This window comes from Cerasicoccus sp. TK19100 (assembly GCF_027257155.1).
Lineage (GTDB): Bacteria > Verrucomicrobiota > Verrucomicrobiia > Opitutales > Cerasicoccaceae > Cerasicoccus > Cerasicoccus fimbriatus.
The window spans coordinates 57,672-173,014 of record NZ_JAPWDU010000004.1; the positions used below are offsets into that span (position 1 = coordinate 57,672).

Annotated in this window: 98 protein-coding genes, 1 tRNA gene and 1 pseudogene (2 of these 100 cut by a window edge); 40 read left to right on the forward strand and 60 right to left on the reverse strand. The window is 57.3% G+C overall.

Annotated features, from left to right (window positions below; translation table 11 throughout):
* Positions 1-5,537: the start of an SdrD B-like domain-containing protein gene (locus O3S85_RS10400; protein ID WP_269540232.1), read on the reverse strand. 6,652 nt of this gene lie to the left of the window's left edge; 5,537 of the gene's 12,189 nt are visible here — the first part of the coding sequence; the start codon lies at positions 5,535-5,537; its stop codon lies beyond the left edge, outside the window.
* Between the two features lie 314 nt (positions 5,538-5,851).
* Between O3S85_RS10400 and O3S85_RS10405 the strand changes: the two genes are divergently transcribed.
* The gene (locus tag O3S85_RS10405) at positions 5,852-6,667 is read left to right on the forward strand and encodes a hypothetical protein (protein ID WP_269540233.1); all 816 of its coding nucleotides are present in this window, start codon (positions 5,852-5,854) and stop codon (positions 6,665-6,667) included.
* 11 nt (positions 6,668-6,678) lie between these two features.
* Here the strand turns inward: O3S85_RS10405 and O3S85_RS10410 are convergent, their stop codons facing one another.
* The 6 genes from O3S85_RS10410 to infA form a co-directional block, all read right to left on the reverse strand.
* Entirely contained in the window at positions 6,679-8,790 is a 2,112-nt protein-coding gene (locus O3S85_RS10410) for a tetratricopeptide repeat protein (RefSeq protein ID WP_269540234.1), read from the reverse strand.
* A gap of 506 nt (positions 8,791-9,296) precedes the next feature.
* On the reverse strand, positions 9,297-11,588 hold the full coding sequence (locus O3S85_RS10415) for a transglutaminase TgpA family protein (RefSeq protein ID WP_269540235.1): 2,292 nt from the start codon (positions 11,586-11,588) through the stop codon (positions 9,297-9,299).
* Entirely contained in the window at positions 11,551-12,726 is a 1,176-nt protein-coding gene (locus O3S85_RS10420) for a DUF58 domain-containing protein (RefSeq protein ID WP_269540236.1), read from the reverse strand. Before O3S85_RS10420 ends, O3S85_RS10415 begins: the two co-directional genes overlap by 38 nt.
* Before the next feature lie 16 nt (positions 12,727-12,742).
* On the reverse strand, positions 12,743-13,720 hold the full coding sequence (locus O3S85_RS10425) for an AAA family ATPase (protein ID WP_269540237.1): 978 nt from the start codon (positions 13,718-13,720) through the stop codon (positions 12,743-12,745).
* 745 nt (positions 13,721-14,465) lie between these two features.
* A complete protein-coding gene (cysK, locus tag O3S85_RS10430; RefSeq protein WP_269540238.1) occupies positions 14,466-15,416 on the reverse strand; it encodes a cysteine synthase A in 951 nt (316 codons plus the stop codon).
* Positions 15,417-15,481: 65 nt separating this feature from the next.
* Positions 15,482-15,757, reverse strand: coding sequence for a translation initiation factor IF-1 (gene infA, locus O3S85_RS10435; RefSeq protein WP_332107543.1), 276 nt, complete (start codon positions 15,755-15,757; stop codon positions 15,482-15,484).
* A 273-nt stretch (positions 15,758-16,030) separates the two neighbouring features.
* On the opposite strand from infA, the gene O3S85_RS10440 reads away from it, so the two are divergent.
* The gene (locus tag O3S85_RS10440; protein WP_269540239.1) at positions 16,031-16,558 is read left to right on the forward strand and encodes a nucleoside deaminase; all 528 of its coding nucleotides are present in this window, start codon (positions 16,031-16,033) and stop codon (positions 16,556-16,558) included.
* A 333-nt stretch (positions 16,559-16,891) separates the two neighbouring features.
* Here O3S85_RS10440 and O3S85_RS10445 read toward each other — a convergent pair whose 3' ends face one another.
* Both O3S85_RS10445 and O3S85_RS10450 read right to left on the reverse strand, forming a co-directional pair.
* Entirely contained in the window at positions 16,892-18,682 is a 1,791-nt protein-coding gene (locus O3S85_RS10445; protein ID WP_269540240.1) for a leucine-rich repeat domain-containing protein, read from the reverse strand.
* A gap of 151 nt (positions 18,683-18,833) precedes the next feature.
* Positions 18,834-19,127 carry an Rdx family protein gene (locus O3S85_RS10450; protein WP_269540241.1) on the reverse strand — a complete coding sequence of 98 codons (294 nt, stop codon included), beginning with the start codon at positions 19,125-19,127 and terminating at the stop codon, positions 18,834-18,836.
* A gap of 128 nt (positions 19,128-19,255) precedes the next feature.
* On the opposite strand from O3S85_RS10450, the gene O3S85_RS10455 reads away from it, so the two are divergent.
* From O3S85_RS10455 to O3S85_RS10475, 5 genes are all read left to right on the forward strand, one after another.
* Positions 19,256-19,963, forward strand: a complete 708-nt coding sequence (locus O3S85_RS10455; protein WP_269540242.1) for a hypothetical protein — start codon at positions 19,256-19,258, stop codon at positions 19,961-19,963.
* A 162-nt stretch (positions 19,964-20,125) separates the two neighbouring features.
* A complete protein-coding gene (trpE, locus tag O3S85_RS10460; protein WP_269540243.1) occupies positions 20,126-21,625 on the forward strand; it encodes an anthranilate synthase component I in 1,500 nt (499 codons plus the stop codon).
* Positions 21,626-21,630: 5 nt separating this feature from the next.
* The gene (locus O3S85_RS10465) at positions 21,631-22,092 is read left to right on the forward strand and encodes an SLBB domain-containing protein (RefSeq protein ID WP_269540244.1); all 462 of its coding nucleotides are present in this window, start codon (positions 21,631-21,633) and stop codon (positions 22,090-22,092) included.
* A 358-nt stretch (positions 22,093-22,450) separates the two neighbouring features.
* Complete coding sequence (locus O3S85_RS10470) at positions 22,451-23,482, forward strand: sigma-70 family RNA polymerase sigma factor (RefSeq protein WP_269540245.1); 1,032 nt, start codon at positions 22,451-22,453, stop codon at positions 23,480-23,482.
* Positions 23,483-23,641: 159 nt separating this feature from the next.
* A complete protein-coding gene (locus O3S85_RS10475; RefSeq protein WP_269540246.1) occupies positions 23,642-24,202 on the forward strand; it encodes a hypothetical protein in 561 nt (186 codons plus the stop codon).
* Between the two features lie 65 nt (positions 24,203-24,267).
* Here the strand turns inward: O3S85_RS10475 and O3S85_RS10480 are convergent, their stop codons facing one another.
* The 4 genes from O3S85_RS10480 to O3S85_RS10495 form a co-directional block, all read right to left on the reverse strand.
* Positions 24,268-24,423, reverse strand: a complete 156-nt coding sequence (locus O3S85_RS10480; RefSeq protein ID WP_269540247.1) for a hypothetical protein — start codon at positions 24,421-24,423, stop codon at positions 24,268-24,270.
* A gap of 64 nt (positions 24,424-24,487) precedes the next feature.
* Positions 24,488-24,904 (reverse strand): nucleoside-diphosphate kinase, encoded by a 417-nt coding sequence (ndk, locus tag O3S85_RS10485; RefSeq protein ID WP_269540248.1) that lies wholly within the window; start codon positions 24,902-24,904, stop codon positions 24,488-24,490.
* 270 nt (positions 24,905-25,174) lie between these two features.
* The gene (locus O3S85_RS10490) at positions 25,175-25,969 is read right to left on the reverse strand and encodes a ThuA domain-containing protein (RefSeq protein WP_269540249.1); all 795 of its coding nucleotides are present in this window, start codon (positions 25,967-25,969) and stop codon (positions 25,175-25,177) included.
* A gap of 98 nt (positions 25,970-26,067) precedes the next feature.
* The gene (locus O3S85_RS10495) at positions 26,068-27,723 is read right to left on the reverse strand and encodes a DNA repair protein RecN (protein ID WP_269540250.1); all 1,656 of its coding nucleotides are present in this window, start codon (positions 27,721-27,723) and stop codon (positions 26,068-26,070) included.
* Positions 27,724-27,913: 190 nt separating this feature from the next.
* Between O3S85_RS10495 and O3S85_RS10500 the strand changes: the two genes are divergently transcribed.
* A tRNA-Val gene (locus tag O3S85_RS10500) sits at positions 27,914-27,990 on the forward strand.
* A 24-nt stretch (positions 27,991-28,014) separates the two neighbouring features.
* A complete protein-coding gene (gene rpmH / locus O3S85_RS10505; RefSeq protein WP_269540251.1) occupies positions 28,015-28,176 on the forward strand; it encodes a 50S ribosomal protein L34 in 162 nt (53 codons plus the stop codon).
* A gap of 361 nt (positions 28,177-28,537) precedes the next feature.
* Here the strand turns inward: rpmH and O3S85_RS10510 are convergent, their stop codons facing one another.
* The 13 genes and pseudogenes from O3S85_RS10510 to melA all read right to left on the reverse strand — a co-directional run.
* Positions 28,538-29,545 carry a DUF975 family protein gene (locus O3S85_RS10510; protein WP_269540252.1) on the reverse strand — a complete coding sequence of 336 codons (1,008 nt, stop codon included), beginning with the start codon at positions 29,543-29,545 and terminating at the stop codon, positions 28,538-28,540.
* A 111-nt stretch (positions 29,546-29,656) separates the two neighbouring features.
* Entirely contained in the window at positions 29,657-30,463 is an 807-nt protein-coding gene (locus tag O3S85_RS10515; RefSeq protein WP_269540253.1) for an RDD family protein, read from the reverse strand.
* Entirely contained in the window at positions 30,460-31,479 is a 1,020-nt protein-coding gene (locus O3S85_RS10520; RefSeq protein WP_269540254.1) for a stage II sporulation protein M, read from the reverse strand. Before O3S85_RS10520 ends, O3S85_RS10515 begins: the two co-directional genes overlap by 4 nt.
* An 8-nt stretch (positions 31,480-31,487) precedes the next feature.
* Positions 31,488-32,834: a DUF58 domain-containing protein gene (locus O3S85_RS10525; protein WP_269540255.1), complete on the reverse strand. Its 1,347-nt coding sequence runs from the start codon at positions 32,832-32,834 to the stop codon at positions 31,488-31,490.
* A gap of 7 nt (positions 32,835-32,841) precedes the next feature.
* On the reverse strand, positions 32,842-33,804 hold the full coding sequence (locus O3S85_RS10530; protein ID WP_269540256.1) for an AAA family ATPase: 963 nt from the start codon (positions 33,802-33,804) through the stop codon (positions 32,842-32,844).
* Complete coding sequence (locus O3S85_RS10535) at positions 33,801-35,033, reverse strand: DUF4350 domain-containing protein (protein ID WP_269540257.1); 1,233 nt, start codon at positions 35,031-35,033, stop codon at positions 33,801-33,803. Before O3S85_RS10535 ends, O3S85_RS10530 begins: the two co-directional genes overlap by 4 nt.
* A complete protein-coding gene (locus O3S85_RS10540; protein WP_269540258.1) occupies positions 35,030-36,709 on the reverse strand; it encodes a hypothetical protein in 1,680 nt (559 codons plus the stop codon). The genes O3S85_RS10535 and O3S85_RS10540 overlap by 4 nt, the downstream gene beginning before the upstream one ends.
* Before the next feature lie 2 nt (positions 36,710-36,711).
* Positions 36,712-37,023: a B-box zinc finger protein gene (locus O3S85_RS10545; protein WP_269540259.1), complete on the reverse strand. Its 312-nt coding sequence runs from the start codon at positions 37,021-37,023 to the stop codon at positions 36,712-36,714.
* Between the two features lie 6 nt (positions 37,024-37,029).
* Positions 37,030-37,770, reverse strand: a complete 741-nt coding sequence (locus O3S85_RS10550; RefSeq protein ID WP_269540260.1) for an RDD family protein — start codon at positions 37,768-37,770, stop codon at positions 37,030-37,032.
* A 24-nt stretch (positions 37,771-37,794) separates the two neighbouring features.
* Positions 37,795-38,295, reverse strand: a complete 501-nt coding sequence (locus tag O3S85_RS10555; protein WP_269540261.1) for a hypothetical protein — start codon at positions 38,293-38,295, stop codon at positions 37,795-37,797.
* Positions 38,295-39,128, reverse strand: a complete 834-nt coding sequence (locus O3S85_RS10560; protein ID WP_269540262.1) for a DUF4339 domain-containing protein — start codon at positions 39,126-39,128, stop codon at positions 38,295-38,297. Before O3S85_RS10560 ends, O3S85_RS10555 begins: the two co-directional genes overlap by 1 nt.
* 68 nt (positions 39,129-39,196) lie before the next feature.
* Entirely contained in the window at positions 39,197-39,793 is a 597-nt protein-coding gene (locus tag O3S85_RS10565; RefSeq protein WP_269540263.1) for a crossover junction endodeoxyribonuclease RuvC, read from the reverse strand.
* Between the two features lie 1,449 nt (positions 39,794-41,242).
* Positions 41,243-42,553 (reverse strand): annotated as a pseudogene (gene melA / locus O3S85_RS21305) (alpha-galactosidase); the annotation flags it as partial.
* 85 nt (positions 42,554-42,638) lie between these two features.
* On the opposite strand from melA, the gene O3S85_RS10575 reads away from it, so the two are divergent.
* On the forward strand, positions 42,639-43,460 hold the full coding sequence (locus tag O3S85_RS10575) for a helix-turn-helix domain-containing protein (protein WP_269540265.1): 822 nt from the start codon (positions 42,639-42,641) through the stop codon (positions 43,458-43,460).
* Here O3S85_RS10575 and O3S85_RS10580 read toward each other — a convergent pair.
* The 3 genes from O3S85_RS10580 to O3S85_RS10590 form a co-directional block, all read right to left on the reverse strand.
* Positions 43,457-44,098, reverse strand: coding sequence for a polysaccharide deacetylase family protein (locus O3S85_RS10580; RefSeq protein ID WP_269540266.1), 642 nt, complete (start codon positions 44,096-44,098; stop codon positions 43,457-43,459). The genes O3S85_RS10575 and O3S85_RS10580 overlap by 4 nt on opposite strands.
* 113 nt (positions 44,099-44,211) lie before the next feature.
* Positions 44,212-45,006 (reverse strand): hypothetical protein, encoded by a 795-nt coding sequence (locus tag O3S85_RS10585; protein ID WP_269540267.1) that lies wholly within the window; start codon positions 45,004-45,006, stop codon positions 44,212-44,214.
* Positions 45,007-45,347: 341 nt separating this feature from the next.
* Entirely contained in the window at positions 45,348-45,890 is a 543-nt protein-coding gene (locus O3S85_RS10590; protein ID WP_269540268.1) for a L,D-transpeptidase, read from the reverse strand.
* On the opposite strand from O3S85_RS10590, the gene O3S85_RS10595 reads away from it, so the two are divergent.
* Both O3S85_RS10595 and O3S85_RS10600 read left to right on the forward strand, forming a co-directional pair.
* Positions 45,889-46,917, forward strand: a complete 1,029-nt coding sequence (locus tag O3S85_RS10595; RefSeq protein ID WP_269540269.1) for an aspartate-semialdehyde dehydrogenase — start codon at positions 45,889-45,891, stop codon at positions 46,915-46,917. The genes O3S85_RS10590 and O3S85_RS10595 overlap by 2 nt on opposite strands.
* Positions 46,918-47,167: 250 nt before the next feature.
* Positions 47,168-48,193 (forward strand): alkaline phosphatase D family protein, encoded by a 1,026-nt coding sequence (locus tag O3S85_RS10600; RefSeq protein WP_269540270.1) that lies wholly within the window; start codon positions 47,168-47,170, stop codon positions 48,191-48,193.
* Positions 48,194-48,275: 82 nt separating this feature from the next.
* On the opposite strand, the gene O3S85_RS10605 is transcribed toward O3S85_RS10600, so the two are convergent.
* Positions 48,276-49,313, reverse strand: coding sequence for a LacI family DNA-binding transcriptional regulator (locus tag O3S85_RS10605; RefSeq protein ID WP_269540271.1), 1,038 nt, complete (start codon positions 49,311-49,313; stop codon positions 48,276-48,278).
* Between the two features lie 156 nt (positions 49,314-49,469).
* Here O3S85_RS10605 and O3S85_RS10610 point away from each other — a divergent pair, with 156 nt between their 5' ends.
* The 3 genes from O3S85_RS10610 (at position 49,470) to O3S85_RS10620 (ending at position 53,242) form a co-directional block, all read left to right on the forward strand.
* On the forward strand, positions 49,470-50,213 hold the full coding sequence (locus O3S85_RS10610; RefSeq protein ID WP_269540272.1) for a PEP-CTERM sorting domain-containing protein: 744 nt from the start codon (positions 49,470-49,472) through the stop codon (positions 50,211-50,213).
* A gap of 170 nt (positions 50,214-50,383) precedes the next feature.
* Complete coding sequence (locus tag O3S85_RS10615; protein ID WP_269540273.1) at positions 50,384-51,514, forward strand: alginate lyase family protein; 1,131 nt, start codon at positions 50,384-50,386, stop codon at positions 51,512-51,514.
* 279 nt (positions 51,515-51,793) lie between these two features.
* On the forward strand, positions 51,794-53,242 hold the full coding sequence (locus O3S85_RS10620) for a secretin N-terminal domain-containing protein (protein WP_269540274.1): 1,449 nt from the start codon (positions 51,794-51,796) through the stop codon (positions 53,240-53,242).
* Positions 53,243-53,541: 299 nt separating this feature from the next.
* Here the strand turns inward: O3S85_RS10620 and O3S85_RS10625 are convergent, their stop codons facing one another.
* The 6 genes from O3S85_RS10625 to dnaB form a co-directional block, all read right to left on the reverse strand.
* Positions 53,542-54,300, reverse strand: a complete 759-nt coding sequence (locus O3S85_RS10625) for an HU family DNA-binding protein (protein WP_269540275.1) — start codon at positions 54,298-54,300, stop codon at positions 53,542-53,544.
* Between the two features lie 307 nt (positions 54,301-54,607).
* The gene (locus O3S85_RS10630) at positions 54,608-55,558 is read right to left on the reverse strand and encodes a ribose-phosphate diphosphokinase (RefSeq protein WP_343218947.1); all 951 of its coding nucleotides are present in this window, start codon (positions 55,556-55,558) and stop codon (positions 54,608-54,610) included.
* Between the two features lie 104 nt (positions 55,559-55,662).
* Positions 55,663-56,706, reverse strand: coding sequence for a UDP-3-O-(3-hydroxymyristoyl)glucosamine N-acyltransferase (gene lpxD / locus O3S85_RS10635; protein WP_269540277.1), 1,044 nt, complete (start codon positions 56,704-56,706; stop codon positions 55,663-55,665).
* A gap of 127 nt (positions 56,707-56,833) precedes the next feature.
* Positions 56,834-57,382 (reverse strand): OmpH/Skp family outer membrane protein, encoded by a 549-nt coding sequence (locus O3S85_RS10640; RefSeq protein ID WP_269540278.1) that lies wholly within the window; start codon positions 57,380-57,382, stop codon positions 56,834-56,836.
* A gap of 93 nt (positions 57,383-57,475) precedes the next feature.
* Positions 57,476-59,956 carry an outer membrane protein assembly factor BamA gene (gene bamA, locus O3S85_RS10645; protein WP_269540279.1) on the reverse strand — a complete coding sequence of 827 codons (2,481 nt, stop codon included), beginning with the start codon at positions 59,954-59,956 and terminating at the stop codon, positions 57,476-57,478.
* Positions 59,928-61,337, reverse strand: coding sequence for a replicative DNA helicase (gene dnaB, locus O3S85_RS10650; protein ID WP_269540280.1), 1,410 nt, complete (start codon positions 61,335-61,337; stop codon positions 59,928-59,930). Before dnaB ends, bamA begins: the two co-directional genes overlap by 29 nt.
* Before the next feature lie 162 nt (positions 61,338-61,499).
* Here dnaB and O3S85_RS10655 point away from each other — a divergent pair, with 162 nt between their 5' ends.
* Together O3S85_RS10655 and O3S85_RS10660 are read left to right on the forward strand one after the other, a co-directional pair.
* On the forward strand, positions 61,500-61,718 hold the full coding sequence (locus tag O3S85_RS10655) for a hypothetical protein (RefSeq protein ID WP_269540281.1): 219 nt from the start codon (positions 61,500-61,502) through the stop codon (positions 61,716-61,718).
* On the forward strand, positions 61,715-61,966 hold the full coding sequence (locus tag O3S85_RS10660; RefSeq protein WP_269540282.1) for a type II toxin-antitoxin system RelE family toxin: 252 nt from the start codon (positions 61,715-61,717) through the stop codon (positions 61,964-61,966). Before O3S85_RS10655 ends, O3S85_RS10660 begins: the two co-directional genes overlap by 4 nt.
* A gap of 7 nt (positions 61,967-61,973) precedes the next feature.
* On the opposite strand, the gene ispH is transcribed toward O3S85_RS10660, so the two are convergent.
* On the reverse strand, positions 61,974-62,834 hold the full coding sequence (gene ispH / locus O3S85_RS10665) for a 4-hydroxy-3-methylbut-2-enyl diphosphate reductase (protein ID WP_269540283.1): 861 nt from the start codon (positions 62,832-62,834) through the stop codon (positions 61,974-61,976).
* A 101-nt stretch (positions 62,835-62,935) separates the two neighbouring features.
* Here ispH and O3S85_RS10670 point away from each other — a divergent pair, with 101 nt between their 5' ends.
* Entirely contained in the window at positions 62,936-64,450 is a 1,515-nt protein-coding gene (locus O3S85_RS10670; RefSeq protein ID WP_269540284.1) for an endonuclease/exonuclease/phosphatase family protein, read from the forward strand.
* Positions 64,451-64,452: 2 nt separating this feature from the next.
* Here O3S85_RS10670 and O3S85_RS10675 read toward each other — a convergent pair whose 3' ends face one another.
* The 4 genes from O3S85_RS10675 to O3S85_RS10690 all read right to left on the reverse strand — a co-directional run bounded on the left by O3S85_RS10675 (position 64,453) and on the right by O3S85_RS10690 (position 68,156).
* Positions 64,453-65,301: an SDR family NAD(P)-dependent oxidoreductase gene (locus O3S85_RS10675; protein WP_269540285.1), complete on the reverse strand. Its 849-nt coding sequence runs from the start codon at positions 65,299-65,301 to the stop codon at positions 64,453-64,455.
* 98 nt (positions 65,302-65,399) lie between these two features.
* Positions 65,400-66,164 (reverse strand): sugar phosphate isomerase/epimerase family protein, encoded by a 765-nt coding sequence (locus O3S85_RS10680; protein ID WP_269540286.1) that lies wholly within the window; start codon positions 66,162-66,164, stop codon positions 65,400-65,402.
* 133 nt (positions 66,165-66,297) lie between these two features.
* Complete coding sequence (locus tag O3S85_RS10685; RefSeq protein ID WP_269540287.1) at positions 66,298-66,753, reverse strand: hypothetical protein; 456 nt, start codon at positions 66,751-66,753, stop codon at positions 66,298-66,300.
* Between the two features lie 80 nt (positions 66,754-66,833).
* Positions 66,834-68,156: a tetratricopeptide repeat protein gene (locus O3S85_RS10690; protein ID WP_269540288.1), complete on the reverse strand. Its 1,323-nt coding sequence runs from the start codon at positions 68,154-68,156 to the stop codon at positions 66,834-66,836.
* A gap of 118 nt (positions 68,157-68,274) precedes the next feature.
* Here O3S85_RS10690 and O3S85_RS10695 point away from each other — a divergent pair, with 118 nt between their 5' ends.
* Positions 68,275-70,755 (forward strand): hypothetical protein, encoded by a 2,481-nt coding sequence (locus tag O3S85_RS10695; protein WP_269540289.1) that lies wholly within the window; start codon positions 68,275-68,277, stop codon positions 70,753-70,755.
* 2 nt (positions 70,756-70,757) lie between these two features.
* Here the strand turns inward: O3S85_RS10695 and O3S85_RS10700 are convergent, their stop codons facing one another.
* The 3 genes from O3S85_RS10700 to O3S85_RS10710 all read right to left on the reverse strand — a co-directional run bounded on the left by O3S85_RS10700 (position 70,758) and on the right by O3S85_RS10710 (position 72,272).
* Positions 70,758-71,561 carry an Hsp33 family molecular chaperone HslO gene (locus tag O3S85_RS10700; RefSeq protein WP_269540290.1) on the reverse strand — a complete coding sequence of 268 codons (804 nt, stop codon included), beginning with the start codon at positions 71,559-71,561 and terminating at the stop codon, positions 70,758-70,760.
* A gap of 57 nt (positions 71,562-71,618) precedes the next feature.
* On the reverse strand, positions 71,619-71,954 hold the full coding sequence (locus O3S85_RS10705) for a hypothetical protein (protein WP_269540291.1): 336 nt from the start codon (positions 71,952-71,954) through the stop codon (positions 71,619-71,621).
* A gap of 63 nt (positions 71,955-72,017) precedes the next feature.
* Positions 72,018-72,272: a hypothetical protein gene (locus O3S85_RS10710; protein ID WP_269540292.1), complete on the reverse strand. Its 255-nt coding sequence runs from the start codon at positions 72,270-72,272 to the stop codon at positions 72,018-72,020.
* Positions 72,273-72,562: 290 nt separating this feature from the next.
* Between O3S85_RS10710 and O3S85_RS10715 the strand changes: the two genes are divergently transcribed.
* Both O3S85_RS10715 and leuC read left to right on the forward strand, forming a co-directional pair.
* Entirely contained in the window at positions 72,563-73,183 is a 621-nt protein-coding gene (locus tag O3S85_RS10715) for a PEP-CTERM sorting domain-containing protein (RefSeq protein ID WP_269540293.1), read from the forward strand.
* A 154-nt stretch (positions 73,184-73,337) separates the two neighbouring features.
* On the forward strand, positions 73,338-74,765 hold the full coding sequence (gene leuC, locus O3S85_RS10720) for a 3-isopropylmalate dehydratase large subunit (RefSeq protein ID WP_269540294.1): 1,428 nt from the start codon (positions 73,338-73,340) through the stop codon (positions 74,763-74,765).
* A 62-nt stretch (positions 74,766-74,827) separates the two neighbouring features.
* On the opposite strand, the gene O3S85_RS10725 is transcribed toward leuC, so the two are convergent.
* Positions 74,828-76,210, reverse strand: coding sequence for a PQQ-dependent sugar dehydrogenase (locus tag O3S85_RS10725; protein ID WP_269540295.1), 1,383 nt, complete (start codon positions 76,208-76,210; stop codon positions 74,828-74,830).
* Between the two features lie 90 nt (positions 76,211-76,300).
* Here O3S85_RS10725 and O3S85_RS10730 point away from each other — a divergent pair, with 90 nt between their 5' ends.
* From O3S85_RS10730 to O3S85_RS10745, 4 genes are all read left to right on the forward strand, one after another.
* Entirely contained in the window at positions 76,301-77,857 is a 1,557-nt protein-coding gene (locus tag O3S85_RS10730; RefSeq protein ID WP_269540296.1) for a hypothetical protein, read from the forward strand.
* A gap of 79 nt (positions 77,858-77,936) precedes the next feature.
* Positions 77,937-79,634, forward strand: a complete 1,698-nt coding sequence (locus O3S85_RS10735) for a beta-N-acetylhexosaminidase (protein ID WP_269540297.1) — start codon at positions 77,937-77,939, stop codon at positions 79,632-79,634.
* A 66-nt stretch (positions 79,635-79,700) separates the two neighbouring features.
* Positions 79,701-81,053: an AAA family ATPase gene (locus O3S85_RS10740; protein WP_269540298.1), complete on the forward strand. Its 1,353-nt coding sequence runs from the start codon at positions 79,701-79,703 to the stop codon at positions 81,051-81,053.
* Positions 81,054-82,307, forward strand: coding sequence for a tetratricopeptide repeat protein (locus O3S85_RS10745; RefSeq protein WP_269540299.1), 1,254 nt, complete (start codon positions 81,054-81,056; stop codon positions 82,305-82,307).
* Here the strand turns inward: O3S85_RS10745 and O3S85_RS10750 are convergent.
* From O3S85_RS10750 to prmC, 13 genes are all read right to left on the reverse strand, one after another.
* Complete coding sequence (locus O3S85_RS10750; protein WP_269540300.1) at positions 82,304-82,945, reverse strand: hypothetical protein; 642 nt, start codon at positions 82,943-82,945, stop codon at positions 82,304-82,306. The genes O3S85_RS10745 and O3S85_RS10750 overlap by 4 nt on opposite strands.
* A 46-nt stretch (positions 82,946-82,991) precedes the next feature.
* Positions 82,992-84,140, reverse strand: a complete 1,149-nt coding sequence (locus O3S85_RS10755; protein ID WP_269540301.1) for a class I SAM-dependent rRNA methyltransferase — start codon at positions 84,138-84,140, stop codon at positions 82,992-82,994.
* A gap of 31 nt (positions 84,141-84,171) precedes the next feature.
* On the reverse strand, positions 84,172-85,632 hold the full coding sequence (gene gatA, locus O3S85_RS10760; RefSeq protein ID WP_269540302.1) for an Asp-tRNA(Asn)/Glu-tRNA(Gln) amidotransferase subunit GatA: 1,461 nt from the start codon (positions 85,630-85,632) through the stop codon (positions 84,172-84,174).
* Positions 85,633-85,637: 5 nt separating this feature from the next.
* The gene (gene gatC, locus O3S85_RS10765) at positions 85,638-85,925 is read right to left on the reverse strand and encodes an Asp-tRNA(Asn)/Glu-tRNA(Gln) amidotransferase subunit GatC (RefSeq protein ID WP_269540303.1); all 288 of its coding nucleotides are present in this window, start codon (positions 85,923-85,925) and stop codon (positions 85,638-85,640) included.
* A 29-nt stretch (positions 85,926-85,954) separates the two neighbouring features.
* Positions 85,955-86,578 (reverse strand): hypothetical protein, encoded by a 624-nt coding sequence (locus O3S85_RS10770; protein WP_269540304.1) that lies wholly within the window; start codon positions 86,576-86,578, stop codon positions 85,955-85,957.
* Positions 86,579-86,707: 129 nt separating this feature from the next.
* Positions 86,708-87,172 (reverse strand): PA2169 family four-helix-bundle protein, encoded by a 465-nt coding sequence (locus O3S85_RS10775; protein WP_269540305.1) that lies wholly within the window; start codon positions 87,170-87,172, stop codon positions 86,708-86,710.
* A 27-nt stretch (positions 87,173-87,199) separates the two neighbouring features.
* Positions 87,200-87,700: a YciE/YciF ferroxidase family protein gene (locus O3S85_RS10780; protein WP_269540306.1), complete on the reverse strand. Its 501-nt coding sequence runs from the start codon at positions 87,698-87,700 to the stop codon at positions 87,200-87,202.
* Between the two features lie 221 nt (positions 87,701-87,921).
* Complete coding sequence (pheT, locus tag O3S85_RS10785; protein WP_269540307.1) at positions 87,922-90,351, reverse strand: phenylalanine--tRNA ligase subunit beta; 2,430 nt, start codon at positions 90,349-90,351, stop codon at positions 87,922-87,924.
* Between the two features lie 70 nt (positions 90,352-90,421).
* A complete protein-coding gene (locus O3S85_RS10790) occupies positions 90,422-90,823 on the reverse strand; it encodes a GxxExxY protein (protein ID WP_269540308.1) in 402 nt (133 codons plus the stop codon).
* 44 nt (positions 90,824-90,867) lie between these two features.
* Positions 90,868-91,908 (reverse strand): phenylalanine--tRNA ligase subunit alpha, encoded by a 1,041-nt coding sequence (gene pheS / locus O3S85_RS10795; protein WP_269540309.1) that lies wholly within the window; start codon positions 91,906-91,908, stop codon positions 90,868-90,870.
* A 106-nt stretch (positions 91,909-92,014) separates the two neighbouring features.
* Entirely contained in the window at positions 92,015-92,392 is a 378-nt protein-coding gene (rplT, locus tag O3S85_RS10800) for a 50S ribosomal protein L20 (RefSeq protein ID WP_269540310.1), read from the reverse strand.
* Positions 92,393-92,477: 85 nt separating this feature from the next.
* Complete coding sequence (gene rpmI / locus O3S85_RS10805) at positions 92,478-92,672, reverse strand: 50S ribosomal protein L35 (protein WP_269540311.1); 195 nt, start codon at positions 92,670-92,672, stop codon at positions 92,478-92,480.
* An 89-nt stretch (positions 92,673-92,761) separates the two neighbouring features.
* On the reverse strand, positions 92,762-93,601 hold the full coding sequence (prmC, locus tag O3S85_RS10810) for a peptide chain release factor N(5)-glutamine methyltransferase (RefSeq protein WP_269540312.1): 840 nt from the start codon (positions 93,599-93,601) through the stop codon (positions 92,762-92,764).
* 23 nt (positions 93,602-93,624) lie between these two features.
* Here prmC and O3S85_RS10815 point away from each other — a divergent pair, with 23 nt between their 5' ends.
* Entirely contained in the window at positions 93,625-93,990 is a 366-nt protein-coding gene (locus O3S85_RS10815) for a DciA family protein (protein ID WP_269540313.1), read from the forward strand.
* 625 nt (positions 93,991-94,615) lie between these two features.
* Positions 94,616-97,183, forward strand: a complete 2,568-nt coding sequence (locus tag O3S85_RS10820; protein ID WP_269540314.1) for a di-heme oxidoreductase family protein — start codon at positions 94,616-94,618, stop codon at positions 97,181-97,183.
* A 142-nt stretch (positions 97,184-97,325) separates the two neighbouring features.
* Here the strand turns inward: O3S85_RS10820 and O3S85_RS10825 are convergent, their stop codons facing one another.
* Together O3S85_RS10825 and O3S85_RS10830 are read right to left on the reverse strand one after the other, a co-directional pair.
* Positions 97,326-97,769: a hypothetical protein gene (locus O3S85_RS10825; RefSeq protein ID WP_269540315.1), complete on the reverse strand. Its 444-nt coding sequence runs from the start codon at positions 97,767-97,769 to the stop codon at positions 97,326-97,328.
* Positions 97,766-99,733 (reverse strand): O-antigen ligase family protein, encoded by a 1,968-nt coding sequence (locus O3S85_RS10830; RefSeq protein WP_269540316.1) that lies wholly within the window; start codon positions 99,731-99,733, stop codon positions 97,766-97,768. The genes O3S85_RS10825 and O3S85_RS10830 overlap by 4 nt, the downstream gene beginning before the upstream one ends.
* Positions 99,734-99,851: 118 nt before the next feature.
* On the opposite strand from O3S85_RS10830, the gene glnA reads away from it, so the two are divergent.
* From glnA to O3S85_RS10895, 13 genes are all read left to right on the forward strand, one after another.
* Positions 99,852-101,261 carry a type I glutamate--ammonia ligase gene (gene glnA, locus O3S85_RS10835; protein ID WP_269540317.1) on the forward strand — a complete coding sequence of 470 codons (1,410 nt, stop codon included), beginning with the start codon at positions 99,852-99,854 and terminating at the stop codon, positions 101,259-101,261.
* A 58-nt stretch (positions 101,262-101,319) separates the two neighbouring features.
* The gene (locus O3S85_RS10840) at positions 101,320-101,817 is read left to right on the forward strand and encodes a cyclic nucleotide-binding domain-containing protein (RefSeq protein ID WP_269540318.1); all 498 of its coding nucleotides are present in this window, start codon (positions 101,320-101,322) and stop codon (positions 101,815-101,817) included.
* Positions 101,818-102,188: 371 nt separating this feature from the next.
* Positions 102,189-102,563 (forward strand): transposase, encoded by a 375-nt coding sequence (locus O3S85_RS10845; protein ID WP_343218946.1) that lies wholly within the window; start codon positions 102,189-102,191, stop codon positions 102,561-102,563.
* A 245-nt stretch (positions 102,564-102,808) separates the two neighbouring features.
* Positions 102,809-104,815: a serine hydrolase gene (locus tag O3S85_RS10850; protein ID WP_269540320.1), complete on the forward strand. Its 2,007-nt coding sequence runs from the start codon at positions 102,809-102,811 to the stop codon at positions 104,813-104,815.
* A gap of 399 nt (positions 104,816-105,214) precedes the next feature.
* On the forward strand, positions 105,215-105,394 hold the full coding sequence (locus O3S85_RS10855; protein ID WP_269540321.1) for a hypothetical protein: 180 nt from the start codon (positions 105,215-105,217) through the stop codon (positions 105,392-105,394).
* 368 nt (positions 105,395-105,762) lie between these two features.
* Complete coding sequence (locus tag O3S85_RS10860; RefSeq protein WP_269540322.1) at positions 105,763-106,683, forward strand: nucleotide-binding protein; 921 nt, start codon at positions 105,763-105,765, stop codon at positions 106,681-106,683.
* A 523-nt stretch (positions 106,684-107,206) separates the two neighbouring features.
* Positions 107,207-108,199: an AAA family ATPase gene (locus O3S85_RS10865; RefSeq protein WP_269540323.1), complete on the forward strand. Its 993-nt coding sequence runs from the start codon at positions 107,207-107,209 to the stop codon at positions 108,197-108,199.
* Positions 108,200-108,341: 142 nt separating this feature from the next.
* Entirely contained in the window at positions 108,342-109,265 is a 924-nt protein-coding gene (locus O3S85_RS10870; RefSeq protein WP_269540324.1) for a DUF58 domain-containing protein, read from the forward strand.
* A complete protein-coding gene (locus tag O3S85_RS10875; protein WP_269540325.1) occupies positions 109,266-109,871 on the forward strand; it encodes a DUF4381 family protein in 606 nt (201 codons plus the stop codon).
* Complete coding sequence (locus O3S85_RS10880; protein WP_269540326.1) at positions 109,868-110,908, forward strand: VWA domain-containing protein; 1,041 nt, start codon at positions 109,868-109,870, stop codon at positions 110,906-110,908. Before O3S85_RS10875 ends, O3S85_RS10880 begins: the two co-directional genes overlap by 4 nt.
* A complete protein-coding gene (locus tag O3S85_RS10885; RefSeq protein ID WP_269540328.1) occupies positions 110,905-113,538 on the forward strand; it encodes a VWA domain-containing protein in 2,634 nt (877 codons plus the stop codon). The genes O3S85_RS10880 and O3S85_RS10885 overlap by 4 nt, the downstream gene beginning before the upstream one ends.
* Positions 113,538-115,310, forward strand: coding sequence for a BatD family protein (locus O3S85_RS10890; RefSeq protein ID WP_269540329.1), 1,773 nt, complete (start codon positions 113,538-113,540; stop codon positions 115,308-115,310). Before O3S85_RS10885 ends, O3S85_RS10890 begins: the two co-directional genes overlap by 1 nt.
* Positions 115,307-115,343, forward strand: partial view of a tetratricopeptide repeat protein gene (locus O3S85_RS10895; protein WP_269540330.1) — the 5' end (the start) only. The gene runs 698 nt beyond the window's last position; 37 of the gene's 735 nt are visible here — the first part of the coding sequence; it begins with the start codon at positions 115,307-115,309; the stop codon falls past the right edge of the window. Before O3S85_RS10890 ends, O3S85_RS10895 begins: the two co-directional genes overlap by 4 nt.

Here is a 115,343-nt window from a genome sequence, read left to right on the forward strand (position 1 = left end):
CCCGGGGCGACTTCTGCCGTATAGCTACCATCCGCCAAGGTGCGAATGGTCTGCACATTGCCCAGTGAATCAGTGATGACAACATCCACGCCGCCAATGCCGTTTTCGCCAATGCCGGGCGTCGTATTACCGTCGCCATCCACGTCATTAAAGATGATGCCGGTCACGGTGGTCAGCTCTAGTCCGAAGTCCGCATCGGCGTCTTCGCCGGGTGCCAGCGTAAGTGAGAAATAAGTTAGCGCTGGCGTGGTGATGGAGAGCGCATCATCGAGGAAGTTCTCATCGATGCGCACGGTGTAGCTACCCTCGGCCAAATTACCGATGCGGTATTCGCCGTTGGCATCGGTGATGTCGAACGGCTCGTTGGCATCACGCACGCCGTCGTCATCAAGATCGAGGAAAACACGAATGCCGGCAATGCCGCCTTCGGCACCGTTCTGGGCACCGTTGCCGTCATCGTCCTGCCAGACCGTGCCACTGACGCTGGCCGCGTCGGTAGTGAGATCTTCGTTGGTGTCCTCAGCCGGAGGAACGGGGTTGCCATCGGTGTCGATCGCATAGCGGACTTCGCCCACGTTCAAGGCCGGATCGCACTCGCCGACCACGAGGAAGGTCAAGGTAATCTGCGTCGAGGCAGACGGTGCCAAAGTCGCCGCGCCAGCGAGCAGGTCATTCCACTGCGCCACGCCGCCGCCCTTTGAATCAGGCGATGGTGTCGCAGCCAACAACTGCAAACAGGAGCTGTAATTGTCCGTGAACGGCAAGGTCTCAATGGTGGTGTCACCGGAGTTGGTGATATCGATCGTGAACTCAACCAGGTTCCCATAATAAGCGGTTTGCGGACCACCGACGAGCGTCTTGACGACGGTCAAAGACGGATTGGTGATCGTGAGCAGTTCGGTGTCGGTGTCGCTCGGGTCATTGAACGCGGAAGTGGCATTGGCCGTCGCGGTGCTGGAGGCCGGATTGCCGGAGTCAGCCGCCGTGTAAGTTACCGTGATGGTGACGCTTTCGCCAACTTCCAAAGCACCGAGATCATCCCAGGTCAGCGTGCGGGTGCCTGTGGAAACCGTGTTGCTATCCGGGCTGACGGATGCCGAGACGAAAGTGAACTCGCTGTCTTCAAATTCATCCATCAGCTCCACGGAATCGAGGTCCACGTTACCCACGTTGGTAACGGTAATGCTGTAAATAACCTGGTCGCCAACGATCGCGTTGCCGTCCGATGGGCTCAGCAACACTTTGTCCACCACCACGCCCGCGGTGTTCGGAGTGGTGAGTGGCACGGCGGCCTGATCCTGAGAGCTGTCCGTTGGGTCGTCGTCGTCGAAATACGTGACCGTGAGGCCGGTGCCCACGCCCGCGTTGATGTCGCCATCGTCGCCATTCGTGGTATCTGTGGCCGAGGGGAATGCTGCGGTGAAGATGCCGGTATTGACGCCGGTTTCCACGAGAGTGACGACGTCGGTGTCGCCCGAGCTGGTGGTGATCATCACCTGCACGGTGTCGATGGCACCGGGGTCTTCGTTTTCATCATAATCGACGAGACGCACGCCAATGGACTCACCGCTGGTGTAGGTGTCGGTGTCGGGTCCGTTGTCGCCGGTGGTAAAGTAGATGCGCGACGGCGTGCCGCCATCAATGCCCGCCAGCGTGACGGTGCTCTGCATCGTGTCAGAAACGGTGCCTTCTGTGCCCTCATCCGCCGAAACAGTAACGGTATAAACGCCGTCCGTTGCCGGGGTTTGCCACTCGTATTCGTAGGTAATCGAGTCTGAATCACTCGCGATCACCGTTGCCACGGAATTCAGATCGCTCGGGTCCGGGATCAGCAGGTTGGCGCTGTTGGGATCAGTAATTTGAATGCTCGGGTTGCTGATGTCCGAAGTGCCAAAGGGGTCGCTGATCGTGGTGCGGATATAGAACTTCTGGCCGACAAAACCGTCGGCGGCAATGCTGCCATTGGGGAATGGTGCGTCGTAGATATCCACATTTTCCACGTCAATAACGGTCGTTGCCGGGAGCGCCAATGCGCTCGGGTAAGTTCCGCTGTCGTAGAGAATATCGTAAGTAATTCCGGTGCCATTGAGCAGCCCAATATCGATCGCCTCACCGGGATTGATGGTGAAATCCGAGCCAAGCAGACCGCTCCAGTCCAAGCGATAAATGTTCGTCGCCCCGGTCGAGATGGTAGTCACCGTCGCGGTGTCGTCTTGGAAGAAGCTGTTTCCACCGACGGACAGATCGACGGAAATATCCGCCGTAGCACCCAGCGTCGCCGTGGTTTCAATGAAGACCGTAGCGCCCACTGCGCCATTGGTCGGCATGCTGAAAGTGGAACTCATCGTCGGCGATTGCGAGAAGCTGACGGCGTTATTCACCGAGCTGTTGATCGCAAAGGCGGCCACCGCCCAGGCATCACTGCCGCCAAAGGTCCAGCCGAAGTCCGCCGAACTTTCTCCGGGGCCAATAATCTTGGAAGAAATTTCACCCTCGGAACCATCACCCGTGGTGCCTTCAGCCTTCACCGGACCAAACACATTGTCCTGCCCGGGATTCGCGGTGATCGTGCGCGCGTCGTCCTGAGAAACATAAGCATAAACCAGGTCACCCGGATCACCCGGCACATTGGTGATGGTAGCCGAAGTGGAGTAACCGCTGTTGGTTTGTGGCGTGTCGAAGGGGCTGCCCTGATCCACGTTATTGAAGGTCGTGGCCACGACGATAATCGAGTCTTCCGAACCGCCGTTGACGCGGCCTTCGATCATGGACACATCCACATCGCCATTGCCCAAGGCTGGATTGAGCACATACCAAATTTCAACGAAGGCTTCTTCCGTCGTGCCCTGGTCACTCAGCTTCGTAGCCGTTTGTGGGGCCGCCGAATCGGAGTCCCAACGAACGCTGCTAATGTCGAAGCCGGTGTAATTTTGGTCTTCCTCACCGAAAATAGCGATCACCAGAATGCGGTCATTGCCAGCATTAACCGTGTGCGCCAAGCTGACCGTAGCTGAAGCGCTGGAGCTGAAATCGATGCCCGCCACGTAGGTGTCAAAATCCGAGGGACCATTTTGCTCCACGCCGGACTCCATGGTGAGGGTCGAGCCGGGGCGGCCAGCGGCACCTGGCTCAACACGGCTCAGGGCATTGCCTGGCGCATTATCGCGCAGGTAGAGCAGCTTTTCGTTGGTCGGAACGGGCACTGTCGCGGTCGCGGAATCGGAATTCGGCAAACTAACGGGGTCGCCGGGGTCAGTGGCCGTAACGCTGATCGTGTCACCCACGTCCATCGTCAAAATTCCATTCTGAGAGGAACCCGATGTACCGCCGGCAGTGGCAAGTGGACCACCCCGGAAGACGCCGGTATCAGCACCGGTTTCGGTCAACTCAACCAGCTCGAAGTCACCGTTGTCCGTGTTGGTCACCACGACAGTGAAGGTGTCGGCGGTGTTCTCGCTAATGCTCAGGTCGGAATCAACTAACTGCAGGTAAATATCGTCGCCGATGTCGTAAAGTGAAACCGTCGCATAGCCGTTGTCGGTGAAATTGATCGACGGGGCGACGCGGTCATTGACCACGTTAATCTGGCTGGAAGACGACAGCGTATCGGCGATCAGCACTTCCGGACCAATGTCCAAAATCGCGGTATTCACCAAGCTACCTGCGGCGGCGGGATCCAGCGTGACATCAAATACGACCAACAACTCCTCGCGGACGCCGATAGTCGGCAGAATGATGCCGTCACCATCGAGCGGGAACGGCGTGCCCGAAGGATCATCGGCCTGCGCAATGCCGCCGACCTCTAAGGTGCCGGGAACATATGTAACCGTGCTTGGCAGCTCGTCGGACAAGACCAGGTCGGCCAGCGGAACGGCCCCCAGATTTGTCACGCTGATCGTATATTCTACGGTGTCTCCCGGCTCATAGATGCCGTCACCATCGGAGACTTCCTGAGCGGTTTTCACGAGCTGCGGAAAGGGAAACGGCGGTACCGTTGTGCCCAAGTCCAAGTAAGGATTGCCCGAACCCGCCGTGCTTGGGTCCTGCCCCCAGGCTGCAGTGATCAGCGTGCCATCGACCGTGTAGAGCTTCATGCCCGTCTGGTCGTTATCATTATTGTCGTAAACCTTGGTCTGCTGCAGGCGATTCAGGTTGAAGGCCACGTCGTAACGGTTGCCATTCGGGTCGGCATTTGGGCCGGTGGAGGCGTCTCCATCGTAGTCCACATAAACCACGGTGCTATCGGTGACTGCGACCCATACCGGGCTACCCTGGGCGTCCGGTATGCCGTTGCCATCGCGATCATCCGCGCCTGGGCCCCAGCCGACGACAACTTGCGGCGTCAAAATTTCTTCCGGCACGAGGCTGAAGCCCCAGTCCCAGGTATCGTTATCCGTGCCAGAGGAACCGCCGTTGTTCGTGCCAGCCGCGACGCTGGCGACGCCAAAGAACGGCTCACCTCCCTGCGAGTTAAAGACCGCGCCGGAGCTGGTTGGCATGGTGTATTCCGCAATGGCACCCGGGCCGATGTTGATCGTGCCAGAGCTGACGAAGGTCTCGAAATCCACATCAATCGCAGTGCCACTCGGGTTATAAAGATAGACACGGGTTGGCTGGTTGTTGCCGGAGCTGCCAACCGGGTTATAGTACCGCGAGCTCCAGGTATCGATCGGCAGTTGGGTGAACCAACGTGCTTCCAGATTACCGCCGTTGTTGCTTTGGTTACCGGTGATCAGGTGGACCTGCACCTTCTCGGTAGAAGTGATCGTGCCACCGGTTTCAACGCCGTTGGCAAAGAAATTTTCGCCCTCATTGAGCGTGCGGGTCAGGTCCACGATGCCATCGCCGTCCAAGTCGATTTGCACCGTGTTGCCATCTTTCACCGACATGACATAGACGGACACATACTCGAACATCTCGTCGGAAATGCCTGCCATGTCCTCACCGATCGGGAACTCATACTCTCTACCCAGGAAGGCGACCGAGTAAACTTCCACCGCGCCGGCCAGAACGGTACCGGGATCGGTCGCCCATTCTGCACGTGTCATGGCAACGGCCTTCGTGGAGGCCAGCTTATCACGCGCGTCAAAGAGAATGTTGGAGACATTGCGCGGTGTCGGGACATCGTTGGTCAAGGCGATGACGGCGTCCGCATCGATGATATCCGTCGCGAATCCCGGAGGGATACCGTTGGACGGATCGTTGTCCCCCCAGATCTGCGTGCCACCGGGATTGCTCGCACTGTAGATATTTACCGGATTGGCGATATCGATGTCATAACCATTTTCCCAATGGTCATAATAAATGATCGTTGTGTCGCGGGTAGTCGTCAGCGAGGTAACGCTCCGCATCGTCTGCCCGATGCTGCGGGTGGGCTGAAGCTCCGCGAGCGTACGCTGCATGGAAGCCTCGGGCAGCGGTAGGTAGAAATACTGAACCGGCTCAGGGCCGGCCCATAAAACTGAAGTAAAGCCAAAGAGCAATGCGCCGATCAAAGTGCGCACCAGTAAAGCAAAAGTTGTAGTTTTTCGTTTCAAGGGAATTTATCGATGAGGAATTTACTCCAATGAATAGCAGGTCTAGTTAGTAGTTAAGAATCAAATACAAACCTACTAATCAGAGGTGAAAGAATTGACAAACCATACGGTTTAAAATAGCAAAACATTAATAAAAAATGAAGGATTTACAAAAAGAGTCGGAAAAGACACTATTATTCCAGAGAAAATTGCTCAATAGCAAAGTCTTCACCTTGCTAATATTGGGGTCATTATCCCTTATCTTCTGTAAAGGCCTTTCAGCCCGTTCTTTAGACTGGGGCGGCTCGGTATATGCAGTTAACCTACAGAGCGATTTGGCCACCCCATTGGACTCTAGTTACGTTTTCTATCTGGGATATTTTGCCGACTTTACTCCGACCCCCAGCAACGTCGCAGATTGGGCGGAAAATTGGGAAACCATCGATGCCGTGAATTACAACACCCAGTATAGCGTGTTCAACGCAAGGCACGAGGTAACCAACACCGACCCAATTGGAGAACAAGGCTATATCTGGGGCGTGCGCCGCACCCGCGACGATATGGAATGGATTCTCATTACTGACCCGGCCTGGATCTGGCCCAGCGACGGCGTGCTCGAACAAAAGGTAAACTGGATGGTCGGCTCCGCCACTGAAGCAATTATTGGCTACATCAATGGTACTGGTTACCAGATGGTGACTTCACCAGTAAGCAACACCACCCCAATCCCCGTCATCTCCTACGACCTGTGGGCGAAGAAGTTCTTCGCGGACACGGACGCCAATGCCGGTGCCGAAGATGACGCGAATGGCAACAACGTGGATAACGTCATTGAGTTTGCCCTGGACATCGACCCGACCGAGGCTACGACCGGTCCACTGTTCACGCCTGGCGTAGTCAAGTCTCCCAGCGAAACCGCGCTCCCAGAAAATGAACAAAGTGATTACCTGGGCGTAGTCATCCAACCCTCCATCGACGCCGATATCCAGGTAAATGGCTGGGTCTCGCCCGACATTCATTTTGCCGAGAACGTCTCGGCGGCCGTGGTGGAGTCCCTACCCGATGGCTTCATCTTGATCCGTGATTCACAGCCAATCGGCGTCGGCAGCAAGAGCAAGTTTCTGCGACTTGAGTTCACCGAGAATCAATAAAGCGTTCGCCATCAATTACCTAAGCGCTGACGGATGACCTGCATGGTCTGATTCCACTGCGGGGTATTTTCCATGGAAGGCGCGTGCAGCATGGCATCACGCGCCTCCAGCCATTGCCCTTGTTTCGTGTAAGCCAGTGCAAGGTTATACCACGCGCGCTCGTAACCGGGGTCCAATGCTACGACATCTTTCAGCAGCGTAATCGCCTCCGGGTAATTCTGCTGCTCAGCCCGGAAAAGCGCCAAATAATACAGTGCCTGGACGTTCTGCGCATCAATCGCCAGCGCGTCAAAGAGCGACTTCTCTGCCTGCCCGGAATCTTCCAGGCGACTATAAAATACCGCAGCCTGCACATTCACATCCGCCGATCGTCGGTCTAACGCAACCGCACGATCCACTAGCGTGCGAATGTCAGCCGGATTGCCTCCGAGTGAAAACAGCCGTTCCGCCAGGATGAAAGCATTTTGCGGACGGTCGGAGTTAAACTGCTGGGCCTCAATCCATTCCGACACATTCTCTTCGCTCAGTTGGGTGCGGCCAATGAGGCCAAATGTGGCAGCCAGTCGAACATTGCGTGATTTGTCACCGCGTAGTAAATAAGCATCTTGCGGCGACCAGGCCAAGGAACGCGCTACCCGCCCCCGCACCAAAGCACTGTCCGAGTCCATCAAACTTTGCAGATAAGCCAGGACGGCGGGCTCATTAGCCCAACCTCCCAATAAACCGGCATAAGTAGCCTGCCATGCGGTTACATCCTCACTGGCCGCCAATTCCAAAAGTGCCTGATGTGCAGCCGGTTGCCCCTCATAAGCGGCGGCCAGGGCCCGGGCGCGGGCACGCTGCGGGAGCTCTGCCAATTTTTCGCCATACCATTTCTCTGCCCATTCCACCGCCCACTCCGTCGATTCATCGGTATGGCAGCGATTGCAGGCATTGGGAATACCGAGCTCCTGTGTCATCAAGGGGTCAGGCGAAAGGAAGCCGTGATCACGGCGGGGATCACGCATCATGTAATTTGTCTCCGGCATGTGACATTCAACACAGCGGTTACCAGTGCTGCCTGCCGGATGATGACTGTGCGCCTCCGGCTGAATGATCGGCGCATTTTCTAAGCCGGATTCATGGCAGCGCAGGCAGAGCATATTGTTCTCCACGGGCAGTATCGTCTTGGTAGTGTGCGGGTTATGACAATCCAGACAGGTGACGCCCGCGTGCCCCATGCGGCTCATCATGAAGGAGCCATAAACGAAATCTTCGTCCAACACCTGCCCGTCCGGGTGATAGAGGCCCGGCTGGTCCGGCAGGCTCAAATCGAAATGATCATGAAATCGCTCACCGGGCGTAAAACGATCCGCCGTGATCTGGCCACGCCGCGAATGGCAACTCGCGCAATTGTCCATGATCTGCTCTTTGCTCATTTTCAGCGAGGCCGGGGCGATGTATCCCGGTTGCGCAGCCTTGGCGACATGCTCCTCCAAGCCTGAGTGGCACTGGGCGCAGGCAATGCCTTGCTGCAGCCAAGTAGAGGCATATTTGCCAGTCTGCCAGTCGTAGTTTTTCTTAAATTCCGTCATGTGGCAGGCCGCGCAGTTGGCGTTCCAGTTCATCCCCTGCCCCGTCCAGTGGCCCCACTCACCAGGCAGTCGGCCATCGCCGCTAAAGACCTCGAACCACTCATGCTTAGCCGGATCGTAGGCCGCACTCGTGGTTTGCCACTGCCCATCCGGGAACGGAGCCAGGTATTGCCGCAGCGGATCCACGGCGATCACCCCCGTCAGCGCGTGCCGACTTTTGCTACCGTCAGCTTCAAAGACTTCGATGATAAATTCCCCTGCCTGCTTGCTGAATTTACTCGTCACACCCGCATCGGTGAAGGACTTGCTCGGCACAAACGCAGCGTTGTCGAGCGTGGGGTCCACGGGGCGATTCGCCAGCGCGTGGTGGGTGCCATGCCAGTCTGCCACGGCATTCGGGTGGCATTGTGCACAGGCCTGTGGCCCGATTTTCGCCAGACGCGTCGGAAAATGCGTGACCGGCATCATGCCCGGTTGGGCTGAGGGCGGCTTGGCAGCAGGCGTTGCCTTGGGCTCCGGCTGACAGGCCCATAAGCCAAAGGCAGCCACGGCCAAAGCCAGTGAAATCAAAAACAAGCGCCAAGCATGCATTACCCTCAGCATTGCTTCTCACCAAGCAGCGTCAACGCCGCAGATAAGCAGATCATTAAACAATACTCTCAACTCACTCGCTAGGGCGAACGGACATTCAACTTTCAGTAAATTTGCCCCAACGGGGCTACGCAACTATAGCCCAGGGTTGACTTGAGGCCGCAGAGCGGCTGAACGCCTACCCTGGGAATGCGAATACGTAAATTGCCTATCCCAACGGGATTGCGCAAAACGACATCTTGCGCAGCCCCGTTGGGGCTGGGAGATAACCGCGCATCCGGTTTCCCAGGGTAGCGCTTCCCGCAAGCGGTCCGCTTTAACCCTGGGCTATTGATGCGTAGCCCCGTTGGGGCAATGTTTGCAGCAATCAAGATACAATATGAATGTCCGTTAGCCCTAGGCCAAGAGACGTTCATGCTGAAGCCGGTAAGGCCTCTGAAGCATGTGCTGTTCACTGACGCTCGTTAGCTCGCAGACTTCACACCGGCGCGCATCAGGCGGCGTGCAGACTTAAGCGTGCTTTTCCAACTGCGGGCACCAGGCGTTTCGCCAAAGCGCAGCAACAGGAGCTCCTCGTAGGTCGCGCGCCAAGGGTCCAAATCACTCCCGTTAAGCTTGTTTTGCGCGTTGGCGTAGGCCGGTCGGAACCGCGCCAGCACGCGGCCAGCCTTCCGGCGGATCGGGTCATTGGCCGTGCGCCCCTGCCCCTTGGCATGCGCCGAGCGCCAGGTGATAAAGGCCAGATACAGCCCGCGCAGCGCCAGCAGGGTCGCGCAAATCGCCAACACCGCCAATGCGATATCGCGGATCTTTTGCAGACTCCAGCCCTCGGTGAGCCAGCTTTTAAATGCCTCCCATTTGGCCGTCAGGCCGTCGCGGAAATTCTTGAACGCGCTGACCGACATCTCCCGGATGTTGTGGGCGATTTCCTCTTGGTCGTCTTGGTCGAAGTTGATCACGCGGCGATACCAGACCATGCGCACGCTGTCCAGCCACGCACTCCAGCCGGACTCCGTCTGAATGGACGACTCAAAGCCCATCTCTGCACTACCAAACAGGCTCGAAGCCTGCGGTGTCGGGTCGACACGGAGCCAGCGCCCGTTGCCATCATACACCTCCACCCACGCGTGGGCCATGCGGTTGCGGATCACGAAGTAGTCCTCGTAGTCGTTCCAGGAAGCACCGGCAAAGCCCGCCACCGCACGCGACGGATAGCCTGCCGTGCGCGCCAGCATGATGAAGGCACCGGAAAAATGCTCGCACCAGCCGGTCTCGGCATTGCGCATCCAGTGGACCAAATTGTCCGAGCGGTCGTTGCGAGGCAGGCCGGTCTTGAGCGCATAGCTGTAATGGTTTTGCAACCACTCGATGGCGCGGCGGTTAAACTCGATGGCGCTCAGTTTTTCGCCACCGGTAATTTCCTCCACCGCCGCTTGCAGAAACTCCAGGTTCTCGCCTTCAGCGGGGACCGCAACCGTGGTCTCCGGGTAATTCAAATCACGGATCGAGCCGCCTCGCTCGGCCACAATCATGGGCTTACCATAAACGCGATTGAGCAAACGCGCCTCACGCTGGCTGGCCTGCATTGCCTCACTCAAAGCCACGTTATTCAGCGAGTAGCCAAAGGCGGTCGCCGTGGGCAAATCGAGCTCGAACACATTGAAGTCCTCACCCGCAAAAAACTTAACGCGCTGCGGAAAACGAATCGTCTCAAAGGGGCCGATCAACGGTAGGTAGCTGCTCACATTGCCCTCCAGGTAGAGGCGCATTTCGTCCACGGTATTTCCGCTCAGGTAGCGCTGCGGCGTGTCCATGTTGGTGTAGCGGTAGCCTTCCTGCAAGCGGGTGTTGGTGAACTGCCGCGAGGCCGTTGAAACGCGGAATGTGCTGTCAATCGGGTCGTATTGGTCGAGCACGACCATGCGCCAGTAAGGCCGCGTGGGGATCTTATCCGGCTCGCTCACTTCCACGCGCAGCGCCGGGCGGTCGTCGCCGTTGAGCAGCTCACTGACATCACCGTAACTGATGGTGTCACTAAAGCCGATGCCCGCCCCGGCCTGCAACTGCAGGAACGGCAAGGCTTGGTCCATTTTTATGCGCGGCAGCGAGATAAAGATCACCGTCGAGATGCCCACCACAATCGCAAACAGCACGCCCGCCGAGGCCAGCAAACGGAAATCCAAACCATGGCGCATGCGGCTTAAAAACCGCGGCCAGCTGAAATTCTGCCAGTCATCGCCGTCGAGGATCCGCTCGTGCGACGAGTCCAGCAAATTGACCAAAAACAGCTGCCCCATGGCGATCGGCGTAAAGATCAGCATCTGCACCGCGAACGAGAGCGAGATCAGCAACACGCCCACGATGATCAGCGTAAACAAGGTCAGCAGCAGCAGCTGGAGGTCCTCCCGCCGCTTGCGGAACTGGAAGCTTCGGTAAAGCGTCAGAAAGCCGACCATGCGGATCATCGGGTCCAGGAAATTGGCCCCGTGCAGGATGAAGTCCACCGCGATGATGATGATCAGCGCCGGAGTTGCGGCCTTGTTTACCGCGCCGGGAATGCGCGCCACCAGACTCGGCATAACCGTGACGACACTGATGCCGACGAAAAACAGAAAGATCAGCCCCCCGGGAATCGATTCCAGGCTCCACAACGCCCACATGGAAATCAGGGACAGCAATTGCCCCAAAAACCATTTGAGCTGGTGCAGTTCGTCTTGGTTAAGCCGAACCCGCGAGGTTGCCGGTGAGGTAGGCATGGACTTGGTTTTTCGTTCCGGGTTTAAAGGTGATCAGGTTCGAGCCGTAATGCTCGCTCGCTGACTTGTAGCCGGGCGTGGGCTCCGCGCGGGCCAGCATTTCGAGGAATAATTGCAGGTCGTGCAGCCGTTTAATGACCAGCAGGGGCTCGTCGTTCATCGCCACGCCAACCAGGCGCGATTCGCGAAAGAGGTCCTCCGCCAGGCTGGCAGCAAAGCTGCACAATCTCTCAAACTGCGCCGGCTCGCGCCAGATCGAATCCGGCGTTTCCACAAAGATAATGTAGCCATCGCGGTTCTCCTCCTCCGTCTGGCGAACCATCAACTGGCGCGTGCGCGCAGTGGCCTTCCAGTGGACGATTTTCTGGGGATCACCCCGCTGATAGCGGCGGATGTTCATCAGCTCGGCCCCCGAGCCCGGGCGTCGGGTAAAGGCACCCATCTGGCGTCCGCGGCGGCCCACTGGCATGCGGAAATCGTAATCTACGCGGCGCGGCGTCACGACAATTTCCCGCTCCATGCCGATGCCCATCATCTTGCGCAAAAAGCCAAAGGGAAACTGTGACTCCAGGCCCGACACCTCGATGTGGTCCACCCCACGCGCACGCGGCGTAAACAGCCACTCCAGCTGCGCCTGTTGGTCGGGATCAAGCCGTTCTTCGAGATACAGGCGCTCCCACTTGGCCTCCTTTTGCGAGCGGATGTTCACCCACAGGCAGCAGGTTGGCAGCAGGCGTTTGGTGTTCCAAAGCTCCACCGTGATCGGCGCGGGCTCGTCCATGCGGAAGTGCGCGGGCAGGAGCAGGCGCCAGCGCCCACCGCGAAAATTCATCCAGCTGAGCAACCCGCTGAGAATCAGCGTGGAAAGCACCAGCGACAATGCCATGAACAGGATGTTGTTACTCGACGAGGCATAGGCCGCCGAAAGCAGGCCCACCGAGACCATGATGTGCACGAACCCCGTTGGCGTCAGGCCAATCGGGTTACCCTTGGTCGGCAAAATGATGTTCCACATCGCCCGCCAAAGCAACTCGTTGAACGTGCGCTTACGGCGCCTGGGCCCGGTATCCGCCCAGTCGGAGATCTTGTATTCCGGCCGCGCTTCGATGGGCGTCTCAGTTGTCGATTGTGGGGACATGCCCGAAAAGCCGCTGCTAGATTGGCAGCGGAATGGAATCAATAAGCTTGGTCAGGATACCCTCGACGGCACGGCGCTCTTCCAGCGGATCAGCCGTCTGGCGGCGCAGCGCAAGGCGGTGAGTGAAGACCGGCTTGACGACGGCGGACACGTCCTCAGGCACGAGGAAAGCGCGCCCGGCCATCAGCGCGCGGGCCTGCGCAGCGCATTTCAAGGCCAAGGCCCCACGGGTGGAAACGCCTGCCTCGAACTCGCTCTCGGTGCGGGTGGCGCTGACAAATTTTAGCATGTAGTCGAAGAGGCTCTCTTCGACAAAGACCTGCGGCACATATTCCTGGATTTCCAGAATGTCCTTGGCCGTGATGACCGGCTCAATGCTCAGGCTATCGTAACTGCGGCGGCTCTGGTCGGAGCGAAGAATCTCCATCTCGTGCTGGCGGTCCGGATAGCCCATTTGCAGGCGCATCAGGAAGCGGTCCATCTGGCTCTCCGGCAGTGGGAACGTGCCCTCGTAGTCGACGGGATTCTGCGTGGCAAATACGATAAACGGCGCGCCCACGGTGTAGGTTGAGCCGTCCACGGAGACCTTACCTCGGTCCATCACTTCCAGCAGCGCCGACTGCGTTTTCGGCGTGGCGCGGTTAATTTCGTCCGCCAAAACGATGTTCGCAAAGATCGGGCCGCGCTTGAAAACGAACTCCCGCATCTGCTCATCGTAAATCGAAACGCCGAGCACGTCGCTGGGCAGGAGGTCACTGGTAAATTGAACGCGCGAAAAATCGCAGTCGATCGAGCGCGCCAGGCAATAAGCGAGCGTGGTTTTCCCCAGGCCGGGCAAATCCTCCAAAAGCACGTGGCCGCCCGCGATCAGGCAGGCCAACACTTCGTCAATCACCTCATCTTTGCCCCGAATCACCTGAGATATGTTCCCGGAAAGCCTTTGGAGGGTTTCACGGATGCGTGGGGCTGGAATCGGTGTCGAAGTCGAACTCATTGCTTATTAGTTTATCACGTCGGCAGCTCGATATGAGCGGTGTTCACGCGGTGCCGACAAAAAAGTTAAAAATGTGCTGGTTGCTAAGGGTGAAACCCGATGAACGCCATAATGTTCCAAACTCGCCCAATTGCAAGCCAAGTCGCTCCATCAGAAGAGCCTTGGGCAGCGAAATTATTCGCCGCGTTTAAAGACATTCCTGTTTCCACCCTTCTTGCCCCAACGGGGCTACGCAATCATAGCCCAGGGTTGGAGCGCAAAGCGCGACTACCCTGGGACACAGCATAGCATAACATCGATACCCCAACGGGGTTACGCAGAACAACATTCTACGCAATCCCGTTGGGATAGCCCGGTAGTGGGAATTCATCCTCCCAGGGTAGGCTCACGCTCCGCGAAATCCAACCCTAGGCTTTCAGTGCGCAGCCCCGTTGGGGCAATATTCCTCCAAAGTGATGCCACCGAAAATGGCCCATTCCAAAGAAAGTCTATGGCTGATTTAGCCCAGGTAAAAGAGAAGCCGCCGATCCACGAGGACCGACGGCTTCAGCTACCACTACTGCTACTATTCTGTGTCGGATTTAACCAACACTGAAAATATATCACATCTTTCGAGAAAAGGTATCGGGAAAAGTCTTTATTTTTAACGTTTTTGCAACGGAATGATGACGTGGTAGGTTACTGAATCTTCCGTGTCAATACCTTGAAGAAAAAAAGTGGAAAAAACCTGAGAATGGTTTGATTACTAGAGTTCAGCGCCGCTCGAAACTTCCAGACGGGCCTTTTCGGCGAGCGGAGTCGACATGTAACGCTCGGTCGAGCTGCACGCGACTGTAACAATCGTCTTACCAGCCATTTCCGGACGCTTGGCCAGTTCCAGGGCGGAGAAGATATTCGCGCCGGAGGAAATGCCCACCGGAATGCCTTCCTTCAGGGTGACTTCCTGCGCCATGGCAAAGGCCTGATCGTTGCTGACCTTGATCACCTCGTCGATGATGTCGGTGTTGCAGTTCTTCGGGATGAAGCCGGCACCAATGCCCTGAATCTTGTGCGGGCCAGGAGCGCCACCGGAGATCACGGGGCTGGCTTCCGGCTCAACGGCCACAGTGTGAAGGCTCGTGCGGCTCTTAATCACCTCGGAAACACCAGTAATAGTGCCGCCGGTGCCTACGCCGGAGACGAAGGCGTGAATTTTACCCTCGGTCGCGGCCCAGATTTCCTCGGCCGTAGTCTTGCGGTGGACTTCCGGGTTGGCCGGGTTTTCAAATTGTTGCGGCATGAACGCCTTATATTCCTCGGCGAGCTCGGCTGCGCGGGCAATCGCGCCACCCATGCCCTTGGGCCCGGGGGTCAAAATAAGCTCGGCACCCAGCATCTTGAGGAGCACGCGGCGCTCCATGGACATCGTTTCCGGCATCGTCAGCAGGCAGCGGTAGCCCTTGGCGGCGCAAACGAAGGCCAGGGCAATGCCGGTATTACCCGAGGTCGGCTCAACGACCATGCCACCCGGCTTCAGCTTACCATCGCGCTCGGCGGCTTCGATCATAGCCAGACCAATACGGTCTTTAACACTGGAGAGCGGGTTGAAAAATTCGCACTTCACATAGACGTCGGCTTCGAGGCCTTCGGTCAGCTTGTTCAGCTTAACAAGCGGGGTGTTTCCAATCGTGGCAGTGATCGAGGATGCTAGAGACATGGTATTACTGTAGTTAGAGGTGGAAAAAAATCAACGGGCCGTCGGCAGAAAGAGCCGAGATGCCTTTAGCGCCGCCGCCGCGGGCCAAAGCTACGGATCGGCGCATTACGCTGCTGGTTGGTGTTGCGCAGACGGAAAGTAATGCGGGCCTTATTCAGGTCGTAGCGTGACATTTCCATCTTCACCATATCGCCGGTGGTGATCTTAATAAAGTGCTTGCGCAGCTTGCCAGAAATGGTGGCCAGCACGACGTGCTTGTTGGGCAGCTCCACCCGGAACATGGTGCCAGGGAGCACAGCCACTACTTTACCTTCTACTTCAATTACGTCGTCGTCTGCCATAAGTTTGTGAAATACATCACCCGCCCGGAGTTCAAAATGGGTCCGGATGAAAGGCGCAAGAATCGCCTACCTTGCGCCTGAGTCAAGGCTTAAGCAGTGCGGATTGCGGAATGCAGGTTGCGCAATCGGCTGAAATTATCGGTGTTCCCGCACTGGACAAGCTCGCGAATCCGCCCAACTATCGACTCGATATCCAACACATTTGCAAATTCACCCAATGACCACGCCCCGCGTTCATTCAATTCCGCACTCCGCAATCCGCATTCCGCAATCATGAGGCCGCCGCTCCCCTGCCCGTTTCAAAAGCTCTATCCCTCGCAACTCGTCCGCGATGACAAGTTTTACATGCAGTTGGCCTACAATCAGGCCATCGACGCCTGGAAAGCCGACGAGACGCCCATCGGCGCCGTGATCGAGTACGCCGGCGAGCCCATTGCCCACGCCTTCAACCGCGTCGACCAGACCAAGGACCCGACCGCTCATGCCGAGATGCTCGCCATCACCAAGGCCGCAAACTACCTCGGCGACTGGCGCCTCAACGAATGCACACTCTACGTGACCAAGGAGCCCTGCCCGATGTGCGCCGGTGCCAGCATCATGAGCCGGTTGAAAGAGGTCGTCTTCGCCGTGGCCGACCCCAAGATGGGCTACCTCGGCGGCGTCGTCGACGCCCACGCCACGCCCTCGCTCAACCACCGCCTCAACGTCCGCTCCGGCGTCATGGAGGAAGAATGCCGCGAGCTCATCCAAGCCTACTTTCGCCTCAAGCGCGTGAAGGCGAAGGACGCCGAGGCAAATTAAACGTCCCTTCCGCCTCACCGCCAGCCAGTTGTTGACTCGCCACAGCCCGTATGTCGGCTCAAAACCTTCCCGGCTATTGGCAGTTACGCCCCGCAACGTAGCCCCCTTACGTCCATGGACGTAGCCAATTTACGTCCCGGGACGTAGCATCCCTACGCCCATGGACGTAAGGAACAACATACGGGGCGAAGTCCAAGCAACAAAGCCGTGGATTTCCCACAACCACCGCCCGGATTTCAGCTAACCCTCGCTGTGCCCATGCCCCACACCCGAAGGCTTTTCGGAAAAAACCGAGCAGGCTTAAATACATCAAGTCAGCTTGGCCCAATACGCCTACTCCGCAGTGTAGCTCACCTGCACACGGTAGAACTTTGGCGCACCGCTCACGGCACCCAAGTCGGCCACCTGCTCAGTTAGACCCCCCGTAAAACCGAGCCCCGCAACCGGCTCCCAGCTATCCGGATCGTTCAAATCCTCCGTGCACTCGACGACAAACGTGCACGCATCCGAATGCGGCCCGTAATGGATGTGCGTGGCTCCTGCCTCAGTCGTCAGCCATACGCGAAACTGCGAACTGGCGTCATTCGGGTCGGTCCCGAGCGCGACTTCCAACACGTCCGGCCAGTTGTCATGGTCAAAGTCTAGCAGCATGACGCTCCGGTAGCCCTGCCATCTGCCAGGGGAAAAGCCACTCTTACCCTCATAGAAGTAGATGGTTAATTTCAAATAGCTACTCCCAAACGGGAAAGACCCGACATTCGTTGGGGCATCCCCTTCAAAAGTTACACTTTTTAAATTGTCGCAGAAGCTGAAAGCGTCACTTCCAATAGACATAAGTTTATTGCTAAAAGTAACGTTGGACAATCCAGCGCAGTGGTAAAAAGCCCTCGCGCCAATAGTAGTCAATCCGTCAGGAAGCCTCACTTCGGATAAATTTCTGCAAAGTTGAAATGCGCGTTCTTCGATAGAAATAATACTGCTACCAAAACTCACCCGCTCGAGATTAAAGCATAGACTGAATGCATTGGCTGATATGGTCGTCACTCCGTTGCCGATGCTAACATCCACTAGGTTTTCACAAAAATAGAACGCCCCTTCACCGATGGAGAGAACAGTGTCAGGTATAACTACAGTCAGTAGCTTCTTACTAGCGTAAAAAGCATAAGGATTAATTGAAACAACGCTACCGGGAATCGTGTAATTCGTTTCTTCTTTTCCTATGGGATACTGAATGAGATTAGTTTTGTCCTTATTGAATAGTGCACCTTGTTGGCTGGCGAATCTTTCGTTGTCTGAGGCAACGTTTATAACGGACAAGTTAACGCACACATTAAACGGGATACCATCAAAAGCGATCAAACTACTTGGAATGTTGATAGTTGTCAGATTATTACATTGGCTGAATGCATTTAAAGCAATAGTCGTGACACCATCAGGAATGTCGTATGTGGATTCGACTTTTCCGGCCGGATAGACCACTAACTTGGTAAGGTCTTCATTAAATAGGACGCCATCCAAAACTGAAAGATGCACATTGTCAGAGTGAACTTCAAACTCAGTGAGGCTACTGCATCCAAAAAAGGCATTAAAGCCAATCGTGCTTAGGCTGCTACCGATACTCACCGATGTTAAGCCTATGCAATATTCGAAAGTATGGGATTCTAATGTTGTGAGCCCGTTTCCAAGAGTCACTTCGGACAAACTAGTACAACCGATAAATGAATTGGCCCCAACTGAAGTGACACTATCAGGGATATGAATGCGTTTCAGGCTGCTACATCCAAAAAATACTCTTTCGCCCAAGGCCGTAACACTATTGGGAATGTCAATGCCTGTGAGACTAATACAGTGAGAAAATGCGTCGTTCCCCAACAGAGTAATGCTATCTGGAATACTAATACTCGTCAGGCTTTGACAGTAACTTATAGCCTCATCACCGATAGAGGTAACCTGTTTCCCATCTATTACAGCCGGAATCACCAACTCGCCTGTAGCCGCTTCATTGCAGTCCGTAATCGTAACCGTGTCGCCCTCGATTACGTAGGTCAGGTCAGATAAATCTGCGGAAAACAGGACGCCGGGCAATCCGAGCCCGAGAAAGATAGTAAAGATGAGTTTGTGCATTCGCAATGAACTAATAGGACGTATTACAGGAAAATTTATTCCACTATTAACACCCGACGCCTGGTGACAAGCTCAGCTTTACCCGACACCCATATTTTACCTGCAACGCCCGGAGCGTCATTTTGCGGATAGGGCAAATTACCCGCCGCGCTCACCCTTCCCCCGACTTCCGGTCCAAATGCCCAAGATCGCGCTCCGGGTCCAGGCGGTCGCGGACGCGTTGTTTGAGGGCCTTGACGTCCGGGAAGCCGCCGTCGCGTTTGCGTTCCCAGAGGAGGTCGTCGTTGTAGCGGATTTCAAACATCCCTGCCTCGCAAGAGGGCTCCAGCGTCACGCTTTGCAAGTCCTCGGAAAAGGTGTAGAGCAGCTCCTGCGTCATCCATGCAGAGCGTAGCAGCCAGTTGCATTTCGGGCAGTAGCGAATGAGGATCTTGGGCTTGGACATGCAATCAAGATGTCTACGAGCGCCAACATTTCAAGCTCCTGATCGCCCCGCACATAAGCCACGCTTAAAGCGAAGACTTTAGACCTGATTACGTTGACCCGAACTTGATAGGCCCTCATACCCCCACAATGCTACTACGAAACACCATGCTTTTGACAGTGATGGGGTGCGCCTCCTTATCGGCCGGCCTCCTGCAAATCGAAGGCTTCGCCTCCGGCTACGTCGACAACAACGACGAACCCATCACGCCGCCGACCGCTTTTGGCGATGTGTTCGGCCTTTACACCGCGACCGGAACCGGCTCCACGTTCACCTTGCTTGTCGACATCGACGAGACCGCCACCGGAACCGTTGACGGCCAACGGACCACTTACACTGGCGCGATTCTAGGCTACACCTTTAAGAACGCCGCGTCCGCCGTCACCTCCTACGAGGTCAATCTCTCCGCTGGCAATATCGGCGCCCTGACCGGTGCATCGCTCGACTTCTGGGCTATCACGCCCAGCGGTTCGTCCTCCACCCCTACCGATATCGGCGCCTATCAGCTCGCCCCTGCGCTCAATGACTCGCTCGGCATCAGCTTCGTCCTGTCGGATCCCTTGATTGAACCGACCAGCACGATTCCCTCCGTGGAAATACTCGCCAACGGTTTTAGCCAGGAGGGCAGCCCGAACTACAGCATGCGCTACCGCCTTGGCCCGGACGCCCCGGATTTCCTCCTGGTCAACACAACCATCACCTCGATCACCGCCGTCCCCGAGCCGCAGCATTATGCGCTGGCTTTGGGGCTGGCGCTCGCGGGCCTGGCCATCGTGCGCCGTCGCCAGCGAGCCTAGAGCGGGCTGCCAGGAACGCATTTTCTGTTTAAGACAGGGACGGTTGGAAGCGACCGTACCTGTTCGTTTCCGCCTTCTGCGATTCGCAATCTCCTCTTCGCGATTCGCCATCATTCAGCAATTGACCATCGCGCGCGGGTTTGCAGCGTTAACTCTTTCGCGATGACTGTATTCCCCAACGAGAACGATTTCCTAACGTCGGCCCAGACGGGCGCGGTCGTGCCTGTGCACGCCGACCTGACGGCGGATTTCGAAACGCCGGTTTCGGTCTACTCGAAGCTGCGGGCCCATGCGCCCGCGTTTCTGTTCGAGTCGATCGTAGGCGGTGAACACATCTCGCGCTACAGCTTTGTTGGCTGCAGCCCACGCCGGGTCATCACGAGCTGGCCGGAAAAAACTGTCATCACCGAGCGCGACGGCTCGAGCCGCGAAGTGGAGACGCCCAGCGATCCGCTGACGTTGATCGAGACCGAGCTCAAGCCCTGGGAGACGCCGACCTACCCGGACCTGCCGCCCTTCATCGGCGGAGCCGTGGGTTTCCTCGGCCACGAATACATCCACCGCATCGAGCCGATCGTGCCGCCCGCGGAAAAGGATGTGCTCGGCATGCCGCTGATGTGGTATGGGCTATTCGACACCGTCGTCGCCTTCGACCACGCCAAGCAGATCATCCGCATCGTCAGCAATGCGCGCCTGGACGAAGGTCGCGAGCCGAAGGACGTCTATGCCACCGCGTGCGCCGAGATTGAGCGCGTGATCGATATTCTTTCCAAGGGCAGCCAACTGGCACCCATGCCGCTGGCGCAAGTCGACCCAGCCGACATCGTGGTACCAGAAGGAAACTTTACCCGCGAACGTTTCGAGGACGCCGTCGAGCGCACCAAGGAATACATCCGCGCGGGTGACGTCATCCAAGTCGTTGGCTCGCAGCGCTTTGAGGCTGATTACACGCAATCGCCGCTCGACCTCTACCGCGCCTTGCGCTTCGTCAACCCCTCGCCGTATATGTTCTGCCTGGAAACGGGCGACTACGCGATCGTCGGTGCCTCACCAGAGGTGCACGTGCGCAGCACGAACGGCCGCGTGGAAATCCGCCCCATCGCCGGAACGCGCCCCCGCGGCCAAAACGAAGCCGAGGACCAGGAACTGGAGGCCGATCTCCTCGCCGACGCCAAGGAACGCGCCGAGCACCTGATGCTCGTCGACCTGGCGCGCAACGACATTGGCCGCGTTTGCGAAGTGGGCTCAGTCCACGTTGAGGATTACGCGATCATCGAACGCTACAGCCACGTGATGCACATCGTCTCACAGGTGGAGGGCGACCTCGCCGCCGACAAGACGCCGTTTGACCTGATGCGGGCGACCTTCCCAGCGGGCACCCTCTCCGGCGCGCCAAAGATTCGCGCCATGCAGATTATTTCGGAGCTCGAAGGGCAGCAACGCGGCGTTTACGGCGGCGCGCTAGGCTACTTCAGCTACGATGGCAACCTGGACAGCTGCATCGCGATCCGCACCGCGCTGCTCAAGGACGGCAAGATCTACATCCAGTCCGGCGCCGGACTGGTGGCGGACTCCGTCCCCGCCAGCGAATACGAGGAAACCGTCAACAAAGCCAAGGGCATGCTCAAGGCCGTGGCGCTTTCGCGCCTTCTCGGCAGCTAACCCACATGGCACTTTCCTGCAAATGGCGTGTCGGGTTGCCGATGCGCTATTTTTATACATGCCTACTGGCTGCCCTCAGCCTGCTTGCAACGGGCTGCTCAAACATGAAGGGCCACTACGAATACGAACTCAGCAAGGCCAAGGAGCGCGAAGAAAAAGACTTGGCGACCATCACCGAGCTACAGGAAGAGAACCGCGAGATGCGCAATGCGCTCTTTGAATTAAAGAAGGGCGACCATGTGATGGTACTCGGCGAAATTAATGAGCCCGGTATTTATTATGTGGGCGATGAGGCCTCACTCGTCGAGGTGATCGAAATGGCCGGCGGCGAAACAAGATTTACCTCGCGCAGGGCCATCATCAACCGCGGCGGCAATCGCATTGAAATCGACACCATCGCCAATGGCTCGGCGCAGATCGTTCTGCTGCCCGGCGACGTGCTTTATTTTTCCAGACTACTGCTTTGAGCGCCGCCAGTCTTAATTCGAGTCTCAATTAACGAGTTTTCAAGCCACCTTGCAACCTGCACGACTCCAGGGCTACTGCGCATTGCAGCCTGCCCGAATCCTGAAAATACGCACCAGACTAAATCGGCGGCAGCCCCCATTGTAGAGGGGTTTTCTCAGACTTAAACTCTCGTGGCACATGAACTGCCATAGTAGGGTTAATCCGACATCAGGCCGATGGAACAAATGCCCATTGTTCTGTTGTCTCTATGACAGAGAAAAAAAATGCCGATAAATATGTCAGGTCGTTTGCATTTGTTCGACTTACATCTTACAATCGGCATTCCAACGATCGTTTGAATCCACTACCAATAGCACCATGATAGCAAAAATTTCAGCCAGCACCTCGAACACCATAGCAGTTCCACGAGAAGATGAGCAACCCGCTATCGACCTCGGTCGCCCCCGTGCGCGTGTAGCTGAGCCGCAGACATTCGAAGAGCTACCCAATTCTGAAAAGTCGCCCCTGCAGCTGTATTTGCAGGAAATCGGCAAAACACCGCTCCTCAAGCCGGAGGAAGAAGTCGCCTTAGCCCGCCGCATCATGAAGGGCGACCACGAGGCGCGCCAACAAATGATTCAGGCCAATCTGCGCCTGGTCGTGAAGATCGCGTATGACTACGCCAATTTCGGCCTGCCACTGCTCGACCTGATCAGCGAGGGCAACATCGGCCTGATCAAGGCCGTCGAACGTTTTGACCCGGACAAGGGCGGCAAACTGTCGACCTATGCCGCATGGTGGATCAAGCAGTCCATTAAGCGCGCTCTGGCCAACCAGTCCAAGACCATCCGCCTGCCCGTCCACCTGGTGGACAAGATTGCGAAGATTCGCAAGACCACCATGCAGTTGCAGGAAGAGCTCGACCGCGAGCCGACTGATGAAGAAATCGGTCTCGTCCTGGAAATGCCGGCTAGCAAGGTCGCGCATCTTAAGAGCGTCAGCGTCCGCCCAAGCAGCCTCGATGCGCCCGTCGGCGAAGACGACGGCACCCAGCTGGGTGAGTTAGTCGGCGATGATAACGCCATGACGCCCTACCAGACTTTGAGCGGAAAATCCCTGATGACCGACGTCAACGCCATGATCGACGCCCTCGACGAGCGCGAAGCCGAGATCATTCGCCTGCGTTTCGGCCTGAAGGGCGACCACCCGCTGACCCTGGAAGAAGTCGGCGCGATGTTTGACGTGACCCGCGAACGCGTGCGCCAACTCCAGAACATTGCCCTGCAGAAAATGCGCCGTGCGATGATGGACAAGGAGCGCCAGCGCAACGCTGACGAGGTCCGCAAAGAACGCTTGGCCCGCAAGCGGTTTGAGGTGCTTGAAGAGTTTTTCGCCAAAATAGGCGATTAAGCGGCCTAAAATACAGCCGATGTAAGATCAGATAGAGCTATTTGTCACCGTTTTGCCCCTATATTTTGCAAAACGGTGATTACAGCCTTGTATCCTCCCAGAAAACTACATATTAAACCCTAGTTTTCTGAGGAGAACATCTGTATCCTACAGCGTGCTATGTCTAAACTAAACTGGTCCAACATCAATAACGAGGTCGAAAACGACGGCCGCGTGGTCGTTGTGCCGCGTACGCCAGATTTTGATCATCCCTATGCTCACCGCGTACCCACGCCACCCAGGCGAAGTACGAGCACATCGCGGCCGACAGCACATAAGCCGATACCACCCCAACATGCCCAGCCACGCAGTAATCCGGTCACACTGGGGCTCATCGTCGCCGTAGCCGCAGTTGTCGTCATTTCTGCCGCCGCTTTTTGGGTGATGACCCGCGAGCACAAGCCCAGCCTGCGCGAGCGTCAAATGGTCGCCGCAAACCTAGCAAACTCCCCCGTGATTTCCTACGAAGAGACCGCGAAAGATTTCGTGGACACCCTAAATGTATCAACGGTCCGCGTTGCAGGCAACCAGACGCGTGCCAACCTGAACGGAAAGCTCTATAAGGTCGGAGACGTTATTGAAAACTCCGAAGGCATCATCTTTATCGGTGCCGATCCCGATGGGGAATACCTGCTGTTTCGTGCCGCCAATGGCGAAACCCTGTTCCGCCCAATCAAATAAGCCTTACCAGAGCAAACCGAGCTCTGGTCGTAAGCTTACGTAGGGGATGGCGCAGCGCGCCTACTTTACGCAGTTTCGTCCGTAGGTACAGCCTCAACGGCATACGGAGCATTTGGTTTTTCCTCGTTCTGAATGAACATATACGGGCGAATCGGCACGGTTGCCGAACAACCGGTCAGAAAGGCAATAATCGCCAGTAGTCCTAAGAGACGAAGCTTCATAGTTGCGCAAAGTAGGCAGGAGCGCCTCTAAATGCAAGGATATATCCGTTTGATTACGGGTCGATTAACCCATGACCTCTTCCGGCGAGAAGAAGCGTGCAATCTCGGCTTCAGCCGTTTCGGGGCCATCGGAAGCGTGGCAAACATTCACCATCATGTCCGTACCCATGTCACCACGGATGGTGCCAGCCGGAGCCTTGGTGGAGTCCGTCGGCCCGAGTAGATCGCGCACCTTGGCAATAACGCCGTCGCCCTTGAGCACCAGCAGGATGACCGGAGCCGAGCTCATGAAGGCCTCAATCTCCGGGAAGAAAGGCTTGTCAGCGACGTGGGCGTAGTGCTTGCGCAGGATGTCCGAGCCAAGCTTCGCCATTTTGCAGGCAACGATTTCAAAACCGGCTTCAGCAAAGCGGTCCAGGACTTTGCCCCAGAGCTTCTTTTCCATGGCGTCGGGTTTGAGAATGATAAAGGTCTTTTCCATGATTTTTAATTCGTTAAAAGTGGGCAAAATAGCTCCCTACCCCGCTGTGACAAGGCCTTAGTTAGGCTGAATTGCCTACCTTAGAGCATTTTTCATCTAACTTGGCCGAATCAGACCGCAGTGATTTTTCGTGTCCAGCAAGGCGGCTTGAGCGTGGTCCCGTTGAGCGGGATGATCGAAAAGCCAACGCCGCTGGTGCGGAAAAGCACTCGGTTAAAGGCTTGGGGCCCGTTTGGACGCCAGTTTCGCGAAAATATCATATACGCATCATCAACGGAAGCCCGCCTCGCCCTCAGCGTGCAATGAGCCACCCTTGGCCGTAATTTTCTCGCGCGCCTGATCCACGGGCACATTCGGTGCCTTGAGCGGCTCCACCCAACGGCCCTGTGGCGCAGCCCATTTCACAGCATTGTAAATGACGCGGCAGACGGTCGGATTTTTGTAGATCGGATAGGTTTCGTGACCCGGGCGGAAGTAAAAGATTTTGCCATTGCCGCGAATCCAGCAATTGCCGGAGCGGAAAACCTCACCGCCCTCAAACCAGGAAATGAATACCTGCTCGTCAGGGCTGGGGATGCCGAAAGGCTCGCCGTACATTTCCGTCTGCTCCAGCTCGATAAAGCCGTCTTCAATACCAGCGGCAATCGGGTGACCCGGGTTGCAGACCCAGAGGCGCTCTTTCTCGCCAGCCTCGCGCCACTTGAGCGCGCAGCTGGTGCCCATGAGCCGCTTGAACGGCTTGGCGAAGTGGCCACTGTGCAGCACGATGAAACCCATGCCGCCGAGCACGCGCTCTTGCACGCGGTCGACAATCGCGTCCTCGACCTGGCCATGCGCACAATGGCCCCACCAGATGAGCACGTCAGTGTTGTTCAGCACCTCCTCAGTGAGGCCGTGCTCGGGCATATCCAGCGTCGCGATGGTGATGTCCAGCTCATCGGCACCGAGCTCGTTAAGCCCGGCTTCAATGGCTGCATGAATGCCATCGGGGTAGATGGACTGGACAGTCGCGTTTTTCTTTTCGTGAACGAATTCGTTCCAGATGGTAACACGGAGTTTCGACATAATTGCAGCGTTGCCGCTCAGCCTTTACAATTGAAGCCTAAAAAACCGGCATTTTAACCTAACAACATCCTCTCGACGGCGGCGCAGCCTCAATTTGACTAAACGCTCGCCATCAATTGGCGGGCATGATCGCGGGCGGACTTGGAATCGCGGTCACCGAGCATGCGAGCCAGCTCGCTTTCGCGTCGCTGCTTATCCTCATCGATGCGGCAAATCGTAACCGTGGTCGTGCTGTCGTCCTGCCCTTTTTCAACCAGGAAATGCTGTCGCGCGAGCGCCGCCACTTGCGGCAGGTGGGTCACGCAAAACACTTGGTGATCCCCGGCCAACGCTGCCAGCTCGCGGCCCACGGCGGCACCGATCTCGCCCCCCACATTGGCATCCACCTCGTCAAACACCAGCAGCGCCGTGGCGTCGGCCTTGGCCAACACGGCCTTCAGCGCGAGCATCACACGAGCGGTCTCACCGCTGGAGGCGATTTTATTCAACGGCATCAGCGGCTGGCCGGCATTGGGCGAAAACACAAAACGGCAACCACTGTGGCCATGGCGGGAAAGCTTGTTCTCGGTTTCCACTTCGATGCTGAAATCCGCCTTTTTAAAGCCGAGCTTGGTCAGCAACTCACGCGCCTGTGCGGCCAAATCTTTGGCCCCCTTCAGACGGCGCCGGCGCAGCTCATCGGCTTGCTTGCGGAGGGATTTCTCCAGCTCGCCCGCGCGGTGCTCCAGCTTGATCAACTGCCCCTCGACGTTGGTCTGCGAGCCAATCTTGCGGACGAGGTCATCGCGCTTGGCGCGGACTGCTTCGGTCGTGGGCCCGTATTTGCGGCGAATTTGCAGCCAGGTTTGCATGCGCTGTGCGATGGACTCCGCCTCACTCGGGTCAAAGTCGCCGCCACTGGCCAGTGCCTCATATTCCGACGAAAGGTCTTCGGCTTCAATGATTAGCGCATCCAGGCGGCCCGCCAGGGCATCGGCCTCGGGGTCGATCTCCGCCAGTTCACGCGCGGCGCGCAACACCCGGGACGCCGCTTGCGCAGCCTCGCGGGCACCCTCCCCAGCCTGCTCTGACAGCTGCCCCAACTCGCGGGCATTGTCCAGCCGCTTAAAATCGCGTTCCAACTGCTCAATGGACTCGTCCGACGGATCCACCTCGTTGATCGCATTAATCTGGCTCTGTAGGAACTCCGCCTCTTCCGGCGATAGACGCTCGGCGGTGCGGAGATTTTCCATCTCGCGCCACAGTCCGCGCCACTGATCAAAGTCGGCCTGATAAGCCTCCAGCGCGGTCGAGTTTTTCGCAAAAATATCGAGCAGCGCCAGTTGGTTTTTCTCGTGAAAAAGCTTCTGTGGTTCTCCAGGCCCGTGGAAGTCGATCCACTCTTCGCCAAGCTGCTGCAGCGCCGTGACCGTAGCCAGGGCACCGTTGATTTGCACCTTGCCGCCGCGCTTGCGGTGCAGGCTTCGGCGCAGGATCAGCACGCCGTCTTCACAGGGTGGCAGCTCAAGCTCGTCAAGCAGTTCAGCCAGTTGCTTATTGCCCGCCACATGGAGCGAGGCTTCGACGATGCACTCCTCGGCCCCGCCGCGGATGATGGTCTTGTCCACGCGGTTGCCCGCGAGCATGGACAGCGCGCCCAGGAGCACGCTTTTGCCGGCACCGGTCTCGCCCGTGACGGCAGTGAAACCCGCCTCGAAATCGAGCGAGACTTCATCGAGAAGAGCGAGGTTACAAATGTGCAGGAATTGGAGCACGCAGTGGAGAAAAGCGGAAAATCTGAAAAAACTAAAGATAAACGTTTGTCCTCCGCTAAAGATTTTCCAAACTTCCGCTTCTTAGATTTTCAAATCATTGAGCAAGCGCCCCTCGCGGGTCTAAAAAAAGATGAAAATAAACCTTGCCCAATGTGCTGTAACTCTCTTTTTTCTGCCTTTTCCCAAATATGGGGGTATAGCTCAGTTGGCTAGAGCGCATCGTTGACATCGATGAGGTCACTGGTTCGAGCCCAGTTACTCCCACCATTTTATACAACAGCTCATTTCATCATGGAACCAACCTACCGACCACACAAAGTAAAGCGCCTTCGCAAGTGCGGCTTCCGTGCGCGCATGAAGACCAAAGGCGGTCGCAAAGTCATTGCATCGCGCCGTGCCAAGGGCCGCAAGCGCTTAGCCCTGATCAAGCACACCCGTCGCCTCTGCCGCTAGGTTGAGCACAGACACCACTTTTTGAAAGACGGCTCCCACGGGAGCCGTTTTTTTGTGGGCTGCTAGGGCCAACGGACATTCAACTTTCAGAAAATTTGCCCCAACGGGGCTACGCATCAATAGCCCAGGGTTGGCTTGAGGCCGCAGAGCGGCTGAACGCCTACCCTGGGAATACGAATACGTATATTGCCTATGCCAAAGGGATTGCGCAAAACGACATCTTGGGTAGCCCCGTTGGGGCTGGGAGATAACAAAGTTTCCCTTCCCGCAAGCGGTTCGCTTTAACCCTGGGCTATTGATGCGTAGCCCCGTTGGGGCAGTATTTGCAGCAATCAAGATATAAAATGAATGTCCGTTAGCCCTACGCCTCTTTCAAATCATCGTAGAAACATCCCAGCCCCACGTATAGCGATGCAATGATATACAGGACTCCGACGATGAGGCATGGGAAGACCATCAAAATGCTGAACGCCGCAATGGTCTCATTGATCATACCCAAAACGGCAACCACGATACCACACAAGATCATCAGCCCAATCGTCATCACCATGTAGTACATGTAGAAGCGAAAGAGCTTGAATGATTTTCCCTTTGTCATCGTCCAGCCAAACTTCAGGGCTTCGATGGCTCCATCCGCCACATCGACGAGACTGAAAAACGCCATCGAGAATCGGGCTTGTAAATAATATATGACTCCCATCACCAGGAGCATCCAGAGCAGCCCCATCACCCCAAACACGATGCCCATCGCCGGGCTTTCCAACGTTTCAGGATCAGCCATCGGCATGATCAAAAACGAAAGCGCAGTAAATGGCGCGTACAGGACCATCAATGCGGCAAAGGTCAGTGCAATCGTCAGCAGGTAGAGCAGCATCGCGGGCACGAAGTGCGAGAACCCGCCAAAGACTGTGCTGACCGAGGAAGGTTGCCGCCGCGAAAGTAACAGCATATAAGCGGACATTCCCAATAGCAGCGGTCCACCAATCAATAACGGCCCAACGAGCGGAATCACCCCGGCCACCGTGATGACCAGACCAAACACAAATACCGCCAACATCGCGCTCTTGGCATTTCCAGCCATCGCAATTGAGGCCCGCTTGCGCAGCTCAGCATTACTGGTCTGTCCACCGGTTCCATTGACCGCCCCTTCCGTCGGCAAAACATCCTGCTGCCCAACGGGGATCGGTGCGCTTGCCACCGACTGCATCTGAGCCGCCCCCATCGCCTGCTCGTAGGTAACCCAGTCCGGCATACCGTCGGTCCACACATACGTGCTCGGCTGAATAACGCCTTGCCGCGCCAACGCGTGAAGCTCTTCCTGCGACACCGGCCCCTGCTGCTGACCATTTTCGACGTAACACCAACGCATATAGACCAAACGCTGCCGAGCGTTTACCCTACAGTAAAGCGTAATATCACACGTATAAGTAAAAGGTAGGTTACTCGCTCCCCTTCCAATCCATGAAACAACGGCAGTGAATCAAGCAGTGGCGAGTTGAGACTCGGCGCCATCTGCACGTTTCTGCACCTGCCGGTAGATGCTCTCCACACAGTTGCGAATCAATTGCTCATCGGAAACACCATAGAGGCTGGTCTCGGGCAACTTTACGTGTGTCTGAAATTCACTGGCGAGTTCGGCAAACACCCGGGCACGACTGGTAGGCTCCAACTGGTCCCGTCGGGTCAACGCCTGAAAGGCCAGCATCGCCAGCTCCGGCGAAATGCGCTGCCTCAACGTCGCCTCCACGTGCGGGTGCTCGTGCAGCGAGTTGTATTTGTTCTCCGGTAAGCGTGACAGGTCAGGCAGCGCCGGCGGCTTTTGGCGGACAACCACCGTGCCAGCGGCTAAATCCCCCAATCGCTGATAACGGCGACTACAAATACTCACGCATCCCCCCAGGAAATAGAGCCCAGGCAGCGAGTCGACAAAGCGCAGCAAATTGCGCAGCACAATCTGGTCGGTGTGCAGTTTCAGCCCATGCGCGTCCACCACACGTAACCGAAACATGCGCTTACCCACCGTTTGCCCGCGCCAAGCCCATTCCAATAGCCAGAAATAGCCAATGGACAAAATAAAGTAGCCCAGAATGAAGGCCACCGCCGCCAACTGACCGCTGATCAGGCTCATCAACGAAAAGATCACCGCCATAACCATGGCAATCGTCAAGATCACGAGCAGGTCCACCGCCAGTGCCAGCAACCGCGCGGCCGGGCTCGCCAGAGCCATGGTAAAGCGCACGCCTTCCGGCGTCTCGACGACCAGGGAATTTTCCCGCTGAGAGGTCATTTCGGCTCCTCCTCATTCAGTGACAGGGTGTGCTTACGCCCGGCGAACATCAAGAACGCGATCAGCCCGATGAGCTGAACCATGCCAAAGCCAATTTTAACCGAATACGGCAAGACCGGCTCATGGTATTGCGAGAAAAAAGCTTCAACAATACCGGCCCATACGAGCATGACTGCGACGCCACCGATCAGCGTCAGCAAGTCTTTCCGAATGGCTCGCATCCGGCTGACGAGCCCCTTGTCGCCATCGCGAAACAGCAGCGCTTGCCCGAGCACCAGTCCGGCCTGGCCAGCGAGCAGGATAGCCGGGATTTCGATACTGCCGTGCGGCAGCAGCCAGCCACACAAAAACTTCGTCTCGCCGGCCAGTACGTAGTCAAAGCCCACCGCGCCAAGGATGACGCCATTGTAAAACAAGTTAATGATGGTGCCGATGCCAAAAGTCATCCCGAGCGCCAACGTGAAAATCGAGACCTTGATATTATGCGTCATCAGGAAGGCCGAGAACGTGCTCTTGCCGTCCTCCAGGTTGGAGCCGCGGTTGGCCTCCTCCTCCGCGACACGCTCGCTGGGCGAGCCCATCAGGTGGTCAAAACCGATGATGACCGGCTTGGCCTCAGGGTCCAGCATCAGGGCAAAACCACCAAAAAACACCCCCGCGAAAAACGCGAATAACACGAGCTTGAGCGCCCCAAAGTGGCGGCGCACCGTCTGCGGAAAAGTAAACGCGAGCCAATAGGCCATTACGCGAAACACCGGCAGGCGCTGCGTCTCCTGCACCTCGCTATAGCCCCGCGAGAGGAGTGATTCCAGATACGCACGGATCGCGGGGTCAGCCGCAGCGGTGTTGATCTGGTTTAGGTCCGCGGCCACGCGCTCCAGCAGGTAGTGAAATCGCTGGGCCTCCTCGATGCTCAGCCGCAGACGCGGCTCATCCTCCATCCGGTCCAACGTACGCTCGCACTCATCCCACTCGGAACGGCGGGTACTGATAAATCGCTTGAGGTCGATAATCATGGCGTCGCTTAGATGAGTTGGCGCTGCTTCACGCGTAGGTATTGGTTAACGATTTCCACGGCCAAATTGTTCTCCGGCAGTAGCGCCAAATCAACGCCACCCTGTCGTAAATTACGGCTTAGTTCACTTAACCCGTGCCAACGAAGGTGCCCGCTGAGCAGGCCATAAATATCCTCGGCGCTCCGTGGCTCGACCTTTGGTCGAAAGAGCGGACCAATCTCCTCGCCCACAATCATATTGGCCAAGACGAGGTGTTGCCGCGTAATCATTCGCACGGACTTGGCGAAGGAATCTGCCGCCGAGGGGTCACTAAGATCAGTAAGAAATATTAACAGCGCGCGCCGACGCAGTCGCATACGCAGGAAGCTAAAGAGCTCGTCAAAATCCGGCGTCGTGCGGTCGGACTGTAGATCGAACAAGGCGTCCTGCACACACTGCTGGTGCCCACGGCCTGAGCTGGCGCGCAGATAATTCGTCACTTGGTGGGAAAATGTCACGAGGCCGAACAAATCGCCCTGCCGGCCCGCCACCAGATTGAGGATGCTCGTTACAGTTAAAAATCGCTCCAGCGCGCTCTCGTCGGGGCCGCCGTTTTGCCCCTCAGCCACGATGCGACCGGACAGGCGTGAGTGATCGACGATCAGGTATATTTCGCGCGTGCGCTCGATCTGGTAAGTCTTGGTAACGGGCTCATTCCGCTTGGCGGTGGCCTTCCAGTGGATGTCCATCATGCTGTCGCCGGGCAAATATTCCCGCAGTTGCTCGTAGTCGCGCCCCTGCCCCATGATGCGCTGGATGTGCGTGCCGATCGTTCCGCGGTTGAGAAAAAGGTTCGCTAGCTGCTGCCGGTCGCGGCGCAAGTTCGGATAGACGCGGATCTCTGCCTTGGTCGGGAAGACATGGCGAAAGGTCCACAAGCCAAAGCGTGAAGCCGTTTCCGCATACACCGCATCCACATGGTAAATGCCACGGCGGCGGGGCGTGACCGGCCAAAGCGTGCTCCAGAATTCACCGTCCTGATCCAGGCGGATCGGTAGTTTATCCTCTGTCGGCTCCAGGCTCTGATCGAGACCCAAAGCGAGTTGAAACACGGCCTCATCAGCTCCCTCGCGACGGATAAAAAGCTCTACCTTGCCGGGGTTCCCCAGAGACATCCGCGTCACCGCTGCCGCTTCCACCCGGATGTCGCGCAAGAGCTTGCGCCCGGCCAACCAGTCCACCAGCGCAAAGACAAACAGCAAGGCATAGAGCACGGCGCAGATGGCGAGCAGACCTCCGTTCATCGGTGCCAGAAGTGCCGCCGGGCACAGCAGCGCGGCAAACAAAACGAGGCGGTTGGTGGGTGCGAATTTCATTGATAGATTAGCGCGGCACGGCGACAGCTTGCAGCAACTGGCGGATTACTTCGGCCACCGTCAGGCCTTCAATTTCATACTCCGGCCTCAGCACAATGCGGTGCCCCAGCACAGGCAGGGAGACCGCCTTTACGTCGTCCGGCGTAGCGAAGTCGCGATCCTGCAAGACGGCCATTGCTCGCGCGGCCAACAACAGCGCCTGCGTCGCGCGCGGCCCGGCCCCGACCAAAATACTTTCGTGCTGCCGTGTCTTGCGGACGATCTGCACCATGTAATTGAGCAGCTCTTCCTTTACCGTAACGGCGAGCAGCTTGGCCCGGGCGGCCTCCAGTTGCTCCGCGGAAAGCACCGGCTCGATCACCCCGCCTGCGAGCACGCCCTCTGGCGTTTGCGCAGAGAGCAGCCGCCGCGCGAGCTCGAGCTCGTCCGATTCCTCCGGATAGCCCATATCGATCTTGAGCATGAAGCGGTCCTTTTGCGCCTCGGGCAGCGGATAGGTGCCCTCGTATTCAATCGGATTCTGCGTGGCGAACACGGTGAAGTTCTTGCCAAGTTCGTGGTTTGCGCGATCAATCGTCACGGTTCGCTCCTGCATGGCCTGCAGCAGCGCGGCCTGTGTCTTGGCCGGGGCGCGGTTAATTTCGTCCGCCAGCAGGAAGTCCGTAAAGACTGGCCCTTTAACCAATACAAACTCCTGCGTCTTCATGTTGTAAACATGAGTGCCGGTGATGTCCGCCGGCATCAGGTCTGGGGTGAACTGGACACGCCCCGATTCGCAGCCAAGCACCGTCGCCAGCGTCCGCACCAGCAGCGTTTTGGCGACGCCGGGCACCCCTTCGATCAAGGCATGGCTGCCGGTCAGAATGGTGATAAGCGTCAAGTCGATCACCTCTTCCTGGCCGATGATCACCTTGCCAATTTCCTGTCGGGCATCGGTGATTATTTCTTTCAAGCTTTGCGTTTCGTTCATCTTAAATGGATGTGGTGTTTGGTTAAAATTGCGGCGATGGTGCGGTAAGTTTTTACGGGGCGGCGCTTGCGTGGTGGGGTTTCTTTGTAGGCGTTCAGCTCGGTGCAGATTTCTGCCATGGCCTCTTGCCAGCCGGACTTTTTCTGCATCTGAGGTGCAAGCTTGGTGAAGCGCTCCACGCAAACGGCCAGCAAATCCGCAGGCGCGATTGAGCGCTTGAGCAAATTGCGTAAGCCAGTGTGGCTCGATCCAGAAAGGCGCACCACGCCCGCGGACATATGGTTTTCCGACTCGCGCACTGGCGTCAGCGAATACATGTTGCGCCAGACGAAGAGCGCAGTGAGCAGCGCCAAACCAAGCGCAAGTCCACCCAAGCGGTACCGCTTCATCAGGATCATCACCCCACTGGGCTCATGCAACCCGAAGTGCCACTCATCAAAAATCGCATGCGTTGAATCTCCGTGTAGCCAGTTCAAAAAGCCGGATTCACGGTCGAGCATCAACGCCTCATTGGAGAGCAAATAGGAGCTGGCCAAGAGAATCACCTCACCCTCGCCATAGGCCTGCCAAAGCACGACGGGGCCGTTTTTATTTTCATATACGACCTCCCAGTCCTCATGATAAGCCGAGAAAAAATCGTCCCCTTTCCAGCTTACGCTACCTGGCGCGTTGAGGTCTGCAACGAGATCAGCGGTGTCTCCGGAAAAATCTCCTTCATCCAGATCAGCCTCCCATTTTACTAAAAATTCCTTCGATTCCGATTCGTCTTCGGAGTCCGTCTCCTCGACATCTTCCGCTGGCTCTTCCAGGTCCTCACCCTGCTCTTCCGCGTCTTCCTCCTGCTCCTCCAGCCAACGTCTGTAGGCGGCATCGAAATCGACCTGCGTAATGACCACCCGGCCACCACGCGCCATAAAATCGAGCAATGGGTTCGGCCCTTCGTGTCGATCAAAGAGGAACTCGGAGTTCGCGCGCAGCACATACAACGTAGCGTCATCGGGAAACTCCGCCCGACGCCAATGCCGGTAATTGCGGTCCATCGTCACGCCCGGCAAGGCGTCCAGGGACTCTGCCAACGCACGGGCACCGAGTGGGTCCAAACGCAGGCTGGACGACGGCGGATAAACATCCCCACGTTCCAGCCGCCAATGCAGTAGCCGCGCGAGGCCAAAAACCATGCCCGCGACGCAGACCACGATCAAGAGTGCGATGGCGTAACGCGGCTTCACCAGGCAAGCCCCGTGTTGCGCAGGTAGTCCTGCATGTGTTCCACCTCATTCTGCCCCACGGGTCGCTCACCGTACCATACGCCATCAAAGAGAGTCGCACTGAGTTGGTAGGCCTCCAGCACCTCGGTCGAGGAGTCACCACGGCGTGAAAGTTCGCATCGGTAATCGTAGTTAGACTTGTGGCGCGCCAGACGAATCATCCCCTCTTCGGCCAGATAGGAAAGCTCCGCGAGAAACAGCGCCCGCAAGGCGAGCCGGTAGTCCCCTTGCGCGATTAACTCCTGGGCAATTTCCAGCCACCGGTTGCGCGGCAGTTGATCCGCGGTGATGTCCTCCCGGTTTAGATCCGGAATGGTCTCCACCGCCGTGACGTTGGCCGTTTGCGCGGGTGCCGGGACTCGCGAGCGCAATACTTTGAACAGCAGCCACAGCAAGGTAATCACGGCGACCGCGATTAACAAATAGGTCAGGCCATCGAGGAAAGACAGGTCCAACGGCTCAAAATCCCAGGACTCGCTCTTTTTCTGGGGCTTCTCCTCGTCGTCAAACAAACTGTCGAACCATTCTTCCATGGCCTCCTGCGAGGACTTCAGCCAATCGGCAAAATCCTGCCACCAGCTCGGCGGCTCCATATCCCGCGCAACTTCTTCCTTCGGGAAACGCCAAATGTAGTCAGGCTGGCTCATCGTCTGCTCGATGGCGGAATCCAGGCTTTCTTCACTGGTCTTCGCTCCGTCTGACGACGCATCCAGGGGTTGCCCCATGCCGAGACCCAGCCCAAGCAACAACACGCCGACAGTGGCTGCGCGCGCGGCCTTACCCGAGGCGCGTTTGAGCGTACGCAGGTTAAAGAGCAGATCTTCCCCGCTTTGCAGAGACTGGGCATAAAAGCAGCGCAGCAGGTTGGCCGCCTTCGCGAGCGGATCGTAAATAAGATAGGTCAGCCCCAACGCGATCGAGGTCGTGGTGGAATTCATGACTAGAAATTCGCCGCTGCGAATCGCGGCGTTATCCACCCCAAAGAACGTCTTGAGCAGAAACGGAACCGTCGTGATCACAATGAACCACGAGAAGTATATCATCAGGCTAAAAAACGCCAACAGACCCATTAAAGCCCAGCCCTGGCCGGTCCAGACGCCGGAGAGGCGGATTGCCCGCTGCGTGAGCGGCTCAGGGGATTCCTCGTCACAGATCGCCGAGTAAACCATGAGGTTCTGAAAGAAGGCGTAACCCCGCTGAAACGGGATCGTGATCAAGGCCAGCACCGGCAACGCAAACAACGCCGTAGTCTGCCACTGCAATTGCAGTTGGAGCATTTTTAGCGCTGTTTTCAAGGTGACCGGCTCTGCAGCCTGTCCGCGCAGCGCCGCCCACATCCCGCGAATAAAACACGCCTGCCAGAAGCGCATCCAAACATAAGCCAGGGTCAGCATCAGTGAATCGCCCAACAGGTTCTCCGCCGCCAAGCCGCTCAGGGCCATATCATTCCAGAAAAACAGGAATGCCACCAGAAACGGCGCGGCCCCCACCAAGTAGCATGCCCAACTGGCCAGCGGTAGCAGGCGCAGCAGATGAATGGCTTCTTCAATTAAGTCCAGCCCGGACGCCTCACGCTCGTCCCTGCGCCGCCTTCCGCGCAAGCGTGGCGGCTTACTCTTTTTCTTTTTGAACGCCACGGCTAATGCTTAAAGATGGTTCCATCGTGAAACATGCTCGGGATGGAGAGCAGTACGCGACCGATCATGTAAAAGACCCACCAGGCCAACATGAAGCCGGCCCCGGCACCCAGAATCCCGCCAATGCGCCCCCAGATCGGAGAACGCTCCTTGACGTCTTCTTGCAGCAGTTCCGTCAGACACGGCTGGCAGATCACGCGACCATCATGCTCGGTCACGCATTCGCGGCAGAAGAACTTCTCGCATTCCGGGCAACGCGCAACGGCTTCACGATGGCCGTGAAGCCGGCAACGTTGCTTGGTAAGGGTCGACACAGAGCGCTACTTTTTGATGACACGTGTGTGGCAGATCACATCGTGCAGCGTGCGCTTTTCAGGGTCCCAAAGTACCATGAGGTAGCCGATACCCAAGGTGAGCGAGCTGAGGATTGAGGCAAAGATACGGCCAAAGACCCGCAAGTGCGAGACGTTGGATCCATCCTCCATGATAATCCGGATTTTGCAGATCATCATGCCCGGCGTCGCCTGATACTTTCCGCCCAGGAAGAAAATCGGATACCCAAAGCCAATGATGACGTTGATAAGCATAATGCCCAGCGTCACCGGGTTCATCGGATCGTTCGGGTTGGCACCGCCCATCGCCATCATGCCGACAATCTGAATCACGAACTGCACGACTTGCAGGATAATGCCATCGATCAGCGTGCCGCCCGCGCGAAGCAGGAATCCGGCATACTCGAACTCGCCGTCAAAGTTGCCGTCAGCGCCTTCAATCAGACGTTGCGAATAGCCCTTGCTGCATTGCGGGCACACCACCTGATTGTTCGCCAAGGGGATCAACTGGTTCGACTGCGTCATGGCACCGCAGCTTGGGCAGGTGACCATGTCTCCGGCACCCGCACCGCCGCCACCGAAAAGGGTTTGGTAAGGCTGCCAGTCCGCCATCCCTTCCCGCCAAACTAAAGTTTGTGGGTGAACGACGCCTTGCTTAGCGAGAGCGGTCAAATCGGATTCGTCGACTGGCCCCTGTTGCTCATTGTTGATTGAGTAATACCACTGCATGATAGATCGGAGGTTGGTTATGGTTTAAACATTGGCGGTAGATTCGCCGCGATTGGCAGCCTGTAGCGCCTCAGCGGTCAGCGTGCCCTGCACGGCAGTAATGCGCTCGGTAAGTTGTTTTTCAAATTTAACGGCCTTTCGCATAGCCCCTACGCCAACGAGGCGCACCTGCTGGACCTGCGTCTTGATCCCCAGCGCACAACTGCGCCCGCAGTAAATACTGTAGGCCAGAAACACGGACGATGGGACCAGTAAATACATGGCACCCCAGTTCGGCGCGTTCATCCCGGAGCCCAAGCCAATCAGGCTGAGAATAATAACCACCAGGAAAAACATCTGCACCCAGATCGAGGTGGAGGTGTTGTGGCGCTGCAAAGCCTGGATGTCTTTATAATAAAGCCGTCGGTAAACTTCGGTAAACTTGCCATCGACAATCAGCAGGTGGTCATCGCCGAAATACACCCGCTGGTGCTCTACCAGGCTGGCACCTTTGGCCGCTAGCTTATATGGATTTCCCTTCGCCATTAAAACGCCCCCGTAAAGAGTCCAATCGCCAGAATGATCATGGTGAGAATTTCAATGATGCCTATCGTCAAGGCGATGATATAGCGAATCCGAGTCTGGCGGACAATGCTCGTCGGTCCCTTTTTCCACTGCCACAGGCAGATGTAAACTGCGATCGGCGCAGTAATGAGGATCGCCGGGATGAGCATGACCAACAACAACAGCGGCCAGGTAACCAATGCCAGTGCGATGCTGTCCCAAAGCTTGCGGGTGTCATTGAGTTTCTCGCTCTTGCCGTTGGCCTTGATTTCGCTCAACGCCTGCAGGCTGATGATCTCGCCATTCCATTCCGTGGCACATAAGTCGCAGATAAAACGTCCGCTGTGGCTGCAAACCTGCGTCGCCGATAATTGCGGGTGAAAAAAGCAGCTCGATTCATCGTCCGCCATCAGCTCCTGAGCTTTGGCCGCCTCCGGGCGTTTCAGGATGGCTGGGTAAAGGTGGATGTGGTGCCCGACGTCGCAGTAATCCTTACCGTAATCATCCACTACCGGCTCACTTGGCAGCGGGTATTCCACCCTGGGACGATTCAGCGCTGGCAAGGTAATGCGCTTCACTCTCGGTGCCGACACCGGTGGTGCCGCATTGGGCATGGGCGGAGGGGTCATCGGTGAGGCTGGCACCATGGCAATGCTGACTGCGGCCGGCACTTCCTCCAGCGGCTTCCAGTTCTCCATGGGATCGCGCCAAATTAATGTCTTACCATCGACTTTGCCCGATGACGCCAGTTGCGCCAGTTCGTTATCCGAAACCGGTCCCAGCTTCTCCCCGTCTATTGCGTAGTGCCAAATCACAGTATCAAAGGTAAAATTGGCCATCTCCACGGCCTATGACGAGTCATTTTTTTCTAACCAAGAGGTAGTTATGGCCTGGGGCCCGTCATCGCATGGCAAAGGGCGGCGGCAGCGGCGTCGGCTTCGTCGGAGGGGAGATCGGCCATCAGCTTCAGGTGTTGGCGCACCATCGCGGCCACCTGCTCCTTACTCGCGCGTCCGTAGCCAACGACGGCCTGCTTGATGCGCAGCGGCGCGTAATCGTGAATCGCCACGCCACGCATCGCCGCCGGGGCAATTGCCGCGCCGCGCGCCATACCCATGATCTGCGCGGTTTGGAAATTCTGCACGTAAATCGTCTGCTCCAGCGCGAGGCAGGTGATCGGCTCCCGCTCTAAAATGGAAGCCACCGCGCGCGCAATTTCACCCAGGCACTCCGGTTGGCTGAGCTTGGTTTTCAGCTTCAAAGTGTGGCTCCCCAGCAGCTTCGGCGTCTGCCCGGGCTGAAAACGAATCACCGCCAGCCCCGTGCCGCGCAAGCTGGGATCGACGCCTAATATGGTGCCCTCATAGGGCTCGCGCCTGGCCGCCATTTGCTGCTCAATATCGGCAGCGGATACCGCCCCGGCCACGGCCTGCCCCTGTAGCTTGGCGCTCCACAATGCCCGCGCTGATTTGCGTCCCATGCCCCCAAACACAACGCGCAAAGCCCTGGGACGCAACGCGGTTTTTCAGCCGGTACGCGAAGCTATGGCGAGCGTCAGTTACCCATCCCTCGCCACCCAGCTAGGGCGAACGGGCATTCAATTTTCAGTAAATTTGCCCCAACGGGGCTTCGCATCAATAGCCCAGGGTTGGCTTGAGGCCGCAGAGCGGCTGAACGCCTAACCTGGGAATACAAATACGTGAATTGCCTATCCCTACGGGATTGCGCAAAACGACAACTTGCGCAGCCCCGTTGGGGCTGGGAGATAACCGAGCATCCAGTTTCCCAGGGTAGCGCTTCCCGCAAGCGGTTCGCTTTAACCCTGGGCTATTGATGCGTAGCCCCGTTGGGGCAATGTTTGCAGCAATCAAGATACAAAACAAATGTCCGTTGCCCCTAGCGAGGCACAGAGGCCAAAAACAAGCAGGGCCCGCGAATCACGAGCCCTGCCTGAAAATACGAAGTGAATTGCTAGCTTACTACGCAGTCGGCTGAATGCCGGAGAGGCAGCGACACTCGCCAAAAGCATCGCGTTCCTCCGGGCAAACTACGCCTCGACGAGCTTAGGCGACAGATCGACGAGGTGCGCTTGCGTCATGTCCTCCCAAGTCTTCTTGCCGCCGCTGAGCGAAGCGCGCCCGCCCGAGTGCGCATCGCTCAGGGCACCCAGGTTGACCGAGCAATCGAAGAAGAACGTGGTGCCCTCGGCCTGCACCAGGGATGCCGGCAGGGTGATCGTTGCCTCGTAAAAGAGCTCTTTCTTCTCGAATTCCAACCGGGCTTCGGCAATCGTTGCGCGGTGCCCATCGGTCACCACGGCTTCGCCATCGAGGTCCGGTAGCAGCATGACCTTTTTTACCGATTCCGCGCTGCTGTCGGCGAAGAAAAACTCCGCGCCTGAGCCAATCCGGAACCTCCGGTTCGTGGTCTGAATGTCCGAGTCCTCAACGCGGATTTTGATGACCAGATCTTCGCCGGCGCGCTGGAGCGAGCCCGCCGCGCAATGGAAGCCCGACAGCTCGATATTAAATGTCGCAGCACCTTCGTCGTTCGCAGCACCTTCGTCGTTCGCAGCGATGATCGGATAAGGTCGCAGCACGGTGTCGATCGCCAGCACATTGGCGGCATCGCTTTTCAAGCCAATCGCGATCTCGTGGTCGACGGCGCTAAGCACTTTGCCTGGCAAAGTAACCTTGGTCAGCGCGCCAGCTCCTACGGCCACCGCCACACTGGTTTGCGTAAACTCAATGGCGGCGTCTTCGCAAGTGATCGACATCGTCGTCGCCGCATCCTCGCCACTTGGGTTGTCGACTTCGATCTCCAGTTGGAACTCGCTGCCGGGCTGATCCAAACGCAGGCCAAGCGGACGGGCACGCGCAATCAACTGGTCGCCCACGCCGGCATAGGTGCGGCCGGTGTTATGTATGACCGGCGCGAACTCGCCCAAGTAGCCATCGCTCTGGTGCGCCTCAATCAGTTCGTCGCACATCGCCCAAATTTTATCGAGCGTAAGCGCGGACGCCGTATGCGGGTCGAGCATGACCGCGTGGTAAATGTGTTCGCGCTTGCCGGTGAGTGCCGCTTGCACGGTGAGCTGCTGCACGTTGATATTCGTCAGGCACATCGAAGCAAGTTGCGGCGGCAGGTCGCCAATCATCGTAGGTTGCAGGCCGACGGCATCGACCTGGCACGGCACCTCGACGTTGCAGTAGTCCGGCAGGTTGGCAATGATGCCCTTGTTCGGGACGTTGCCGTAAACGGTGCGCAGCGTATTTGTCTCGCGCGAATGGATGATGTAGCTGCCGTATTCATGCGACTGCGGATTGACAACCATCTTGTGATCACCTTCGCCGATGAGCTTCGCCTCGGTGTCTTTCCAAGAGGCAATGATGCCTTCGCAGCGGCGCGGATATTCATCCAGCGGCACCTTGAACTTGTCGATCACTTCCTGGCCGTGGTGGATAAAATACGGTACGTATTCACTCTGGTGCTCCGAACTTTCCGTGACAAAGTAACCAGTGCGGCGCATCATCTCGTAGCGCACCAGCTCGAAGTCCCGCTTCGGGTCTTCCAATACTTTGTAAAGCAAAGGATACGCGTCGCGGCCCTTGTATTGGAACTTCAGGAAGAAGGCCATGTGGTTAATGCCGGCGACGAGGTAGCTTACGTCTTCCATCGGCAAGTGCGTGTGGTTGGCCAGCATGCGCGCCGTACCAAAGACCGAGTGGCACAGGCCCACGTGCTGGATGCCAACCTCTTGCTCGACGGCCATGCAGTTCATCGCCATCGGATTGGTGTAGTTCAGCAGCAGGCAATCCGGGTGTGCGTGATCGGCGATGTCCTTGGCGATCTGGTTGATGACCGGTATCGTCCGCAGCGCGCGGAAAACGCCGCCCACCCCGAGTGTGTCGGCAATGGTCTGCTCTAGGCCGTATTTCTTCGGGATGTCAAAGTCGCGCATCGTCGAGGGCTTGTAACCGCCCACCTGGATCGTGCAGATGACATATTTGGCGTCCTTCACGGCCTCCTTCTGGTCCATGGTCGAGGTGACCGTGGCCTTCACCCCGAGAGTCTCGGCCACGCGCTTCATCATCACGTCGGCCACCTTCAGGCGGGCGGGATCGATGTCCATCAGGCAAATGTGCGCGTCGGACAGTTCCGGAAATTGCAGGATGTCGCCAATCAGGGTCTTTGCGAAGACAACTGAGCCGGCGCCGATGAGGGTTATTTTACAAGCCATAGTAAGAATCAGTGCAACGAATAGCGGGCCGTTTCGCAAGCAGTCTAAATTGACAAATTTCCGGCAGTATGTGACTTATTGCAAAATGCCGGAACTCTACCGTATCTCCTGGGCTTCCCGTGAAACGCGCAACTCGCGACGCTACCACTATGACAATACCAGCCGGGGCGGGCCACCGATCTATGTCGTGCAGCGCACCGTTAGCGGCTGTGGCTTCATCGAGCGCGACGGCGTGCGCTCCCTCACCCCGCAGAACACTGCGATGCTGTTCTGGCATGGTGACCAATCCAACTACGGCTACGCCGAAGAGAGCAACGGCCCCTACGTACTGGACTTCATGGCGATCACCGGCCCCCAGTGCGAGGCGATCTTTCACAAGGTCAATGAGCTGAGTGATAGCATCATGCCCATGCCCAAACAATCCGAGCCAACGCGCTTGTTTTACGAGCTCTCCCGACGCTTCAATGAGCACACGTTTCAGGACCCCTATCACGAATCTATGCTGGTCTATGAGCTGCTCATTTCCCTGCTGCGCGAGGCGACCAGAATTCCGGCGGAACGAGACCCCATCACCTACGCCGCCGAATACATCCAGCGGCGCTACCACCAGCCCATCACTATCGACGAAGTTGCCCAGGCCGCGGGCGTGAGCCGTGAGCACCTGACCCGCCAACTAACGCGCCGTCTGGGCCAGTCTCCGGGCAAACGCCTGCAGGAGCTGCGTATGCAGGCGGGCAAAGACCTCGTCTGCCACACCACCGCGCCCATCGAAGCCATCGGCCCCCACTGCGGTTACCTCGACCCCGACGCCTTCGCCCGCGCCTTCGCCCGCCGCTTCAAGATGAGCCCAGGCAAATACCGCCAGCGCTACCAGGAAAATAGTGGCGCAGCAGGTAGTCGCAGTTAAGCCGGTTCCTTGGCACTGGCCAGCAGCTCGGAAACCGTCACGCAGCGCAGACCTTTTTCTTTGAGGATGGCGAAAATCTCGGGCAGCGCTGCCTTGGATTTGTCGGACCACGAGTGCATCAGGATGATGTCGCCTGCCTGCACACCGTTCGTCGCGCGGCTGATTATCTTCTCCACCGTAATGTCGCCTTGCCAGTCGCCTACACTGCGGTTGGCGTTGATCGCGGGCAGATTCATCTCACCCAAAATCTCCAGCACCTCATCATCATAATCGATGTATGGCGCGCGGAAGGTAACCGGCGTCACACCGGCGGTTTCCTGGATCAACGCCTGCAGCTCCACGATCTCGCTGCGCTTCTTATCCGACTCCAGCTTTGGCAAATGCGGGTGCGTCATGGTGTGGTTGCCGAGTTCATGCCCCTCGGCCAGCGTGCGCTTTACCAGCTCGGGCTCTTTAGTCACGTTTTTACCGACAAGGTAAAACGTCGCCTTGGCATCGTGCTCAGCTAGGATGTCGAGGATCGCGGCCATGTTCGGTCCATTGGGGCCGTCGTCAAAGGTCAACGCCACAACGGGCTGGTCGGTTGAGACCTTGGTGTAGCTAGGCGTGGCGGCGGAACTGGACGAAGCGGAAAACATGATGGCAATCAAAAGGGTAAGCAACGATTTCATCCACCCAGCAAAGTGCTAACGCGTTTTCCTGACAAGGCCAATCTGCGAGAGTCGGTGGCGTGGCGAAGCGTGAGATTGCGCTACGGAGAGTCCGTGGTCGCGGGCTCAGTGGATTCCTGCACAGGCGCATCTTCAGTCGCCGCGGCAGCCTCTTCGACCACCGGCTCCTTCGGCTTATTACGAACGTGCACGAAGTAAGGATAAAGCATCTTGGTGTCAGTCAGCCCCTTGCCTTCTTGCAGCGGGTCCTGCACCTCCTCAGCCATCGGATCAAAACGCCCGGTGTAAACTGCCGAGTATTGGATGGCCCCCTTCACGCCGACGGCCAGCTGTTTGATTTCCAGCCCCGATTCCGCCACGGCTTGCCATGCGCAAATCCAGGCCAACTCATTCATCGACTCTTTGGCATCTGCGGTGAACTTCCGCAACTGAGGCACGTGGACCAGGATTACACAGCGATCACCATTGACCGCGCAATAGGTGATGAAGTTGCCGTCGGTCAGCGAGAAGGCCTTTTCGTCCCCCCCAGTGAACAGGATACTGCGCATCATTGCCATCTGGTTGGAAAACTGCTTGGCGATATTGAGCGCATCTGGCTTGTTACCATTGGCCACGCCTTGCTGGTCGGAGATGATCATCCGGTTGGCAGCGTCGAATTCGTTTTTACCCGGCGCGTCGTAACTACTCTGCGATGAGCCGCCCTCATTGGTAGCTGGGAAAATCATGTGGTAGGCTACCTTGACCACCAAAATCGTAAAGAGCACCAACAGAAACTTCACGCCGAATGACATCTTTTTCTTTGGCGTGCGATTCTTATTACCAATAGACGGCGTGGGTGAATTCGATTGGGATGGAAGCGGGGGCGGCGTTGGCATAATTTTTTATTAGTATTCAGTACTCTATAATTATGTACTGAACGCTGGTTGATAACTATCTATTGGCAAGAACTTTGTCGGGGGAATCACAAAAATAAGTGTAAGCGGTTATAAACGCACTCCGGACTAATAATGAAAACCAATCAAGGTTCGCTCCTGTTCTCCAAAGGTAGCGCAGGCGCGCCATGTCCCGCCAAGCGGTGATCTCGCGCGCACCCCCATCCTGCTGGCGATCGAATCGGACACTATAAAGTAGCCACTCCAAATGCGATCCACCAGCCAACCAACCCAATGCAGTGCGCTGCGAGGACGCATCTGCGCTACCCTACTTCGACTTCAACCTACTCCTCAATCAGCACCAGCGCGCCGCTCGGGGTCGCATCGAATAGCTCCACCACATCCGCATTGTTCAAGAGCAGGCAGCCGTGGCTGTTGGGCTGGCCAATGCGGTCTTCCTGGTTGGTGCCGTGGATGTAAACATAGCGGTCGTGCGTGTCGCAGCCGGGGCCGGCGTTGACGCCCTCCTCCAGACCGCGAAGCCAGAGGATGCGCGTGGTGATTAAATTTACCTCGTTGCGGGCAGCGTCGAGTTCATAGCAATTTTCACCCGTGGGTACACGGCCTTTCAGGACGTCTCCCAAGGCCAGACCATCGCCGATTTTCTCATCGATCACGTGGAGGCCAGTCGGCGTGCCGAGGGAGTTCTCCACACAGCTCGGCGGCTTGCGCGAGGACGAGATGGCGTAGGCTTTTCGCAACTGGCCGTCCTCAAATGCAAATAGTTTTTGCTCGCCAATCGAGGCATAAAGCGCATGTTTGGTCGGTTTCACTGAGCGCTCCTGGCAAACCGCCAGAATGCGTGGATAATAAGAGGAAATAACCATGAGTTATCGTGTAGGCATAGTCGGCGCAACTGGCGCCGTTGGTCAAGAACTGATCGAGCTACTCCATCGTCGTAATTTTCCGATGTCGGAGCTCGTCCTGCTGGCGTCCAGCCGTTCGGCTGGCAAGACCATCACTTGGCAGGACAAAACCTGGACCGTCCAGGAAGCCAAGCCCGAAGCCTTTGACTCGCTCGACATCGCCATCTTCAGCGCCGGCGGCTCCACCTCCACTGAACTCTGCCCGGAGGCAGCCAAGCGCGACTGCATCGCGATCGATAACTCCTCGGCCTTCCGCATGGACCCGAAGGTGCCGCTCGTCGTGCCGGAGATCAACCCCGACGCCGCGCGCAGCCATCAGGGCATCATTGCCAACCCCAATTGCTCGACCGCTGTCGCGCTGATGGGGCTCTACCCGCTGCACCGCGAGTTCGGCCTCAAGCGTTTCTTCGCCGCAACCTACCAGGCCGTTTCCGGCTCGGGTGCCGCCGCGATGCAGGAGCTCGAAGACCAGCTCCGCGCCTGGGGCAAGGGTGAGGCCATTACCTACAGCGAATACCCGCACCAAATCGCCTTTAACCTGATCCCGCACGTCGACGTGTTTTATGAGGACGGCTACACCAAGGAAGAGCACAAGATGCTCAACGAGAGCCGCAAAATCCTCACCATGCCCGGGCTGAAGGCATCGACCACCTGCGTCCGCGTGCCCGTGCTCCGCGCGCACTCCATCGCGATCAACGCCGAGTTCGAAAAACCCGTCGACCTCCAGCGCGCCCGCCAAGTGGTGGGTAGCTTCGAAGGTGCCGAGCTCGTCGACACGCCCGCGGAAAACAAGTATCCGATGCCGCTGGACTTCTCCGGCAAGGAAAAGTGTGGCGTCGGCCGCATGCGCATCGACACCGCGTTCGACAACGGCCTGTCCCTGTGGGTCGTTGGCGACCAGCTCTGGAAAGGTGCCGCGCTCAACGCCGTGCAAATCGCCGAGCTGCTCGTCGCCGACAAACTGATCTCGCCCAAGGCGACGGTTTAAAGATCGCAGTAGTCCGTTGTTCAACCACGAAGGACACGAAGAGCACGAAGCCTGAAAACTGAGGTTTTTTAAACCACGGAGAACACAGAGATACGGAGGAATTCAAACTTCATACCTCTATATTCTCCGTGGTTTTTTGATTTAGCTTAGGTTTCGTGCTCTTCGTGTCCTTCGTGGTTGAATCCCTTGTTGGGTAAGTCATCGCCACATCGGCATTGCCTTATTATGCTGGCGCGTGTGATATACTGACATGATCTGCCGCGCCACTATTCTTCTGCTGCTCACCGTTGCCCCGCTCTGGGCCAAGTTCCCCGACGACTTCGAGTCGCCGCTGACCCGTATCGCCTTTGGCTCCTGCAACAAGCAAACGCTGCCCCAACCGATGTGGGACGTTATCGCCGCACAGCATCCCGACCTGTGGATTTGGATGGGCGACAACATCTACGGCGACACCCGCGACATGACCATTCTCGCCGCCAAATACGAGAAGCAATTCAAACAGCCCGACTACGCAAAATTTCGCGAAGCGACCCCCGTCCTCGGCACATGGGACGACCACGACTACGGCGAGAACGACTCCGGCTCCTGGTATCCGCCCAAGGCCATTGCACGCGATCTCGCGCTAAACTTCTTCGAGGTGCCGGACACCGACGAGCGCTGGAGCCGCGAGGGCCTTTACGGCAGCTACACCTTCGGCCCCGAGGGCCAACGCGTGAAGGTGCTGCTGATCGACGACCGCTACTTCGCCGGCAAACCGAAGAACCCCGGCTCCGACCTGCTCGGCGCGGAGCAATGGACATGGCTGCAAAAAGAGCTCAAGTCCAGCGACGCCCAGATCAACCTCATTGTGACGGGCATTCAGTTTCTCTCCGAAGACCACAAATACGAGAAATGGGCCAACTTCCCGCCCTCGCGCGCGGGTTTGCTAAACTTCATTTTGGAAGAAAACATCCCTGGCGTTGTCTTCATCAGCGGCGACCGCCACATCCACGAAATCTCGATCAAAAACGACGCCGAGACCCCCTACCCGCTACTCGACATCACCTCCAGCGGCCTCACCCATTCGTGGAATAACTTCCCCGGCGAAACCAACCGCTACCGCTCCGGCGGCATCCACACCGACCTCGGCTTCGGCCTCATCGAGCTCGACTGGGACGCGACACCCGCCACCCTCACGGCAAAGCTCATCAACCGCAGCGGCGATACGGTGAACTACGTCAGCATGCCGATTGATGCGCTGAAGGCGGCGAGTCCCACTACTCAACCCGATCAATAGCCGCTTCCAACGGGAATAATCAGAAAGCGCATCCACATAATCAACGCGAATAACGAGACATGCTATCTCGTGAAAATGCGGGTTATTTCTCAGCCCGCTGGCAAACGGTTTTGCCCGGATGCCAGACGCCTTCAATGACTACCGACCTTCGGTTTTGGGGCAAACCTCGCTCATTGCGCATTAGCTGTGCAGTCACGATGTCCAGCGCAGCAGCACCCAGTAAACTGAGATCGCGATGCACTGTAGCGACTTCGCTGGGTAAGTCTGAGCGAACCAAATCCACGTAACCGATTTTCTCTGGAATGCTTAACCCCCTGCCGAGCAAATAATCATACAGATGGTGAATCGTAGCGTCGATAATCGCGTCGGGCTGCTCGCGCTCCAGCCATTCATCAAAACCATTGATTGAGCCTTGATTGCCGATGAACGGGCGACACAGACACTTGGGACGATTCGCCATTTCGCGACCGACGGCAGATGACCACGCATAATCAAATTTCGAATCCGAATTGTCAGTATATGCGATGCCAATTCGCTGGTAGTTTAACTTGTTGAGTTCGCTGACAGCAAGGCACATGCATTGAGTTAGATCACTATGTGCCCGGTGGAGTTTCGGTCGCCATAAAGACAAGCCGATGGTAGCCACGGCAAAGTCATCCCAAGGAAAAAGAATATGCCGCCGCGGCATCTCGACAGGGCCAATGATCACGCCACTAACGCCACGGGCAAGGAGCATCTCTCGCATTCGTTTTAAGTTCGCCCCAGATTCGTGAAGCCATACCGGCGACACGGAGAATCCTGTGAATTCTCCTCGCTGACGGGCCCCCTCAAAGAAATTCTCGTAATGGTTGCGCCCCCGCCACTGATTAGGGCCGTCCAGGCAGTGTATGAATGCAATATTTGCATTACATTGAATGGGCCGAGTGCTGCGAATGGCCCCCATAAGCGTAGAAACCAGCGGGTTGGGCCGATAGCCCATTTTTTCAGCAATCGCTTGGATGCGCACTCGAGTTTCCTCCGATACTCCCGGCTTGTTACGCAGAGCAACCGATACAGTGTTTCGCGTGGTATTCGCGGCCTTGGCGATATCGGCCATACTGACGGATTGGATTTTGCTCATGGATGAACGTATGCGTGCGCTCCAATGTTTATACTCGCGGCCGCCGATTCGAGACAATCTTACAATTACGTGTAATGGTCCGGTCCTATTGACGATTCCGGGAGGGCAAAGCCTAATGCACGCCTTCAAAGAATCACCAACCCAAGATCCTCAACAATGAAAAACGTCCTCACACTCCCCCTCGCGTTCCTTTCGCTCAGCGCCTCTGGTGCCATCATCGACAACTTCCAATCCGATACCGTAGGTGAAGCGCCAACCGATTGGTATAACGCCAACAATTGGACCGTAGAACTCGATCCTACTGATCCGACTAACAAGGTTCTGAACACGCAGAGCCGTGAAGGAAATCAATTAAGCGGCATAAGCGCCACGATTGGTGCCAGTTCAACCTTAACCCTTCAGTTCGATTTCTACATTGGCTCCACGAGCTTGACTGATTTAACCATTGGCATGACGGGGATTGCGGATCTGTCGACCGCCAGCTTCTCCGATTTTGGCCCGATAACACGATTGCAGAATGGCGATATTCGTCTCTATCAGGGCGATGGCTCAGGCGGAGGCGCTTACACGGATGCCGACCAGTCAATAGACATCAATACATGGTATACGATGAGCATGATTATTGACAATGCCAACAATACGGTAACGAGCACGATTACCGGAGGCGCTTTCAGCTCCCCCAGCATTCTGACCAGCAGTTCGCAGTCAACGTTTGCCTTCCGCCAAGACACCTCTGGCAACTTGGTCAATTTCGCGATCTACGGCAATACGAACAATAGGAATTCGTCGAATCCTATCCTGATTGACAACATATCCATCATTCCCGAGCCAAGTACTTATGGTCTGTTGCTGGCAGCCTGTGTATTGGGGTTAGCCCTTGTGCGTCGCCACCAGCAGTAGATGGCGATTCTTTAGCGTAATACCAGTCTTCATACTAAAAAAGCAGTGCCAATATTCGACTATTAGTTCCCCCACCTGGTTCATCTCTGGAGTGCTAGCCATAGCCGGAATTACTCCGGCCATGGCTACTCCAATTAACGAGCCCCAGGTGTCTGAGATCATTGTGGGCCATGTCTTTATATCAAGTCATACGTCAGCCAAGATTACTCGAGGCTGCACGCAGTCGCATCAGAAAGGACGATGCGGCTGTGCGCAACGAAACGCAATGGCTGCGCGCCGAAGCAAATAATGCACTACGCCAGGGCCCATTAACGATTGTTGAAAAACAGCGGACGCCGCCGAGTGGTGATAAACGTGACTACATGAGTCAAGGCCCTTACTGGTGGGCCAACCCGGATACCCCGGACGGCTTGCCTTATATTCGGCGGGATGGAGAGCTAAATCCCGAAAGTGAAACTTTTGATCGGCAAAAACTCAAGTCGGTTACCCATGCCATCGATGTCCTGGCGCTGGCTTGGTACTTTTTTGACGATTCGCGCTATGCCGATCATGCCGTGAAACTACTGCGTGTCTTTCTCCTGGACGAAGCCACCGGCATGCGGCCTCATCTAGAATATGGTCAGGCGATACCGGGCATCTGTACTGGCCGTGGCATCGGCATCATTGAAACAGTGATTTTAGCCCAGCCAATGGTAGACGCCATCTCCTTGCTTAAGGAGTCACCCAGTCTCTCATCGCAAGACTACGCAAGTTTGCAGGGCTGGTTCAGTGACTACCTGGACTGGCTGTTGACGAGTTCACATGGCGTATGTGAATCAAAGGAACATAACAACCACGGCACTGCCTTTGATTTACAGGTCTGTGCGATGGCAATGTTTACGGACCAGACAGATATCGCCCGGGAAACGCTGAGCACCGTTTTCGAAAAGCGAATCAAACAACACATCGAACCCGATGGTCGCCAGCCACACGAACTCTCACGAACCAGGGCCTTAAGCTACGCCACGTATAACTTGCAGTTACTATTCGGCCTGGCGGCGATCGGCGATAAGTGCTCGATCAATCTCTGGAACGCCGTTGATGAAACAAATCGCGGTTTGCGTGTAGCGCTCGACTGGCTCATCCCGTATTGGACGCAATCAGCGCCTTTTCCATACCAACAAATAGTCCCCTTCGATTACTCAGTTGCAGAATATCTGTTGTATAAGGCTTCATGCGCATACGATTGTTCATCCTATGAGGAAGCGGCCCGAAATTTGCCGGCCATGAAGCAGTCGCATCGATGGAATCGCTATCTGTAAGCGTCCACACTCTTGACGCGCCAGGAACTAGAACATGGCATGATCGCCCCCCTCACGGAGGAGGACATCAACAGAGAGGATCGCTGCGAAATGCGCTCGCTTTTTCGGCCGCTTTCCCTACTGGCTACTGCATTTTAAAATACTCCTTTTCTCCGTGCCTCTGTGGTTTTAAAGACTTAATTTGATTCTGCCCTAGAAGCCCGTGCGGATCCGCTCGAATTATCTTTGTTTGTGAAGACTAAAGATATAGATTAATTGTGGTCATTTAATAAGCCCACTATGAAAACTCCAAAAGCAATCACCACAATTGCCCTGATCACATTAAGCTTCGTGCTGATGCCGCACCCTGCTGATACGGCAGAAACTAAAGAAATAGCAGAAATCGATTTCGGTCCCTCAATCGACGAAGGCGAACAATTGGTTTTCGGTGAAGATGAAGTTATCTCCATCGATTATCACAATGAAGACGTGCGCACGATCATTCGAGAAGTTGCCGACAGATATGACCTAAATTTGGTGATCCCAAATGACTTAAGGGGTAATACTAGCATAAAGCTGAGTAACGTAACCTGGCGACAGGTTTTCAGTATTTGTTTGGAGCCACTCGGCTATACTTACATAGATGATCGCAACATCGTTCGCATCATAAAAATAGCTGATCTGAGTCGTGAGCCTTTTATTACACGAGTCTTTCTGATCAATTACGCTGAGGCAGGGAAGATGCAGGACGCGCTCTTGCCCATGACGGATGGCAGCAAGGGAGGACGCGTTCAAGTTGACCAACGAACAAACGCGCTCCTAGTCACGGAGCGCCCGTCGCGGATGAATGACATCCAAGCGATCATTGACCGACTGGATCGTCCGACCCCGCAAGTATCAATTGAGGCCAAGCTGTTCGAACTCGTGACTCGCGAGCGTTTCGATAGTGACGCAGATGAATCCGATGCGGCGGATTCCGTCATCGATGATATCAATGAAAAGGGGTCGGCCATATACAATCCGCAAGCCGCCGATGAATTATTGCGTAAGCTGGAGACGGTTAAAGGCGCGCGGCTGGTGACGACCATGAAAGTCATCGCATTGGATGAGCAGGATGCGGGTGTCCAAGTGACCAAGCGCTTTCCGGTGCCGCATTTTTCTTACAATGAAGCGAAGGGAGCTTTCGTTGCGGATGGATTTGAATACCAAACAGTGGATGCGAACCTAATGGTCCGCCCCGAAGTTAACAGCGCCGGCTTCATTCGCTTAAGGATTACGCCCAAACTAACCACTCGCATCGGCGAAACGAGCTTTGCCGGTCAAGGCGTTGCGGCAAGCCTGCCGCTGACCTCATCGAAAACGTTTTCAACCACGATGATCGTCAAAGATGGTTTCACCCTGATGCTGGGTGGAGTCGGCGAGTCGATTAATCAGCACTTGGTAGCGCCGACTCCGGCAGGTACCTCAACAGCAGCAGACCAACCTCCCGTTGAAGAAATCATAACAAGCAACTTCGTTATCTTTGTAACCGCAAAAACACTCAATCCCGACGGAACCAATTACGAGGATATTGCCGACCCGCGAGTCCTACGCGAAATGAAGATTACTGACAGCGAGCTCCCCGGCTACCAAATCCCCGAAGAGCAACTTGAATTGCTGAACCAAATACGCGACCAGCGCAATGAGTCTGCTCGCCAAGAGGCGGAGCTTGAGTATCGAGAAGAACTTGAGGCTGGCAGGAGTAATTGAGCAGAGGTCGAAACGCCCACTGCTCAATACCCGCTTAGCTCCTAATAAAGCGGCAATCTTTGATTCAATATTCGTTAACAGTGCTACGGTTGTTGAGCAAAGCCAGTGTATGCCGTGTGAAACCGCGGCGCTTGTTACCATGAATCCAAGAGTTTGTTGCATCAAAACACCCACTCTTGCTCCTCCTTACGCCCAGGGGCGTAGCGGGCTTACGTCCGGGGGCGTAGGATGGTTACGTCCCGGGACGCAGATGGGCTACGTCCATGGACGTAAGAGGTATCAACGCCTAAGGAAAGGGCCTAAGCGACGGCTTGGTTTAAGGCGGTAACTGGCGGGCTTTCGACCGACAAGACCTGCTTGTATTCACCCACCACCAGGGTGGTGCAGTCGCGCTGGCGGGAGCAGACTTCGAGGCGGTATTCGCCGGGCGGGAGGTCGTAAGGTGCCTGGGTGATCAGCCATTGTGGCGTGTTCATCACCACGTCCGGCAGGCGGATGGACTGTTGCGGAAACTGGCCAGTGGGGACGAGGAAAATGCCCTCGTCCGGTGCGGCTTCGTTGAACTTCAGGCGCGCGCCGTAGAGCTTCAGTGGCGTACCGGGCGCGAGGGTCGTAACGTGTTCCCGGCGCGTGTTGAAAACGGCGGTAATGTTCGGGCGCAGACGGGTATCCGGCGCATGGACGCGCTCCCAGCTTAGTTGACGGTTGATGTCTTTCTTGAGCTTGGGCGGCAGGCGGACGCCGACCTTGACCTGGTGGCGCTTCGGGTCGCGAAGCTCGTTGATATCGTCGAAGGTGCCCTGGATCGCGGGAATAAACTGCGCCAGCCCCTGTAGGTTGACGCGGCGGCCTTCGCGCAGGCTGTCGCGGACCTCGTCGCCCAATGCTGCGAGCACAGCGGCGACCTCGTGCTCGCGCATACCGGTTCGCGTAGCGAGGCGTTGATGCAAAGCCTTGCCCTGCAAGGTATCTTCGCCTTTTACGCGGGCGATGTATTGGCCCTTGGCGCCGGATTGGGAGTCAATGTTTCGAAAGGATTCGAGATAGTATTTCAGCATGATAGTGGTGGATTTAGGATTAATTTGTTCAGTGAACATTATTATCCCAATCAGTGTAATCCATAAGCCGAAATAGCGTGCATTTTAACCACGAAGGCAACGAAGAGCACGAAGAGCGAATTAAAGAAATACGATTGTGAACCACAGAGGCCACGGAGAGACGGAAATATGTCCCTACCGCACACAGGTATCGTAGAGCCTCAGCATCGAAACGAAAAACCGCAGAGGACGCGGAGAGCGCCGAGAAAGATATGAGCAATCCTCTGCGTTCTCCGCGTCCTCTGCGGTTAAAAAGACTGGTCCGTGCTTAGAAGCCCTTGATCTCGAAGAGGCTGGTGACGGATTCGTTGCTGTGGATGTGCATGATCGCCTTGCCGAGGAGCTCGGCGACGGAGAGCACCGTGATGGGCAGGTCGCGCGGTTCAATGGGCGTGGTGTTGGTTGTGATCAGCTCATCGAGAATGCCGGACTTGAGGCGCTCGTAGCCAATGTCGTTCAAGACGCCGTGGGTGACGGCGGCGCGAACGCTGTTAGCGCCGTTCTTCTTAAGAAGCTTGGCGGCAGCGGTCAGCGTGCCGGCAGTCTCGGTCATGTCGTCGATCAGGAGCACGTCCTTGCCGTCGACATCGCCCACGAGATTGAAGGCCTCCACGTCCGTGGCGCTCATGCGCTTTTTGGCAACGAAGCCCAGCGGCGCATTGAGGATTTCCGCGTAGGCGGCGGCCATTTTCATCCCGCCAACGTCCGGCGAATAGACCACTAGATCGCTCTCCAGCTTGAGCTGCTGCAGGTAGTTAGAGAACACGGGAGACGCGTAAAGATGATCGACCGGGATATCAAAGAAGCCCTGAATTTGCTGGGCGTGGAGGTCCATCGCGAGGACACGGGTCGCACCGGCGGCAGCAATCAGATTGGCCACGAGCTTGGCAGTAATCGGCACGCGCGGCTGGTCCTTGCGGTCCTGGCGGGCGTAGCCGAAGAACGGCAGCACGGCCGTAATGCGGCTGGCCGATGCGCGGCGGGCGGCATCAATCATGATCAGGAGCTCCATCAGATGATGGTTCGCAGGGCCGCAGGTGGGCTGCACGAGGAAGATATCGCGTCCGCGGATATTTTCGTCGATGCGCACGAAGGTTTCGCCATCGGGGAAGGTCGTGACGATCGCCTTACCCAAGCGACAGCCTAGATATTGGCAGATCTCCTCGGCCAATTTGGGATTGGCGTTACCCGTGAAGATTTTAAGTTCCTGTTCTTTCATGCCGGTGTTTTCGAAATCGAGAATGTCAGTCAAAGCAAAGGTGAAGTTCAACAAATACGTTACGTATGGCGAGGTTTTCCCGAAAAAAATGAAGCAGCAAAACCTTAGTGCGAAGAAGACAAGACCGCGTCTTCGATTTTCTCGATGCGCTTGAACAGCTCGGGCAGGCGCTTGGAGAGGATGTGGATGCGGTTGGCCAGGGAGGCTTCCAGCGCAGGGCTGCCACGGTAGTATTTACCAGGCTCGGTATCGAAATGGACCCCACCCTGCGCGCCGACGACGGTGCCAGCGGCGAGATTCAAGTGGCCGGTGATTCCCGCCTGCCCGGCGATGACCACGTGGTGATCGAGGATAGTGCTGCCGGACACGCCGGCCTGAGCCACGATCAGGCAATGCGGGCCTACCTGCACGTTGTGCGCGATTTGCACGAGGTTGTCGATCTTGGCCCCCTCCCCGATGCGGGTGCTACTGAAGCGCGCGCGGTCGATAGTGGTGTTGGCTCCGATCTCCACGTCGTTCTCAATAATGACGTTACCGATCTGCGGGACCTTTTCGTGGATGCCCTTGGGGCTCTCGTAGCCAAAACCGTCGGAGCCGATCACGCCGCCAGCATGAATGCGCACGCGGTCGCCGAGCACACACGCGGCGTGGATGACCACCTGCGGGCGCAGCCAGCAACGCTCGCCGATTACCACATCGCGGCCAACAAATACCTGGGCCTGTAGCCACGTTCCTTCGCCGATGGTCGCACCGGCTTCGATTATACAGCCCGGGCCGATGTGCGCGCCGGGGGCAATCGTCGCGGACTCATCAATGAAGGCGCTCGGGTGGATGCCGGGCTCCGGCCAGGGCCAGAGTTTGGACTCCAGTGCGCCGCAAATACGGGCCAGTGCCAGCGAGGGATTCTGCACCGCCAGAAAGCATTGGTTTTCCTTGGGCTCGCCCTCGTAATCAGCGGGCACGAGGATGACGCTCGCCTGGCTTTCTTTGACCTCCGGCGTGTATTTTTTGTTGCCGAGGAAAGACAGGTCACCCGGTTGCGCGTCCTTGAGGGCCGCAATTCCGGACACGACGCCGTCAAAGCCGCCAGTGGATTTCCCGGCGCCACTCAGGCTCTTCAGTTGCTCTACGGTAAACGCGATTTGCATCTGGGAAAAGACTCATGCCCCGATCCGCACTTGGCGAACATTTAATCCCCCCAACCTGAAGAATTGGATGTAAAAAAAGCCCCGGCAGATGATCTCCACCGGGGCTGAAAATGATTACTGAATCAGACTACGGTTTGTCCGCGTTGAGCTTGGTCATCACTTCTTCGGTGATGTCCATGGCTTCGCTGGAGTAAACCACAGCGAGGCCCTGAGTGTTCAGGACGAGGTCTGCGCCCTTGCCCTTGGCCACTTCGGTAACAACCGCCTGGATGTCGGAAAGGTGCAGCTCGGTGATGGCCTGGCGGCGCTGCTGCAGCTGGCGATCCGTGGTCTGGCGGAACTGGTTTACGTCGCGCTCTTTTTGCTGGATGGTCTGAATCTTCGTCTGAGCTTCCTTGGCGATCTCTTGCTTACGCTCTTCGGAGATGGCCGGGCTGGAGGCTTCCGCCTGCATAGCCTGCAGCTGCTCAGTCATTTGCATGCCCTCTTGGATCATGCTCTGGATTTCCTGCTGCGCGTTTTCAATGGAGCTCTGGAACTTTGCTTCGGCTTCCTTGGCCTTCCAGTAACCGTCGTAAAGCTTAGCAACGTTTACCGTGAGGATGACCGGGGAATTCTGCGCAAAAGCAACGCTCATGGCGCCGAATGCGAGGAGGGTGATCAGGATTTTTCTCATAGTTAGGATTTTGATAATCTAGGGCGTCTTGCTGGTATATGAAAAGGTAATGGCCTTTGGTGGTAACAGGCCCGTCTATTCCTGACAAGCGGATTAGAAGACCGTTCCAAAGGAAAAGTTAAACACCGGCCCCGGCTGGTCATTAAACTCATCGGTGTGGATCGGCCAAGCCAAGTCGAGGTTGAGCGGTGAGCCCAAGAGCATGATGATCAGGCCAACGCCCACGTCGTCATTCCAGCCACCCGCAGTGCCGGTAATCGGTGCCGACTGCATACCCGTGGCTGGGTCGTAGAAAGTAGCACTGGAGGTATTGGGCTGATTGGGGCCCCAGTCTCCGGCGTCTTTGTTCACGAAACCACCGTCGTAGAATACCTTGAAACCAAGCTGGTCGATGAAGCGGAAGATATACTCGATCTGAACCATTGCCATGGTGTCACCCCCCAGCGGCTCGCCGGAGATCGGGTCCTTCGGGCCAACTTCGCGGTAATCGAAACCACGCAGCGTGTAAGGTCCGCCCAGGAAGTATTTATCGAAGAACGGCACACCGTCATCGTAGGTTTCGAAACGCTGCGTGCGCTGGTTGAAGAAGGTGCCAGTCTCGCGCTTGGTCGGGAGGACCGTGCCGGTGCGCCCATGCAGGCGGATCGTTTGGTCAAAGGTTTCGAAGGTGGGAATGTACTGTGTGGCGCGGACTTCCTGACGTATGTAATTGGCGTCGCCACCCAAACCGGTGCCAGCCAGCTCGGTGATGTACTGGACGCGGTTACCACTGGTCGTCCAGATCAGATTGTTGCGGGTATCACGTAGGAGCTGGAAGCCAACCTTGGAAGTGAGCGTGTTGCCCTCCTCCTGCTGAATGACCGGCGATGCGAAAGCATTCACGTCCTTGATGTCGACATCTTCAATCGTGTAGGACACACGGCCTTCCACGAGTTCGAAGAGGCGCTTGCGCAGGTAGAGCTGCATACCCATGCGGAGCTCATTATAGTTGGTGGAGAGATAGTCCGACTCCGTGCGATACAGCTCAAAACCGAAGGCCAACTCACGCTGGTAAACCCAAGGCTCTTCAAAAGACAAAAGCACCTGATTGGACTCCAGACCAAGAGAGAGACGCAGGCGGAACTTCTGACCACCACCCTGGAACATCGAGCGGTAGTTGAAGATGTCGAAGTTACTCTGGGTCAACTCAGCAAAGGCCACGACCGACTCCACCGAGCTGAAACCGGCACCGAAGGTCAGGTTACCCGTGCTGCCCTCTTTCACCGTAACGCGCAGGTTGCGGCGGTTCGGCAAATTGCTCGCCTCGGGAGCGAGGTTGACGGAATCAAAGAAGCGGGTATTTTCCAGACGCGACTGGCTGGCCTTCATGCGGACGAGGTCAAATACGTCACCCGGAGCCAGGGCCAGTTCGCGGATGATGACTTCATTCCGGGTCTTGGTGTTGCCCTGCAAGGTGATTGTCTCGACGTAGAACTGCTCACCTTCCGTCACGATGAAGGTCATGTCGATCGTGCCGTCATCGACGTTTGGCAGACGCTCGATGCGCACGTAGGTGTCGAGGTAACCGATTTGGCCGTAGAAATCCTTAATAATTTCAACGTCTTCATCGATCTTGCTCGGGGAGAAATAATCGCCGGGCTTGGTCGCCAAAATGCTTTCCAGACGCTCGGTAGTGAAGAGTTCATTCCCCTGGAAGGCGATCTCGCCCACGTAGTAGCGGCGGCCTTCATGGATCGTGATGATGATGTCCAGCTCACCCTCGGACGGGTATTCGAGCACCACCTCGGACTCAGGGATTTCCACGTCGAGGTAACCCTCGTTCTTGTAAAATGCGCGCAGTGTTTCGAGGTCGCGCTGGAAGTCCTCTTCCTGCAGGCGACCACCGCCGATCAGCCAGGACCAAAGCCAGAAGTACTCTTCGGTGACCATCATGCTCCGCAAATCGCTGGAGTCATAGTGCTCATTGCCGACGAATTCGATGTTGTCGATGTCGAGCTTCTCGCCCTCGTCGATGATGAAAGCAACCGTGGCCGTGCCGAGCTCTTCATTGCGGTCGATGCGGTAGTTGACCTTGGCGTTCGTGTAGCCGTCCTTCTGGAGCAGGTCAAAGATCTTGGTGGAGTCACGCTTGACGCGCACTTCGTCCAGCGGGAGTCCGTCGGCAGTTTCCACCTCGTCCTCGAAATCGTCTTCATCCACGTCCTTGAGGCCTTCGTAAACGACCTTGGTCACGCGGTATTTTGGCACGACGACAAAGATCACCTCGAAATTGCCATTGGGCAAGGTGGAGCGGCGCGCCTCGATGAATTCAAAAAGTCCGCTTTGGTAGAGCGAGCGGACCGATTTATCGATCTGCGTCTCCTCGTAAGGCATGCCAGCGCGCTGCTGAATGTGCGCGTAGATATTTTGCTCGCTTACGTTTTTGAAGCCCTCGAACTGGATATCGATTTTTTCGACAACCGGCGCAGAGCCAGATAAATCCTGCGCCCAGCCGAGTTGGGGCGCGAGAATAAGTGAGAGCAACAGGAATACCTTGACGGTCCAGTCAAGCAGGTTGTGGCGTGTAGTTTTCAAATCGCGTCAGGTTCTTAGTGAACATTAAAGGCACGGTTCCTACCGGCCCATTACGTTGCTTGGCAATGATTAAATCGCGCGCAACCGCGTCACTGGCAAGGTCTTCCTGTTCATCGAACTCCCGCGGCTTGGAAATTAGCAAAATAACGTCGGCGTCCTGCTCGATCGATCCGGACTCGCGAAGGTCACTCATACGGGGCTGGCGCTTCTCTTTTTCACTCTCGCGGTTGAGCTGCGCGAGCACGATTACCGGGATGCCCAATTCCTTGGCCATGCCCTTCATACCGCGGGAAATGTCGGCGATTTGCTGCTCGCGCGGGATATTGTTGTCACCGGCCACGAGCTGCAGGTAGTCGACCATGACCAGTCCCAGCTTGTGCTGGTTGCACAGTCGGCGGGCCTTGGCGCGGATTTCCAAAATCGTCAGGCCGGAGCTATCGTCGATAAACAGCGGGGCGTTTTTAAACTCCTGCGCCACGCGGACGAGGTCCTGCTGTTTTTCCTTGGGCAAAAAGCCTTCGCGCAACTTCGACATATTCACCCGGGCCCGGCTGCAGAGCAAACGCACGGCCAACTGCTCGGAGGGCATTTCCAGCGAGAAGACCAAGGTGGCGGCCGCCTCACCGTTTTTCGGGAACAGCGCGCCCTCAACCATGTTCAGCGCAATCGACGTCTTACCCATCGACGGACGGGCGGCGACAACGATCATTTCCGCCGGGTGCCAGCCGGTCGTCATCTTGTCCAGGTCGATGAAGCCCGTGGTCGTGCCGGTGATCTCGCCACGGTTCTCATACATCTGGTAAATGAGGCGCATGGCGTCGTCGACGGTCTTGTCGACCGGCTGCGCGGCGTCAGTGATGCGGTCTTCGCTGATCTTATAAATGGACTGCTCGACGTCTTCAATGAACGCGGACACATCGCCAGGGTTCTCAAAAACGCCCTCGATGGTGCGGTTGGAAAAGCGAATCAACTCCCGCAACAAGTGGTATTCCTTGATGCGCTCGATGTAATGCGGCAAGTGCGCGGTGGTGCTGATCTGGCCGGTGACCTCAAACAGATACGCGTCGCCGCCGATCTCCTCGTAGCGCTGGGTGCGGGTCAGCTCGTCACGCAGGATGATTTCGTCAATCGGCGTGGAGGCGTTGTAGAGCTCCGTCATCACCTCGAACATCAGCTGATGCTTCGGGCTGTAGAAGCAGTCGGCGCGCATCTTTTCCTGAATGCATTGCGCCATGGTGTCCGCCCCGCCTTCCAGCAAAATACAGCCCAGCAGCGCCTGCTCCAGGCGCAGGTCATGCGGGACCAGGCGGTCTCCCGCATACTGGTCGAAATCGGTTTTTTTCTTCTCAAACGGTCGCGACTTATACTTGGCGTCGGGCATTGGATCAGCATTGAGATGCGTCACCGCGTCGTAAAGAAAAACGCGCTAAGAACTTACTCAGAAATAGCTGTGAATAAGTCTCAGTGGACATCCAAACCAGTAGTCGCGACGAGACCCCTCTCAATTTGCCGAGAGCACAGAAAACTTGCTCAATTGCTTAAAATGATTCATGTTGGAGTGATGGGCACCTTAGTGGAAATCGAAAAAGCGGTGAAAGAATTACCTACGGAAGAACTTAAAAAATTCCGGGAATGGTTTCTTGAATTTGATGCCGATGCCTGGGACCAGCAATTTGAGCAGGATGCAAAGGCTGGCCGATTAGATGCGCTGGCCAAAGAAGCATTGGATGATTTGAAAAATGGCCGTTGCAACGACCGATGATTCATAAAGCGAATCCCAGCTTTTGGCGCTACTATGATAAGTTGCCAGAGCACATTCAAAAATTAGCGGATTCCAATTACCAACTTCTAAAAGACGATCCCTATCACCCGTCCTTGCATTTCAAGAAAGTTGGCAATTACTGGTCCATTAGAATTGGCATTCACTACCGGGCGATTGCGATTCAGTCAGACGATCAAATAGTGTGGTTCTGGATCGGCCATCACTCCGAATACGACAAGCTGCTGTAAGGTAAAATCAGCTCGCCTCCAGCTTCTCTCGGACGGCGTCGATCAGGTAGGCTGGAGTCGAAGCTCCGGCGGTGAGTCCCACTAATTCGTATCGCTTGAGCGACTCAACATCCAGCTCGGCGGGAGATTCGACATGGTAGGCTGGCAAGCCTTTGCGCTCGACCAAAGAAGCCAGCTTAATCGTGTTCGCCGAGTGACGGCCACCAACGACTACCACCGCCTCGACCCCCTTTTTAATTAGATGGCCAATGTCGTCCTGGCGTTCCCGGGTGGCACCACATATCGTATCGATAATAATGGCCTCCGAAAAGCGGTCTTTGAGCAGTTTAGCCAAGCGGTGAAACTCGTCCACAAACATGGTAGATTGCGAAACCATGCAGACTTTGTCCCCCAGATCGGGTAAGGCGGCGATGTCCTTATCATTGCGAATCACGTGGCCTCCGCTCACCGCGTATCCCAAAATTCCGATCACTTCAGGGTGCTTCGGGTCGCCAAAAATAACCACCTGATAGCCTTTGCGCGCATGAAGTTTCACTTTGCCGGCAATTATTCCGACATCCGGGCAAGTCGCGTCCTTGAACTGCATTCCCAGGCTTTTCAGGTAGGCGCGCCGCTGTGGGGAAACCCCATGAGCGCGGACGACCATGACGCCGTCTTCACCTTTTTCCAAGTGCAGCGGAGCCTGACTCTGGAAGTCGCCTACTTCGCTAATCCCTTCGGCTTCAAGCTGTTCCATCATCTGACGGTTATGGATCAGCGGGCCATCAGTGTAAACGCGCTGTTCGCCGCCTGCGTGCTTGCGGGCGATTTCGATGGCGCGTTCGACTCCCCAACAGAAGCCAGCACTTGGCGCGGTAATCACATTCACAGCTTACACTATGCGTGGAAAATTTCGTCGGTCAAACGTCGTAACCCAAATTTAATAGAGGCTCGCTTGATTTAAGGAACGAAGCTAGCTAGGGAAACAATATGTCGCGATATCTTTACGCGTTTGTTTTACTCCTTCTCACGCAGGCTTGTCTCTCCGGGCGCCAATTCACCGTGGTCGTCTACAACGTCGAAAATCTATTCGATGCCGACGGCGTGGCGATGTATGGGGATTATCAGGCGGACAACCAGTCCATGCCCTACCCCTACACGCCGCGCAAAACGCTGACGAAGATTCAAAACATCACCGAACTGCTCAAGCGCTTCAACAACGGCGAGGGGCCCGAGCTGATTCTATTTCAGGAGTTTGAGCTCGACCGCACACCGGAGAGCAAAGTCCAGGACTACGCCGCATTTTTGGAAACCTACAAGGACACCACTGTTGACTTGATGCTCACCGAGCAGTTTGACAACCTCGTGGCCGGCCTGCCCGTGGAGGCCCTGACCCTCAAGTATTTCGAGGACAACGGCTTAAAGGGATACCACATTGCCGTGCCCGAACCATCGGAACCCTTCAATGAATCTTCCGCGCACAACAACGTCGTCTTCACGAAGTTTCCCATCAATTATGAAAAGACCCACTTTACACCGAGCGCACGCGCGATTCAGGAAGTCGGTTTGGACGTGGACGGCCATGAGCTGATCGTCTTCAACAACCACTGGAAAAGCGGTGCCTCCAACCCCTCAACGGAGCCCAAGCGCGTCCGCAACGCCGCAGATCTCCGCCGCGCCGTCGAAGCCGTGATCATTAAAAACCCGCAGGCTGACATCCTGATCGGTGGCGACCTGAACACCTACTACAATGCGCCGGAACACTTCATGCGCGAACACCGCGAACAGTGGCGCGACACGCAAGACTTTGCCATCGACGTCCTCGGATCACAGGGAGACGAAGGTGCCACGCGCAATGGCCGGGCGATGCTCTACAACCTCTGGTTCGAGCTTCCCGAGGGCCAGCGCGGCAGCGAACTTTACCGCGGCTATTGGGGCACGCTGATGGAGATCCTCATCACTCCGGGCCTCTACGACGGCCAGGGCGTTCACTACGTGGACAACTCTTTCCGTGTGGTTGCAGCGCCGGGCCTCAACGCTCACGGACCGTGGAACGAGCCCATTTCCTGGCACTTTACCAGTGAGGCAGGCGGCGGCTTTTCGGACCATTTCCCGCTCGCAGTCAACCTCTCCACCGATCCCGAGCCCTACTTTGCCGTGCCGAGCAGCTCACAAAAGGATGCTCCCTCGACCGTCCCCATGGCCGATTACGACAGCGTATCGATAACCGCCGTCAATGAGTTCAATGGCTTGGTTAACCATAAGCCGGAAACCCTCTCAGCCAACATGGGAGAGATCTTCGTAGTCACGGGTGAGCTCATTAACCGCGAGCCCTACATCGTCCGCGTCGGAGACAACCAGTATGAAATTTACGGCTACGATGAAGACGTAAAAATCAAGCTCTCGACGCTCCGCGCCGATGAAGACATCCGCTTCATCGGCCAGTTGGGCGAGTTCCGCGGCAAGCCTCAGTTCGTGATCCACGACGCGTCCTGGATTAAGTAAAGCTAAGCCGAGCCGAACTTCAGCATGAAGCGGTCGAACATCCTGGTGCTTAGTATTCGCTTCAGGGCGTGCGTGAGATGCGTGGGGACCGTCACCCGGTAGCGCGCGCGGGGGCGCGGGCTCTCAAGCGCATGGAGCAGCACCTTGGTCACGGCGGATTCTGGTAGCGTAAATTTCATCCCCGGCCCCTCCTTGCTTAGGCGCTCGATAGTCTTGCGGTAAAGCGCGGCATGGCGGCTGTTCTCGATATCAATCGACGCCTGCATCGCCGCAAGTGCGTTTTGGCGGAACCGGCTGATAATAGGCCCAGGCTCGATCAGCACGCACTTGACCGGTGTCCCGGCCAGCTCCAGCCGCATCGTGTCAGTCAGCCCCTCCAGTGCAAACTTACTCGCCACATAGGCCCCACGATAGGGCGCACCGATAAAGCCCAGCACTGAACTATTCTGGATGATCCGCGCGTCATCCTGCTGAAGAAAGGTCGGGATCAGCAGCCGGGTCAGCTCATGCGTGCCAAAGAAATTTGTTTCAAACTGCCGGCGCAGGGCGTCGCGGGTCAGGTCTTCAACCGCTCCGGGCTGCCCGTAGGCTCCGTTGTTAAACAGCGCATACAGCTTGCCGCCGGTCAGCTCCAGCGTTTGCGCGACCCCACGCTTGATGGATTCCGTGGACGCCAAATCGAGCTGGATAACCGTCTCCAACCCCTTGGCTTGCAAGGGCTCGATGTCCGCCGCCTTCCGGCACGAGGCGATGACGCGAAAGCCGCGCTCCTGCAATGTAATGGCTGCATCCAGGCCAATGCCCGTCGAGCAACCCGTAATCAGCACCGCACGTTTTTGAGTAACCGCCATGGCCGTAAACCTAGCCAATCGCCCGGCCCAAGCGAGGCAGAAAAAACGCCGCCCCAGCGTTGGGACGGCGTTTAGTAAAACTATTTGACGACTTTGGATTAACCCTCGGCGAGATTCGCCTTGATGTAGTCGAAGCTCATCTTGAGCGAGTCAAACGGATCCCCCGGGCAGACGTCCTGCTCAACCATGAACCACTCGCAGCCACCCTCTTCAGCAGCGGCAATGATACCCTTGAAGTCGAGGTTGCCGTAGCCGATTTCGCAGAAGATGTGCTCCTTGGCACCGGTCATCTTGAAGTCCTTCAGGTGGATCAGCGGAGTGCGGCCAGCCACCTTGCGCACCCAACGCTCGGGATCGCAACCACCGGAGGCAACCCAGTAGGTGTCGAGCTCGGCCTGAATCGGGCACTCGTTGTAAATCTTGTCGAGGATGGTGCCCTCGCCCATGCGCAGGAACTCGATGTCGTGGTTGTGGTAGGTCAGCACGAGGCCGTTTTGTTCAAAGACTTCAACGGCCTTCTTCAGGTCGGCGATGAGCTCGTTAACCGAGTCTTCGCTGAAGAAATCCACACCCGCCGGATAAGGATAGGCAGTGTATTTGCAGCCGAGTTCCTTGAGTCGGTCACAAGCCTTTTGGGGCTCCTTGCGGACGACGTCACTGGGCTCGTGGGTGGAGCAGATGACGAGGTTGTTCTCCTTGCAAAGGCGTACGATCTCGCTGTTTTCGATCGGGCCAAAGCCGCTGACCTGCACGGCCTGGTAGCCGATGTCAGAGACTTTCTTAAGCGTCTGTGCGATGTCTTCCGGTGTCTTGCAGAAGTCACGCAGCGTGAAAAGTTGGGCGGCAACTTGGCTGATTTTCATGGGATTTCTTTTTGAGGGTTAAAGAAAGATTCAGGTCTACTATTGGGGCGGTGCCGAGGGCAACCCCAAATTCAAACACGTGTAAGGTCTGCCGCGCGACGTGGCAATTTATAAGCCCACGCCTGCGGTGCAATTAGTTGCCTGCGTCTTCGACAGACTGCTTGGCGGACTCCAGCGCGTCTTCCACGTGACCAACCGGATCGTCGCCACGATGCGGCTTAATGCCCACATCGCTCAGCGGCTTAAAGGTCACCGTGAGCACGGCCAGGAGACCGAGCACGAGCGTCACCCACCAGAGAGGCTTGGCAGCCTGCGGCTTTTTATTGATGAACGCCGTCATCGCGCCAAGGGCCAGCCAGATGACAAACTTGATCATCGCCCAGCCTGGGAAGCCGTAGTTAAATTTCGCCAACAGCCCGAAGCCACCGACCAGCAAAAACACCAGACCAATGCCGCTTGTGATGCCACCAAATTTGCGCCACGAAACGTTGTCCGGCTGCAGCGCCGAACGCGCAATCATGCTGCCAAACGCCAGAAACACGAGCAAGATGCCCGCAAAGTGCATAACCAAGTAAATACGATAATCCATGGCGCGAGGTTTATAGCTAATGCCTAAAGGTTAAAGGCTAAAGCGACTGGCTGACGTCGATTTTTTGGCAGATCGATGTGCTAGTTACACTTTGCCAGCATCAGCTCATCAAGCGCGGTGCGGGTGCTTTTGGCGGGGGCGATGAGGTCGTAGTAACGCCGGGCATCCGCCTTGCGCCCCGCACCGGCCAGCGCATTGAAATAGGCCAGACGGAACAAGTCGTCCTGCGCGTCACTGCCGCCCACCATGGGCAGGCGGTCCACGATTGGCTCGATCAGCTCAACCACGCGCTGGTGATCACCGCGGCCACTGGCAGCGCAGGCTTCGACAAAGTCCGCGCCGACGGGGCACCAAATTTCGCGGCCTTCGTGGTCACTCTGTGCCGCGCGTTCGCGTGCTCGGGCAATGGCGGCCTCAACGGCGTCGTCGTGTCCATTGCGCGCCAGTCCGTAGATGAATTGCCCATCTAAAAAGGGAATCAAGCATTCGCCGGCATGCTCGCCGGACTTGGCCACTACATCCGCCCAGACATCGTCTGCCGGCTGCCCGGCCATGTCCATCCGCCAAAGCAGCGCAATGGCGTCGATCTGTTCGCCCACGTAATCCGGAGTAATGCCCCAGATGTCGCCGCGCAAGATTACGTCGGTCTTGGCCCAGTCGGCATTTTCCAGATAAAAAAGCGACTGATGCCAGGCGTTGTGCGCGTGGATGCCGCGCGCGCAGCTTTTCCAATACGGGGCAAAGCGCTCCATCTCGCGAGCCCCCTCCTCCACCTGCCCGGTGCGGATCAGGATGTGCGCCAGCGTGTGGTGGGACCAGGGTTGCCCTGGCTGTTGCTCCAGGGATTTCTCCGCGGCCTGCCGGGCGTCGTCATAGCGCGCGGTGAGCTCGAAGGCAAAGGACAGCATCGACAGAAACCCCGGGTGATCGCCATTGGCCTCACGCAGGCGCATCATATGCCACAGGAAGCGTTCACCATTAAAATGCTGGCCCGATGTGTAGTAAAGAAACTCGCTGATTTTGGCCGAAACGAGGTCGCGCGGGTGGTCCACCGTCACCCGCTCCAGCTTCTCCAGAGCGGCATGGTATTGCCCGCGTTGGAAGTGCTCAATCGCCTCCACAAAAACCACTTCGCGCGTGCTGGCCCCGTAGAGGCTGCGGCGCGCGGCGAGCAGGAATTCCGCCGCTTGCGCGACGCCCGACGCAGCCTGGGAGTAGAGCATCGCCGCTGCCGCATAAGCCTGAATGAGCGGCGTTTCCTGAAACTGCTTGGCGTGCGCAAATATCGCCTCCACCTCCGGCGTGATGCCGAGTAAATTCGTCTCAAACGCTTCAATCGCGTCAACCGCTTCCGGGGACTCCGCCCAGACCGCCAATCCGCGCTGTGTAGTATATTCAGGCACGGGCAAGAACTAACGTTACGCGCACGCACAACGCAATCAAGAAGCGTACTGCGTAACATTTCAGGGAATATATACCCTGTGGTTGACTCGCACTGTTTACTTATCCACAAACGCTATCATGCGCGCCCTCCAATTCTGTGTTTTCGTAATAGCCTATCTCGTCGCGGGAACTGCCAGCGGCCAGTTGGACGGCTTTTACGTGGAGAAGAGGCAGATTTTTTATCAAGACCAGACTTCCGGCATCTCCATGCCAAAGCATGGCGCGTTCCTCGACTACTATTTTAGCCGAACGGGAAACACTGATATACTCCAGGCCTCATTTTCGGCAAATTTCTCAAACGTCCCGATTCAGTTTCGCGACACGGGACAATATCGCGGTTTTGTTGCCTTCGAAGACGTCAATGCACTGGAGGCGGTTTATAAAGACATCTTCTACTATGAGTTCACCACCCAGCTACTGGGAGAGCTCCCGAAGAACGCCAACGTGCGTTTTACCTCTACCGGTTGGTATTCCGGGGCCAATCCACGGGTTAGTAATTTCGCTCAACTGAGCACGATTAATGCGCCGTTTAACTTTAACCTTTCGCTCACTCAGTCGGCAATCGGGAGCGCCGGTGTGGGCTGGCAAAACTACATTCAGTTGACCGTCATCGATCCGGTTGCGCTGTCCGGCGTTCACGTCAGCCAATACGCAGGCACCTCGAACACCTTGCAGATTCCGGGCGGCACGCTGGGCAACAGCCGTGAGTATGTTGCGCGCATTCAGTTTATCAGCCCGGATACTTGGTCCGAGGTCGGCACGTTCAACGACTACCGCGTGGTTTCCCAGTATTCGAACGAAACCTGGGTAAAGCTTCGCACGCTGGGCTCCTATCCGGATTTCCTCGCAGAGCTAACGCGCTACTACCACTGGAAACAGACCAGCCCGAGCCCGAGCGAGCCCCTGGCCGATAAGGACTACCTGCTGGCTCGCATCCCCACGGCGCAAAACCCAAACGTCGCCGCCGCCTCGCTGCTCCAGCTCGATGTGCGCAAAGGCTACGCCCTCGAAAAATTACCCGATGACAAGAACGACGAAACCCTCTTTGCGTATGAACTCCGCGACGAGGAGCTGGATAATTTCGTCAGCGGCCTGCTTTCCGTGGGCCTTCGCTACAGCGCTGGCAACACCCGCGCGGAGATGGTCAACTGGGACCTCAACCCCGCGACCAACACTCCCCTCATTACCAACTGGGAGGCCGCGCAAGCAATCGCGCCGGACTTGGATTTCGCGCTCATGGTAAACGTCCCAAACAATATGGTCGGCACCAGCCTGGCCACCACGCTGACCTTCTACGATCAGGACGGCGCAGTCGTGACCACCATTGAAGAAACCCATGCCACGGCATCAAGCATCGCGGTGGAAATTCCGGCAACCGCGCTCGCCGAGAACACCCAATACGACGCAACACTAACCCTGACTGCCAGCAACGGCGTAACCAATGGCATCGATCTGCAAGTGGCACACGTGGTCGATTTTTCTGTCGAAACCAGCCTGAGTAATTGGCTCGGCGTCGCCTCCGCTGCAATTTACCGCGGGACGTATTTCGCCAATGGCAACACGGACACGCCCGACGTCCTGTCGTCCGTTCGTGTGCGGTTGACCCAGGACAGTGCGGACAGTCTGACCGCCGCCAGCGTGCTGGAAGGTGAAACCGTGAAGACCACCCTCACCCCCCAGGCATCAGATCCGCTTTTGATGCAGAGTTTGCTTTTCTACGCGGATGAGCCGACGGCGCTAAGCGATTTCCCGTATGAGACCTATCTGTTCCAGACGACCATTGACAACCTGTCCCAGAGCGTGCCCTACGACTTTGCACTCCAGGCAGAGGCCGCTCCCGTGATCACCGTGGAGACCAGCCACCTGCTCAACTCTCTGGACCCCAGCCTGCCGATCCCCTTGTCTTGGACCGGGATCGACGCATCGGCGGACAACGTATCTATCGAGGTCGTCAACTCCGCGGACCCACAGACTCCGATTGCGCTCGAAAACATTGCACCAGACGGCCTGAGTGGCGAAATTCCGGCCAACACCTTTGCCGTCAACAGCAGCTACTCGCTCATGATCTTTTTCCGCCGCGATCTGCAAAATAATTACGATGATGCCTTGCAAGCCACGCTGATCCACGGCGACGAATACTTCACGTTTATCCCTGTCACGACCGGCATCGCCAGTTATGCGGGCTGGCTGTCGCTCTACTTGGACGCCGGGCAATTAGCCGATCCGGCCTACACAGCGCTCACTGCCAACCCCGATGGCGACACGCTGACCAACCTTCAGGAGTACGCCTTCAACGGGCATCCGCTCGCCCCGACAACACCGCCCCAGGTGCAGGCAGATGGCGGGCTGTATAAGCTGAAGTTTCAGTTCCGCTCGGACAACCCGCTCCTTTCCTATCAGGCCGAACAAAGCACTACGCTGGACCCTCCGTTTGCGCCCTTTAACGGCAATACGCAGGTGACCGCTGGCTCACCTTATCAGACGGTCCAGTTGACTTTTGTCAGCGCCGAGCGACTATTCGTCCGCCTCATCACACGCTTCGGCCAGACCGCCGAGTAACGCTACTGATCCTGGAGCGCGCACCAGCCTTCCAGGGCCTCGCGCGTCACCCCGTATTTCGCAGCACAGCGCGGGCAGTTGACGGTGATGATGTCGTCCCCGGCAAAGAGCTCGTCCGCCTGATGACGGAACACCGGCTCCAGCGCCGCAAAGATACGCTGGTCATTACAACCGCACTCCCACTTCACGAAACGCGTCTCAATCGTGTGCAGGTCTTCCAAATCATCGAGCCGCATGATGTCATCTTCCTGCACGCGGTAAAACCAGTCGCGGTTCCAATCCGGATGCGCCGACAGCAGCGCAAACTGCGTTTCGGACAACTGGAAAAAGCGGGCCGGCCGCTGCTCACTACGCTGATAATACTCCTGCGCAGCATGGATCGGATCGCGCCCCTCGAAGTCCACAAAACTGCGGTAGGGTTCCTCGCCCCGCTTACCGACCTCCTGGTAGAAGCTGTTGTATTCCGCCTCGGCAACATTCTCCGTGAAGATGCGCCCGGCGACGGTGTCTTCATCCGTATCGCCAACCAGGAAGAGGTTCGTCAGCGGCTCCTGAAAGTTAATCGTCCACGAAAGCGTCTGGCGGCGCGGCCGCGACACGCAGTGCAGCGTAAAACAGCCCAGCGCCCGCTGAAACAGGTTTTGCAGTTCGACGGGGGCGTCCAAGTGATGCTTTTGCATGTGCGCGCGCCATTGCTCGATGAGCGGCGCGAAGTCCGCCCGCGTCAGCAGAATATTCCTACCGCGTAGAAACAAGGATTCCACCCGCGTGTGCTCCGACTCCTGGCCAAATAACGATTCATCCATCACGGCACTTTTTTAGCACATCGGGTGCCGGGGCAAGCTTGAGTGTGCAAAATCGAATTACGAGAAATCGAAAAAGTAGAAATTCAACACCGCGGATAAGACACATGCGCCACCAAATGCCGAAGCCAAATTAGGCACCGTTAGCCGGAAACGTCGGCACCACCATTCTGCGACTGGGTAGACCAGTGCCATCGAGAGAAGAACCGCAGTACGAAACGCCCGTGGGTGGCCGCTCGCCAGCATCACCGGCAATAGAAAATTGAGGATCAACGCATGCAGCGGCGTCAGCAGCAGGAACAAAACCCAAGTCCATTTAAGACGTTCTTTGCTCATTTGCTCCCGACGTTCACGACGGCTGCGTAGCTCTTGAGTCCGTGATTCGGTGTCATCCATGGAGGCGATCTTACTCGGATCGAGCCGCACACCCTTGGGTCTGTTTTCGGATGGTTTCATCATTTATTCCCGCCCCAGTAGCTCGCGGTCCAGTTCGTGCACGAGCTCCACATTCTTTTGTTTGCGCATGAAATACATCGAACTGCCGCCAAGCAGGACAAACAAAGCCGCCGCAAAGAACGCCCGGTGGAAGATAAACCCCAGCACCACCGTCGCCGCAATCATGACTAGTATCACCTGCAAAATACTCGCTAACCCCGACCGCAAGATGTCGGCTTTCAGCAAGGTCACTTCACGCTGGAACTGCTCGAAGCTCATCGTGGGATGCTTCGAGTCATGGGCAGTAAACGCCTCGCCCCGCGCACTTGGATTCGGCGGAAACCGTCTGCGCAACTCCGTTAGCCGCTCAATTTGATCTGGTCGTATAACGGACATCGCGTGATTCAAGCGGGTGAGTCAACCACTGGCAAACATCGTTTCACCGCAATCATCACGATCTCGCGACCCAAGAGACAAATACTCGGATTAAGGCAAAAAGAACTAACCATATAGGCCATACCCTTTAGGTTTGACCATCGGTTAATCATACCAGTAATAAAACTCCTCTCATGAAAAAGCATATTATTCCTATTATACTACTATCCCTCGTTTCAACGGCTCAGGCTGCCTTAACGATCTACATATATGACACAGGGCCTAACTTGGGTGTTACCGCGACTGGTCAGCTTGATTTAACGGGCCTGACCTATTCGGGCACATTAAATAGCTACAGCGGAGACTTCATCGCCACCGCCGGCCCCAATGTGGTCAACATTGCCCTTGGAGCTAGCTTTGATTTCTACACCGACTTCATTTCCTACCCGGCAAATTTCGGTGCTGGCGTCGGGTCAGTATCAGGCCCCGGAGCCGTGGGAGACACCTTCTTCGTTCAAGGTGATGAAGGCGGCGGCTTTACGCCCTTCGTGGGTGTGCCGGTAGGCTACAGTTCAGCCCCCTACGTACTGAATTTCAGCAAGGTTTATTCTGGGCAAAGCATTGCCAGCCTCATGGCCGTCCCGGGAACCTACAGCTGGATTTGGGGCGCTGACTCGGTCAATGTCCTGATCGGGACAACGCCTCCCATCACGCCGGTGCCCGAACCAGCAGCCATCATTTCCATGATCGGCTTTAGCTCACTGGCTGGAATCCTTTGGATGCGCCGGAAACGCAAAAGCAAGCAATCCGCGTAACTCCGCACCACATAGTTTAAACAGCCAAGGCTTCCCCATCGGAAGCCTTGGCCTTTTTCCGACCAAATGCAGAACAGTTATACGCAAAACTCATTCCCCCTTGACGCTGTGGCGCTCAGGGGTCTAATTTGGAATGTTTCTAAATAGATTGATCATGGGCAAAACGCTTTTTCATAAAGTCTGGGAAGACCACGCCGTACGCAAACTGCCAAACGGCCAAACGCAGCTGTTAATCGGCACGCACCTCATCCACGAGGTGACCTCGCCGCAAGCCTTCGGCATGCTTCGTGACCTGGGTGCCACCGTCAAGTATCCCCAGCGCACCTTCGCCACCGTCGACCACATCGTGCCGACCAACGAAGCGATCGAGCCCTACAGCGACCCGCTCGCCCAAGCCATGATTGAAGAGCTGCGCAAGAACTGCGCGGACAACGGCATCACTTTCTTTGACACCAACACCGGCAAGCAGGGCGTCGTCCACATCGTCGGCCCCGAGCAGGGCATCACCCAGCCCGGCACCACCATTGCTTGTGGTGACAGCCATACGGCCACCCACGGCGCATTCGGCGCAATCGCCTTCGGCATCGGCACCAGCCAGGTCCGCGATGTATTGGCCACCCAGACCCTCGCCTTGAACGCACTCAAGGTGCGCCGCATCAACGTCAATGGTCAGCTCGGCCCCGGCGTCTATGCGAAGGACGTCATCTTGCACATCATCCGCCTGCTTGGCGTAAATGGCGGCCTCGGCTACGCCTACGAATACGGCGGCGAAGTCTTTGACAACTTCACGATGGAAGAGCGCATGACCGTGTGCAACATGTCCATCGAAGGCGGCGCACGCTGCGGCTATGTCAACCCGGACGAAACGACCTTCGAGTATCTCAAGGGCCGCCCCTACTCGCCCAAGGGCGCTGAGTGGGATGCCGCCGTCGCCAAGTGGAAGGCCTACGCCTCCGACGCCGACGCCGAATACGACGACGTGTTCAACATCGACGCTGCCGACATCAAGCCGACCGTCACCTGGGGCATCAATCCTGCGCAGGCCATTTTCGTCGACGAAAACATGCCGATGCTCGACTCCCTCAGCTCACACGACCGCGCCACTGCCGAGGAAGCCTACGAATACATGAGCCTCACTGAGGGTGCTCCGATTCGCGGCCAAAAGATCGACGTCGCGTTCATCGGCTCCTGCACCAACGGCCGCCTGAGTGACTTCGAGGAAGTCGCCCAATACGTAAAGGGCAAGAAAGTCGCCCCGCATGTGAAGGCTATCGTCGTTCCCGGCTCGCAAGTCGTCGCGGCTATCGCGATCGAGAAGGGCCTCGACAAAGTCTTTACCGAAGCCGGCTTTGAATGGCGCGGTGCCGGTTGCTCCATGTGCCTGGCCATGAACCCGGACAAGCTCATCGGCAACCAACTTTGCGCCAGCTCCTCGAACCGCAACTTCAAGGGCCGCCAAGGCAGCCCGACTGGCCGCACGCTCCTCATGAGCCCGGTCATGGTCGCCGCCGCCGCCATCACCGGCGAGGTCACCGACGCCCGCGAGCTGTTCCAGCAAGTCGCTGAGCCAGTCGGCGTCTAAGCCGCAGCCAAAGTTTCCAACAAAGAGCGCCGGTTCCCCTAAGGACCGGCGCTTTTTTGAGGCTACTCCACGGGCACCAGGCGCGCCAGCTCGTCCGGGCTGTTCAGCACCAGATAGACGGCTCCATCGGGGCCACTGCCCACGTCGCGCAGACGGCCACGGTCTTCGAGGATGATCTCGTCGCGGACGACCTCTTCGCCATTAAGCGTGATCAGGTGAAGCTCCTGCTGACGCAGTGAGGTGACCAACAGCTTGTTCTTCCAGCTAGGGAAGGCGTCGCCCTCGTAGAAATCGATCCCGCACACGGCGATGGATGGCGTCCAGTAAGTCACAGGCTGCGCCATGCCCGGGCGCTCGGTTTCGCTGGTGATCGGTGTTCCGTTGTAATTCATACCGTAGGTGATGACCGGCCAGCCGTAGTTGACGCCACGCTTGATCACATTGAGCTCGTCACCGCCGCGCGGGCCGTGCTCGCTCTCCCAGAGCTGCCCGGTTTCGGGGTGGAAATCGAGCCCTTGCGCATTGCGATTGCCGTAGCTCCAAATCGTCGGGTAGCCGTCGTCGACAAAGGGATTGTCCTTCGGGATGCGGCCATCGTCGTGAATGCGGTGAATCTTGCCGTTGGGGCGCGTGGTGTCCTGCGCCTGATCCTGCTGCCCGCGATCACCGATGCTAAAGAACAGGTAGTTGTCTTTATCGAAGGCAATGCGGTTGCCAAAGTGGTGCCCGCGATTGGTGTAAAATTCCTCTGGCGCTTCGAAAATCGTTTCCTCGTCGACCCAGCGATTATCCCGAATCCGGCCGCGCACAATTTTAGTCATCTGCGCATCGCCCTTCGGATCGGCAAAGGACAAATACACCCAGCGGTTTTCCGCAACGTCCGGATGCAGCGCCACCTCGAGCAAACCGCCCTGCCCCTTGTCGCGGACTTCGGGGATGCCCTCGATTGGCGGGCCGACCTCGCCGTCGGCCTCAATGATGCGCAGTTGCCCGGGCTTCTCCGTCACCAGAAAACGCCCCCCCGGCAGAAACGCCACGGACCACGGTGTGGAAAGGCCGCTGGCCACCGTCTCCAGGCGGAAGCGTTCGCCGGCCACATGGTAAACATCTTTGGTGCCGGGCTCGGGACGCGGTGGATTTTCCAGCGCGTATTTTTCCTTCTCTTGAATGTAGATGACCAGCCCACGGATTTCCTCCTTGGAAAGCACTTCGCCAAAGGGCGGCATACCAAGCTCAGGTTGGCCGTTGCGGATGATTTCCGTCAGCGAAGCAGCAGAGCCATCGCCGCGCCATACGCCGTCGATCAGGGACTTTCCCAGACCACCTTCCAGCTTCTCGCCGTGGCAAATCTGGCAGTGCTGGGCGTATAACTCATCGACTTTTTGCTTGGCCTCGCAAAGCCCGGTGATGATGAGGGGTAACGCAGCTAGCAACGAACGATTCATGCCGAACCCATAGCAGAAAAATACGAGTCGGCAATCACCAACGGTAAATTACCATCGCACAATCCCCACCAGCCGTCCATGCTTAGCGTTGTGAAAACCGCTGACACCGCTGACGAATTCCTGGCCTGCGCCGCCGATTTCCAACTGGGCAAACTCGACACCGAGCAGCCGCATCCGCTGACGGCAAACTTATCGGCCCAATGCCAGTCCGACCTTCCAGCCGCCGTCAGTGCGCTCAAGGCAGTGGACCAGCAGGCGCTGGCCACGCTGACAGAACGGCTCACCCCGACGGAGGAGGTCGTGGCCTCGATCCGCGAAACGTGGGCCGACGGCGGGCGGATTTTCCTGGCAGGCTGCGGTGCCACCGGGCGGCTGTCCATCGCATTGGAAACATTCTGCCGCGAGGGGCTCGTCCCGGAAGCTTTGCAAGACAAAGTAATCGGGTTCATGGCGGGCGGGGATGCCGCGCTGATCCGCTCCATCGAAGGCTTTGAAGACTTTCCTAGCTACGGTGCGCGCCAACTGCGCGAGCTGGGCTTTACCCAAAACGACTTACTCATTGCCTCGACCGAGGGCGGCGAGACACCGTGGGTCATTGGCGCGACCGAGGAAGCCACGCGTATCAGCCGCCGGACCCCGTGGTTTTGCTACTGCAACCCTGACGCCATTCTGCATGAACTGGTCGAGCGCTCGCGCCGTGTGCTGGACAACCCCGCCATTCGCAAGTGGAACCTCGCCGTCGGCCCCATGGGCATAGCCGGCAGCACGCGCATGCAGTCGACCACCGTCCTCCAATACTGCATTGGCCTGGCGCTGGAGCTGGCCGCGCAGAATACCCAAGACGCGTCCACCCAATTTGCCCAGCGGCTGGCTAGTTTTACCGATTCGGTTAATAAACTGAACTGGGGTTTTCTTAGCGACTTCATCTTGCGCGAAAGCGAAATCTACCAACAGGGCGACCGCACCCTCTACGTGACGGAGGACTTCGGCGTCACCGTGTTGACCGATACCACTGAGCGCTCGCCGACGTTTTCCTTACCGGTGTTTGAGAATTACACGCTCGGCGAAACCACCGAACCGCTCAGCCTATGCTATTTGTCGATCCCGGAACAGCGCCACGTCGGCCCCGCCTGGCAGCGATTGCTGCGCCGCGAGCCGCGCTGCCTGACCTGGCCCGACGACCTGCCCGTCACCCGCCATGAGCGACTGATGGGTTACGACATCAGCGCCCACGCCGCGCACAACCGTGCCATGTCCTGCGGTGAGGCACGGCACCACATTTTCGGCATCGATGACGTAGACGGTGGCATTGTTTGGGCACTAGGCCGACTCGCCGCTGAAGCCGTGCCTGCGGGCTTGCCGATGCTCGAAAAACAAACCCTGCTCAAGATGCTGCTCAACGCGCACTCCACATTGGTCATGGGCCGGCTGGGACGCTACGAGGGCAACCTGATGACCTACGTAAAACCCAGCAATAACAAGCTGATCGACCGCGCTATCCGCTATATCCAAACTTTGCAGTGCAAAGTAGCGGATAAACCCGCCACTTACGAAAACATCTGCCGTGAGCTCTATCGACAACGCGCCACGCTGGCACCAGACGAACCCATTGTTCTTAAAACCCTCCATGCGCTCAATAATGGCTAATCCAAGCGTTTCGCAAAATTAGCGTTAGGTAAGAAATCCCATTTGACCCCAGCCTGGAAAACACAAAAATTGCGCCACCATGCTGCTCATTCCAGAACCGCGAAAAATCAAGATCAACGAAGGTTCCTGCCCCGGCGATGTCGCCTCATCGCTGTCCATCGGCGCGCGCAGCATTCCGCCACAGGGCTACCGCTTAACCATCGAGCCTGGCAAAATTTCCATCGAAGCCGCGGATGCCGCGGGTGCCTTTTACGCCGAGCAGACGCTTCAGCAGATCACCGAACAGTCGCCGGAAGCCGGCCTGCCCTGCCTCAAGATCAGCGACTGGCCCGACTTTACCAACCGGGGTTACATGCTCGACATCTCACGCGACCGCGTGCCGACGATGCCCCAGCTTTACCGGCTGATCGACACCTTGGCCACGCTGCGCTACAACCAGCTACAGCTCTACACCGAGCATACCTTTGCCTACGCCGGGCACGAAACCGTGTGGGGCATGGCTTCGCCGATCACCGCCGAGGAGATTGAGGCCCTCGACGCCTACTGCGCAGACCGCCATATCGAGCTGGTGCCCAACCAGAATTCCTTCGGCCACTTCGAGCGTTGGCTCAAGCACGAGGAATACCAGGAGCTGGCCGAATGCCCGGACGGCTTTACCCACCCCATCACCGGCCCGCGCAGCCACGGCACCACCTTGCGCCCCAATGAGGAAAGCCTGAGCTTCCTCAACGAACTTTACGACGAGCTACTGCCGCACTTTACGAGCACGAAGTTTAACGTCGGTGGTGATGAGCCCTGGGAGCTTGGCCAGGGCTGGAGCGCGCCGCAAACTGAAGTCGAGGGCAAGCACGCCATTTACGCGCGCTTCCTCAAGCGCGTTTGCGAGCTGGCAGAAAACCACAATGCCGCCCCCATGTGCTGGGCGGACATCCTGCTCGAAGACCCGGCCTTTATCGATGAACTGCCCGCTGGCGTGCTGCCGATCATCTGGGGCTACGAGGCCGACCACCCCTTTGACACCCAGTGCGAAACCGTCGCCAGCACCGACCGCCCCTATTACGTGGCACCGGGTGACTCGTCCTGGAACAGCTTTACGGGTCGCGTCCGTAACATGCTGGAAAACGTCCGCTCCGCCGCGCGCCACGGCCTCACCCATGAAGCCAGCGGCCTGCTCATGACGCATTGGGGCGACAACGGGCACCCGCAAACCTGGCCCATCGCGTTCCCGGGCCTAGTTGCTGGAGGTGTCTTTAGCTGGTATGGCGATGCCGAGAGCAACCTCGATCTTACGGTGCAAATTAATCGCCTATTTTTCAAGGGCGAGGACCGCACCGCTGCGACCGTCTTGCTGGAGCTGGGCGATGTCGACCGCCTGTTGCCCGTAAAAATGCGCAACCAGAGCTTCCTCTGCACGAGCCTTCGCCTGCCGGTGGAGGAGCTGATCGTCAAGTTGGCCGACTGCCCGGAATCTGTGCTGGAGGCCGTCGTCAGCCAGACCTGGGAGTGGGAAGCCTCGCTCAATAGCACCAATTTGCACGCTGAAGACGCCGACTGGCTGCGCGACGAGCTCGACCTGGCCATCGATATGACGCGCTTCGCTGCCCAGCGATGCCTCGCGGTGAAGAGCCACACCGATTCGCCGCGCCAGTTTAGCCTCAGTTCCGGCCTGCGCTCAGAGCTGGCCTTAATCATTGGCCAATATGAGAAGCTCTGGATTCGCCGCAGCCGCGTGGGCGGGCTCTACGAAAGCAGCAACATCCTCCGCCGTTTAATGTAGGCGGCCCGACTTTTCGGGAACTACAGAATTGACCCTACGACGCGGATACCAAGCATATCAAAACTTATGGCAAACGATGAACCTGAGGAAATTCAGGCGCTGCGGCAGGCGCTGTCATTCTCACCAGAGAATGTTGCATTGCGGCAGCATTTGGGCGCACGCCTGATGAAGCTCGGGCGCTTCTCGGCCGCCGAAACCGAGTTTCGCGACGCGCTCAAAATCGAGGCCAACAACAGCGAGCTAAACGTGCTCCTGGCCGAGGCTTACTTCCAGCAGCATAAGCAGTCCGAAGCCCTCGTGGTGCTGGAGTCACTGGAGCGCGCCGATCGCCTGACCGCACAGGGTAAGCTGCTCTACGCGCGCGTCTTGGCGCAAACGACCGAGCTCGTCAAAGCCGCAAAAGTTTACCGCGACCTGCTGGCGGACCATCCGAACATGCAGGACGAATCGCTCGACGAGGAACTTTCGCCCTTCCTTCTTGAAGACTCCGAGGACGACGCCGATGGCCCCATGCGCGTGCCCGCTGGCGATATCCCCGGTGCCGGTTATTTGGAAAAAGAAGCCCCGGATATGACCTTCGACCACGTAGGCGGCATGGACGAAGTCAAGGACCAGATCCGCATGAAGGTCATCCACCCGCTGGCCAATGCCGACCTCTTCAAGGCTTATGGCAAATCCGTTGGCGGCGGCATCCTGCTCTACGGCCCTCCCGGCTGCGGCAAGACACTGCTCGCCCGCGCGACCGCCGGCGAAGTCAAAGCCAGCTTCATGGCCGTCGGCCTCCACGATGTGCTCGATATGTGGATCGGCCAGAGCGAAAAGAACCTTCACGAAATTTTTGCCTCGGCCCGCATCCACACGCCCAGTGTGCTGTTTTTCGACGAAGTCGACGCGCTCGGTGCCAGCCGCTCCGACCTCAAACAAAGCGCCGGTCGCAACACGATTAACCAGTTTCTCTCCGAGCTGGATGGCGTCGATTCAAACAACGATGGCCTGCTAATCCTTGCCGCGACCAATGCCCCGTGGCACCTCGACTCGGCCTTCCGCCGCCCGGGCCGTTTTGACCGCATCATCTTCGTCCCCCCGCCTGACCTGCCCGCCCGCGCCGCGATCCTGCAAGTGATGCTGCGCGACAAGCCCGCAGACCGGATCGATTTCGAAGCCGTCGCCAAGAAGACTGATGGCTACTCCGGGGCGGACCTCAAGGGGCTGGTGGACGACGCCATCGAGGCCAAACTGGAAGAAGCCATGAAGCGCGGCGACCTCGTTCCGCTGACCACAAAGGACCTGTTAAAATCCGCCAAGCGCATCAAGCCGAGCACCCGCGAGTGGTTTGCCACGGCGAAAAATTACGCGCTCTACGCGAATCAGAGCGGCCTCTACGACGACATCCTTGAGCACCTGAAGCTGAAACGCTAAATGACGGACTCACTACATCGCGCCTTCGAGCTGCTGAGAATCAAGCGCTACAAAGAAGCACAAAGCGCCGCTCAGGAAGTGCTGACTAAGAACCCGCATTCTGTGGGTGCGCACATCATCATTGCGCAAGCGGCCATGCAGCTGAACCAGCCACACGAAGCGCTGGAGTCGGTCAATCGGGCCATCGGCATGGCCCCAGACGAAGCCGAATGCTTCGTTACCCGGGCCCGCATTTTCCTGAGCCAAAAGCGCAACAAACAGGCTCGCGCCGACTGCGAAAAAGCCATTGAGCTCGACCCCAACAATGCGGCGGTTTACGGCATTCTCGCTTGGAGCTACGGTGCCGACGGCGACTGGCAAAACACACTGCGTTTTGCCAACGAAGGACTCGAAAAAGATCCGGAAGAAGGCAATTGCGTGAACGCCCGCGCCCGCGCCCTGCTCTATCTGAACCAAGGCGACCAGGCCTTTGAAGCCATTGGCCGCGCGCTCTCCCGCGACCCCGACGATGTTTACACCCATACCAATGCCGGGTGGGCCAAGCTCCAGGCGGGTGACCGCGAGGCCGCGCTCAACCACTTTACCGAGGCCCTCCGCCGCGAGCCGAACTACACCTACGCGCGCGATGGCCTGATCGCCGCCATGAAGGCGCGCAGCCCGATCTATGGGGCGCTGCTGGCCTATTCCTTTTTCATGACCGGGCTGAAGCCCAGCATGCGGATCGCAGTCTTGGTGGGGGCCTTTGTTGTCTATCAAATCTCTTGGCGAACTCTCGTCTCCCAAGGTCACCTGCTACTGGCGGGCGTCATCGTAACCCTATGGATGGGCCTCGTGTTGCTCACTTGGGCCGGCGATGCGATCTTCAATCTACTGCTGATGCTCGACCGACGCGGACGGCAGATTCTCAGTACCAGCCAAAAATGGATTTCCGTCGCGGTCGGCTCCACGTGCGTGCTCGGCTTCGCCACGATGATTTCCTACTTCGCATTTCTCGGCAAAAACCCGTTGTTCCTGATCGGCGTGGGCTTCCTGCTCTGCTGTTTGCCGCTGGCTTACGCGGGGCGGCTAGAGGGCAAAAAGCTCAACATCTGCGTGGCGATTTCGCTCGTTTGTATGCTGTTGCTATCCGTCTCGACGATCATGCATTTCATGGGCTTCGACATCCCGCAAGTCCACTCCGTGCGCGACATCGCCATTTACATCCTCGTCGCCTTCAGTTGGATCGGCCCCGCCGCGCTCTCGCGTAATTTCTAAAGGTAGTCCGACAAATCCAAGCAAAACTCCGTCATCGCTTCGATCTCCTGGCGAGCCGCGTCATCGTATGGCAGGCCCATTTTCAAGTGCGTGAGGATGCTGTCCTGAAGCGTTAAAAAGCTGTCCTCCTTCGGCCACTCGGCAGCCACTTTGGCGCGCCAGGTTTCGTCGAACAGCTGCTTCGCAGCCTCGGCGTCGTTGCACTTCAGGGAAAAAACGTCATCGAAGCTCGCGTCGCCCGTGCGGACCTCTTTCAGGCGGCCGACCTGCCCCAGCTTACCCGCTAAATTTCGCTTCGCCAAGGTCAGGTGGAGCTTCGCATTGGCCCGCGTCGTAATGCGCACGGCGACATCCGTCTGCCGTGTATTATCGAGGCCATAGCCCTTGGGGAAGATCGACATTTCATGCCCGCGGCAACGCCCATAAAGCGTAGGGCTACGGCGATAAATCCCGCCCATAGTCGCCTCAGGAATGGTCAACTCCAGCTCGAACTTCTCACTCAGCAAACGAAACTGATGCACCAGTTTTGCGTTCAGTTTCAAATTGTAAACAATCGCTGCGCCAGCAACCCCGAGCAACAGCACGAGCATGCCGGCCAGGGCTATCCACATTTCCGGCGATACCGCATTTTCTTCCATGGGCGAAACGTAGGCAGAGAACCCCAAGGCTCCAAGCGCAAAAAATTTAACGCACCTCCAGCACCATACCCTTGAGGTAATGGCTTTCGGGCATGTTGAGCAGCGCAGGGTGGTCCGCCGGTTGACCGGTGATCTCCATCAACCGCACATCGCGCTTGGCGTCCGCTGCAGCTTGCTGGGCCACGTCGAGAAACTCGTTCAGGCCGACATTGGCTGAGCACGAATAGCTGGCCAGAATTCCGCCCGGCGACAGCAGTCGCATCGCGCGCAGGTTCAACTCTTTGTAGCCACGCAAGGCACCAGCTACGGCCTTCTTGTTCCGCGCGAAACTTGGCGGATCGAGCACGATCAGGTCGAACTGGCCGTCACGGTTTTGCGTGAACCAATCAAAGACGTTCGCCTCCTGCGCCTCGACAGTCAGCTGGTTTTTACCTGCGTTGAGCTTGGTCGCCTTGATGCAGTCGGCGGAGATATCCAATGCGAGCACCGAGGCCGCGCCCGCCTTGGCACACTGCAGGCCGAAGGCACCCTGGTTGCAAAACGCGTCCAGCACGCGCCGTCCGTTTGCCAGCCCGGCGATGCGCAAATGCTCGCGGCGCTGGTCCAGGTAGAAACCCGTCTTCTGCCCCGCATACAAATCGAGATAATACGCAACGCCATCGATCTCGAACCACTGCGCTGGCAGGCGCTCGCCGGAGCGAGTCGTGGTCTCCATGCGCAGGCCCTCGTGTTGGCGACTCGGGGCGTCGTTGCGGTAAATGATCTCACGCGGCGACAGGTGTTTCTCCAACGCGGCTTCGATCTCGGCGCGGCGGTCGTCCATCCCCAGCGTCAAAAGCTGCACCACAAGCACGTCGGCAAACTGATCCACCACGAGGCCGGGCAAGCCATCGGCCTCCGACCACACGACACGGCGAAACGCATCGTCGCTGCGGCGCTCAATTGCGGCACCGATCGCGCTTTCCAGATAGGCGGCATCCAGCTTCACCGCGTCACGTGAATAGCGACGCCAGACAATCTGCGAGTGGCCATTGTAAAGCCCCATTCCGAGGCTTTTGCCCCGCGAGTCTTTCAGCTCAACGGCCTTACCGTTGGCTGCGTCGGGCAGCAGCCCTTTTACATCACTGGCGTACGCCCACGGGTGACCGTGCAACGCGCGAGGCCCCTTACCGGGCTTAAGTTGGAGTTCCGGCATAAATACTTTCTATTGCAAAGTTAATGACCGACTAGAGCGCAGGCATGCGCTTGGACCAGTCGTGTTGCTGCTCGTAAGCATGAGCGATGGCGAGCATCTCGGCCTCCTCAAAAGCCTTACCAATGATCTGCAGACCGATTGGCAAACCTCCCGAAGTGAAACCACAGGGCACGCTTACCCCGGGCAAACCGGCCAGGTTCACATTGATCGTGAAGATGTCCGAGAGATACATCGAGAGCGGATCATCGGTCTTCTCGCCGGCCTTAAATGCGGCCGTTGGCGAGGTGGGCGTCAGCAGCGCGTCGCACTTTTCAAAGGCCGCATTGAAGTCGTTGCGGATGATCGTGCGCGCCTTTTGCGCCTTCAAATAATAGGCGTCGTAATAACCACTCGAAAGCACGTAGGCACCCAGGATGATGCGACGCTTTACCTCCGCACCAAAACCTTCTGCACGACTCTTGTAGTAAACATCGATCGCGTCCTTCGCCTTCTGGCTGCGGTGGCCGTAGCGAATGCCATCGTAGCGGGAGAGATTCGAGGACGCCTCCGCGGGTGCCAGGATGTAGTAAACCGGCACGGCGAGTTCGGTGGTCGGCAGGCTGACTTCCACGATCTCGTGGCCCATGCTTTCGTAGGACTTGATCGCTGCGTCAATCGCCGCGCGCACCTCCGGATCGAGGCCTTCACCAAAGTATTCCTTGGGCACGCCAAGACGCCATTTTTTGTCGGTCTTGAGCGCGGCGCGGTAATCCGGAACCGGTGTATTGATCGAGGTCGAGTCACGGCGGTCGTGGCCGACTATGCCCTGCAGCAGCAGCGCGGCGTCTTCCACAGTTTTGGCAAACGGACCGATCTGGTCCAGCGACGAGGCAAAGGCGATCAGTCCGTAGCGCGACACCAGGCCGTAGGTCGGCTTCATGCCCACACAGCCACAAAGCGACGCCGGCTGACGAATCGAGCCACCGGTGTCACTGCCCAGCGTAAACGGCGCTTCGCCGGCGGCCACTGCGGCGGCGCTGCCCCCCGAGCTACCGCCCGGAATGCGCTCCAGATCCCACGGATTGCAGGTGCGCGCAAAGCCACTGTTCTCCGTGGAGGAGCCCATGGCAAATTCGTCCAAATTCAGTCGGCCAAAGAGCACTGCCCCCTGGCGCTTGAGCAGCTCGGTAACGTGCGCATCGTAGGGCGAAACAAAGTCCTTCAGCATGTTGCTCGACGCCGTCAGCGGTTGGTCCTTGACTGCGATCACGTCCTTGAGCGCCACCGGAATGCCGTCCAGCGGGCCGACCGCGAGGCCATCCATCCGGCGCTTGTCGGCCGCATCGGCTTGGAGCAGCGCATCATCGCGATCAAATGAATTAAAAGCGCGCACCTTGCCATCGACATTGTCGATGCGCGACAGGTAGGCGGCCATGATTTCTTTGGAGCTGACTTCGCCCTTGCTCAGCATATCGCTCAGCGCGGCGGCGGTTTGTTCGTAAATTTCTGCCATGGCGGTTACTCCACTACCTTCGGTACGACGACTTGGTTTTCGCGGGCGGCGGGCGCGTTGCGCAGCGCTTCCTCCGGCGTGAAGCCGGGCTGCGGCTCATCCTCATCGAGCACATTGCTCAACGGAAAGGAGTGCGCCGTGGGCTCGACGTCGTCCAGATTGAGCGCGTTGAGCTTTTCCATGTGCTCCAGCACCTGCCCGAGCTGCGCCGCGTAGGTTTGCTTTTCTTCGTCGGAAAGATCCAGCCGCGCGAGCTTGGCGACTTTGTCGATGTCTATTTCGGTGTGGGCCATGATGAAGTCAGTGTTCTGTCTTCCGGGGTCTAGTCCAGAGCATTCTTTTTGAACAAACTTAATTTATCTAGTTCGGAATCAGTGATAATCGACCGTGGAATCGAAAACAATCGCGCACCAGCCTCCGTAGTCAGGAAGAGGTAGTTATTCGTTATCAGAAATTTGCCAAGCACACGCCATTGATACGCGTGCGTCTCGACCGGATTCTTAATCTCGATGGAGCTTGAATCGGCAGTAACTGCAATTTGCTCATATCGCTCCATGGGCCCTTTTTCAAAATCTTGGCGCAGCGACTGAATAAACCGTTGCTCCCAGAATGCGCATAAGCCCCAGCCGACCCCAACCGCAATCCCACCAAGAATCAAAAGCATCGTGACTTGATGGAATAGCTCATATGAGACACCTGCAACGATGGTATGTCCATTGGTGCCCCAATCATTCAGAAAACCAAATATAACGAACAATATCACAATGACAAGACCTCGGAAGATTCTCCGTAATTGCTTCACCTTTGGAGATTGCTTCAGGAACTCACAATGCGCCTCATAAGCCATATTCGGGTCACTGCTAAAACAAAATCTGACGTGTTCCATGCTCATTGACGATCCAATCGTAAATAAAGGTCTTCCATCACCTAACACGCTGAGGGCCATGATGAAAGGGCACAATAGAATCAGGCGATAAGGCTCTGTCGAGTAAGTATTTGGCGAGGCCGTGACAACCGGCCAAAGAAAAGCCCCCGGAATCAACCGAGGGCTCGTCAAATGATTTTCTGCCGTGGGCTAGGCTTTGATGGCCTCTAACTCGCGAATGGACTGATCCACGTGCATGTTGAGCTGGCTGAGCAAGTCCGTGGTGTGGCCGTCGGTCTTGCACTCTTCCTTGGTTTCCACGATCAGATCCTGCAGCTCATTTTCGCCGCGAAGGCATTCCTTAACGACTGCCTCGACATCCTTGCCGCTCACGATTTCGCGGAGCTTGAGCATGCCGCGGTGGATCGCGCCACGGAAGGTGCCGCTATCCTCGCCGTCTTCGCCGATGTCGCGCAAACGGTTGGAAAGGCGTTGCGAGAGGATGACTCGCTCGGCGGCACGCGCCTTGAACTGCTTCGCGAGGATCGTGTTTTCCTCCTCGATGGAGTCAGCTGCGCTTTCGTAGCCGCTGATCGAGTCGTTGCAGTATTCGGTGATCTGTTTCAGATTGTCGGCAAGTTTGGATTTTACGGATGACATATACTTATCTTTCATTTGAGTTAAAGTGAGGTTTGGCGCGAATTAGCTGGCCGCTTCTTCGTGCAGGCCCTTGGAGAACATTCCGCCATCGGCCATCTTGTTAAGCTCGTCGCTGGCGTCGTTTTCCTGGCTAAGGTTTTCCTTGAGGAGCTTCACGTCCTCGTCGTGACCGAGGGCCTTAGCCATCGAAATTGCGGTTGTGTAGGCGGCGATTTCGTAGTGCTCAATGCGGTAAGCATTGGCCACGAGGTGGGCGTCGATGATCTCGCTGTCGCCGTGGGTATCGAGGGCCTCCTTACCTTCGCGAATCAGACCCTTCATCGCGTGGCAGGCGTGACCACCGGGCTTCACACCAGCGTAGCGATCAAAAATCTTTTCCAGGCGCTCCTTCTGGCCCTTGGTTTCTTCGAGGTGGTCGCCGAACGCCTTCTTCAAATCGTTGTCGCGGGCTTTCCAGGAAACCTGATGGAGAAAGTCCACCAGCTGCGTTTCGGCACTATAAATGTCTTGGAGTTGTTCTTGATACAGTTCTTCTAGGTTCATAACTCTGAGTAGGGTTTGTGGTTGATTAATTGCCCCTACCTAGTTGCAACCGCGATGCCAATTGGCCCTACCAATCCAGTAACCCTTTAACCCAGAGCGAGATACAGCTTTTCAAAGAAATCCACCAACAAAGAACCCCTGCATGATGCAATCATACAAGGGTCCAGATAGTTGAAATTTGCAGTGGCACCGTAGCCACTCAACCAATGCCTCAATGGTTATTATCCGCGCACTTCGTAGCCGGCCTCTTTCATCGCTTTTTGAACGGCGTCGAAGGCGGAGTTTACCTCCTTATCCTTGAGCGTGCGCTCAGGGCTACGGTAGCGAATGCTGAAGGCCAGGCTCTTCTTGCCCTCGGGCAGACCCGTGCCCGTGTAAACATCGAACACTTCCACGGCCTCCACGCCAAAGGCGCCGGCGGTGGATTTGTCTGCGGCCTTGGCCAATGCTTTGCGAACATCTTCCGCGGGCAAGGCAGCATCGACCACCAGTGCGAGGTCCTTCTCGCTGCCCGGATAATCACTGAAGCCTTGGAAACGCGTTGCCTTGTCGGACTTCGGTTGACGCGCGGCGAGGAAAAGGATTTCGCCACCGAGCCACAGGCCGTCGACCTCCATTGCCTTGAGCATCTGCATGTCCAACAGGCCGGCGCGGACCATCGACTGGCCCTTGAACCAGCAACCGGCACCGCCGCTCTGACCAGCTTGCCACGCGGGGTGATCCGTCGTATCCCACTGCGGCGTCTTGAAGCCACCGAGGCCGAGCAAATTCTCAACCATGGCCTTCGCCGAATAGAAATCCGGAGCGCCGCGCTCGCGCCACTGGCGTCCTTCGCCATCCGCACGCCAGAGGAAGGCAATGCTCGCGATTTCAAAAATTTCGCCTTCGCCCCAACGGAACACGCGGCCCGTCTCGAAGAAGCGCGTTGGTGAATTGCCGCGGCTTTGGTTGAGCTGCGCAGCCTTGACCAAGCCCGGGATCAGCGATGCGCGCAGGTGGCCCATCTCCGAAGTCAGCGGATTGGCCAGTTTGAGGTTCGGGTATTGATCGCCGTATTCAAAGGCACCCAGCTGATCGCCGTCGACCAGCGTGTAGTGCGAGCACTCGGCAAAGCCATTTGAAGCCAGGAAATTGGCAGTGAGGCGATTATACTTGGCCAGTGGCGCATCGTCGCGGGTGAGGCCCGTTGCCTTAACTGCGCCTTCGGGGATCTTCGCCGTGCCGTAGAGGCGGACGAATTCTTCCACTAGGTCGATCGGGCGATCCACCTCCGGGCGGAAGCTCGGAACGGTCACTTGCCAGGCAACGCCTTCACTTTGCGATGCAGAGTCACTTTGCACGACAAAGCCCAAGCGTTTAAAAGCCGACTCGATCTCGGCGTCCTTCACGGTGAAGCCGCAGACCTGGCGCACGTAATCACCGGTGATGTCGATGGTGCGGTCGCCACGCGGCGGCTCGCCAACAACGATTGGATCGCCGACGACTTCGCCTCCGGCAACTTCGAGAATCAAATCGATCGCGCGCTTGGCGGCATACTCGACACCTGCCGGATCAACATCGCGCGTGAAGCGGTGCGAGCTGTCGGAAAAGAGATTCAGGCGGCGTGTGGTCCAACGCACGGAGCCCGGCTGGAACCACGCGCTTTCGAGCACGATATCCACCGTGTTGTCGTCGACTTCCGCATCAAGGCTGCCCATGACACCGGCCACGACCAGCGGGCGCTTGGCATCGGCAATGACCATCATCTGCTCGCTCAGCTTACGCTCCTTTTCGTCGAGCGTGGTGATCGGCTCGCCTTCCTTGGCTTGGCGAACGATGATCTTGCCACCCTTGATTTTACCCGCGTCGAACGCGTGCAGTGGCTGGCCGGTTTCCATCAGCACGTAATTGGTAACGTCCACCACGTTGTTAATCGGGCGCTGGCCAATGGCGGTCAGTGCCTTCTTCAGCCACTCGGGGCTCTCGGCAATTTTCACGCCCTTAATGCTGCGCGCGGTGTAATACGGGCAGCCATCGGTCGTCACTTCCACGCCGCTGATCAGCGCATTGCCCTGACCCGATGCGTCGGAAACTTCCGGCGTTTTCAAATCCTTGCCAAAGTAGGCTGCAAGCTCGCGCGCCACGCCGATGTGGCTCAGGCAGTCGCCGCGATTAGCGGTCAGCTCCAGCTCGATGACGGTGTCGCTGTCCTTAAAAATGTCGTTCATCGGCGTGCCGATTTCCGGACGGTCGGTCAGGATCATCAGGCCGCTGTGGTCATCGCCGAGACCCAGCTCTTTGGCGGAGCACATCATGCCGTTGGACTCAACGCCGCGCAGCTTGCTCTTCTTGATCTTGAAATCGCCCGGCAGCTTCGCGCCTACCAATGCGACAGGGATGCGGTCGCCCACCTTGTAGTTCGACGCGCCGCAAACGATCTGCGTCGGCTCGGCGTCGGGGGCAAACTTCACCATGCACACGCCCAGCTTGTCCGCATTGGGGTGCTGCTCGCGGCTCAAGACTTCGCCCACGACAAGGTTGTCGATCTGGGGCATGCCCTTAGTTTCGACGGACTCCACTTCCAAGCCGATCATCGGCAGGGCCTCGCAGATTTCATCCACGGAGGCGTCGAGATCGACGTAGTTTTTCAGCCAGTTTAAAGATACTTTCATGGGAAAATTGTTGGGTGCAAGAGGCAGGTGAAAATTGTTGAACAGAAGGCAGCAAAGAAAGCAAAGGACATCAATCTGCTGAACCAGGCAGCAGCATCCGATGAATATCATCGGTAAGTTTGACGGAATTGAAATTCATGATCAGCCCTAAGGGAACATCCAGTAACTTCATGTAGCTCATGAGTTGTGCCCTGTGGATTGGTAAAATTTTTTCAACCGCTTTTAATTCAATGAGTAGGCAGCTTTCGATTAAAACATCGTAACGCAAAGGCTCCTCGAAAGTGAGGTCTTTGTAAGAAATACGCACGGGCTGCTGAGAGTCCCAGCGAATGCCCTGTAACGTAAGCTCATGTGCAAAGCACTTTTCATAAATGGACTCAATCAAGCCAGGCCCCTTGTCGCGATGAACTTCAATGCCCGCTCCAATCGCCAGCTTGCTTAATTCATTCGCCCTTTGATATTTCGGATGCACCGCTTTGCTTTCTTTGCTACCTTCTGTTCAAAAACAAGTTCTACCTACGCGAACTGACGCAGGAAGCGGAGGTCGTTGTTGTAGAAGTGGCGAATGTCGTCGATGCCGTGTATAATCATGGCTATGCGCTCGACGCCCATACCGAATGCGAAGCCGGTCCACTTGTTCGGGTTGATGCCGACGGCGTCGAAGACCTTGGGGTCGACCATGCCGCAGCCGCCGAGCTCGATCCACTGGTTCGAGAGCTTGCCGAGGTTGGGGGTCATCATATCGAGCTCGAAGGACGGCTCGGTGAACGGGAAAAAGCTCGGGCGCAGGCGGACCTTGGAGCCCTTGCCAAAGATTTCCGCCACGAAGTAATCCAACACCGCCTTGAGGTCCTTGATCGTTACCTCACGGTCGACGTAAAGGCCCTCGCACTGGTGGAAGTTCGCGCTGTGCGTGGCGTCGGTGGTGTCGCGGCGGAACACGCGGCCGGGCGAGATAATGCGCAGCGGCGGCTTCTCGGCGAGCATCGTGCGGATCTGCACCGTGGAGGTGTGCGAGCGCAGAATGTAACGCTCGTCGCCGTGCTTGGTCACGTTGCCCAGCTTGGCACCCTCGGGCATGAAAAGCGTGTCCTGCTCATCGCGGGCGGGGTGGTCCTCAGGCGTGTTCAACGCGTCAAAACAGAACCACTCGCTCTCGACCTCGGGGCCTTCGGCCACGGTGAAGCCGATCTTGCGGAACACGTCGTCCATCAGGCGGCGGGTCTGCGTCAGCGGGTGCAGCAGGCCGGCGGTCGGGTCCGGGCTGGGCAGCGTGGGGTCGATCGGCGGGCCAATGCGGGCCGCGAGCTCGAGCTCCTCCAGCTTGGCGAGGGCCTGCTCGTAGAGGGCCTCGATCTGCACTTTATATTCGTTGATGATCTTGCCCATGGCGGGGCGGTCTTCCTTGGGCACATCTTTCATGCCTTTGAGGATGTCCGTCAGCTTGCCTTTGGGACCAGAAATAGTGGCCTTAAACGCCTCGAAATCCGGTCGCTTGGCGATGCCGGGGATGGCGCTTTCGACTTCAGTGAGAATTGCCTGGAGTTGTTCCTTCATGAGGGTTTGCGGTTTGCGCTGATTGCGCGGCAAAGAAAAAGGCGGCCATCGTTGGCCGCCTCCGTAAATTCGTCAAGCAGGGACATCCCTACTCTGGTGGGTTTCTTTACTCAGCCTTGGAAGCCTTGTCCGCGAGAGCGGCCTTGGCCTTCTCTACCAGAGAGGCAAACGCGGCTTCGTCGTGGATCGCCATTTCGCTGATGGCCTTGCGGTCGAGACCGATCTCGGCAGCCTTGAGGCCTTCCATGAGGCGGCTGTAAGAGATGTCCAGCGGACGGCAGGCAGCGTTGATGCGAACGATCCAGAGTTGACGGAACTCGGACTTCTTTTTGCGGCGGTCGCGGTAAGCGAACTTACCGGAGCGTGAAACGGCATCCTTCGCGTAACGATAGAGACGCGACTTGTTGCCGAAATAACCCTTAGCCTGCTTCAGCTTACGCTTACGACGGGCGCGGGTGGCGGGTGCATTGGTTGCTCGTGGCATGTTGTGTTATTTCCTTGTGTTTCGTGGGCGGCGAGGTCGCCTGGGTGTGATTCACCTCGAACGCGCCCGGATTTATCTGTGTTGGTTACGCGTGCGGGACACCGTTTAGCATCTGGCGGGCTTGGCCCTCACCGAGGCTGTGGTCCTGACGCATCGCGCGCTTTTGCTTTTGCGACTTATTACGCAGCAGGTGGCGGTGGTTTGCCTTCCAACGACGAACCTTGCCTGTGCCGGTAACCTTGATGCGCTTGGCGATTGCTTTGCGTGTTTTTTGTGCCATAAGAATTGTGGAAAAGCCGAAGAAAACACCGGGTTTTCCGGCGTTTGGCAAGGATAATTTGGAAAAACCCGTCGCCAGGCGAGGCCGCCCTACTTCCAGGCCCAAAAGAAGCGCGGACGCCCATCCAGGTCTTTTTGCGACTCCGATTTGGCAAAGCCGGCCCGCCGAGCCATATCCGCCAGCACCGCATGCTGGGAAATGCCCGTTTCCGCAACCAGTAAACCATTGTCAGTTAATCGCTTAGGGGCCTTCTCGATAATCGTCTCCAAATCGCGCAGGCCGTCGTCTCCCGCAACGAGCGCGCTGGATGGTTCAAATTTCACCACCTCGGGCTCGGCGGTGGTCATTTCTTTTTCGGTGAGATAAGGCGGATTGGTCACGATCAGATCAAACGAGCCATTGACCGCAGCAAACCAGTCGCTTTGTAGAAAGTTCACGCGTTCCAGCTCATTGGCAGCGGCATTTTCCCGGGCCAGAGCCAGGGCATCGGCGCTGACATCCACCGCGGTCACGGCGGCGTCCGGCCAGGCCTGCGCCAGGGACAAGGCCAACGCGCCAATCCCGGTGCCCAGGTCGAGCACGCTCGCAGGCGGCGTCTTGCCGAAGTGGCGAATCAGCAGATCGGCCAGCTCCTCGGTTTCCTGTCTCGGAATCAAGGCGCGACGGTCGCACTTGAGCTTGAGGTCGAGAAAGTCCGTTTCGCCAATGATGTATTGCAGCGGCTCGCGCTTGGCACGGCGGCCCACCAGCGGGCGCAGCGCGGCGAGGAGGTCTTCCGTCAGCGGACGCTCAAACTGCAGATACAGGTCCAGCCGCGTACACTCCAGCACGTGCGCCATAAGCCGCTCAGCATTCAATTTAGCATCCGGCACGCCTTTCTGCTCGAAATAGGCCGTCGTTTTTTGCAGGATTTCCAGAACGCTTTGCATAATGTGGCGAAGCAACCAACACGATGCACTTCAGCCGGGAAGTCAATAACCTGATCGCCAATCTGCGGGGAGTCCCCGAAGACCGGGGGCGCTCGGTGCGTCGTGATGCCAAGCCTATCGACAGCATTGTCGAGGTGATCATCGAGCGTTACAAAATCGGCAAGCCGACCGCCGAGGAAATCATCGTGAAGCATTGGAAGGACATCGTTGGCGAGCAAACCGCCCACCGCGCCCGCCCGATGAAGATCGTCAACGGCAAGCAGTTGGTGATCCTCGCGTCAAACTCCGTCATCAAACAGGAGTTGCTCTTTGCCGAGCGGCAAATCCTCAAACGCATTCGCGCCCTCCCCGAATGCGGCGGCATCCGCGACGTGTCAATTAAGGGGTAGCCGTCGTAAAAAAACGTTCGCTGGCTATGGAGTGCGGCAGCCCTCTTCCGCTTTCAGCATTTTGTGGGAACGGCGGACTCCACCGAAACGCATCGTCAACTGAGCGTTTCACTGAAGCTTAGAGCGTCTTGGAAAATGCGAAAGCGCCAGAGGGCTGGCGCACTCCAAACTCGGATGACGGAAACCGCATTCTAATAGGTAGAAAGCACCTTCACACATTTCCCGGGAATTCAAGCAGGAGTTGCTCTTTGCCGAGCGGCAAATCCTCAAGCGCATCCGCGCCCTCCCCGAATGCGGCGGCATCCGTGACGTGTCGATCAGCGGCTAGCCGTCGCAAAAAAGCGTTCGCTGGCTATGGAGTGCGGCAGCCCTCTGCCGCTTTCAGCATTTTGTGGGAACGGCGGACTCCACCGAAACGCATCGTCAACTGCGCGTTTCACTGAAGCTTAGAGCGTCGTGGAAAATGCGAAAGCGCTAGAGGGCTGGCGCACTCCAAACTAGGATGACCGAAACCGCATTTTAATAGGTAGATAGCACCTCTACACATTTCCCGGGAATAACACCTTGATCGGGGCCTCTCATGTTAAACGGCGTGCTCGCTATCGCCGATCAACGTCCTACACCCATGACTCGATACCTAAAGCTGCTCGCGGCCATTGGCTTGGTGCCGTTTTTGTCCTTTGCCGCCACGATCACCTTTCACGGCGATACGCATCGCATCCATTGGCAGGCAGCAGCGGACACCGTGTATTTCACCGAACGCTCCGACGACCTGAAAGCCTGGGAGCCGCTGGGGCCGGTCTATATTGGCGACGACACCGAGCGCAGCAGTGACATCGCCGCCACCGGCAGCGAACTTGCCTTTTACCGCCTGCTTCGACTCCCGCGCGACAACGTAAAAAGCAGCATCAGCGACGGCGTGACGCCCGACTACCTTGCTTGGGTCACCGAGCTAAACGACGGCACGCTGAAATTCAACTTCCTCGCCCTCACGCCCGGAAATTTTGCGGACATCCATTATCGCGTCAACGGCGGCGACCAGCTCAACCTGCGCATGGACGGCGATGGCCCGCACTTCACCTACGTGACGCCCCCGCTGCAGGCCGATGACGAGATTACCTTTTATTACACCTTCGATCGTGAGGGCCCCGTGGAAGACACGCCCACCTATGCGCACATTTTCGGTGGTGATAACTCCGGCGGTAACAATGGTGGCAACGGCGGTAATGAATACGAAGACGTGCTCCCCGATCCGCTCACCCCGGCCGGCTTTAACCATGGGCTGACCTACGCCAACGGGCAGGCCACGATCCGCATTCAGCCGGGGCACCAGCCCGACTCCATGCGCGTCCACTATTCGCTTAATGGTAGCTCCGTGCGCGGCGAAAACATGACGCAAAACGGCGACGAGTGGACCTACACGCTCAACGCCGCAGATGGCGACACGCTGGTTTACTCCTTCCGCTCCAGCTCGCCCAATTACATCTACAGCAGCGACTTCACCCGCGTGGTGGGCTCCCAGCAACCCGAGGCCGACGAGCCATTGGAGATCATCGCCGCCGGCCGTTTCCGCGACCGTCACGAGAACGAATTGCGCTTCAATCCCTACGTGGAAAACTACTTCGATCACAGCTACTTCGGCCTGCGGATGATCGACCACGGCGACGGCGTCGAGGTGGAAGTAACCCCGGCCGAGCCGGTCGATTTTGTCGACATCAAGCTCTACGACCGCAACGAAACGCCGCACGAAGAACGCCCACTCGAAGAGCGCGCCGACTACGCGCAGGCAATCCGGATGTTCGAGGTCGACGGGAAATTCTACTGGCGCATCAACCCCGTCGAGCCGGGCAAATTCGTCGACCTGGAATTTACCCTCCGCCGCACCAGCACGGGCCAGCAGTATTACACCGCAATCTTCCGCTTCTACGTGGGCGATGGAGCCCTCACCCAACGCATCACCGATCCCGAGGCCTACAGCGGCGGCGCGACCAGCGTGGATGTCTACACCGAAACGCAATATTCCTTCGCCCAGGCGGCGCACAATGTCCGCCCCGACACGCTCCGCGACTTCCTCAACGGCAAGCGTGTGTTCGACCAGGTCTTTGACGAATCCACCGGCCTCGGCCCGCTTTACAACGCCAAGTCCTGCATACAGTGCCACGTCAACGACGGCTCCGCGCGCCCACCCTCCTCCTTCGACGAAATGATGAACGGTATGCTCGTGCGCCTTTCCGAGGGCGATGCCGGCAGCCAGGGTCCACACAGCGTTTACGGCTCGCAACTCCAGGATCGCGCCGTCGACGGCCAGTTCCCCGAAGGTCGCGGCCATGTGTCTTACACGAACGTCATTGGCCAGTTTGGCGATGGCGGTGCCTACACACTCGCCAAGCCGACCTACTCCTATTCCGGCCTGCAGGGCCCCGCATTTTTATCCGCCAAAAAGTCACCCCGCGTCGCGCCGAAGATCATCGGCATGGGTCTGCTGGAGTCCATACCCGCCGAGACCCTCGAAGCTTGGGCCGACCCCGAGGACGCCGACGGCGACGGCATCTCCGGGCGCATCCATTACGTGACCGATCCGGAATCGGGCGAGACCACCATTGGCCGCTTCGGCTGGAAGGCGACGCAGCCCAGCGTGCGCGCTCAAACGGCAATCGCGTTGACGGAAGACATTGGCGTGAGCAACCCGGTTTACCCGGATGACGGCGCCGAACTGGGCGAAACAGAATTTGACCACCTGGCCCACTACACGCAGCTGCTTGGCGTGCCGCTCAAGCGCGATCAGGGTGATGCCGACGTGGTGGTCGGCCAACAACTTTTCGGGGAAATGGGGTGCGTTGCCTGCCACGTTCCTACTACCGCTACCGGCGATATCCACACGCTGACCGAGTTGCGCGGGCAACGCATCCACCCCTACACTGACCTCCTCCTGCACGACATGGGCGATGGCCTGGCCGACGAGGTCGAAGAAGGCCAAGCCACTGGTCGCGAATGGCGCACGGCGCCGCTGTGGGGCATCGGCCGCACGGAAGAAGTCAGCGCCCACTCGCGCTACCTGCACGACGGTCGCGCCCGCAACCTGACCGAGGCCATCCTCTGGCACGGCGGCGAAGCAGAATCAGCCAAGGAAAACTTCCGCACCCTCAGCGCCGAGCAACGCGCACAGGTAATCGCGTTTTTGAAGAGTCTCTAACCAGCGTCCCGCTGGAACGAAAGATTGGCGCATTGCGTCAATGCCGTCATACGAAGCAAAGCGGCACGAATGCGGGTCACTTTAGAGATTGTCATGTATTGCCGGGAATCAAGGCGGATGGCTAAAGCCAACCGCGCACGTTTCACCCGAACTGGCGGAGGAAATCATTTCGCCAGTAGTAGTGATCCAGTAAACTCGGATCGTCTTCGCCCAGGAGTTTTTTGGCCAAATAGAGAGCCTCAACCGAGGCCAAGCCGCGAGCCGGATCTTCCGCGATTTTGCTGACGCGCGGGTAAGCCGTGCGCACATGCATTGGCAAAGTGCGGCGTATCGGCTCGCCGTGGACTTTGCACATCAGCTGCGGCAAAAGCCGCCAGGTCGAGTCGAGCAAGAGCAGCGGCTTACCGGCGTCAGCGCGGGAGATTTCCGGCGCGTCGATCGCGAGCAGCAGGTAGCCTGTGGCGTCGAACGTAAAGTCGTCGTGCGCCTTAAAAAACTCAATGTCCGGGCGGCCGCGCAGAGGCTCCAGTGAGCACTTGCTAAGCTTCTCCTTCGGGTGCCGGATAACGGTGATCGGTGTGCTCATGGGACGAGGATTTTGCGCCGCAGGTCAGCCGCTTTTTCGTTACTTGGCTGGAGCGCCAACGCGCGCTCCACGGCCACCCGCGCCTCTCCGCGCGTCGCGTTCATCGAGTTCAAATGCAGCGCATAAAAATACCAAACATCGGAGCGATTGGGGGCTATTTCGGTGGCCCGCTGGTAGGCCTCCCCTGCGTCCGCCATTCGTCCTTGCAACGAGAGCGCGTGCCCGAGGTTTATCCACGCATAGGGCAGTTGCTCATTGATCTCGAGCGCGCTCCGGGCATGCGCTTCGGCTCGTTCGCCAAACTCCGCGCTCCGGCCCGGATAGAGGAAGTCCTGCATCGCCACGGTGCAGCTCAAATCAGACCACGCCTCGGCATGATCCGGCATTTGCGCCAAGCTAAGTTGGAGCATCTCAATCAGCTCCGAATAGTAAACTTCGTCTTGCTTCAACTCGGCGAGATTCTCGGTCAGTTGATCCAGCTTGCGGTCACCGTTTTGCACATACAGATAGCCCGTGCTGTTGGGTATCGCCCACAGTGGGATCAGCACCGAGAGCATGAGCCCCAGCGCCATCGCACCAATACGCCATAATGGCGCGCGCGGTAGCTTAATGCGCTCAATGGGCACACATTTGCTGATGAATCCAAGGAACAGGAAAAAGAGCAGCAGCAGCGCTGGCGTCTTTAGGTGAGACTCCATTAGCAGGTGGCCACCAAAGAGAAACAAACCCAGGCCGAGAGCGCTAATGATGAACTTTGGCGTGGTCATGCGGCGCTTGGCCCGGGGATTATCCGAGGCCCCCAAGCGGACGGATTCCGGCTGGGCGAACCACTCCTTGACCGCCAGGAAAGCGATGGCCCCGACCGGCCCCCAGAACAGGATAAAGCCCACGGCACCGAGATCGGCCAGCGTTTCCAAGTAGTCATTGCTCGCGTGGATGGCCTCGCGGTTAAAGCCTTCCGGCCGGTGGTTTTCAAAAAGCATATCGTAGCCGCCGAGGCCATTGCCCAATATCGGCGCATCGAGAAACTGCCCCCACGCCGCCTGCCACATCACCGGGCGCACGGATTCGCGGCTGGCATCGAGCGTCGCCAGTAACCGCAGTTGGAAGTCTTCATTGAACAAAAACAGCAGCGAAAACGACCCCGCGAACAACATCAGGAGGAGCAGCCAGGCAATGACCGTTGTACTGCGTTTGGCACGCACCGCAAACGGCAACAGAAAGATGCCCACCACGACCAACACCAGCGCCCCACGCGACATCGACAGGAACACCGCGCCAATCATCAGGAAGCCCGCGTAAATGAAAAACGCCCGCGCCATCCCGGTGAAACGTCGGCTGAAGCCCGCCACCAGCATCGGAAATCCAACCAGCAGCATGAACCCGGCATAAGTCGCCGGCGCAGCAAACGACCCCGTGGCCCGGCCAATGTATTCACCCGCCATCGGCACGCGGAATGACCGGCCTTCAATCGGATCGATCACGCTCGGCAACCATTCGGGATTGTAGAAAAACTGCATGATGCCAATCGCCGTCCCCAGAATCGCGAGCAGGATCACCGAGCCGAGCACCATCCACACGTGGTTCTTCGTGCGGAAATTCTGCACTGCCAGCCAAAAGATCGTCACTCCCTGCACCATCGCCAGCAGCTCTTCCCGCCCGCGCCACACAAAGTCACTCAGCAGGTATAGGTTGGCGATCATGTAGAGCAGCGCCGGGAAAAACGCGAAGCCCAGCGGGTTGAATTTTATCGGGTCACGCGAAGTGTCGACCATCAGCCCCAGCGTATGAAAGGCCAGCGCCACTCCGAGAAAGCCCGCGGAAAACACCATGGTGTCCGGTCGGACCCCGCCCAACTGGTAGCCAATAAAGAACAACCATGCGCATACAGTCAGCGTAACCGCCCAATCCAGGCAATTGCTCAGCGACAGATCGCCAAAGACGGCGATCTTATGTTGTTTCATGCGGCGCTCCGCCATCTCAGGTCGTGGAAGGTGTTTCGGGGACGATTATCCCGCCATGCTTATGCAAGCGCGGTAAATGCTCGCAAACCTAAAAAACATGTCTTTTGCTCGCCAAACCATGACACCGAAAGAAGTTATCGCTCTGGCCCAGGCCAAAGACGTCAAAATGGTCGATCTGAAATTCTGCGACCTGCACGGCGCCTGGCAGCATTTTACCGTCCCCGTCAGCCAACTCACGGAAGAACTTTTCGAAGACGGTCTCGGCTTCGACGGCTCTTCGATTCGAGGTTGGAAAAGCATCGAAGCCTCGGACATGCTTGTCATCCCCGATGCGACCACGGCCTGGATGGACCCCTTTACCGAAATGGCTACGCTGAGCCTGCTCTGCGATATCCAGGAACCCATTACCCGCGAGCCCTACGAGCGATCACCGCGCGGTGTGGCGGTCAAGGCTGAGCACTATTTAAAGTCCACCGGCATTGCCGACACCGCTTTCTTTGGCCCGGAAGCCGAGTTTTTCATCTTCGACGACGTCCGCTACGGTACGGCCAACAACGAGGCCTTCTACCACGTTGACTCCGCCGAGGGTGCCTGGAACACCGGTCGCGAAGAGTTTCCCAACCTTGCTTACAAGATTCGTCCCAAGGAAGGCTACCTGCCCGTTCCGCCCGCCGACCGCGGTATGGACATCCGTAACGAGATGGTCGCCGTCATGCAGGAGCTTGGGCTCGAAGTCGAAGCGCAGCACCACGAAGTCGCCACCGGCGGCCAGGCCGAGATCGACCTGAAGTATAACACGCTGCTCAAGATGGCCGACATGATGTGCACCTACAAATATGTCGTGCGCAATGTCGCCGCCCGCCGTGGCAAGACTGCCACCTTCATGCCGAAGCCGCTCTTCAGCGACAACGGCTCGGGCATGCACACCCACCAGTCTCTCTGGAAAAAGGGCAAGCCGCTCATGTCCGGCGAAGGCTACGCCAACCTCTCGCAAAACGGCCTGTATTACATCGGCGGTCTGCTCAAGCACGCGCCCGCCCTGTGCGCGCTGACTAACCCCACGACCAATTCCTACAAGCGCCTGGCACCGGGCTTCGAAGCCCCCGTCATGCTGGCCTACTCCGCGCGCAACCGCTCGGCCATCTGCCGCATCCCGACGTATTCGAGCAACCCCAAGTCGATCCGCGTCGAATTCCGCTGCCCAGACCCGGCCGCCAATCCCTACCTCGCCTTTTCCGCGCTGCTCATGGCCGGTCTCGATGGCATCGAGAACAAGATCGATCCGGGCGAAGCCATGGACAAGAATCTCTACGACCTGCCTCCAGAAATCGCCGCCAACGTGCCACGCGTCCCCGGCAGCCTCGGTGAAGCGCTCGACGCCCTCCGCGACGACCACGAATTCCTCCTCAAGGGCGAGGTTTTCACCGAAGATTTCATCAAAAACTACATCGCCATTAAGCAGGCCGAGCACGACGCGATTCGCTTGCGTCCGCACCCACACGAGTTTAGTATGTATTTTGACGTTTAACCAGTTCGAACATTATTCATTATACCAACTGGCGCAGTAACATCGGAACATCATCACCATGCCTAACACTAATGCCATCGAGGGCGGCGCAGACCTGCTTCGCCGCCATGCGCTGTTTCACAAAATAAACGACGCCGCACTTGAGCGTTTTCTCAATGTCCTGCAGGTCGAAACCTTCCAGAATGGCGACGCCATTATCCGCGAAGGCGAGACCGGCAACCGCCTGTATATGATCTCGTCCGGCCGCGTGGTCATCGAAAAGAAAGTCTTCAACAAGGAGGCCATCACCTCCGAGCGTATCGCCGTCCTGCAAAAGGGCGAAACCTTCGGCGAGATGGAACTGGTCGACACCCAACCGCGCTCCGCCACGGTCCGCGCACTGGAAGACACCACCTGCCTCTCCCTCTCCCGCGAAGACCTGCAATACGCCACCGAGGACGACATCATGACCTTCTCCCAGGTCGTCATGAACCTCGCCCGCGAAATCAGCCTCCGCCTCCGCAACACCGACGTGTGGCTGGCAGGCTCGCTCTTCAGCATCCGCCAAAAAGACTAGCACCTTCGGCGATTTCAACGCGCACCTTTCCCGAAAGGCCGTCCATGTGGGCGGTCTTTTTTCGGCCCTACCCCGAGCGCCAAAGCGCGACAGCATCCTCGGACCAATAGACATCCAGACGAGCGCCTAAGATGCGACAGCATCCTCGGCCAACGGACATCCAGTCGAGCGCCAAAGGCGCGGACTCATCCTAGCCTAGGGTCAGCAAGGAGCGAAGCGACGAAGCGCAGCCCTAGGAAACCGTGACAACATTTAAACTTGAGCGCTGAAAGCGCGGATTCATGCTTGCTGCATGCCGCAGTCACTTAGCCAGGTTATGGTGCATTTCGTCTTTTCGACTAAAAGATCGGCAACCATGGCTACCTCCTCAAATGCGCCCGCGTTTATTTGGCTACCTGGCCGCAATATCAAACGACCTAGCTTGCCCTTGTCATCGAGTAGGCGGCACAGTTGACCATGTGCATCTCGCGGTAAGCCTTGGGCGTGAAACGACACAGAGCGATTGGATCAAAGAGGTAAAGTCCCGTTCGTCAAAATGGATTAAGCAAGAATGGCCAGAGCTAACATCGTTTGCCTGGCAGCGCGGATATGGCGCCTTTTCCATCAGCCCGAATCACCTAACCGCATTGCTTGAATACATCGACCGTCGAGAGGAGCACCACCGCCATGAAACGTTCCAGGACGAGTATCTACGCTTGTTAGCGAAATACCACATTGATTACAGCGAGCACTATCTCTGGGACTAACCGTTTGAAACCGCACCGTTGGCGCTCTAGATCGATCTACCTCAATTCCTAGGGCTGCGCTGCAGTCGCTTTGCTCCTTGCGCTGACCCTAGGCTAGGATGAAACCGCGCCGTTGGCGCTGATATTCGAGAAACAAAGGTCTCGTAGACGGTCTTTTTTCGGCCCCACCCATGAGGCCAAGGCCCGGAATAAATGCGTTTGCCGCTGCTCCCAACCTAACTAGCATAACTGGCAACTTTCCTAAGATGACTCTAGTACGCACTTTATCCAAACTATCCTGCTTCGCACTGGCAATCACGGCTGCCAACGTGGCCTTCGCGCAGAGCCCGAGCCAATACTCGGCAGTCGAGATCACCCAGACCGACATTGACAACGCCGTTGCCGAAATGGATGGCATCGTCGCCGACGTGATGACCCAAACCGGCGTTCCCGGCATGGCGGTGGCCATCGTCCACAACGACGCGGTCGTCTACGCGAAAGGATTTGGCATCAAGCAAATTGGCTCGCCTGATCCAATCGACGAAAACACGGTTTTTCAAATCGCGTCGGTCTCCAAGTCGGTCTCGGCCACCATCATCGCCGCGCTCGTGGGCGATAAAGAAATCACCTGGCAAACCCCGATCGTGGAATATATGCCGGGCTTCACCTTGGGCGATCCCTACGTCACCCAGCATGTGACCATCGGCGACATGTTCTCCCACCGCAGCGGCCTGCCCGGCCACGCCGGCGACCTGCTGGAAGACCTCGGCTTCGACCGCGAGACCGTGTTCGACCGCCTGCAATACCTGCCGCTCAAGCCGTTTCGCGCGAACTACGATTACACCAACTTCGGCCTGACCGCCGGTGGTGTCGCCGCCGCCAACGCCATGGGCACGGACTGGGAAACCATCTCAAAGACCCGCCTCTTCGACCAACTCGGCATGACGACGGCCAGCATGAGCTTTGCAGATTTTCAGGCGCAGCCGAACAAGGCGCTGGGCAACATTTTCCGCGATGGAACCGGCTGGGAAGCCACCCCGCAACAACGCGATCCAGACGCCCAGGCCCCGGCCGGCGGCGTCAGCGCCAACGTGGTCGACATGGCCAAGTGGCTGCGCATGGTGCTCAACGAAGGCCAGTTCGGCGGCGAAACCATCGTCGCCGCTGATCCGCTCAAGGAAGCCATTCTCCCCCAAAGCTACGAAGGCCCGCTGGCCAGCTTTGACTCTCGCCCCAGCAGCTACGGCTACGGCATTGGCATTGGCACAGACCAGACTGGTCGCGTGCGCTTCAGTCACTCCGGTGCCTTCCTGATCGGCACCGGCACGACTTACATGCTCCTGCCTTCCGAAAACCTCGGCATCATTGTGCTCACCAACGGCACGCCCGTCGGCGCCGCCGAAGCCGTCACCCAAATCTTCATGGACTACGTGGAGCTCGGCGCACCGCGCATCGACTGGACCACCGGCTACGAGCAGCTTTACGCCGCCTTCCGCGTCAACCACAGCGAGCTGGCTGACAAAAACTTTCCCACCAACCCAACGCCTGCGCCCGACCACGCCTTGCTGATCGGCAACTACCACAGCGATTACTTCGGCGAGCTGGAAATCGTCGACGACGGCGCGGGCGGCCTCATTGCACGCCTTGGCCCGGATCAAACCGACTACGCGATCCCCCATTGGGACGGCAAGATTTTCGCCTGGTATGCCCCCGGCGAAAACGGCGTTGGCATCTCCGCCGTGACCTTCAATCAAACCGGCGAAGACAACGCCGAATCCGTCACCTTCGAGTTCCTTGATGAATACGGCTTGGGAACCTTCGTTCGCCAAAACTACACCTTTGGAGCCTTCATCGAGCGCCAGCCCGGAACGGGCGGTGAAGCGTGGTCTGACGACAAGAGCGGCATCGGCGTTGCCAATGGACTCGACTACGCACTGACCTCCGACGCCTCCTCACCGATCAGCGACATCGCCGGCCCGCAAACCATCGCCCAGCGCGTTAGCGGCGGCGTCGATGGCAACAAGCTCGCCGTGCAGGTCCAGCTCCCCGCCAACCCGCCCGAGGAGGTCGTCTATCTCATCTACGCCAGCGACGATCTGGAGCGCGAGCATGCCGAAGTCTTGGCCACCTTTGAGGACAATCGCTGGCTCTTGGGCACAGGCTCCGTCCTGCAAAACACGCCCATCACCGGCGTCGACACCATTCTCGACTACCAGACTATCCCCGGCCTCGACTCCCGCTTTCTCTGGCTGGGCGTCCAGCAGCGCAACTAGCCGAAGCCGAATGGTGAGTCGTGAGTATCGTTTTCACTGAACGATATAGTGGCTTGGCCTGTCAAAGAATCGGCAACCCGTAACAACTTGCCGGACACCAAAAGGGTAGCGCGGACCGTCTCGGTCCGCAAGGATCCCGGGGCAAATCGCAGGTTCACGCCCAAGCTCAATTCGCCAAAGAGCGCTAAGCGAACACAATTCGCCATCCAGCTTCCACGAACTCAGTGGCTCTTCTGCCACCGCTTGCGGATCGAGACGATCCGCGCCATCTTTGCCGCTTCTCAGCAACGCTGCACTGTAGGGCTCGCGCTCGCGCGATGCCGCCATTGCCTCGCCTCCAACAGGGTGCGGCATCGCACAAGCGCGAGCCCTACAAGCCAACCGGCCCCTTCGGAACGCATGAACACCCAACCCAAGCGACTAAGCCAACCGAAGCAACTGAGCCAACCGAAGCAACTGAGCCAACCGAAGCAACTGAGCCAAAATAGCGTTTCCTATACCTTTGTTTCGAAAAAGCCCTATGCTGTGTTTCCAAAAAGCCTACTGGGTCTTTTTCAAAAAGCAGCATGCTTTGTTTAGAAAAAGCCACTACTGTTGTTGCCGCAACATAGCCACTGTTGTTGAGGCAACACAAGTAGTGTTGTTTCAGAGAAACCGCAGGCGTTGTTTTTCCGTGACCAGTGAACGCAGCTAGCGAACGCATAAAGCCTTTCGTTCTCCGCTCCTTATACGATCATTCACGCTCACTTCCAGCCCCCTCAAGCATAGCAATAAAGCTACGAACTGGAATGCTAGCCACTACCATGATAAACTGACTCCTATCATGCTGAAACCTTGACGAACACAACCTTTACGACCACTCTCAAGCCATGACACACGCCTGCAATCCACCCAGTTCGTAAGTTTGGAGGTGTGATCAATCATACTCTTCGTCAAAAGAAGGAAAAATGTATAATCTATTAGTTGCATATGGAAATGATTATTGGGAAAAGAGTCCTGCCACTATTCCCAAAGAGCGGTTTCTTGAATACACTGATGAAATAACCAAGGATAGATTCAAGAAACTAACACAGGAGCTCATAGATGAAATCAAAGAATTTCCTACTTTGTTCATGTGTGAAGGAGAGAAGTCTCCAACTATAATTGGCAGAATTACAGATATAAAAGTTAGAGAGGCCGAACTCAGAATTTACTTTGAAGAATCCGAGCATCTATCTCGAATCGAAACCGGCCTAATAGCAGAACATGCTACTGCATTGGATATATACGATTTTGAAATGAACCGCACTCATTGGGCGATAAAAGACGAAGATTTATACCATGAGTTGACGCGAGCGAATATCATATCCAAAGAGCAGCTCAGTCAAGAGAATCAAGAGAGCGGGAGTCAAATCGAAAACATCCCTCCAGAAGTTGGGAATAAATTCAACAACGATCAGATATTCATTGTCCATGGGCATGAAGACCTTGCAAAAAATGATGTGAAAAACTTTGTCACTAGTTTAGAAAAGGAGCCAATTATTCTTCACTTACAAGCAAGTGGTGGAATGACAATCATAGAAAAGATTGACTACTATTCAAACGTTGGGTTTGCTATTGTTCTATATACAGAGTGTGATGTTGGGGCTAAAAGAAATTCATTGGTATTTAAAAGGAGAGCTCGACAGAATGTTGTATTCGAGCATGGATATCTAATTGGTAAAATTGGGCGCTCAAGGGTTGTCGCATTAGTCAAAGGGGATGTTGAAACCCCAAATGACGTTAGCGGTGTTGTTTACGTTAAAATGGACAAAGAAGAAAATTGGAAAGTCGAAATCAAGAAAGAGTTGTTAAGCTGTGGATACATAAAAACCACTAGCAAACCGTGAGAGAATAACCAAGTAAGCATCATCTCCTCAGTTCCCCTACTCAAACACCCTATGCTTGTCTTTTTTTCCGAGTTCTGGAAACCAAAGACAATGGAATGAAACAACTCGTAACAAGGCAGTAGGGTCGAATCCGTTACGCGCACTGCGTGATTCACTTTGACGTTAAGCACAATCTTCCCCAACTGCTCCTTCGCGCCTTTGTGTCTTCGCGTGAGATTCTCTAGGCAAGATTGGCGCGAGAGGACGTGACAACGCCAAGCGCACCTGTCAGGCAAATTTCACACCGCAATTTGCTTTCTTACAGCATACGCTTTGGCTTTCTTACCATTGGCCGTTTCACTCGCCCCCCCGTATCCGGCCTTGACCTAACACGTGCATCGTTTTTGCTGATTTTCACGGAATAATTTACCCTGTGTTCCGCTCAAATTATTGAAACCAACCACCTGAACCGTTGTCTTGGAAAAAGCGTGCCTGCTTTGGAAGAGGCAGGGCGTTCAGGATTAACCGAAATTTTTATCCAGCTATGTCCGCTTCCTCCCTTTCAGAAGTCAATGAACGCGTGAAAGAGGCCTCCGCCTGGGTCCCGCAATTGCGACAGGAGATCGCGAAGGTCATCGTCGGCCAGCAATACCTGGTTGACCGCCTTATCGTCGGCATTTTGGCCAATGGCCACGTGCTGCTCGAAGGTGTCCCCGGCCTCGCAAAGACTCTCTCCGTCCGCACACTGGCCAGTGCGATCCACGCCGACTTTTCGCGCATCCAGTTCACGCCCGACCTGCTGCCCGCCGACATCGTGGGCACGCTCATTTACAACCCGCAAAAGGGCGAATTCTTCACCAAGAAAGGCCCGGTCTTCGCGAACATCGTCCTCGCCGACGAAATTAACCGCGCGCCGGCCAAGGTGCAGTCCGCCCTGCTCGAAGCCATGCAGGAGCGCCAGGTAACGCTCGGCGACGAGACGCACAAGCTGCCCGCGCCGTTCCTCGTTCTGGCCACGGAAAACCCGATCGACCAGGAGGGCACCTATCCGCTGCCCGAGGCGCAGGTTGACCGCTTCATGCTCAAGCTGAAGATCGGCTACCCGACCCGCGCCGAAGAACGCCAGATCCTCGACGCCATGGCCTCGACCGCCCCCAAGATGGACATCACGCCCGTCATCACGCCCGAGCAGATTCTCGAAGCGCGCAAGGTCGTCGACGAAATTTACATCGACGAAAAGGTCCGCGACTACGTGGTCGACCTCGTCTTTGCAACCCGCAAGCCGAGCGACTACGGCCTACAGATCGACAACTTTGTGCAGTTTGGTGCCAGCCCGCGCGCCACGATCGCCATCACCCTCGCCGCCAAGGCTTGGGCGTTCCTCAACGGCCGCGGCTATGTGACCCCGCAGGACATCAAAACGATCGGCGTTGACGTGCTCCGCCACCGCGTCATCCCCTCCTACGAAGCCGAGGCGGAAGACTTCACCAGCGAGCAGCTGGTCGCGAAGATTTTGGAAACGGTTCCCGTTCCGTGAGGAAAAAGGAAAAAGATTAAAGGAAAAAGGGAACGGCAGCAGAGTGCACTGGAAAAATCCAAAGCACACGTCACAAGCCAAACCTTCTTCCTATCCATGACTCTGAAACTTTAATCTTTAATCTTTTTACTTTAATCTCCCAATGCCCTCCACCAGTGAAATGTTGCGCAAGGTGCGCCAGATCGAAATCCGGACGAATCGACTCGTTACGGACTCTCTGACTGGTGCCTACCACAGCGTGTTCAAGGGGCGCGGGATGGACTTCGAAGAAGTCCGCGAATACGCGCCCGGCGACGACGTCCGCGCGATCGACTGGAACGTCACCGCGAAGATGGACCGCCCGTTCATCAAGCAATTCCGCGAAGAGCGCGAGCTGACCATCGTGCTCATGGTCGACCTGTCGGCCTCGGGCGCTTTTGGCTCGCTGGACGAATCCAAGCGTGAGCTCGCGGCCGAAATCGCCAGCGTCCTTGCCTTCTCCGCCACCAAGAACAACGATAAGGTGGGCCTGCTGCTCTTCACCGACGAGGTCGAGCAATACATCCCGCCGCGCAAAGGCCGCCAACACGTGCTGCGCGTGATCCGCGAAATCCTTTTCCACGAGCCTCGCCACACCGGCACGAATGTCGTCAAGGCGCTGGACACCGTGAACCACATGATCAAGCGCAAGGCCATCGTGTTTCTGCTGACGGACTTTCTGCAAGGCCCCGACGGCCGCTTGCCCACGCCCGAGGAACGCCAGGGCGACGACCTTTTCCGCGCACTCGGCATCACCAATCGCCGCCATGACCTGACGACGATTCTGATCTCCGACCGCCGTGAAGTCGAGCTGCCCGACATCGGCATCATCTCGCTGGAAGACGCCGAGACCGGCCAACTGGTCGACATCGATACCAGCAGCGCCAAGGTCCGCCAGCTCTACGCCAAGCAAAACCGCGAACGCATCGCCGGGCTGCATCGCGGCCTGCGGCAAGCCGGCGTCGGCGCCCTCCCCGTCACCACCGGTGAGCCTTACGTGAATAATCTTCGCCGCTACTTTGAATCCCGCAGCCAAAGGAGACACTAAGTGAACTTTGCATCGCAAATTAACTTTGTCCGGCAAAGCTTAACGGCATTTATCCTGACCGCGCCCGCCATGGCCTTCGCCCAGGAGGCGACCGGCCTGCGCCCGATGCGCGGCCTGCGCCCCACCTCCTACTGGGAGCAAAACTGGCCGTGGATCACGGCGCTCATTGTCGTGGCAGTCATTGGGCTGATCGTGCTCACCGTCTGGCTCGCCAAGCGCAAGCCGCCCGCGCGCACGCTCTCCCCGGCCGAAGAGGCACGCCTGCGCCTGGGCGAAGCATCGAGCCTCGCCAATGGACAGGATGACAAGGCGTTTTCCGTCACCGTCTCCGACGCGCTGCGCGTTTATCTGGAGCGTGCCTATGCCCTGCGCGCGCCGGAGCAAACGACCGAAGAATTTCTCCAACACGCCAAGCAAAGCAACCGCCTGCCCGGCAAGTCGCTCGACACGCTCGCGAAGTTCCTCGAGCTTTGCGACCTGGCCAAGTTCGCCCAACACGCCTTTGGTGATGAAGAGCGCCAGGACCTCCTCAACACCGCGCGTAACTTCGTGGACGAGGCCGAGCAGCGCAACCAACCCGCAAGCAAGGAGGCTGTCGCGACATGACCGAAAGCTTCGAATTTCACACCCCGTGGATGCTGTGGTTTCTCCTGGCGCTGCCCGTGCTGCTTTTCATCAAAGGGCGCACTGGTCGCTCGGCGTCGTTGATCTTTTCTTCCACGGCCATCGCGCGTGATGTCGCCAAGCAAGCCAAGACCCGCGCGGGTGGTTTTCTCTTCTTCCTGCGCCTGCTCGCGTTGGCTGCATTGATCATCGCCATGGCACGTCCGCAGATTGGCAAGGGTCACTCGGAAGTCGAGGCGAGCGGCATCGACATCGTGCTCGCGGTGGATGTCTCCGGTTCAATGGCAGCGCTCGACTTTGCAACGCAAAGTGATCTCGCCACCCGTCTCGATATCGTGAAGCGCGTCATTAACGAATTTATCGAAGAAAGGCCCAATGACCGCATCGGCCTGATCGCCTTTGCCAAGGAACCGTTTCTCGTGAGCCCACTCACGCTGAATCATGATTGGCTGCGCCGCAATTTGGAGCGGCTCGACCTCGGCATCATCGATGGCGCGGGCACCGCGATTGGCCCAGCCATTGGTATGAGTGCAAACCGCCTGCGCGATCTGCCCGCCAAGAGTCGCGTGGTGATTCTGCTCACCGATGGTGAGGACACCGTGGGCCAACTCCCACCCATCGCCGCAGCCGAGGCCGCCGAATCTTTTGACGTAAAAATCTACACCATCGCCGCCGGCAAATCCGGTCGCGTGCCGATGCCGCGCGTCGACCGCATGGGCGTGCCCGTGCGCGATCAGAGCGGCAACCTCATTTTCACCGGACAATATGGCGACAGCCGCGTCGATGAAGAGACGCTGGAGAAGATTGCCGAAGTGACCAACGGCAAGTTCTACCGCGCCACCAACACCGACGAGTTGGCCAAGATTTATCAGGACATCGACGAGCTCGAAAAAACCGAGGTCAAGCTGAAGCACTACGCCGAGTATGAAGAGCTGTTCTTCTGGCCGGCGCTGCTCGGGCTGACCCTGATCTCGCTGGAGCAACTGCTCGGCAACACCCGCTTCAAACGACTGCCATGAACTTTGAATACACCAGTTGGTTGATCGCTATCCCCGTCGCACTTTTGCTGCTGAGCGGGCTGTTCCTGTCCAACAGTCGCGCGCGGCGCAAGCGGGTGCGGCAGTTCGCCTCCGACCGTTTGGTAAAGCAACTGCTCGCCAGCTACAGCCCGGCACGTCGTCGTTTTAAGAACGCGCTGATCCTCGTCGCGCTCGCGCTGTTGCTCTTTGCCTTGGCACGTCCCCAGTGGGGCTTCACGTGGCGCGAGACGAAGAGCAAGGGCATCGACATCATGTTCGTCATGGACGTTTCCCGTAGCATGCTCGCCAAGGACATTAAGCCGGATCGTCTGGAGCGCTCAAAACTGGCGATCCTCGACTTTCTCGACAAGCTGGAGGGCGACCGCGTGGGCCTCGTCGCCTTTGCTGGCAACGCATTTTTACAGTGCCCGCTGACGCTGGACTACGATGCCTTCCGCCAGTCGCTGGAGGCGGTCGACACGAATGTCATTTCGCTTGGCGGCACCGACATTGCCCGCGCGATCAACGAAGCCGAAGCCGCCTTTTCCGATAAGAACAATTACAAGATCGTCGTCATGATTACCGACGGCGAAGACTTGGAAGAAGACGGTATCGCCCGCGCCAAAGAGGCTTCCGATAACGGCATCACAATTTACACGGTCGGCGTCGGCACACCCGAGGGTGAACTGATCCCCGTACGCAATCGCTATGGCCAGCTCACTTATCTACGTGACGACGACGGCGAACTGGTCCGCACCAAGCTCGATGCCGACACGCTGAGCGAGATCGCTGAGGCCACCGATGGTTTCTACACGCCCTTGGGCCCGACCGGCTATGGGCTGGAGCAAGTTTACGAAGCCGGCCTGGAGGCCATCCCTGAACAGGAGCTGGCCTCGCGCATGCAGAAAGTCTGGCTGGAGCGTTTCCAATGGCCGCTGGGGATAGCAATCATTCTGCTTGCCTGGGAGCCACTGATCGGCACACGACGCCTTACTTTGCGTCGCAAAGTAAAGGCTACCGGCGTCGCAAAATCCACTTCAGGCATGGCGACCAAAGCCGCGGCAGTCGTTATTTTTCTCGGTGCCCTCTTTGCGACAAGTGACCTTAACGCATCGGTCCGCCAAGGCGAGCAACTCTTTCGCAATGGCGATTATGCGGCCGCTGCGGAGGAGTTTAAAGCCGCCGTCGACAGTGATCCAATGAATGCCCAAGCGTCGTTCAACCTCGGCAATGCTTACCAGGCACTCGGCCAGAATGAAGAGGCGCAAGAGGCCTATATGCGCGCGCTGGTCACGACGGACTTCGAGCTGCAAGCCGACGCATTTTATAACCTGGGTACGTTGCGTTATTCTGCCGCCTCCGAGAAGTTGGGCGAAGCCGATGTCGGCACCATCGTCGAGCAAGGTAAAGAAATCAGTCGCGCGACTAGCGTAGCGATTCAAAACGGCAATGCGATCCTACAACAAGCAACCTCCATTGACGAAGCGCCACAGCCGCAGAGCGGTCAACCCAGCCCCAAGCAAATGCTACTGCAGCGCGCGCAACAAGCCCTGCAAGCCGCCGAGCAAGCCAAGGCCGGAGGCGAAGAAGCGATCAAAGCCACTGCCACCGCTCAAGCCGCCGCTAAGCCAATCAGCCTGGCATGGGAGCAAGCTGCAAATGACTTTCAAAGCTCGTTGGAGCTCAACCCGGCTGGCGAAGACGCCGCGCATAATTATAATTTCGTCTCGAAGCAAATCGAAGACTTGAAGCGGGACTTGCACGAACTCAAGCGCGCCGAGGATCGCATTAAAAAAGACCAGCCCGAGCTGGAGCACGTCATTGAAGAACTGCGCAAACTGCTGGAGGAAAATCAGCAGGACCAACAGAATCAGGATCAGCAGAATCAAGACCAGCAAGACCAACAGCAAAACCAGGATCAACAGAACCAGGACCAGCAGCAGAATTCCGATCAGCAGCAACAGCAGGATCAACAACAGCAACAAGATCAGCAGTCCGGCCAGCAGAACGATCAAGAGCAGCAAAGCCAGCAGGACCAGCAACAGCAGCAAGGCGACCAACAGGAATCGCAAGATCAGCAATCCGGCGAAGAACAAAACCAGGAGCAATCCGAACAGCAGCAATCTGGCGAAGAAGAGCAGCAGCAAGATGGTTCTGAGCAAACGGAAGGTTCTGAAGAGCAAGAGGGCTCGGAGAAGGAGCAACAGGACGCGGAGCAATCCGAAGAAGGCGAGCAGGAAGGTGAAGACCAACGCGGCCCGGAGCGCGACCCCGAGGAAGTTGACCGCATGATCGACAACATGGAGCAAGGCGAGCAGCCCGGCGAAGAGGAATCCGTCGCTCAGGAGAGTGGTGAGCAGTCGGCCGAGCAGCAGCCCAATGAAGACTTGATGCAGATGTCCGAAGAAGACGCGCAGAAAGCCATGGAAGAAGCTGCCCGAGCCGCCGCGATCGCCGAGGCCACCGAAGGCGAACCCGGCGAAGACGCCGTGCCAATCGGGGTGATGTCCGTCGACGATGCGCGCCGCTTGTTGGAATCTTTAAAACGATCTGAAAAGAAACTACCGGTGTCCGGCTATGGCCGCCGGGAGTCTAACCGTGACGATGATGGCAAACGAAAGGATTGGTAATGACTAAGTATCTTCCACGCCTGCTGATGCTAGTCGCGCTCATTTCTATCGGCAGCGCGGCGCAGGCACAGCGCATTCAGGCAAGCAGTGAGGCCCACCAGGAAATCCGCCAAGGGCAGACCGGCGTGTATCAATTCACGCTGCGCAGCTCAGACGTCGATCCACAGATTCCGCCGCCGGAGATTCCCAAGATCGACGGGCTCGACATCGAGTTTGCCAACATCTCGCAGGGCGTTAGCCAGCATATTATTAATGGCTCGTTTTCGCGCACGATTTCAAAAACCTACCAGTATCAAGTCACCGGCATTGAGCAAGGCGACTACACGATCCCGGGCTTCACCGTGGATGTACAGGGGGAAAAGGTGCACATCCCCGCCGCCAGTGTGCGCGTTGTCGAGGGACTGAACACCACCATCTGGACCGAGCTCGAACTACCGCGCGAAAAAATCTACGTCGGCGAGGCCGTCCTGGCGACTTTGAAGCTCTATTACGATCCGTCGGAAATCATCAGCATCAGCCAGGCACGCAACCCGCCCTTTAGCGTGAAGGACAACGACTCGGTGACCATTGGCCAGTTTGGCAATCAGCGGGAACGCGTCGTCCGCCGCGACGGGCGCGACCTGCACGAAATTAGTTTTCAGGTGATGATCACTCCGCTGAAGTCCGGCCCGACGCCGATGGTCATTCAGTCCGATTTGGTCATTACTACGCGCAACGATCAGCCGCAACGCCGTTACCGCAGCATGCTCGATCAATTCATGAATAACCGCTACCAGCGCCACCAGGTGTCGCTCTACACGCCTGATGATCCCATCGACGTGCAGCCGTTGCCCGCGGAAGGCCGGCCCACGTATTTCACCGGCGGCATCGGCATCTTCAGCGTGGACAAGCCGCAGCTTTCCGACACGAAAACCATGGCCGGCGAACCGCTGACCATGACCCTCACCGTGCGCGGCCAAGGCAACTTCGACCGTCTGCAAGCTCCCACATTGGCCGAAGACGACAATTGGCGCGACTACCCGCCGGAGGAGGAATTTTTCCCGGCTGACCAAATGGGCTACACCGGTGCCAAGACCTTTGAATACACTCTAATCTCGCGCGAGCCGGGCGAGATGATGACGCCGGAAATCAATTTTAACTTCTTTGATCCGGAAACGGAAAAATACGTGGAGCTGCCCATCCCTGGTCAGCAAATTATGGTGGAAGCCAACCCGAATGCACAGCGCCCGAAGCGCAACCCGGTCGCCGCACGCCGTGGGCCGGAGCTGCTGCCAATCGCCACCACGACAGGACGCTTGGTCAGCACAATCAAGCCCATCGTCACGAACCCGATTTTCATTGGCTCGCAGTTGATACCGGCGCTCGCGATCGGGCTGCTGTTCTACTCGCGCCGCCAGCAACTGCGATTGGAGAACGACTCCGCCTATGCGCGAAATTTCTACGCCGACCGCGCGACCAAGACCGAGCTGACCGCTGCCAAGCAGGCCGCTGACCAGTGCGACGCCACCGCATTTTACGCCGCCGCTCAGCGCGCGGTGCAGGCCGCAGCCGGGCGTCATGTCGCACAGGCACCGGAGTCATTGACCATCGCCGATCTGGAGCAGATCGCACATAACCGCAATGCAGACGAGGATCAGTTGGCGCGTATTCATGCGTTTATGGAGGCCGGGGATGCGATTCGTTTTGGCGGCCTGGCCGATGCCCAAATCGACTTTAGCGCCGAATACGCGCAGCTCGAGAAAACCGTGAACGCATTGGGAGGTAATCGATGAAAAACATGATTCGCATCAGCTTGTTCTTCGCCG

Bases quoted from the DNA above. Each gene is read 5' to 3' on its own strand.
- O3S85_RS10425 (WP_269540237.1), bottom strand. From the start codon at position 13,720: ATGAGTTCGACTTCGACACCGATTCCAGCCCCACGCATCCGTGAAACC.
- dnaB (WP_269540280.1), bottom strand. From the start codon at position 61,337: ATGCCCGACGCCAAGTATAAGTCGCGACCGTTTGAGAAGAAAAAAACC.
- O3S85_RS10640 (WP_269540278.1), bottom strand. From the start codon at position 57,382: ATGAGAAAAATCCTGATCACCCTCCTCGCATTCGGCGCCATGAGCGTT.
- O3S85_RS10865 (WP_269540323.1), top strand. From the start codon at position 107,207: ATGTCCGCTTCCTCCCTTTCAGAAGTCAATGAACGCGTGAAAGAGGCC.
- O3S85_RS10880 (WP_269540326.1), top strand. From the start codon at position 109,868: ATGACCGAAAGCTTCGAATTTCACACCCCGTGGATGCTGTGGTTTCTC.
- trpE (WP_269540243.1), top strand. From the start codon at position 20,126: ATGACTGTATTCCCCAACGAGAACGATTTCCTAACGTCGGCCCAGACG.
- rplT (WP_269540310.1), bottom strand. From the start codon at position 92,392: ATGCCACGAGCAACCAATGCACCCGCCACCCGCGCCCGTCGTAAGCGT.
- O3S85_RS10740 (WP_269540298.1), top strand. From the start codon at position 79,701: ATGGCAAACGATGAACCTGAGGAAATTCAGGCGCTGCGGCAGGCGCTG.
- O3S85_RS10700 (WP_269540290.1), bottom strand. From the start codon at position 71,561: ATGGATGAATCGTTATTTGGCCAGGAGTCGGAGCACACGCGGGTGGAA.
- O3S85_RS10670 (WP_269540284.1), top strand. From the start codon at position 62,936: ATGTCGCGATATCTTTACGCGTTTGTTTTACTCCTTCTCACGCAGGCT.
- O3S85_RS10510 (WP_269540252.1), bottom strand. From the start codon at position 29,545: ATGCGTTGGTGTTACGTCGAAAATGGTCAGCAGCAGGGGCCGGTGTCG.
- O3S85_RS10490 (WP_269540249.1), bottom strand. From the start codon at position 25,969: ATGTCGAAACTCCGTGTTACCATCTGGAACGAATTCGTTCACGAAAAG.
- cysK (WP_269540238.1), bottom strand. From the start codon at position 15,416: ATGTCTCTAGCATCCTCGATCACTGCCACGATTGGAAACACCCCGCTT.
- O3S85_RS10600 (WP_269540270.1), top strand. From the start codon at position 47,168: ATGATCTGCCGCGCCACTATTCTTCTGCTGCTCACCGTTGCCCCGCTC.
- O3S85_RS10675 (WP_269540285.1), bottom strand. From the start codon at position 65,301: ATGGCGGTTACTCAAAAACGTGCGGTGCTGATTACGGGTTGCTCGACG.
- O3S85_RS10685 (WP_269540287.1), bottom strand. From the start codon at position 66,753: ATGGATTATCGTATTTACTTGGTTATGCACTTTGCGGGCATCTTGCTC.
- O3S85_RS10840 (WP_269540318.1), top strand. From the start codon at position 101,320: ATGCCTAACACTAATGCCATCGAGGGCGGCGCAGACCTGCTTCGCCGC.
- O3S85_RS10465 (WP_269540244.1), top strand. From the start codon at position 21,631: ATGGCACTTTCCTGCAAATGGCGTGTCGGGTTGCCGATGCGCTATTTT.
- O3S85_RS10525 (WP_269540255.1), bottom strand. From the start codon at position 32,834: ATGAAATTCGCACCCACCAACCGCCTCGTTTTGTTTGCCGCGCTGCTG.
- gatA (WP_269540302.1), bottom strand. From the start codon at position 85,632: ATGGCAGAAATTTACGAACAAACCGCCGCCGCGCTGAGCGATATGCTG.
- O3S85_RS10735 (WP_269540297.1), top strand. From the start codon at position 77,937: ATGCTGCTCATTCCAGAACCGCGAAAAATCAAGATCAACGAAGGTTCC.
- ndk (WP_269540248.1), bottom strand. From the start codon at position 24,904: ATGGAAAAGACCTTTATCATTCTCAAACCCGACGCCATGGAAAAGAAG.
- O3S85_RS10415 (WP_269540235.1), bottom strand. From the start codon at position 11,588: ATGCCTACCTCACCGGCAACCTCGCGGGTTCGGCTTAACCAAGACGAA.
- O3S85_RS10455 (WP_269540242.1), top strand. From the start codon at position 19,256: ATGCTACTACGAAACACCATGCTTTTGACAGTGATGGGGTGCGCCTCC.
- O3S85_RS10580 (WP_269540266.1), bottom strand. From the start codon at position 44,098: ATGTTTTCCGCTTCGTCCAGTTCCGCCGCCACGCCTAGCTACACCAAG.
- O3S85_RS10420 (WP_269540236.1), bottom strand. From the start codon at position 12,726: ATGTCCCCACAATCGACAACTGAGACGCCCATCGAAGCGCGGCCGGAA.
- O3S85_RS10575 (WP_269540265.1), top strand. From the start codon at position 42,639: ATGCCGGAACTCTACCGTATCTCCTGGGCTTCCCGTGAAACGCGCAAC.
- O3S85_RS10605 (WP_269540271.1), bottom strand. From the start codon at position 49,313: ATGAGCAAAATCCAATCCGTCAGTATGGCCGATATCGCCAAGGCCGCG.
- O3S85_RS10550 (WP_269540260.1), bottom strand. From the start codon at position 37,770: ATGCAGTGGTATTACTCAATCAACAATGAGCAACAGGGGCCAGTCGAC.
- O3S85_RS10590 (WP_269540268.1), bottom strand. From the start codon at position 45,890: ATGGTTATTTCCTCTTATTATCCACGCATTCTGGCGGTTTGCCAGGAG.
- O3S85_RS10725 (WP_269540295.1), bottom strand. From the start codon at position 76,210: ATGAATCGTTCGTTGCTAGCTGCGTTACCCCTCATCATCACCGGGCTT.
- O3S85_RS10520 (WP_269540254.1), bottom strand. From the start codon at position 31,479: ATGATTATCGACCTCAAGCGATTTATCAGTACCCGCCGTTCCGAGTGG.
- pheT (WP_269540307.1), bottom strand. From the start codon at position 90,351: ATGAAAGTATCTTTAAACTGGCTGAAAAACTACGTCGATCTCGACGCC.
- O3S85_RS10855 (WP_269540321.1), top strand. From the start codon at position 105,215: ATGAACACCCAACCCAAGCGACTAAGCCAACCGAAGCAACTGAGCCAA.
- O3S85_RS10695 (WP_269540289.1), top strand. From the start codon at position 68,275: ATGCGCGCCCTCCAATTCTGTGTTTTCGTAATAGCCTATCTCGTCGCG.
- O3S85_RS10780 (WP_269540306.1), bottom strand. From the start codon at position 87,700: ATGAACCTAGAAGAACTGTATCAAGAACAACTCCAAGACATTTATAGT.
- O3S85_RS10850 (WP_269540320.1), top strand. From the start codon at position 102,809: ATGACTCTAGTACGCACTTTATCCAAACTATCCTGCTTCGCACTGGCA.
- O3S85_RS10715 (WP_269540293.1), top strand. From the start codon at position 72,563: ATGAAAAAGCATATTATTCCTATTATACTACTATCCCTCGTTTCAACG.
- O3S85_RS10680 (WP_269540286.1), bottom strand. From the start codon at position 66,164: ATGAAAATCAGCCAAGTTGCCGCCCAACTTTTCACGCTGCGTGACTTC.
- O3S85_RS10450 (WP_269540241.1), bottom strand. From the start codon at position 19,127: ATGTCCAAGCCCAAGATCCTCATTCGCTACTGCCCGAAATGCAACTGG.
- O3S85_RS10770 (WP_269540304.1), bottom strand. From the start codon at position 86,578: ATGGCCCTCAGCGTGTTAGGTGATGGAAGACCTTTATTTACGATTGGA.
- leuC (WP_269540294.1), top strand. From the start codon at position 73,338: ATGGGCAAAACGCTTTTTCATAAAGTCTGGGAAGACCACGCCGTACGC.
- O3S85_RS10620 (WP_269540274.1), top strand. From the start codon at position 51,794: ATGAAAACTCCAAAAGCAATCACCACAATTGCCCTGATCACATTAAGC.
- pheS (WP_269540309.1), bottom strand. From the start codon at position 91,908: ATGAAGGAACAACTCCAGGCAATTCTCACTGAAGTCGAAAGCGCCATC.
- O3S85_RS10555 (WP_269540261.1), bottom strand. From the start codon at position 38,295: ATGGCGAAGGGAAATCCATATAAGCTAGCGGCCAAAGGTGCCAGCCTG.
- O3S85_RS10870 (WP_269540324.1), top strand. From the start codon at position 108,342: ATGCCCTCCACCAGTGAAATGTTGCGCAAGGTGCGCCAGATCGAAATC.
- rpmH (WP_269540251.1), top strand. From the start codon at position 28,015: ATGGAACCAACCTACCGACCACACAAAGTAAAGCGCCTTCGCAAGTGC.
- glnA (WP_269540317.1), top strand. From the start codon at position 99,852: ATGACACCGAAAGAAGTTATCGCTCTGGCCCAGGCCAAAGACGTCAAA.
- prmC (WP_269540312.1), bottom strand. From the start codon at position 93,601: ATGCAAAGCGTTCTGGAAATCCTGCAAAAAACGACGGCCTATTTCGAG.
- O3S85_RS10815 (WP_269540313.1), top strand. From the start codon at position 93,625: ATGCACTTCAGCCGGGAAGTCAATAACCTGATCGCCAATCTGCGGGGA.
- O3S85_RS10480 (WP_269540247.1), bottom strand. From the start codon at position 24,423: ATGAAGCTTCGTCTCTTAGGACTACTGGCGATTATTGCCTTTCTGACC.
- O3S85_RS10860 (WP_269540322.1), top strand. From the start codon at position 105,763: ATGTATAATCTATTAGTTGCATATGGAAATGATTATTGGGAAAAGAGT.
- O3S85_RS10750 (WP_269540300.1), bottom strand. From the start codon at position 82,945: ATGGAAGAAAATGCGGTATCGCCGGAAATGTGGATAGCCCTGGCCGGC.
- O3S85_RS10595 (WP_269540269.1), top strand. From the start codon at position 45,889: ATGAGTTATCGTGTAGGCATAGTCGGCGCAACTGGCGCCGTTGGTCAA.
- O3S85_RS10845 (WP_343218946.1), top strand. From the start codon at position 102,189: ATGCGCCCGCGTTTATTTGGCTACCTGGCCGCAATATCAAACGACCTA.
- infA (WP_332107543.1), bottom strand. From the start codon at position 15,757: ATGGCAGACGACGACGTAATTGAAGTAGAAGGTAAAGTAGTGGCTGTG.
- O3S85_RS10830 (WP_269540316.1), bottom strand. From the start codon at position 99,733: ATGAAACAACATAAGATCGCCGTCTTTGGCGATCTGTCGCTGAGCAAT.
- O3S85_RS10475 (WP_269540246.1), top strand. From the start codon at position 23,642: ATGTCTAAACTAAACTGGTCCAACATCAATAACGAGGTCGAAAACGAC.
- O3S85_RS10625 (WP_269540275.1), bottom strand. From the start codon at position 54,300: ATGCTGAAATACTATCTCGAATCCTTTCGAAACATTGACTCCCAATCC.
- O3S85_RS10885 (WP_269540328.1), top strand. From the start codon at position 110,905: ATGAACTTTGAATACACCAGTTGGTTGATCGCTATCCCCGTCGCACTT.
- O3S85_RS10530 (WP_269540256.1), bottom strand. From the start codon at position 33,804: ATGAACGAAACGCAAAGCTTGAAAGAAATAATCACCGATGCCCGACAG.
- O3S85_RS10825 (WP_269540315.1), bottom strand. From the start codon at position 97,769: ATGAGCACACCGATCACCGTTATCCGGCACCCGAAGGAGAAGCTTAGC.
- O3S85_RS10565 (WP_269540263.1), bottom strand. From the start codon at position 39,793: ATGGGACGCAAATCAGCGCGGGCATTGTGGAGCGCCAAGCTACAGGGG.
- O3S85_RS10890 (WP_269540329.1), top strand. From the start codon at position 113,538: ATGACTAAGTATCTTCCACGCCTGCTGATGCTAGTCGCGCTCATTTCT.
- rpmI (WP_269540311.1), bottom strand. From the start codon at position 92,672: ATGGCACAAAAAACACGCAAAGCAATCGCCAAGCGCATCAAGGTTACC.
- gatC (WP_269540303.1), bottom strand. From the start codon at position 85,925: ATGGCCCACACCGAAATAGACATCGACAAAGTCGCCAAGCTCGCGCGG.
- O3S85_RS10755 (WP_269540301.1), bottom strand. From the start codon at position 84,140: ATGCCGGAACTCCAACTTAAGCCCGGTAAGGGGCCTCGCGCGTTGCAC.
- O3S85_RS10775 (WP_269540305.1), bottom strand. From the start codon at position 87,172: ATGAAAGATAAGTATATGTCATCCGTAAAATCCAAACTTGCCGACAAT.
- O3S85_RS10705 (WP_269540291.1), bottom strand. From the start codon at position 71,954: ATGGATGACACCGAATCACGGACTCAAGAGCTACGCAGCCGTCGTGAA.
- lpxD (WP_269540277.1), bottom strand. From the start codon at position 56,706: ATGCAAATCGCGTTTACCGTAGAGCAACTGAAGAGCCTGAGTGGCGCC.
- O3S85_RS10610 (WP_269540272.1), top strand. From the start codon at position 49,470: ATGAAAAACGTCCTCACACTCCCCCTCGCGTTCCTTTCGCTCAGCGCC.
- O3S85_RS10660 (WP_269540282.1), top strand. From the start codon at position 61,715: ATGATTCATAAAGCGAATCCCAGCTTTTGGCGCTACTATGATAAGTTG.
- O3S85_RS10470 (WP_269540245.1), top strand. From the start codon at position 22,451: ATGATAGCAAAAATTTCAGCCAGCACCTCGAACACCATAGCAGTTCCA.
- O3S85_RS10745 (WP_269540299.1), top strand. From the start codon at position 81,054: ATGACGGACTCACTACATCGCGCCTTCGAGCTGCTGAGAATCAAGCGC.
- O3S85_RS10445 (WP_269540240.1), bottom strand. From the start codon at position 18,682: ATGCACAAACTCATCTTTACTATCTTTCTCGGGCTCGGATTGCCCGGC.
- O3S85_RS10820 (WP_269540314.1), top strand. From the start codon at position 94,616: ATGACTCGATACCTAAAGCTGCTCGCGGCCATTGGCTTGGTGCCGTTT.
- O3S85_RS10710 (WP_269540292.1), bottom strand. From the start codon at position 72,272: ATGAGCTTCGAGCAGTTCCAGCGTGAAGTGACCTTGCTGAAAGCCGAC.
- O3S85_RS10585 (WP_269540267.1), bottom strand. From the start codon at position 45,006: ATGCCAACGCCGCCCCCGCTTCCATCCCAATCGAATTCACCCACGCCG.
- O3S85_RS10515 (WP_269540253.1), bottom strand. From the start codon at position 30,463: ATGACCTCTCAGCGGGAAAATTCCCTGGTCGTCGAGACGCCGGAAGGC.
- O3S85_RS10615 (WP_269540273.1), top strand. From the start codon at position 50,384: ATGTCTTTATATCAAGTCATACGTCAGCCAAGATTACTCGAGGCTGCA.
- O3S85_RS10440 (WP_269540239.1), top strand. From the start codon at position 16,031: ATGAGGCCGCCGCTCCCCTGCCCGTTTCAAAAGCTCTATCCCTCGCAA.
- O3S85_RS10655 (WP_269540281.1), top strand. From the start codon at position 61,500: ATGATTCATGTTGGAGTGATGGGCACCTTAGTGGAAATCGAAAAAGCG.
- O3S85_RS10630 (WP_343218947.1), bottom strand. From the start codon at position 55,558: ATGAAAGAACAGGAACTTAAAATCTTCACGGGTAACGCCAATCCCAAA.